Origin of the sequence: Tenacibaculum litopenaei, assembly GCF_964514025.1 — a bacterium.
Classification (GTDB): Bacteria; Bacteroidota; Bacteroidia; order Flavobacteriales; family Flavobacteriaceae; genus Polaribacter; species Polaribacter litopenaei.
This window is the reverse complement of the sequence record NZ_CAZEQT010000006.1, coordinates 57,672-173,014: the sequence shown is the minus strand read 5'-3', so window position 1 is coordinate 173,014 and position 115,343 is coordinate 57,672. Positions and strand designations below refer to the sequence as shown.

The 115,343-nt window shown below is 39.1% G+C and carries 92 protein-coding genes and 1 other RNA gene (1 of these 93 only partly in view); 38 read left to right on the top strand and 55 right to left on the bottom strand.

The annotated features are described in order from the left end of the window. Positions 1-487: 487 nt before the first annotated feature. Positions 488-928, top strand: coding sequence for a helix-turn-helix domain-containing protein (locus ACKTS5_RS09310; protein WP_408043598.1), 441 nt, complete (start codon positions 488-490; stop codon positions 926-928). Positions 929-3,124: 2,196 nt separating this feature from the next. On the opposite strand, the gene ACKTS5_RS09305 is transcribed toward ACKTS5_RS09310, so the two are convergent. Further along, positions 3,125-3,991 carry an outer membrane beta-barrel protein gene (locus ACKTS5_RS09305; protein ID WP_408043597.1) on the bottom strand — a complete coding sequence of 289 codons (867 nt, stop codon included), beginning with the start codon at positions 3,989-3,991 and terminating at the stop codon, positions 3,125-3,127. Positions 3,992-4,127: 136 nt separating this feature from the next. Between ACKTS5_RS09305 and ACKTS5_RS09300 the strand changes: the two genes are divergently transcribed. Beyond that, positions 4,128-5,312 (top strand): class I SAM-dependent methyltransferase, encoded by a 1,185-nt coding sequence (locus tag ACKTS5_RS09300; RefSeq protein ID WP_408043596.1) that lies wholly within the window; start codon positions 4,128-4,130, stop codon positions 5,310-5,312. A gap of 131 nt (positions 5,313-5,443) precedes the next feature. On the opposite strand, the gene pepE is transcribed toward ACKTS5_RS09300, so the two are convergent. After that, complete coding sequence (pepE, locus tag ACKTS5_RS09295) at positions 5,444-6,145, bottom strand: dipeptidase PepE (protein ID WP_408043595.1); 702 nt, start codon at positions 6,143-6,145, stop codon at positions 5,444-5,446. 67 nt (positions 6,146-6,212) lie between these two features. Between pepE and ACKTS5_RS09290 the strand changes: the two genes are divergently transcribed. From ACKTS5_RS09290 to ACKTS5_RS09265, 6 genes are all read left to right on the top strand, one after another. Next, the gene (locus ACKTS5_RS09290) at positions 6,213-6,755 is read left to right on the top strand and encodes a hypothetical protein (protein ID WP_408043594.1); all 543 of its coding nucleotides are present in this window, start codon (positions 6,213-6,215) and stop codon (positions 6,753-6,755) included. A 193-nt stretch (positions 6,756-6,948) separates the two neighbouring features. Then, positions 6,949-7,761: a carboxypeptidase-like regulatory domain-containing protein gene (locus ACKTS5_RS09285; RefSeq protein ID WP_408043593.1), complete on the top strand. Its 813-nt coding sequence runs from the start codon at positions 6,949-6,951 to the stop codon at positions 7,759-7,761. Then, positions 7,748-8,557: a carboxypeptidase-like regulatory domain-containing protein gene (locus ACKTS5_RS09280; RefSeq protein ID WP_408043592.1), complete on the top strand. Its 810-nt coding sequence runs from the start codon at positions 7,748-7,750 to the stop codon at positions 8,555-8,557. Before ACKTS5_RS09285 ends, ACKTS5_RS09280 begins: the two co-directional genes overlap by 14 nt. Before the next feature lie 23 nt (positions 8,558-8,580). Continuing rightward, positions 8,581-9,075, top strand: coding sequence for a DUF6702 family protein (locus ACKTS5_RS09275; RefSeq protein ID WP_408043591.1), 495 nt, complete (start codon positions 8,581-8,583; stop codon positions 9,073-9,075). Between the two features lie 71 nt (positions 9,076-9,146). Beyond that, a complete protein-coding gene (locus ACKTS5_RS09270; protein WP_408043590.1) occupies positions 9,147-11,375 on the top strand; it encodes a M1 family metallopeptidase in 2,229 nt (742 codons plus the stop codon). A gap of 100 nt (positions 11,376-11,475) precedes the next feature. After that, on the top strand, positions 11,476-13,797 hold the full coding sequence (locus ACKTS5_RS09265) for a type IA DNA topoisomerase (RefSeq protein WP_408043589.1): 2,322 nt from the start codon (positions 11,476-11,478) through the stop codon (positions 13,795-13,797). 33 nt (positions 13,798-13,830) lie between these two features. Here ACKTS5_RS09265 and ACKTS5_RS09260 read toward each other — a convergent pair whose 3' ends face one another. Together ACKTS5_RS09260 and ACKTS5_RS09255 are read right to left on the bottom strand one after the other, a co-directional pair. Next, on the bottom strand, positions 13,831-14,778 hold the full coding sequence (locus ACKTS5_RS09260) for a hypothetical protein (protein ID WP_408043588.1): 948 nt from the start codon (positions 14,776-14,778) through the stop codon (positions 13,831-13,833). Between the two features lie 122 nt (positions 14,779-14,900). Next, positions 14,901-15,959 (bottom strand): hypothetical protein, encoded by a 1,059-nt coding sequence (locus tag ACKTS5_RS09255; protein ID WP_408043587.1) that lies wholly within the window; start codon positions 15,957-15,959, stop codon positions 14,901-14,903. A gap of 242 nt (positions 15,960-16,201) precedes the next feature. On the opposite strand from ACKTS5_RS09255, the gene ACKTS5_RS09250 reads away from it, so the two are divergent. Continuing rightward, a complete protein-coding gene (locus tag ACKTS5_RS09250) occupies positions 16,202-18,850 on the top strand; it encodes a T9SS type A sorting domain-containing protein (RefSeq protein WP_408043586.1) in 2,649 nt (882 codons plus the stop codon). Positions 18,851-19,018: 168 nt separating this feature from the next. On the opposite strand, the gene ACKTS5_RS09245 is transcribed toward ACKTS5_RS09250, so the two are convergent. Further along, entirely contained in the window at positions 19,019-19,684 is a 666-nt protein-coding gene (locus tag ACKTS5_RS09245) for a TrmH family RNA methyltransferase (RefSeq protein ID WP_408043585.1), read from the bottom strand. A 53-nt stretch (positions 19,685-19,737) separates the two neighbouring features. Here ACKTS5_RS09245 and ACKTS5_RS09240 point away from each other — a divergent pair, with 53 nt between their 5' ends. Next, complete coding sequence (locus ACKTS5_RS09240) at positions 19,738-20,421, top strand: SIR2 family NAD-dependent protein deacylase (RefSeq protein ID WP_408043584.1); 684 nt, start codon at positions 19,738-19,740, stop codon at positions 20,419-20,421. Here ACKTS5_RS09240 and ACKTS5_RS09235 read toward each other — a convergent pair. From ACKTS5_RS09235 to ACKTS5_RS09200, 8 genes are all read right to left on the bottom strand, one after another. After that, positions 20,418-20,888, bottom strand: coding sequence for a DUF6495 family protein (locus ACKTS5_RS09235; protein ID WP_408043583.1), 471 nt, complete (start codon positions 20,886-20,888; stop codon positions 20,418-20,420). The two genes, ACKTS5_RS09240 and ACKTS5_RS09235, sit on opposite strands and share 4 nt — an antisense overlap. Positions 20,889-20,956: 68 nt before the next feature. Beyond that, positions 20,957-21,844: an anti-sigma factor gene (locus tag ACKTS5_RS09230; RefSeq protein WP_408043582.1), complete on the bottom strand. Its 888-nt coding sequence runs from the start codon at positions 21,842-21,844 to the stop codon at positions 20,957-20,959. 71 nt (positions 21,845-21,915) lie between these two features. Beyond that, complete coding sequence (locus ACKTS5_RS09225; protein WP_408043581.1) at positions 21,916-22,587, bottom strand: Crp/Fnr family transcriptional regulator; 672 nt, start codon at positions 22,585-22,587, stop codon at positions 21,916-21,918. Between the two features lie 112 nt (positions 22,588-22,699). Continuing rightward, positions 22,700-24,967 carry an aconitate hydratase gene (locus tag ACKTS5_RS09220; RefSeq protein WP_408043580.1) on the bottom strand — a complete coding sequence of 756 codons (2,268 nt, stop codon included), beginning with the start codon at positions 24,965-24,967 and terminating at the stop codon, positions 22,700-22,702. Positions 24,968-25,121: 154 nt separating this feature from the next. Then, a complete protein-coding gene (locus tag ACKTS5_RS09215) occupies positions 25,122-27,899 on the bottom strand; it encodes a bifunctional aconitate hydratase 2/2-methylisocitrate dehydratase (protein ID WP_408043579.1) in 2,778 nt (925 codons plus the stop codon). Positions 27,900-28,357: 458 nt separating this feature from the next. After that, positions 28,358-28,666: RNase P RNA component class A (rnpB, locus tag ACKTS5_RS09210), an RNA gene on the bottom strand. Between the two features lie 312 nt (positions 28,667-28,978). Further along, positions 28,979-30,103 carry a molecular chaperone DnaJ gene (gene dnaJ / locus ACKTS5_RS09205; RefSeq protein WP_408043578.1) on the bottom strand — a complete coding sequence of 375 codons (1,125 nt, stop codon included), beginning with the start codon at positions 30,101-30,103 and terminating at the stop codon, positions 28,979-28,981. A gap of 75 nt (positions 30,104-30,178) precedes the next feature. Further along, the gene (locus ACKTS5_RS09200) at positions 30,179-30,739 is read right to left on the bottom strand and encodes a nucleotide exchange factor GrpE (protein WP_408043577.1); all 561 of its coding nucleotides are present in this window, start codon (positions 30,737-30,739) and stop codon (positions 30,179-30,181) included. A gap of 210 nt (positions 30,740-30,949) precedes the next feature. Here ACKTS5_RS09200 and ACKTS5_RS09195 point away from each other — a divergent pair, with 210 nt between their 5' ends. Next, positions 30,950-31,162 carry a hypothetical protein gene (locus ACKTS5_RS09195; RefSeq protein ID WP_408043576.1) on the top strand — a complete coding sequence of 71 codons (213 nt, stop codon included), beginning with the start codon at positions 30,950-30,952 and terminating at the stop codon, positions 31,160-31,162. A gap of 69 nt (positions 31,163-31,231) precedes the next feature. Here ACKTS5_RS09195 and murA read toward each other — a convergent pair whose 3' ends face one another. From murA to ACKTS5_RS09180, 3 genes are read right to left on the bottom strand one after another with little or no spacing between them, the layout of a single operon-like run. Then, a complete protein-coding gene (murA, locus tag ACKTS5_RS09190; RefSeq protein ID WP_408043575.1) occupies positions 31,232-32,542 on the bottom strand; it encodes a UDP-N-acetylglucosamine 1-carboxyvinyltransferase in 1,311 nt (436 codons plus the stop codon). Beyond that, positions 32,543-33,166 (bottom strand): DUF4290 domain-containing protein, encoded by a 624-nt coding sequence (locus tag ACKTS5_RS09185; protein ID WP_408043574.1) that lies wholly within the window; start codon positions 33,164-33,166, stop codon positions 32,543-32,545. Between the two features lie 44 nt (positions 33,167-33,210). After that, positions 33,211-35,535, bottom strand: coding sequence for an ATP-dependent helicase (locus ACKTS5_RS09180; RefSeq protein ID WP_408043573.1), 2,325 nt, complete (start codon positions 35,533-35,535; stop codon positions 33,211-33,213). Between the two features lie 186 nt (positions 35,536-35,721). Here ACKTS5_RS09180 and ACKTS5_RS09175 point away from each other — a divergent pair, with 186 nt between their 5' ends. Then, positions 35,722-36,234 (top strand): DUF7935 family protein, encoded by a 513-nt coding sequence (locus ACKTS5_RS09175; protein WP_408043572.1) that lies wholly within the window; start codon positions 35,722-35,724, stop codon positions 36,232-36,234. A gap of 54 nt (positions 36,235-36,288) precedes the next feature. Here ACKTS5_RS09175 and ACKTS5_RS09170 read toward each other — a convergent pair whose 3' ends face one another. The 8 genes from ACKTS5_RS09170 to ACKTS5_RS09135 form a co-directional block, all read right to left on the bottom strand. After that, positions 36,289-37,728, bottom strand: coding sequence for an alpha-amylase family glycosyl hydrolase (locus ACKTS5_RS09170; RefSeq protein WP_408043571.1), 1,440 nt, complete (start codon positions 37,726-37,728; stop codon positions 36,289-36,291). A gap of 23 nt (positions 37,729-37,751) precedes the next feature. After that, positions 37,752-39,422, bottom strand: a complete 1,671-nt coding sequence (locus tag ACKTS5_RS09165; protein ID WP_408043570.1) for an alpha-amylase family glycosyl hydrolase — start codon at positions 39,420-39,422, stop codon at positions 37,752-37,754. Position 39,423: 1 nt separating this feature from the next. Beyond that, complete coding sequence (locus tag ACKTS5_RS09160; protein ID WP_408043569.1) at positions 39,424-41,808, bottom strand: TIM-barrel domain-containing protein; 2,385 nt, start codon at positions 41,806-41,808, stop codon at positions 39,424-39,426. A gap of 4 nt (positions 41,809-41,812) precedes the next feature. After that, the gene (locus ACKTS5_RS09155) at positions 41,813-43,744 is read right to left on the bottom strand and encodes a glycoside hydrolase family 13 protein (RefSeq protein ID WP_408043568.1); all 1,932 of its coding nucleotides are present in this window, start codon (positions 43,742-43,744) and stop codon (positions 41,813-41,815) included. Between the two features lie 41 nt (positions 43,745-43,785). Continuing rightward, entirely contained in the window at positions 43,786-46,092 is a 2,307-nt protein-coding gene (locus ACKTS5_RS09150) for a glycoside hydrolase family 65 protein (RefSeq protein WP_408043567.1), read from the bottom strand. 50 nt (positions 46,093-46,142) lie between these two features. Beyond that, positions 46,143-46,802: a beta-phosphoglucomutase gene (gene pgmB / locus ACKTS5_RS09145; RefSeq protein ID WP_408043566.1), complete on the bottom strand. Its 660-nt coding sequence runs from the start codon at positions 46,800-46,802 to the stop codon at positions 46,143-46,145. Beyond that, positions 46,802-48,178, bottom strand: a complete 1,377-nt coding sequence (locus tag ACKTS5_RS09140) for an MFS transporter (protein WP_408043565.1) — start codon at positions 48,176-48,178, stop codon at positions 46,802-46,804. Before ACKTS5_RS09140 ends, pgmB begins: the two co-directional genes overlap by 1 nt. 139 nt (positions 48,179-48,317) lie before the next feature. Continuing rightward, positions 48,318-49,334, bottom strand: a complete 1,017-nt coding sequence (locus ACKTS5_RS09135; RefSeq protein WP_408043564.1) for a LacI family DNA-binding transcriptional regulator — start codon at positions 49,332-49,334, stop codon at positions 48,318-48,320. 196 nt (positions 49,335-49,530) lie between these two features. Between ACKTS5_RS09135 and ACKTS5_RS09130 the strand changes: the two genes are divergently transcribed. The 4 genes from ACKTS5_RS09130 (at position 49,531) to ACKTS5_RS09115 (ending at position 58,364) form a co-directional block, all read left to right on the top strand. Beyond that, positions 49,531-52,629: a SusC/RagA family TonB-linked outer membrane protein gene (locus ACKTS5_RS09130; RefSeq protein WP_408043563.1), complete on the top strand. Its 3,099-nt coding sequence runs from the start codon at positions 49,531-49,533 to the stop codon at positions 52,627-52,629. Positions 52,630-52,639: 10 nt separating this feature from the next. Continuing rightward, complete coding sequence (locus tag ACKTS5_RS09125; protein ID WP_408043562.1) at positions 52,640-54,196, top strand: RagB/SusD family nutrient uptake outer membrane protein; 1,557 nt, start codon at positions 52,640-52,642, stop codon at positions 54,194-54,196. 18 nt (positions 54,197-54,214) lie between these two features. Then, complete coding sequence (locus ACKTS5_RS09120; protein WP_408043561.1) at positions 54,215-55,570, top strand: SusE domain-containing protein; 1,356 nt, start codon at positions 54,215-54,217, stop codon at positions 55,568-55,570. A 70-nt stretch (positions 55,571-55,640) separates the two neighbouring features. Beyond that, the gene (locus tag ACKTS5_RS09115) at positions 55,641-58,364 is read left to right on the top strand and encodes an alpha-amylase family glycosyl hydrolase (RefSeq protein ID WP_408043560.1); all 2,724 of its coding nucleotides are present in this window, start codon (positions 55,641-55,643) and stop codon (positions 58,362-58,364) included. Positions 58,365-58,399: 35 nt separating this feature from the next. Here the strand turns inward: ACKTS5_RS09115 and ACKTS5_RS09110 are convergent, their stop codons facing one another. From ACKTS5_RS09110 to ACKTS5_RS09085, 6 genes are all read right to left on the bottom strand, one after another. Then, entirely contained in the window at positions 58,400-59,554 is a 1,155-nt protein-coding gene (locus ACKTS5_RS09110) for a flavohemoglobin expression-modulating QEGLA motif protein (RefSeq protein ID WP_408043559.1), read from the bottom strand. Between the two features lie 22 nt (positions 59,555-59,576). Continuing rightward, positions 59,577-60,407 (bottom strand): N-formylglutamate amidohydrolase, encoded by an 831-nt coding sequence (locus tag ACKTS5_RS09105; protein ID WP_408043558.1) that lies wholly within the window; start codon positions 60,405-60,407, stop codon positions 59,577-59,579. Then, complete coding sequence (locus ACKTS5_RS09100; protein WP_408043557.1) at positions 60,407-60,727, bottom strand: hypothetical protein; 321 nt, start codon at positions 60,725-60,727, stop codon at positions 60,407-60,409. The genes ACKTS5_RS09105 and ACKTS5_RS09100 overlap by 1 nt, the downstream gene beginning before the upstream one ends. An 11-nt stretch (positions 60,728-60,738) precedes the next feature. Further along, entirely contained in the window at positions 60,739-61,578 is an 840-nt protein-coding gene (locus ACKTS5_RS09095) for a sulfurtransferase (protein WP_408043556.1), read from the bottom strand. Further along, on the bottom strand, positions 61,568-62,599 hold the full coding sequence (gshB, locus tag ACKTS5_RS09090) for a glutathione synthase (RefSeq protein WP_408043555.1): 1,032 nt from the start codon (positions 62,597-62,599) through the stop codon (positions 61,568-61,570). The genes ACKTS5_RS09095 and gshB overlap by 11 nt, the downstream gene beginning before the upstream one ends. Positions 62,600-62,668: 69 nt before the next feature. Continuing rightward, positions 62,669-63,994: a dicarboxylate/amino acid:cation symporter gene (locus tag ACKTS5_RS09085; protein ID WP_408043554.1), complete on the bottom strand. Its 1,326-nt coding sequence runs from the start codon at positions 63,992-63,994 to the stop codon at positions 62,669-62,671. A 129-nt stretch (positions 63,995-64,123) separates the two neighbouring features. On the opposite strand from ACKTS5_RS09085, the gene ACKTS5_RS09080 reads away from it, so the two are divergent. Then, on the top strand, positions 64,124-64,771 hold the full coding sequence (locus ACKTS5_RS09080) for a DUF937 domain-containing protein (RefSeq protein ID WP_408043553.1): 648 nt from the start codon (positions 64,124-64,126) through the stop codon (positions 64,769-64,771). A gap of 77 nt (positions 64,772-64,848) precedes the next feature. Here ACKTS5_RS09080 and fabG read toward each other — a convergent pair whose 3' ends face one another. The 9 genes from fabG to ACKTS5_RS09035 all read right to left on the bottom strand — a co-directional run bounded on the left by fabG (position 64,849) and on the right by ACKTS5_RS09035 (position 75,820). Continuing rightward, positions 64,849-65,595 (bottom strand): 3-oxoacyl-[acyl-carrier-protein] reductase, encoded by a 747-nt coding sequence (fabG, locus tag ACKTS5_RS09075; protein ID WP_408043552.1) that lies wholly within the window; start codon positions 65,593-65,595, stop codon positions 64,849-64,851. A 134-nt stretch (positions 65,596-65,729) separates the two neighbouring features. Further along, positions 65,730-68,702 carry a M16 family metallopeptidase gene (locus ACKTS5_RS09070; RefSeq protein ID WP_408043551.1) on the bottom strand — a complete coding sequence of 991 codons (2,973 nt, stop codon included), beginning with the start codon at positions 68,700-68,702 and terminating at the stop codon, positions 65,730-65,732. 110 nt (positions 68,703-68,812) lie between these two features. Then, positions 68,813-69,688 carry a succinate--CoA ligase subunit alpha gene (sucD, locus tag ACKTS5_RS09065; protein ID WP_408043550.1) on the bottom strand — a complete coding sequence of 292 codons (876 nt, stop codon included), beginning with the start codon at positions 69,686-69,688 and terminating at the stop codon, positions 68,813-68,815. Positions 69,689-69,760: 72 nt separating this feature from the next. Next, positions 69,761-70,681, bottom strand: a complete 921-nt coding sequence (locus ACKTS5_RS09060) for a UDP-3-O-(3-hydroxymyristoyl)glucosamine N-acyltransferase (RefSeq protein WP_408043549.1) — start codon at positions 70,679-70,681, stop codon at positions 69,761-69,763. A 39-nt stretch (positions 70,682-70,720) separates the two neighbouring features. Continuing rightward, a complete protein-coding gene (efp, locus tag ACKTS5_RS09055; RefSeq protein ID WP_408043548.1) occupies positions 70,721-71,287 on the bottom strand; it encodes an elongation factor P in 567 nt (188 codons plus the stop codon). Positions 71,288-71,309: 22 nt separating this feature from the next. Further along, positions 71,310-72,095, bottom strand: coding sequence for an acyl-ACP--UDP-N-acetylglucosamine O-acyltransferase (gene lpxA, locus ACKTS5_RS09050; RefSeq protein WP_408043547.1), 786 nt, complete (start codon positions 72,093-72,095; stop codon positions 71,310-71,312). Positions 72,096-72,100: 5 nt separating this feature from the next. After that, entirely contained in the window at positions 72,101-73,492 is a 1,392-nt protein-coding gene (locus ACKTS5_RS09045) for a bifunctional UDP-3-O-[3-hydroxymyristoyl] N-acetylglucosamine deacetylase/3-hydroxyacyl-ACP dehydratase (protein ID WP_408043546.1), read from the bottom strand. Next, complete coding sequence (gene lpxD / locus ACKTS5_RS09040; RefSeq protein ID WP_408043545.1) at positions 73,485-74,525, bottom strand: UDP-3-O-(3-hydroxymyristoyl)glucosamine N-acyltransferase; 1,041 nt, start codon at positions 74,523-74,525, stop codon at positions 73,485-73,487. The genes ACKTS5_RS09045 and lpxD overlap by 8 nt, the downstream gene beginning before the upstream one ends. A gap of 62 nt (positions 74,526-74,587) precedes the next feature. Further along, the gene (locus ACKTS5_RS09035; protein WP_408043544.1) at positions 74,588-75,820 is read right to left on the bottom strand and encodes an HD domain-containing protein; all 1,233 of its coding nucleotides are present in this window, start codon (positions 75,818-75,820) and stop codon (positions 74,588-74,590) included. A gap of 145 nt (positions 75,821-75,965) precedes the next feature. Between ACKTS5_RS09035 and porX the strand changes: the two genes are divergently transcribed. The 4 genes from porX to ACKTS5_RS09015 are packed head-to-tail and all read left to right on the top strand — an operon-like array spanning position 75,966 to position 79,760. Beyond that, positions 75,966-77,513 carry a T9SS response regulator signal transducer PorX gene (gene porX / locus ACKTS5_RS09030; protein ID WP_408043543.1) on the top strand — a complete coding sequence of 516 codons (1,548 nt, stop codon included), beginning with the start codon at positions 75,966-75,968 and terminating at the stop codon, positions 77,511-77,513. After that, positions 77,514-78,095, top strand: a complete 582-nt coding sequence (locus ACKTS5_RS09025; RefSeq protein WP_408043542.1) for a DUF1287 domain-containing protein — start codon at positions 77,514-77,516, stop codon at positions 78,093-78,095. 43 nt (positions 78,096-78,138) lie between these two features. Then, positions 78,139-78,561: a tRNA (adenosine(37)-N6)-threonylcarbamoyltransferase complex ATPase subunit type 1 TsaE gene (gene tsaE, locus ACKTS5_RS09020; protein ID WP_408043541.1), complete on the top strand. Its 423-nt coding sequence runs from the start codon at positions 78,139-78,141 to the stop codon at positions 78,559-78,561. After that, positions 78,561-79,760 carry an alanine dehydrogenase gene (locus tag ACKTS5_RS09015; protein ID WP_408043540.1) on the top strand — a complete coding sequence of 400 codons (1,200 nt, stop codon included), beginning with the start codon at positions 78,561-78,563 and terminating at the stop codon, positions 79,758-79,760. The genes tsaE and ACKTS5_RS09015 overlap by 1 nt, the downstream gene beginning before the upstream one ends. A gap of 27 nt (positions 79,761-79,787) precedes the next feature. On the opposite strand, the gene ACKTS5_RS09010 is transcribed toward ACKTS5_RS09015, so the two are convergent. After that, positions 79,788-81,209 carry a sensor histidine kinase gene (locus ACKTS5_RS09010; protein ID WP_408043539.1) on the bottom strand — a complete coding sequence of 474 codons (1,422 nt, stop codon included), beginning with the start codon at positions 81,207-81,209 and terminating at the stop codon, positions 79,788-79,790. 46 nt (positions 81,210-81,255) lie between these two features. Continuing rightward, a complete protein-coding gene (locus tag ACKTS5_RS09005) occupies positions 81,256-81,996 on the bottom strand; it encodes a winged helix-turn-helix domain-containing protein (protein ID WP_408043538.1) in 741 nt (246 codons plus the stop codon). Positions 81,997-82,154: 158 nt separating this feature from the next. On the opposite strand from ACKTS5_RS09005, the gene ACKTS5_RS09000 reads away from it, so the two are divergent. The 5 genes from ACKTS5_RS09000 to ACKTS5_RS08980 all read left to right on the top strand — a co-directional run bounded on the left by ACKTS5_RS09000 (position 82,155) and on the right by ACKTS5_RS08980 (position 87,082). Next, positions 82,155-83,789, top strand: a complete 1,635-nt coding sequence (locus ACKTS5_RS09000; RefSeq protein WP_408043537.1) for an AMP-binding protein — start codon at positions 82,155-82,157, stop codon at positions 83,787-83,789. Then, positions 83,779-85,092, top strand: a complete 1,314-nt coding sequence (locus ACKTS5_RS08995) for a ferredoxin reductase domain-containing protein (protein ID WP_408043536.1) — start codon at positions 83,779-83,781, stop codon at positions 85,090-85,092. Before ACKTS5_RS09000 ends, ACKTS5_RS08995 begins: the two co-directional genes overlap by 11 nt. A 23-nt stretch (positions 85,093-85,115) precedes the next feature. After that, positions 85,116-85,889, top strand: coding sequence for an enoyl-CoA hydratase-related protein (locus ACKTS5_RS08990; RefSeq protein WP_408043535.1), 774 nt, complete (start codon positions 85,116-85,118; stop codon positions 85,887-85,889). Positions 85,890-85,899: 10 nt separating this feature from the next. Next, on the top strand, positions 85,900-86,619 hold the full coding sequence (locus ACKTS5_RS08985) for a DUF6733 family protein (protein ID WP_408043534.1): 720 nt from the start codon (positions 85,900-85,902) through the stop codon (positions 86,617-86,619). A gap of 91 nt (positions 86,620-86,710) precedes the next feature. Continuing rightward, positions 86,711-87,082: a DUF4258 domain-containing protein gene (locus tag ACKTS5_RS08980; RefSeq protein ID WP_408043533.1), complete on the top strand. Its 372-nt coding sequence runs from the start codon at positions 86,711-86,713 to the stop codon at positions 87,080-87,082. Between the two features lie 37 nt (positions 87,083-87,119). On the opposite strand, the gene ACKTS5_RS08975 is transcribed toward ACKTS5_RS08980, so the two are convergent. The 3 genes from ACKTS5_RS08975 to ACKTS5_RS08965 form a co-directional block, all read right to left on the bottom strand. After that, positions 87,120-88,292: an aspartyl protease family protein gene (locus tag ACKTS5_RS08975; RefSeq protein ID WP_408043532.1), complete on the bottom strand. Its 1,173-nt coding sequence runs from the start codon at positions 88,290-88,292 to the stop codon at positions 87,120-87,122. Between the two features lie 89 nt (positions 88,293-88,381). Further along, complete coding sequence (locus ACKTS5_RS08970) at positions 88,382-88,972, bottom strand: YdeI/OmpD-associated family protein (protein ID WP_408043531.1); 591 nt, start codon at positions 88,970-88,972, stop codon at positions 88,382-88,384. Next, positions 88,972-91,170 (bottom strand): RecQ family ATP-dependent DNA helicase, encoded by a 2,199-nt coding sequence (locus tag ACKTS5_RS08965; protein ID WP_408043530.1) that lies wholly within the window; start codon positions 91,168-91,170, stop codon positions 88,972-88,974. The genes ACKTS5_RS08970 and ACKTS5_RS08965 overlap by 1 nt, the downstream gene beginning before the upstream one ends. Before the next feature lie 138 nt (positions 91,171-91,308). On the opposite strand from ACKTS5_RS08965, the gene ACKTS5_RS08960 reads away from it, so the two are divergent. The 5 genes from ACKTS5_RS08960 to ACKTS5_RS08940 all read left to right on the top strand — a co-directional run bounded on the left by ACKTS5_RS08960 (position 91,309) and on the right by ACKTS5_RS08940 (position 94,727). Then, a complete protein-coding gene (locus tag ACKTS5_RS08960) occupies positions 91,309-92,280 on the top strand; it encodes a KpsF/GutQ family sugar-phosphate isomerase (RefSeq protein WP_408043529.1) in 972 nt (323 codons plus the stop codon). A 2-nt stretch (positions 92,281-92,282) separates the two neighbouring features. Further along, complete coding sequence (gene tatC, locus ACKTS5_RS08955) at positions 92,283-93,107, top strand: twin-arginine translocase subunit TatC (RefSeq protein ID WP_408043528.1); 825 nt, start codon at positions 92,283-92,285, stop codon at positions 93,105-93,107. Further along, positions 93,082-93,429, top strand: coding sequence for a carboxymuconolactone decarboxylase family protein (locus tag ACKTS5_RS08950; RefSeq protein ID WP_408043527.1), 348 nt, complete (start codon positions 93,082-93,084; stop codon positions 93,427-93,429). The genes tatC and ACKTS5_RS08950 overlap by 26 nt, the downstream gene beginning before the upstream one ends. Before the next feature lie 81 nt (positions 93,430-93,510). Beyond that, positions 93,511-94,245 (top strand): LPS export ABC transporter ATP-binding protein, encoded by a 735-nt coding sequence (gene lptB / locus ACKTS5_RS08945; RefSeq protein ID WP_408043526.1) that lies wholly within the window; start codon positions 93,511-93,513, stop codon positions 94,243-94,245. Continuing rightward, positions 94,245-94,727: a cbb3-type cytochrome c oxidase subunit I gene (locus tag ACKTS5_RS08940; protein WP_408043525.1), complete on the top strand. Its 483-nt coding sequence runs from the start codon at positions 94,245-94,247 to the stop codon at positions 94,725-94,727. The genes lptB and ACKTS5_RS08940 overlap by 1 nt, the downstream gene beginning before the upstream one ends. Positions 94,728-94,756: 29 nt before the next feature. On the opposite strand, the gene ACKTS5_RS08935 is transcribed toward ACKTS5_RS08940, so the two are convergent. Together ACKTS5_RS08935 and ACKTS5_RS08930 are read right to left on the bottom strand one after the other, a co-directional pair. After that, positions 94,757-95,179: a GNAT family N-acetyltransferase gene (locus tag ACKTS5_RS08935; protein ID WP_408043524.1), complete on the bottom strand. Its 423-nt coding sequence runs from the start codon at positions 95,177-95,179 to the stop codon at positions 94,757-94,759. Continuing rightward, on the bottom strand, positions 95,176-95,922 hold the full coding sequence (locus tag ACKTS5_RS08930) for a CDP-alcohol phosphatidyltransferase family protein (protein ID WP_408043523.1): 747 nt from the start codon (positions 95,920-95,922) through the stop codon (positions 95,176-95,178). The genes ACKTS5_RS08935 and ACKTS5_RS08930 overlap by 4 nt, the downstream gene beginning before the upstream one ends. 99 nt (positions 95,923-96,021) lie before the next feature. On the opposite strand from ACKTS5_RS08930, the gene ACKTS5_RS08925 reads away from it, so the two are divergent. The 3 genes from ACKTS5_RS08925 (at position 96,022) to ACKTS5_RS08915 (ending at position 99,333) form a co-directional block, all read left to right on the top strand. Then, positions 96,022-97,008, top strand: coding sequence for a YheT family hydrolase (locus tag ACKTS5_RS08925; protein WP_408043522.1), 987 nt, complete (start codon positions 96,022-96,024; stop codon positions 97,006-97,008). 61 nt (positions 97,009-97,069) lie between these two features. Then, positions 97,070-98,146, top strand: a complete 1,077-nt coding sequence (locus ACKTS5_RS08920; protein WP_408043521.1) for a putative type IX sorting system protein PorV2 — start codon at positions 97,070-97,072, stop codon at positions 98,144-98,146. Beyond that, a complete protein-coding gene (locus tag ACKTS5_RS08915; RefSeq protein ID WP_408043520.1) occupies positions 98,146-99,333 on the top strand; it encodes an Lnb N-terminal periplasmic domain-containing protein in 1,188 nt (395 codons plus the stop codon). Before ACKTS5_RS08920 ends, ACKTS5_RS08915 begins: the two co-directional genes overlap by 1 nt. Here ACKTS5_RS08915 and aroQ read toward each other — a convergent pair. Further along, positions 99,314-99,733, bottom strand: a complete 420-nt coding sequence (gene aroQ, locus ACKTS5_RS08910; RefSeq protein ID WP_408043519.1) for a type II 3-dehydroquinate dehydratase — start codon at positions 99,731-99,733, stop codon at positions 99,314-99,316. The genes ACKTS5_RS08915 and aroQ overlap by 20 nt on opposite strands. 116 nt (positions 99,734-99,849) lie before the next feature. After that, positions 99,850-101,322: an IMP dehydrogenase gene (gene guaB / locus ACKTS5_RS08905; protein ID WP_408043518.1), complete on the bottom strand. Its 1,473-nt coding sequence runs from the start codon at positions 101,320-101,322 to the stop codon at positions 99,850-99,852. 200 nt (positions 101,323-101,522) lie between these two features. On the opposite strand from guaB, the gene ACKTS5_RS08900 reads away from it, so the two are divergent. From ACKTS5_RS08900 to ACKTS5_RS08885, 4 genes are all read left to right on the top strand, one after another. Beyond that, positions 101,523-102,743 (top strand): imelysin family protein, encoded by a 1,221-nt coding sequence (locus tag ACKTS5_RS08900; protein ID WP_408043517.1) that lies wholly within the window; start codon positions 101,523-101,525, stop codon positions 102,741-102,743. A gap of 21 nt (positions 102,744-102,764) precedes the next feature. Continuing rightward, positions 102,765-103,898, top strand: coding sequence for a CARDB domain-containing protein (locus tag ACKTS5_RS08895; protein ID WP_408043516.1), 1,134 nt, complete (start codon positions 102,765-102,767; stop codon positions 103,896-103,898). A 71-nt stretch (positions 103,899-103,969) separates the two neighbouring features. Beyond that, positions 103,970-105,400 (top strand): di-heme oxidoreductase family protein, encoded by a 1,431-nt coding sequence (locus ACKTS5_RS08890; protein WP_408043515.1) that lies wholly within the window; start codon positions 103,970-103,972, stop codon positions 105,398-105,400. A gap of 12 nt (positions 105,401-105,412) precedes the next feature. Beyond that, positions 105,413-106,489: an imelysin family protein gene (locus ACKTS5_RS08885; protein ID WP_408043514.1), complete on the top strand. Its 1,077-nt coding sequence runs from the start codon at positions 105,413-105,415 to the stop codon at positions 106,487-106,489. A gap of 78 nt (positions 106,490-106,567) precedes the next feature. On the opposite strand, the gene ACKTS5_RS08880 is transcribed toward ACKTS5_RS08885, so the two are convergent. The 7 genes from ACKTS5_RS08880 to ACKTS5_RS08850 all read right to left on the bottom strand — a co-directional run. Next, complete coding sequence (locus ACKTS5_RS08880) at positions 106,568-107,299, bottom strand: ABC transporter ATP-binding protein (RefSeq protein WP_408043513.1); 732 nt, start codon at positions 107,297-107,299, stop codon at positions 106,568-106,570. Between the two features lie 5 nt (positions 107,300-107,304). Next, positions 107,305-108,921: an ABC transporter permease gene (locus ACKTS5_RS08875; RefSeq protein ID WP_408043512.1), complete on the bottom strand. Its 1,617-nt coding sequence runs from the start codon at positions 108,919-108,921 to the stop codon at positions 107,305-107,307. A 19-nt stretch (positions 108,922-108,940) separates the two neighbouring features. Further along, the gene (locus tag ACKTS5_RS08870; protein WP_408043511.1) at positions 108,941-109,996 is read right to left on the bottom strand and encodes a Fe(3+) ABC transporter substrate-binding protein; all 1,056 of its coding nucleotides are present in this window, start codon (positions 109,994-109,996) and stop codon (positions 108,941-108,943) included. A gap of 56 nt (positions 109,997-110,052) precedes the next feature. After that, on the bottom strand, positions 110,053-110,772 hold the full coding sequence (locus tag ACKTS5_RS08865; protein ID WP_408043510.1) for a hypothetical protein: 720 nt from the start codon (positions 110,770-110,772) through the stop codon (positions 110,053-110,055). Positions 110,773-110,853: 81 nt separating this feature from the next. Continuing rightward, positions 110,854-113,283 carry a TonB-dependent receptor family protein gene (locus tag ACKTS5_RS08860; protein ID WP_408043509.1) on the bottom strand — a complete coding sequence of 810 codons (2,430 nt, stop codon included), beginning with the start codon at positions 113,281-113,283 and terminating at the stop codon, positions 110,854-110,856. A gap of 189 nt (positions 113,284-113,472) precedes the next feature. Continuing rightward, on the bottom strand, positions 113,473-114,579 hold the full coding sequence (locus ACKTS5_RS08855; protein WP_408043508.1) for an imelysin family protein: 1,107 nt from the start codon (positions 114,577-114,579) through the stop codon (positions 113,473-113,475). A gap of 102 nt (positions 114,580-114,681) precedes the next feature. Next, positions 114,682-115,343: the 3' portion of a DUF4856 domain-containing protein gene (locus tag ACKTS5_RS08850; RefSeq protein WP_408043507.1), read on the bottom strand. It continues 532 nt past the right edge of the window; only the last 662 of its 1,194 coding nucleotides appear in the window; its start codon lies off the right edge, out of view — the gene reads right to left on this strand; its stop codon occupies positions 114,682-114,684.

Sequence of the window (115,343 nt, the reverse complement as noted above, 5' to 3'; positions counted from 1 at the left end):
TAGCCTCTAAATAGCGTACTATTAGCTGATTATGGCTCATTTATAACATTTGTAAACGATTTATATGCATGTAAGGTGTTTATTCATAGCTATTTAGAGGAAAAACTCTTAGTTGTTAGCATTTAGGGTACATACACTCGTATTTATACTTTGCAAACTAGTTACAATTGTAATATCACACCGATGTTTACAAATGTTTCTTTTCTACCCTCCCATTTTCTAACTTTATTCTCAAATTATCCTTTTTTACGACTGTAAACAGCTCTTTTTCTCCTTATAAAGCAGGTATACATTTGTATATACCGACAAAATAAGGCGTATAGATAAAACTTATACTTGATGCTTAACTTGTTGATTTACAAGATTATATGATGTCTAACTTATTGAATAACTTCAAGTTATATATACTATTCATATAATATGATTTAAACTTGTATAATATCATAATTCTATTTACATTTGTATACGAAACCTTTAAATTACATTTGTGAATTCAGAAGCAATCATCTCTCGTCTTAAAGAAATAGTACGTTATTACAATTTAACATTGTCAACTTTTGCTGATAGTATTGATGTACAACGTTCAAGTATCTCTCACCTAATGTCTGGTCGTAACAAACCGAGTTTAGATTTCGTTTTGAAGATCATTGACAATTATCCGGACGTAGATTTGTACTGGTTGTTGAATGGAACGGGTAGTTTTCCTAAAACACAAGAAATTCAGCAAGCCCCTGCTCCTAGTCCTGAAGTAAAACCAATTGAAGAGCCTAAAGTAAAGACGGTAAGTAAAGAAGCTCCTTCACTCTTCTCGACTTTTGACGCCATAGGATCTAATGAAACGAAAACGCAAGAGGTTAACACAACTAAAAAATTAGTTAAAATAATCTTATTGTACGATGATGGAAGTTTTGAAGATTATAATAAATAATAAGGTTGTCTTAGCCCGATTTTTTCCGCAGAATTTCATTTGCAAACAAGCGTATTCGTGACTATCTACAGCATATTTTAAAATATGCTATTCTCAGCAACTTACTTTTGCTCGAGATCGCGCTGTTTCTGAATAAAAGTGCGCGCTTGCAACTCCCATATGGAATACAGCGCTTGTTCCACTCCTGTTGCAAGGAGATAGATGCCGATGTACGGTATTCGCTCCCCATATAGTTTCGTATCATTTTGGCTCACTGCGAAACATATAGTAAAGTACTCTAATTCTAGCTGACGCTAACTCAAGCTAGCACACTCTTAGGTTCAACTGTTAGATATTTTGAAGAAAAGTATTGTCTCTAAAATTACGATTCAATCAAGATCAGATTTCTATTCTTTGTCATGGTACACAAAGTTAACTGGGCACTTGCTCTTGCCTATACCCTTATTGCCGGGCTGCACGTACGTATGATGCGCTGATACTTGATTTTTGTAACCAACAGCCCCTGTTTTTTAAAATACGCTACTCTCAGGAAGCGATGCACTCAAGCTTTTCCCTTATTTTAACAGATTAGAAGGCATAGTACTAATGCAAGCTGAATCAATTTTCTTTCAATAAAAAAACCTCTTAAAACGCAAAAAAACACCCTGTTTTGGATAGCGTATTTTCAAATTATCATGTGTGTGGCTACAACGATGCTACATTTTTTCTATTCTGACAGAATATACTGGCTAATCTTTGTTTTTGCTAGCTCCATCACCTACAATACCCACAGTTAATAACTAAGCATATGGCTATAGTATTTTCCATGGGATTTATAATTGTAATACACTATAAACCATTAAAAACAAATAGATTATGTTAAAAATATTACATAAATAACCAGCCCTATTACAATTGAAAGCTCTGTGCGCTGGGACACGACTGCCCCTAGCTTTTTATTATCTTAGTTTACTACGAAACATTTGGTAGAATAGTTCGATTCTAGCTGTCACTATCTCTAGGGAGTTCTCAATTACTCTGAAACATTCGCTGATTTATGGAAGAGTTTTTGCCATGCCTGCTAAGATCAGTTATTGATATAACTCATAGTTGATTCGGTGAAGCTTTATTTGCTCCTGTGAATACGCTCATTGTAGACTAGTACGTCACTATGGCCCGGCACTACTTGATTTTTGCGACCTATGCCCCATCTATTTGTAAATACGCTACTCTCAAGAAGTGTTCTTCGTGTAGAATACTCTTATTTTAACAGATTAGAAGCTATGTTCTAAAATGAAGTTAACTCTAATTTTTTCCAATAAAATAGTCTCTTAAAACGTACAAAAACACCCAGTTTTGGATGGGGTATTTTGAAATTCTCGTCTATTGTGCCCTATATCGCCCAAAAGTGGTTACAACGATTCTGAATTTTTCCATTCTGAAAGAAAATACAGGCTAATATTGGTTTTTACAGGCTTGTATCACTAAGAACACCTACGCTATGAACTAAGCTTATAGTTAAAGTCTTTTCCATGGAATTTATAATTGTAACACGAATTAATTAACTGAAAACAAATAAGTTATGTGATAAATGTTACATAAATAATCAGCTATATTACAATTGAAAACAGTAGTTATCTCTTTATAATTGGGTTTACAATGATCACATGCGAATTTTACATTGGCTTTTCTATGAATTCTCTTTAAGTATACTTACAGAATTGGGCAATTCCTAGTCGAAGCTAGCTAGCTGCAGTGTTTAATAAGTTGGGCTTGAAATTTTTACATTTTATTTGAGTCCGAAATGAAAGCGCACTCTCCTATTATGATGTGATGTCCAGAATTATGACAATTTCTCCAATTTTTAGGTTTGATGAAAATCGCGTATTCTGTATAACTGCACAGATTGTTTTCAAATACGCGATTCTCAGCGAGGTTGAATTTTATCAATTTTTGCTTATTTGTAAATATTGCACCTGAGAATTTTACAATCAAAACAAAAAAGAACGATCATTGTCTTTGTTATTTACTGCTATTAAAAATCAGTACTTGCTTATCCAAAATTTTAGCTTAGTAAAATTGATTCTGAATACATAAAATTGTTCTTGATCTAACAACAGCTTTAGAATTTTCTTACTTGTAAGTTATTTTAGTATGAAGGCAAAAAAAAGAGAGACCGAAGTCTCTCCTACATACACATTATAAAAAATCAGTGGATTACTTACCAAAAGTATAAGTAATACCAAAGTTGATTCCGAATGAAGAATACGGTACTTTTTGCGATAATTGTTTCGCACCATTTTGATCAGCACCTAAAGGTAACTCATCAACGTACTCGATATTTTGATTAAAGATTGGCGCTAATGGGTTGTTCGTCGCAGCCATAATTTGACGTACTTGATCAACACTTAATGAAGCACCATTTTGTCTGATGATCGCAGAAAATTGAGACATTTCAGAAGTATCTCTTGTTACACTGATTCCCATGTATTCTGCTTCTACGAAAAAGGCAACATTTTTACTAAGGTCGTACTTATAACCAATAGCTGCGATTGCTCCCAAAGGTAATCTACCTCTGTAATCGTGAACAAAGTCAATATCTAAGGTAGTAGCGATAGGCACTCCTGGTAAAGTGTTTGCTGGCAAAGTAATTCCTTTGATACTTCCTAAAGCTTCTGTTCTACCTCCAACTTTTACTAAAGCTCCAACACGACCGTAGAAATTGTTTGTGAATTTATAAACTACAGATGCAGAAGCTCCGTAAGCTCTACCTCTTGCTTTAATATCTACTAAAGGCTGGTTAGGTAAATCAACGAATACTGATGTTTGATCTTCTCCGTGTAAATATCCTAATCCAACTTCCACACCAAATGAATTGTTGAAAAAATATCCACCTCTTAATTGAGTATGTATCCCTTCTCCATAACTTCCATAGGTATTTTCAATTCCGTTTGCAGTAGTTTTAGTTCCAAAACGCACTCCTGCACTTGGTATAGAATATCCACCACTTGCTGAAATGTAAAACTGTGCATGTGCACTTACTGCTACTAAGAACATAGCAATCAATAAAATACTTTTTTTCATATTTAACTATAGTTTTTTAATTTTCGAAGGTGGCAAACGTAACAAAATTTGAATTAATATTTAAGTTTTTTTAACCTTATTTATACTTACTTTTGCATTACTTATACTAGTATAATTTCACAGATTTTGATTATTTATGAACGGAAACATCTTAGCTTCTGACATTCAAAACTTTATCGAAAAACACCTAAAATCAGACATCAATTCCCTTATTTTAAAGGGAAGTCCCTTTCAAGATGTCTCGATTCAGGAATTGGCAAATCAGATCATCGCCAAAGAAAAGTCTGAAAAAAAATTACCGACGTGGTTTGGTACAACCAACATCTATTACCCACCAAAAATTAGTATTGAACAATGTTCTTCAGAGATTACTGCCTCCTATAAAGCGCAGTTAGTTGAAGGAACTTCCTTGATCGATTTAACTGGAGGGTTTGGTGTTGACGTTCACTTTTTTGCAAAGAAGTTTCAGCGTGTAGTTCACTGTGAAATTAACGAAGCACTTGCCGCAACGGTTGCTCATAACAACAAGATTTTAAAAAATACAGGAGTAACCTGTTTTGCTGGTGATGGCTTAGAATTTCTGAAAAATTCGGTTGAGAATTTCGATGTCATATATATTGACCCGTCCCGAAGACACGATGTTAAAGGAAAGGTATTTTTATTAAAAGACTGCTTGCCTAATGTGCCAGAAAATTTAGATTTTCTTTTTGAAAAGGCAGCTACTATAGTACTGAAAAACTCCCCTTTACTGGATATTCAGTCCTGTAGTAATGAATTAAAGTTTATCAAGGAAATTCACGTTGTCGCCCTTAAAAGTGAGGTGAAGGAATTGTTGTTTATATTAGAAAAAAACTACACCGGTTCGGTGTCAGTTAAAACAGTAAATTTGGGCGTTACTCCAGAACAGCACTTCGATTTTACTTTAGGTGCATCTCCAATTGTTGAGTATTCAGCACCTAAGCAGTTTCTGTATGAACCCAATGCTGCAGTCTTAAAATCGGGAGGTTTCCAAGAGGTCGCTGCTCAATACAAACTCAGTAAATTGCACAAGCATTCCCACTTGTATACTTCTGAAGAGTTGATCGCTCATTTTCCAGGTCGAATTTTTGAAGTCGAAGAGTCCTTTAAGTACAATAAGAAATTGGTCAAAAAGCAATTTCCAGAGAAGAAGGCCAACATAGCTATTCGAAATTTTCCCAAATCTGTTGCCCAACTGCGGAAAGAAACACAAATAAAAGACGGTGGTGACATCTATGCATTTTTTACCACCAATGTCGAAAATGAAAAAATTAGCATTCGCTGCAAAAAAATCCTTTTGTAAAAATATTCTTTGGATTTAGACGTTCTATATATGATAAGTGTCTATATCTAGATGTGTTTTTATTAGGGGAAATAATAACAAAACATGTCTGAAATCCTTGGGAACTGCCAATCCCAAGGATTTTCACTTTTTTATAGATTTATTAAGGTTCCTGACGCTAATTCTTTCGGAGCTTTTCCTTGTTCAAACAATCTGGCTGAAAGCTCTCCTTCCAAAGAAATTTCATCTCCTTGAACGCGTAGCCAACTTCCTTCTCGCAATCCTAACACCGCGGTACTGTTAAAAACGTGGTACTCTTTAATTCTCGTTTCTCTCGTTTCTCCCATGTGTGTCGAACCTGGATCTGGATCCAAATAATGAGCATTGATATTAAATGGAATCATTGCCAACGTATTAAAACTAGGCGGATAAACTATAGGCATATCATTTGTGTTCATCATAGTAACACCGCAGATATTACTTCCTGCACTCGTCCCCAAGTAAGGAGTTCCTCCGAGCAATGCCTCCTGCAAAACCTCAATCAAATCGTGTTGGTATAATTGGTTTACCAACTCAAAGGTATTTCCTCCACCTGTAAAAATTCCTTCCGCTTCAGCGACTGCAACTTTTGGATCTTCGAAACTGTGAATTCCTTTTACTGTGATGCCAATTTTTGAAAAAGCCTCAGCTGCTTTGGAAGTATAATCATCGTAGCTTATGCCCCCAGGACGAGCAAATGGAACAAAAATCAGGGTCGACACCCCCGCGAAATGCGTTTTCAACGTAGGCAATATATATTCTAAATATCCAGAACCATGCACTGTGGAAGTGCTGGCCACTATTAAATTCTTCATGTGATTAAATTTATTCAAATCTAATTATTTTCTATTTTTGGAAAAATTTTTCTCTATGAAATCTGTTATGAAAAAATACCTTGTTTGCTGCCTTATTTTGATAGGCATCGCCGCTTGTTCAACGAGAGACCACAGAGAACTTCCTAATGACATACTAACGGACAAAACCCTGATAGGGAGCTGGAAATTAGACAACTACAAAGTTTCAGGTGTTACCAAAGGGTATTATAGAGGTTTTCAGTTTGAAGGTACAGTCAGTTCATTTGGTAAAAACTACCAAATGTTTTTTACCTTTCATCACGATCATCGCCTCGAATTAAAAGGAAGGTTTACCATGGTGACCACGTCTACCACCAACAATATCACCCAAAAACTAGAGCGTGATGTACAAATTATCAACGGATTTAGCAATCAGGCAACATGGGAAATTCAAAGCAATTCTATTTATATACACAGTAAAGAAGGAATTTATGAAATTCCATATACGCTCCATGAATCGGGCGAAGTTGAATTGAATTTTCCGATACACCAAATCAATGATGTCAATCATATAGAAGTGCGAACACAGGGAATACAAACCGTTGAACTCGTTAAAATAGGCGCGTATTGAGTTTAACATAAATTTAGAAATTTCTTGACGCTAAATTTCATCAGAACATTGTTACTTTGTTTAACACAATCAATTCGGGGACTTTAGCAGGGTTGTAAAAATTGAGATCTTCCCCAGATTCCGCTACCATGACCAGGGCTATTTCCAATAATTTAAAAAGATTTTTGTATCTTATAAAGACTAAAATTAGACCATGAAACATACTTTACTTTGCTTTTTTTTATTTTTGATAACCAGTATCACTACTGCTCAGGAGAAGAGAATTTCTATTTATGGAACTGTGTCAGATAGCGATGGTATTTTAGCCAATGTACACGTTGTTAACACCACTTCAAATATTGCTACATTTACCAATGATGAAGGGCAGTTTAAAATTCCAGCAAAACCTAACGACACCTTATTGTTTTCTTTTGTGGGATATACTACCTTAACCGTAACAGTAGAGAAGACATTTTTAGGAATCGATGAAAATAAATTCATCCTTGTTAAAACTAATTTGCCCCTGGAAGAAGTAGAAATTAGCAGGCATAATTTAAAGGGGAATCTCCAAAGTGATTTACGACAAACACCACAAGACAAAAAAGCCGAAGCTTTACAAGCGACGATGGATTTTTCAAATATTGATATGTCAGCTCCACTAAATCCTGATGAAATTGATCAAAAAGTGAAGCCTCCTGTTGTAAAGTCAGATCCTACTACATGGTTTGAAGGTGCTGGAATAAGTATTGGTGTTCCTTTTGGTAATTCTTCAAAACTTCGTGAACTTAGAAAAGATTTGGAACTGCGCCAAGGAATGCCTAAAGATTTACTTTCTCGTTTTGGAGAAAAGTTTTTTTTCAGAGACTTAAAAATTCCGGTTGACAACTATTACAACTTCCTAGAATACTGTAATCCACTGGGAATAGAAAAGTTATACAAGCAAAAAGAATACATTGCCATCCTCTCCATTTTGAGTAAAGAAGCGGAAGGCTACCTAAAATTGCAAACTAAAAATGGGCAAGAGTAAACTATGTATCGCGCTGCTGCTCTTATGTGGTCTTGCTTGTCACGGGCAAGCTGAGCGCAAATTCATGTATGCAGCTGTTAAAGATAAAATTGGTCCCGTTGCCGATGCCCATATCATCAATTTAAAAACAGGAATCGGTACCTTTACCAATGTCGATGGAGCTTTTCGAATTAAAGTTCAAGTGAATGACAGCTTACGAATAAGTAATGTCGGTTACAAAACTGTATTTTTAGTGGTAGCTCCTGAAGATTTTGGAATCCATGAAAAAGAGATTCAACTGCATAAAGAGAGTATTACCCTCGATGAAGTTGACTTAAACAAAACTGATTTGGTCGGACATTTACTTGCCGATAGTAAACGCATCAAAAAATCGAATGAGGTGAATGCCATTAGCTTAAAGCTACCTTATGCAGGAACGAAACAAATGACCAAAGCTGAAAAAGAATTACACACCGCTTCGGCCATGTCTTTTGCTTTAAACGGAGGGTTGTCGTTTGACCCTATACTAAACTGGATGTCAGGACGTACCAAAATGCTAAAGAAATTAAAAGCGATTGAAGATTTGGAAATTAAAATCAACTATCTCCGTGAAATCTATACCGATTATATTGTCATGGACTTAGAGATTAACCGAGATGATTTGGATCGTTTTCTCTATTATACAGAAGCGCAACCCGAATTCAACGCAAAATTCAGAGCAGGTAAGATGGCCATGATTCCGTATTTCAAAACAACTTCAGATTTGTTTAAAAATTTGAATCCTACCCAATACACGAACGATAGTATTAAAAAATAAATATCAAACACAGCCTAGCTACTATGAAAAAAATTGGTTTACTGATTTTACTTTCTTTTTGTTTCTTTTCTTTTACGCTGCACAAGTACTATATAGCATTGACAGAAATTGAATACGTGCCCAAGGAAGAGAGTGTACAAATGATCATGAATACCTTTATGGATGATATTGAAGTTGCCATTCAAACGGAATTCGGTAAAGAGTTAAAACTTACTACGGCACAAGAGCTTCCTGAAGCCAATGCTGTTATTTATGCCTATTTACAAAATCACTTTAAGGTCACCCTCAATGGTACTCCAGTATCCTATCGTTTTTTAGGTAAAGAAACTGAAGGTACAATCGTCTATTTTTATTTGGAAATCAAAAACATAAAATCTCTGAACAGCATTGAAATTCAAAACGATATGCTCGTAAAAAACTTCCCTGATCAACAGAATCTGATAAAAGTAAAAATAGGTAGTAAACGCAAAAGCTTATTCCTAAATAAAAAAAATGATAAAGGTTTGTTAAAGTTTTAATAAATCACGCTCTTAACAGGGAATATTTCATTAATTTCCCGATTATTTATAAACCAAATTTTAAGCAGGAAATGAAAAAATACACAACGCTATTCTTTTCGGCCCTATTTGTCTCAGCATCGATGTTTGCTCAAGATGCTCCAAAAAAAGGACCGCAAAAAGGTCATACTGACCAGAATAAGTTTAGACAACTTAAAGATGTATTGGCGACCCCGAATGATCAACGTACGGCATCTGGTGCTCCAGGTCATGCCTATACGCAACAAAAAGTTGATTATGTAATGGATCTTCGATTAGATGAAGCCAACAACAAACTATACGGTGACGAAATGATTACCTATCACAATAATTCTAAAGATGCTTTGGAATATTTATGGGTACAGTTAGACCAAAATATGCGTGCACCAGATTCTCAAACACCATTAGCGGCGTCTAAAGGTGTAGGTGGATTTAACACTCCTGGGCGTTTTATCAACGAGAATATGTCAAAACCAAAAGATTTTGGTTACAAAATTGAAGCGGTAAAATACGCTGATGGTCGTGACTTAGCGCACACGATCAACAAAACTATGATGCGTATTAACCTTCCGAAACCATTAGCTCCGGGAGAAACTTTTAAGTTTCGTATCAAGTGGAACTACCTGATTAACAACTCTGTTGAAGACGGTGGACGTTCTGGTTTTGAGCAATTTCCTGACGGTAATAAAAACTACACCATTGCACAATTCTTTCCGAGATTAGCAGTGTATAACAATGTTGAAGGATGGCAAAACATGCAATTTTGGGGACGTAGTGAATGGGCATTAGAGTTCGGTGACTACGACGTAAAATTGACAGTTCCTGCGGATCACATTGTCGACGCAACCGGAGACTTACAAAACGAAAAAGAAGTACTTACCAAAGAGCAACGCAAGCGAATGAGTAAGGCGAGAAAATCGTTTACAAACCCAGTATTCATCGTTACTCAAGAAGAAGCTGAGGCCAACGAAAAAGAAGGAACTAACAAAACAAAAACATGGCACTTTAAAGCTAAAAATGTACGTGATTACGCATTCGCGTCATCTAGAAAATACATCTGGGATGCTATGGCTGTAAACATTAACGGTAAAACGGTAATGGCTGTTTCTCTTTATCCAAAAGAAGGAAATCCTTTATGGGAAGAGCACTCAACTCGCGTAGTAGCAAACACCTTAGAAGAATATTCTAAATTAACTTTTGATTACCCGTATTCTAAGGCAATCTCTGTTCATGCCAAAGATCAAGGAATGGAATATCCAATGATCTGTTTTAACTACGGTCGTCCTAATCCTGATGGAACCTATTCTGACCGTGTTAAAAACGGAATGATCGGAGTAATCACACACGAGGTTGGTCATAACTTCTTCCCTATGATTGTAAACTCTGACGAGCGTCAGTGGACTTGGATGGATGAAGGATTGAACTCTTTTGTGGAAACCTTAGCAGAGTTAGACTACGATCCTAGCTTTAATACTGGAAATTTACCAAAAGATATCGTTCGTTATATGAGCTTAGATCAAGAGCGTTTATCTCCAATTATGTCACAAGGAGACTATGTTAAAAACTTCGGGCCTAACGCTTATACGAAGCCAGCTGCTGGATTGTATATGTTGAGACAAACAATTATGGGACCTGAGCTTTTTGATTACGCATTCAGAACTTACGCTAGACGTTGGATGTTTAAGCACCCTACCCCTGCTGACTTCTTTAGAACTATGGAAGACGCTTCAGGTATGGATTTAGACTGGTTCTGGAGAGGATGGTTCTACACTACTGATTATACGGATATCGGAATTAAAAAAGTAAAGCCTTTATTCTTAACAGACAAGCCAAACAAGAGAACACAAGAATTACAAAAGCAATATCCTGGATACTTTGCTCGTTTAGGAAAGTTAATTTTCTTAACTGACAAAAAAGAAGACGCTAATGATAAAGATTTAGCTGAGTACATCCAAAAGTTACCTGCTGATAAAAAGGCGAATTTAAAGGCAATGCCTAAATTCATCTACCAAGTAGAATTCGAAAAACCAGGAGGATTAGTAATGCCAATCATCGTAGAGATTACCTATGCTGATGGAACTAAAAAACGCGAAACATATCCTGCTGAAATCTGGAGAAAAGACGATACAAAAGCTTCTAAAGTATATACTTCAGAAAAAGAAATCACAAGCATCGTTGTAGATCCTGATTTAGAGACTGCGGATATCGATACTGCTAACAACAGCTGGCCTAAGAAAGAAGACAGCAAGTTTAGCAAGTTCAAGAAAAAATCAAAAAACTAAGACAATAACTCTATTGTTAACAAAACGTGGCCTAGGCCACGTTTTTTGTTTGGTAGCATACTTGAAAAAATAGTAATTTCGACTTTTAAATTAGGAGTGAATGAAAGTATGTATTGCCGAAAAGCCTAGTGTTGCCCGAGAAATAGCTAATATTTTGGGAGCCAATACCAAGCACGATGGATATTTTGAGGGAAATGGCTATGCCGTTACCTATACCTTTGGACATTTATGTACCTTGTTGGAACCAAAAGATTACAAACCTCATTGGAAAAGTTGGGATTTGAATAATCTTCCAATGCTTCCAGAACGCTTTAATACAAAAGTTTCCGGTGATAGCGGTATCCAAAAACAGTTCCGCATCGTTAAATCCTTGTTTGATAAAGCCGATGTGGTCATTAACTGTGGCGATGCCGGACAAGAGGGAGAACTTATCCAGCGCTGGGTAATCAACCAAGCAGAATACAAAGGAAAAGTACAACGCTTGTGGATATCATCACTGACCGAAGAAGCTATTAAAGAAGGCTTTGAGAATTTAAAAAGTGATGAAGAATACAACAATCTCTTTTACGCCGGGTATTCACGTGCCATTGGAGATTGGTTACTAGGGCTCAATGCAACCCGATTGTATACTGTTAAGTACGGAAAAGACAAACAGGTACTCTCTATCGGACGGGTACAAACCCCTACGTTGGCCATGTTGGTTGCTCGCTATAAAGAAATACAACATTTTAAGCCCCAGCCCTACTGGGAATTGCAAACCAAATACAGAGACACCTTATTCTCTTGCGAAGAAGGGCGTTTCTTAAAAAAAGAAGAAGGAGAAATCTTCGCCAACAAGGTGAAAGAAGCTCCTTTTGAAATTGTTTCTGTCAGTAAAAAAAAGGGAAAAGAATATGCTCCTAAGCTTTTTGACCTTACTGGATTACAAGTTTATTGTAATAATAAATTTGGGTTTTCTGCAGATGAAACACTTAAAATAGTACAAAAACTATACGAAATGAAGGTCGTTACCTACCCTAGGGTAGATACCACATTTCTTCCCAACGATATTTATCCTAAAGTACCGGGAATTCTCAAAAACCTTAAGGCCTATGCCTCCCTTACCGAACCATTACTCGGTAAGAAAATCAAGAAATCTTCAAAGGTTTTCAACGATAAAAAAGTAACGGATCACCACGCGATCATTCCTACTGGAGTTCAAATAAATTTACAGTACAACCAACAGCAAGTATACGACATTATTACCCGTCGTTTTATTGCGGTGTTTTATCCGGAGAGCGATATTGCCAATACTGCTGTAATTGGTAAAGCAGCTGATGTATCGTTTAAAACCACAGGAAAGGAAGTCCTGAGCAAGGGATGGCGCGTAGTTTTTGAATACGGACAGGAAACTAAAAAGCAAGAAGGTGGCGTACTACCCACTTTTGAAAAAGGCGAACAAGGTCCGCATGAGCCATCATTTCTTGAAAAGGAAACCAAACCACCGAGGAATTATACAGAAGCTAGTTTGTTGAGAGCCATGGAAACCGCTGGAAAACAAGTTGATGATGATGAAATGCGAGAACTGATGAAAGAAAATGGGATTGGTAGACCGTCTACCCGAGCTAGCATCATAGAAACCTTGTTCAAGCGAAAATATATCGAACGTCAAAAAAAGTTGATCATCCCAACACAAACAGGAATTGATTTGATTGATATTATCGATAATGAATTGTTAAAATCTGCTGAACTTACCGGGCTATGGGAAAAACGTTTAAAGGAAATTGAACGCGGTGATTACCACGCAGCAACTTTTATCAAACAAATGAAGCAAATGGTAGACACCTTAGTTTATGAGGTGCGTTCCAATACCTCTACCAAGAAAATATCGTACGAAGCGAGTACTCCTGTAAAAGCTCCAAAAAAGAAAGCTCCGAGCAAAAAGAAAGTAGTTGCCGGAAAAACCTGTCCGAAGTGTAAAAAAGGAAGCTTACTAAAAGGGTCAGCGGCCTATGGTTGTTCGTCATATAAAGACGGCTGTGACTTCACCTTACCATTTGAATACTTGGGTAAAAAAATCTCTGACAACCAACTTATTCGCTTACTCGACAAAGGCTGTACCACGAATTTAAAAGGATGGAAAACAGAAGCCGGAAAAATTGAAGCACTCTTGCGTTTTAACGAAGATTACAGCTTAAAACTCGAACCGAAACAAGTGAGTAATGCGGCTAAAGCCACGACAGGAAGCAAGGAAAGTGATACACTCACCTGCCCTAAATGTAATACAGGAACTATTTTAAAAGGGAAATCAGCCTATGGCTGTTCAGCGTATAGTAAAGGTTGTAGCTATGTGGTTCCCTTTAGTAAGGTAAAGGAACTCGCCGCAGGAAAGGAGCTCAATAAAGCGACAGTTCGATCAATTTTACTCGATATAAAAATATAAACTTATAGCCTCGGAAGGCTATAAGTTCTTCTGCTAATAGTAAGTAAGATTTGAATTACAACGGTGATCTCCGATAAAATCAGGATTAACTTTACGAATATCACTTTTGATAGTAATCGTTTCGCTTACCATAATTGGTTTTCTGTACTGTCTTTTCAATCTCTCGTTTTTAATTGCTAATGGAAACGTTTTGTTTAATGACATTTCCATGGAACTTCGAATAAAAGATTCCTTCGTATCGAAAGTTGTCTGTGACTGGGTAGATTCATTCGCAGTATCCGAAGAATAACTCAACCTGATGTTCATTCCTTTCGTTCCCTTGAATTCACGGGTCTCCTCCTGATACAAACTATCGAGCTTAAACTCTTTTTTTGGCTTGCGTATCAGCGCTCCCAAAACCCTTTTTAATTGAACGGTATTCAAGTGAACACTCAATTCATCCATTGGATTATAGGCGTCTTTTGTATGCAATTTATCAGCGGGCAATACGGGATTAGATTCAAAATAGATACTATCACCTGCTATCATTCGAACGGTCCACCCCTTGATTGCCTTTAATTTTTCCAGTGCTCTTTTTTGTTTTGCCTTTTCTTTGACCGAATAATTGAGCTCAAGAGGTACTTTTTCTTTAAAATTTGTTGAATCTTCCTTCGTATTAAAATAATTGACTAAAAGAACATTATTGGTATCATAAGCAATGTCTAACAATTCAAATGTATGTACACTGTCCTTTTGAATCCACCTCCAATCACTCCTACTCATAAAGTTCGCTTTCATAGCGCTAAAAGTAGTTTTTACCTCACGCTTGACAGCAACAGTTTTTCGCATGCAAAACAGCACGGTATCCGACTTCTGATCATGAAACTTATGGTAATGTAATGCGCGTTTCTCCGCTTTGCCAGCAGTATCAGAAGTTCTGGAACAGGCCACTTGAAATAGCGCAAGGCTTGCCAACAAGACAGGGATAGACAATTTTTTCATGTATTCTCTTTTTCTTTTCACATCAGCAGTATGCTGAAGCCCTGCGAATTTATTGAATACAGCTTTAGGTTTTATTAATCTATGTTTAGAAATTTTTGGAATGTCCTGGAGCTTCAAGCTTGCTATTTAGGGCTCAAACTGCGAATTAATTTCCTAAATTTTTTATTGGTACTCGCCTTTAATTTTATCGCTACACGACGCTCTTCTCCTAAAACTTTGGTTGCCCAATACAATTGTTGACGCTTTTTTGCGACGACCAAAATTTTTGTTGCATTTTCTATATAGGGTACAGCCCTAAAATTTAAATCATCAACTACTCTAAACTCACTCCAGAAGGCATTTCGATCTTCATACATAAAATAGACAGTAACCCAACCATAATCCTCTTTATCTTTTAGAACAACATCCCAATCTGAAAAATCGGTATCTACGAACCTGTCAATATTCACATAAGACATTTTTGTCAATGCTATATCTATAGATTCTTCTGGTTCTATATCTTTTGTCATCACTATTTTTTTCTGTACCGCAGGCATTTTATCTTTACTGATGTTGTCGCTCTTAGGGATACCATATTCCGAGTCTTGAGCAAGCTGCCTACTGTAGTCTTTAGCAACGTAACCTATGGTGTCTGAAGTTAATCCTGTGACTCGAATACCTCCCCCCACATGTATTTCGTAAAAATTCTCGTTGACAATAACAGAATCTTGTGCTAATACATCCCATTCTATTTGCCTAACACTGTCTAATACTCCGGTAAACAGATCGTTGTCTTTAATCTTATCTTTTGGAAACCCTACATGCAACCTTCTGTCCTTCTTCGGAAATAGCTCCTGTCCTTCGCTAAAAACCTGGATTCTAAACACTCCTGAACTTTCTAATAGCTTACCAGAAGAAGTAACCGTCCTTAAATTCTGAAAAAATAATGCTTCAAATTCATAGTACTCCTCTAAACGAACGCTGATATTTTGATTTTCGCTTACATCAAAATCCTCTCGATTAAAATAATAAACCGTTCCTTGCTTACCTCTAATCTCGGCAGTTTTCGCTGTTCCCAATTCAAATAGCTGCGGTTCATTATCATGAAAATCTGTAAATAAGTTGTGTATCGGAGTCTCCTCTCTTTTACAATGCACTAACAAAAGGGCCATCATAGCAACCCAGAGTAATTTTTCTTTCATAATTTATTTTTTAAGGTGAATGCCCATAAATCATGCCAATAAATAAGAAATCCTAGAAAATTTGTTTTTAGGTCTAAAATTCTCAGTGAAAGCACATCAGATAGCAGCGGATAATGCGCGTTCTGAAAAGCTATGGCTAGCGAATCATTTTCTATCCCTTCTGAAATTACTGAAATCTATTTATCAATTGGTTAGCGTAAAAAAAAAGTTTACATTTGGCCTACATCAAACCCCTTATAAACATGAAAAGACTCCTAATTACCAGCCTCTTTGTGAGTATCTTAGCAGGCTGCAACTCCGGTAACAAGGAACGCACCTCCCGCCCAACAGACCATCAGCGAGAAGAGCGAAACACCAATCCAGACAAAACAGCGAGTTGGACTCCTGAACAGGCCGCTCGGCATCAGCAAATACTTACACGCTTAACACAAAAAGCAAAGGGCTTTACGCAAGACCGAGGTAAACTAACGAGCTATGCCGGAGGTAGTTTACAGGGTAAATGGACTAATCGAGGACCTAAAAATATGCCGGGTGCTTTTAAGTTCGCTGAAATGCTGGAAGGGACTGACATCCTGTACGGTGTTACACACAACCACTATGCAGGTGAATACAATTCCAAATCGTATATCTTTAAAGGAACCGTATACAACCCCAAAAAGGGAACTGGAGGAGACGATTTTGTATTGCTCACTGCTAACTGGCCCAACCGTTATGCCAATCTCTTCGCCTTTAACATAGGTACCAAAGTTAGATTAGTAGCGCATATTGAAAATGGTCCACTTTATTTTTCAGATGACCAGGGAATAAATTGGGTAAAATCTAATGGTTTACCGGCTGCAAATACGAGCTCCGCAATAAATCGCCAAGATAACCACGCTATATACGTCACCAACAACCAACGCGTATATGTTTCAACAGACTTCGGCCAGAATTTTAAAGAGTTAAAAAATTTCGGTAGTAATAAAGCCAGCTTTTTGTACACTCCACGTTACGCAAAGCAACCGAATGCGGCAACAGTGTACTTAGCACGCGCCGGTGCTTTTTATAAATTAAATGCTGCTAAAACGGACTTCGACCAACAAGGAACGTATACCGCAAACCACAATAGTAGTCAATTTAGTATCGGTGGAGATCGTCGCGCACTTTACGTTACGGCTCAGAAAAACTATTGGGTATCTACCGATGAAGGAGCGAACTGGACCGCTCGATATCCGAAAGGAAATTGGTATGGCGATCGTACAGGAAAAATGTCACCAGGAAAATTTTTAGCCATTCACCCAGAAAATCCATCTATTTCTATTGCGGGGTATGCACAACCTATACTGTCTACAGACCAACTAAAAACTACTAGTTCAACAACCACAGGTTGGGGACGCTATCAAAATGGAACCCATTTAAGTGCAGCCGATTACTACAATAGAATTCGCTTTAACTATCACCCTGATTTTCAATCGTCACATTTCTTTTACAACAGCTCTGGCGATTTGTTTTCAGCACGATGTTCGGATGGAGGAATTTTTATCTCGTATAAAGAATGGAAAGATTTTCCTCCGGAAGGTACCGCCTTTGATAATAGTGGCTATGCCAATGCCCATTATATCAATATCAACGTACTAGGAACTGTTAACCCACTGATATACAGAGATAATATTTTTACTGGAGCTAACAACCCAAACCATATATACTACAGTACTCAAGATCAAGGAAGTGGTAGCGTTATCAATAGTAACCATACTGATGAGCTTATTGATTTCTACCAAAGTATTGGTGGTGATGGACCTCCCATTGACAGCTATGATGGTAAGCACGCTTGGCGTTGGCAACGTGAGGGAAAAAAAGTATGGGCTCCTGTTCCGGTGTATGCAACTGGAGGAGGTTTTCAATCTATTGGTAAAATCAACTCTCAATTCAACGACGCTCATACAGTTGAATTCTCTAAAAATGGCGTTATGGGCTGGGTACAAGCTTATATCGATCGCGAAGCTCCCGACCAACACATTTGGATGCTATCGCGTGATCTCAACAGAGCTAGTTGGAACGGTACTACCATGAGCAAACACAGCATTAGCAAAGGTGCCAATCACGTCGCAGCCCTCGCACAATCAGTGCAAAAGCCAAACAGAATCTTTATGTTACAAGATGGAAAAGTATTTATTTCTGAAGATCGAGGGACTACTTTTGGGAATGGAATCGCCACTCCTTTTGCGCAAACCAACGAAGCCTGGGGTCGTGGAGATATGGGAAGTGGACTCGTACTTCCTACTGATGCGAATTGGATTTTATTTTGTGGTCCTAGTAACAATACTACCGGAAGTATCTTATCAAAAGATGGTGGTAAAACCTGGAAGGATGTCACAGGCGAATTTCCTAGCGGTTTTGACGCACAAACATCGGGAATGGTAGCCAGCTCTGACGGAAGTTTCGTATTTGCAGGAACCGACATAGGTCCTTATGTTTTCGATGTTAAAAAAGAAAAGTGGTATTCACTTGCGGAAGGAATAGGCTTTTTTAATGCCATGGACGTAGATTATGTTTCGAGTAGCAATACCGTTCGTTTTGCCTCTTGGGGATCTGGTATATTAGACTTCAAAATAGATGCCAGTTCATTGAGTACTGAAAATGTAGCTGTGAATGATGCCAAAATTCAGTACTACCCTATCCCCGCTTCGAACAATATCAATATCGAATCAAAAATTGCTTTTAACAGTCCTGTTTCCTGCGCAATTTTTACCATTACTGGAGCTCGAGTAGTACAGCAAACACAGCTTGATTTTAAGGGACGACAAAAGGTGCAACTAGACGTGAGTCAGCTCGCCAACGGCCCCTACCTACTTCAGCTTAAGGATGAACAAGGAAATCGATACACTAAAAAAATTATTATTCAACACTAATAAAAAAAGCACGTTTTTAACAACGTGCTTTTTTTATTTTTCTTGATAAGGATCGTGTACTTATATCAACTAGAGAGAAGACTTTATTTACCACAACAGCATGACTAGCTCGTACCTACGCTCCTATCTAAATAGTAGTTCTCAACGCTTGACTTCCTGTATTTTTAACTACTGATCGAGATAATGGGCTATCAACTTATCTACATTCTTTATTGATTTCTGTATCCAATCTTCATAAATTTCTTGCTTCTCAGAAGCATTCAATTGCCATTCAACCCCTTCTTGTTTTGCTCTTGAAGTTACATCCTGTAAAATAATTGCCGCAGCCACGGAAATATTTAAGCTTTCCGTAAAGCCAACCATTGGGATTTTTAAAAATCCATCTGCTTCCTCTTTGATATAGTCAGAGATTCCTTCTTTCTCAACACCAAAAACAAAAGCCGACTTTTTAGTCACATCAAAATCAGGTAACAGACAAGAATCGTTATGAGGCGTCGTACCTATAATTTGATATCCTTTGGCTCTCAAATCAGCAATACAATGTGCTGTATTATCTGTCTGCTCGCGATAACGGTGGATATCCAGCCATTTCTGACTTCCTTTCGCTACGTGTCTGGATACTTTATTGGTGTACCTATTTTCGATTGCATATATATCTTGAATACCAAATATATCACAAGTTCTCACCACTGCACTGGCATTATGAGCTTGGTAAATATCTTCGAGAACTACCGTAAAGTGCTTGGTTCGTTCTGCTAATACGTTTTGAAATAATGCTTTACGTTTGTCTGTAACATACCCTTCTAGGTACTTCAATAAATCCGGATTCATCATAACGCAAACATACTAATTTTTCCTATTTTAGTCCTTCGATAAACGGAATAGTCATGAAAAAACAATTAGTGGTTCTTACCGGTGCCGGGATGAGTGCTGAAAGTGGTATTAAAACATTTAGAGATGCCGATGGTTTGTGGGAAGGTCACGACATTTATGAGGTTGCAACCCCCGAGGGCTTTGCGAAAAATCCTGCATTAGTTTTGGATTTCTACAATCAACGACGCAGGCAATTACTAGAAGTAATGCCCAATTCCGGACATCAAAACTTGGTGCAACTAGAATCGAATTTCGACGTTCACATCGTTACTCAAAACGTGGATGATTTACACGAACGTGCTGGCAGCAGTTCCGTACTGCATTTACACGGTGAGCTACGAAAAGTTCGCAGTACTATAGACGAACAACTCGTGTACTCCTGGGACCGAGATATTAACATTGGAGATACCTGTGAAAAAGGGAGCCAATTGCGCCCACATATCGTTTGGTTTGGTGAAGATGTACCGCTTTTAAACAAGGCAGTTACCATGGTTGAAAAAGCCGATATCATTGCGGTTATTGGTACTTCTATGCAAGTATATCCTGCGGCGGGTTTAATCAACTATGCGAAACCCGATGCGCAACTCTTTTTTATAGATCCAAAACCCGCAATTAGCGAACGTGATTTTAACAATCTGAGCATAATCCGCGATACTGCGAGTTCTGGAACCCAAAAATTATTGGAAGTATTGGTTTAGGAGATCAAGGCCTCGAAATAGCGAAATAATTCGCCTTTAGAAATGGTTCCTCCTTTTTCTATGAGGTCAAAAACTTCCACATTTCGCTCTGTATGATATTTTTTTGACCCTTGTAATATTTCAACTTCAGGAGCCGTTGCATGCTGAAGTAGCCACTGATATCCCTCTTGTCCAGAAATATCGATATCCGGTTTATTCACCTGAACAACTATTCGCTTCATTTTGTCCTCATCGCAATAAAACAAATTCAACATATTCGCTGAAAAATGCTCTACATAGGCTGTACGAGTCAATACATCATCCCACACAACATCGCTAAAGACATTCATTTCCTCCTCTGCTACTTGAGGTTTTTCTTCTTTGATTTGATTCCATTCTTTTACATCGATACTTTGCGACGCGAGGAAACGCGCAAATTCTTCGTGTAAACTTTCAAATTGTTCTTTTGTTAACTGACGGTATTTCATAATAAAAAATAAGAGCAACCAAAGATAAGGTGATTGCTCTTAAACTCAAGGGGCTATTTTGCAAAAAACTATCGCATGACAGTTCCTGTGATGGCGCTTACAGGTCCTGCTCCCATGCTGTAGGTCACGTGATCATTTGCACTGTTCGATACGGCATGAGCCAATGGTTTTAAGGTAAAAGGTTTAGCACTATTGTCCGGGTCTGGTTCTACTGAGATTACGATAGTCGTTCCTCTTAAATCCGTTGGAAAAGACAATCCACTTGGGGCATTTTGAATATAATCTTCTCCTGGATAAGCAGGCCCATTCCCCATGCTTCCTTTAAATACTGAAGTAGCGGCGTTGTCATCTGCTTTTGCAGCATCTGTAAACGTCCCTGTACTCACGGGTGTTCCGTTCATCACTACCCAACCTTCGTACTTCCACCCCGCAGCTAAGCTTGGTAAATCCAACCCTTTTGCAACACTTCCTCCTGAAATGTCCAAAAACCAAACTCCACTGCGTTCATTGGTGTTATTTCCGTCCGTTGGAGTCGCTAAGATGTACTTCCCTTTAGCACTGCTAAAATCTGCAACGGTAGCAGCGCTTGAAACTGTAGCCGAATTATTTGAAAAATCACCTGCTAACAATTTCGTTGCCGATGGCGCTGGATCCGAGTCATTCGCGGGTTCAATAGTCAAAACAAACTTACTAGCTACATCTAGTTGTGTTTTGTCTACTTGAAATGAAGTTCTCGACAGTTTACCTGCGTCATCTACCGTAAATACTCCTGTCGAAACAGGTGAACCATTTACAATTATCCATCCTTCGTATTTATAATTAGCTCCCAAGTTTTCCAATCCATTTATAGCAACGGTAAGATTTGAAGTGCTTGGTACATTTGTACTATCATCATCACTACATGCTGTAAAAACAGCTGTTGTTAAAGCCAAACAACCTAAAAGTAAATTTCTCATCGTTTTTTGTTTTATCGTTATACGACAAAGTTATTTTATGTTGTTCTTATTAAATGTTAGCTAGCTAACACTTAGGCTATTTTTTTTAATAATCTCAGTTCTTTTCTAGTAAAATCAATGATATTCTCCTGTTTTAATTCATTCATCAACACGTTTAAAGTAGGTCGAGAAGTCCCGATTAAAGTAGCGATATCTTTTTGAGTATACGGGTGCTTGATTACGTGATCACCCGTCTCGTCACATAGGTAACCGTAATCTTCACAAAGCTCATTGAAAAATTCTAACAAACGCGTACGGGTATCTTTGTACAACAGCAGTTGTAACCTGCGTTCCAGCTTTTTAATTCGAAGTCCGATAAATTTGTATATTTTAAAACTTATCGAGGCATTTTCTCGCATAAGCTCGTATAAAGTGTCTTTAGACACTGGGCAAATGGCCGTAGTATTGTCTATAGATTGAGCAAACTCGCTGCGCTTATCGACTCCTAAGATTGCCTTTTCTCCAAAAATTTCTCCTTTGGTGAGGATGGCCTTGATGATTTCATCTCCCTCTTCGGTATAATACCCAATTTTTACTTTGCCCTTATCAATCAAGTATATCTTATTGGCAGCGTCTTGTTCAAAATAGATATAATCTCGTTTCTTGTAACAGTTCAGCTGATGATCCTTTTTATAGGCCGGATACTTATGGGGGCATAAGATTTTAAACAAATTGATGTCTTCAAAATACCATAGTGCGCTCATACTGCAATGCTTTATAGGGTGTTACTTACGTAGTAAGTCTGAAAAATGCTATAAACATTACAAAAAAAAGCCTTGGAAAAACCAAGGCTTCTATTCGGTTGATTTACCGTATTTAAGCTTGCTGTTTTTTTATCAAATTCAATGCAGAGCCTTCTTTATACCAGGCTATCTGTCCTTCATTATACGTGTGATTTGCCACTATGGTATCTTTGCTACCATCAGCATGCAGTACTTCGATGGTTAAAGGTTTGCCCGGAGCAAATTCGTGCAAGTCGACAAAGTTAAAACGGTCGTCTTCTTGAATCAAATCATAATCGCTTTCCTTGGCAAAGGTCAAGCCCAACATTCCTTGTTTTTTTAGGTTTGTTTCGTGAATACGGGCAAAAGATTTTACCAAAACCGCGGCTACTCCCAAATGCCTAGGTTCCATAGCCGCATGTTCTCTCGATGAGCCTTCTCCGTAATTGTGGTCACCGACAACAATCGTTTTTATTCCTTTTGCCTTATATGCACGTTGCGTTGCTGGTACTGCATCGTACGCTCCCGTCAATTGATTCTTGACAAAATTTGTCTTTTTATTAAAGGCATTCACAGCCCCTATCAAGCAGTTATTCGAAATATTGTCGAGATGACCTCTGTAACGCAACCACGGTCCTGCCATTGAAATATGATCGGTGGTACATTTGCCAAAAGCTTTGATAAGTAATCTTGCATCGGTAATCTGGTCACCTATGGGTTCAAAAGGCGTCAATAATTCTAAACGCTCTGAATTTGGATCGACTACTACCTCTACATGGCTTCCGTCTTTTTCTGGAGCAATATATCCGCGTTCTTCTACTGCAAAACCGCGTTCTGGCAATTCCCATCCTTTGGGTTCCTCAAGCTTTACTTCTTCACCGCGATCGTTTATAAGGGTATCCGTTATAGGATTGAAGTCCAAACGTCCGGCAATGGCAATGGCTGCAACCATTTCAGGCGATGCCACAAAAGCATGTGTATTGGGATTACCATCGGCTCTCTTTGCAAAATTTCTATTAAAGGAATGAACGATACTATTTTTGGGAGCATTCTTAGGATCTTCGTAACGTCCCCACTGCCCTATACAAGGTCCACAAGCATTGGTAAAGATCCTTGCATTTAACTTTTCAAAAACCTGTATAATACCATCGCGTTCCGCAGTAAATCGCACCTGTTCAGACCCGGGGTTAATTCCAAATTCCGCTTTTGTACTCAAGCCTTTGTCTATGGCTTGCTGTGCAATAGAAGCGGCTCTTGATAAATCTTCATACGAAGAGTTGGTACACGAACCTATAAGTCCCCACTCTACCTGCAATGGCCAATCGTTTGCTCTTGCTTTTTCGGTCATCGCACTTCCCGCTTCTGTCGATAAATCAGGAGTGAATGGCCCATTTAACAAGGGGCCCAAACTAGATAGATCAATTTCAATAACCTGATCAAAATAAGCTTCTGGATTTGCGTATACTTCAGGATCCGCTGTGAGGTATTCCTTAACAGCATTTGCTGCATCCGCTACATCCGATCTGTCTGTGGCACGCAAATAGCGCTCCATTGACGCGTCGTAACCAAAAGTGGAAGTCGTTGCTCCAATTTCAGCACCCATATTACAAATGGTTCCTTTTCCCGTACAAGACATTGCCAAAGCACCTGGTCCGAAATACTCTACAATAGCCCCAGTACCACCTTTGACAGTCAGAATTTCAGCTACTTTTAAAATAACATCTTTAGGAGCTGTCCATCCAGAAAGTGTTCCCGTTAGTTTTACACCAATTAATTTCGGAAATTTCAATTCCCATGGCATTCCAGCCATTACATCAACGGCATCTGCTCCTCCTACACCAATTGCAACCATACCAAGTCCTCCTGCATTTACTGTGTGTGAATCGGTCCCGATCATCATCCCGCCGGGAAAGGCATAATTTTCCAATACTACCTGATGAATAATTCCTGCACCGGGCTTCCAAAATCCAATACCGTACTTATTAGACACAGATTCCAAGAAATTAAACACCTCATTACTGTTGTTCAGTGCTGCTTGCAAGTCTTTGTCTGCTCCTAGTTTCGCCTGAATTAAATGATCACAGTGCACGGTAGTAGGCACAGCTACTTGCTGTTTACCTGCCTGCATAAATTGTAAGAGCGCCATTTGGGCAGTTGCATCTTGACACGCTATTCTGTCAGGTGCAAAATCTACGTAATCTTTTCCCCTCACATAGGGTTGGGTCGGTTGTCCATCCCACAAGTGTGCGTATAAAATTTTCTCAGCTAAGGTCAAGGGCTTACCAGTAAGTTTTCGTGCAAGGTCTACCTTTTCCACGACAGTACTGTAAACACTTTTAATCATTTCAATATCAAAAGCCATAAATTTTTCGTTTTCGTTACCCTACTAATTTACTAAAAAAAACATACTGAAATTCAAAAGCTTACCCTATCTATAACCAACCTAAATAAGATAGGTGTCACACAAAAAAAGCCCGAGTTTACACTCGGGCTTCTTTAAAATATGGTGAAGTGAATTACATCACTAATTGTTTTTCAGAGGGTTTAAACTTCGTTAAAACGATACCATCAACAGCTGCTTCGTATTCTTCCATAGTTGGAGTTCTACCTAAAATAGTAGACAATACTACTACTGGTGTTGAAGACAATAACGATTCTCCTTTCTTCTCTCCAGTATCCTTTACAACTCTTCCTTGGAATAAACGCGTTGAAGTTGCCATTACAGTATCTCCTGGTTCTGCCTTCTCCTGGTTCCCCATACACAAGTTACATCCTGGTCGTTCTAAATACAACATGTTTTCGTACTTGGTACGTGCTAAGCCTTTAGGAGCATTATCGTCGAACTCAAATCCTGAGTATTTTTGTAATACTTCCCAGTCACCTTCAGCTTTTAACTCGTCTACGATATTGTAAGTTGGAGGAGCTACAACTAAAGGAGCATTGAACTCAACTTTTCCTTGTTGTGACTCGATATTTTTAAGCATCTGAGCTAAAATCTTCATATCTCCTTTGTGGACCATACACGATCCGATGAACCCTAAATCAACTTGCTTCGTTCCTCCGTAGTACGATAATGGACGAATAGTATCGTGAGTATAACGCTTAGAAACATCTTCGTTATTTACGTCTGGATCTGCAATCATAGGCTCTGCAATTTCATCGAGGTCTATCACTACATCCGCATAGTACTTAGCGTTTGCATCAGGACGTAACGCTGGTTTTTCACCCGATTTAATTTCAGCAATTCTCTTGTTGGCTTTTTCAATCAAACCGTTGAGTACTTGCTTTTCGTTATCCATACCTTTATCAATCATGATTTGGATACGATCTCTAGCAATTTCTAAGGACTCGATTAAAGTGGCATCTTCAGAAATACAAATAGATGCTTTTGCTTTCATTTCAGCTGTCCAATCGGTAAAAGTAAACGCTTGGTCAGAAGTTAACGTTCCGATATGTACCTCAATGATACGTCCTTGGAATACGTTTTCACCTCCAAACTGCTTTAACATTTGTTGTTGTGTAGCGTGCACCACATCACGGAAATCCATAAAGCTTCTCATTGCTCCTTTAAAGGTTACTTTTACAGATTCCGGAATTGGCATAGTTGCTTCACCAGTTGCCAGTGCCAATGCTACTGTTCCTGAATCAGCTCCGAAAGCAACTCCTTTTGACATACGAGTATGCGAGTCTCCACCGATAATAACATCCCAATCATCAACAGCAATATCGTTTAATACTTTGTGAATCACATCGGTCATCGCGTGATAGTTTCCTTTAGGGTCACGTGCTGTAATTAAACCAAAATCATTCATAAACTTCATCAATCGCGGAATGTTCGCTTTTGACTTATCATCCCATACAGAGGCTGTATGACATCCTGATTGGTATCCAGCATCTACAATCGGAGAAATAACCGTTGCGGCCATCATTTCTAACTCTTGAGAGGTCATCAAACCTGTAGTATCCTGAGATCCTACAATATTTACCTCTACGCGAACGTTTGAACCGGTATGTAATACTTTCCCTGGAGTAGTTCCTACGGCATTTTTATTGAAAATCTTTTCAACAGCCGTCAACCCTTGTCCTTCAATAGAGATCTCTTTTGACGGAGCATATACTTGAGGAACATCAATTCCTAAAGTTTTACAAGCAAAGGTTTGTAATTTTTTACCAAATACTACGGCATAAGAACCTCCAGCTTTGATAAACTCCATTTTTTGTGGTGTTAATGCTGTTGAAATATCCTTCAACGCTACTCCACCACCGTATAATTTCTTTTCTTTTGTATTGATGGTAAATACGGTACCTGTTTCAACAGAGTACATCTGCTTTAAAACTGGTTCTCCATCCTCATCTAGAATAGTATTTCCGTTTTCGTCTTTTTGTTTTACCCAGTTTTTAAGGTCAATTCCAATTCCACCGGTAACCCCTACTGTCGTTAAAAAGATTGGGGCAATTCCGTTAGTTCCTGCAATAACTGGAGCAATGTTGATAAACGGTACGTAAGGGCTAGACGAAATTCCTGTCCATAAAGCCACGTTATTCACTCCTGACATTCTTGACGACCCTACTCCCATAGTTCCTTTCTCCGCAACTAACATCACGCGTTTCCCTGGGTGTTTTTCTTTTAAGGCCAACAATTCTTTCTGCATGTCTTTGTTGTGCTCAAAAATAGATTGACCGTGCAATTCGCGATCAGATCTCGAGTGAGCATCTGCTCCTGGTGATAATAAATCAGTAGAGATATCTCCAATTCCAGCAACATAGGTTACCACTTCAATTTCTTCCTCAATTTCAGGAAGTTCGGTAAAGAACTCAGCTTTTGCGTAACTTTCGATTAGTTCTTTTGCGATGGCACTACCGTTTTTGAAGGCATTCTCTAAACGCTCCGTATCTGCTTCGTATAAAAACACCTGAGTTTTTAATACTTTGGCCGCTTCAGCTGCAATGGCAGCATCATCACCTAAAGCCAAATCTAAAAGTACCTCGATAGAAGGACCTCCTTTCATATGAGATAACTGCTCGAAGGCAAAGGCTGTTGAAATTTCCTCTACTAGCGTTTCCCCTAAAATAATTTCTTTTAAAAACGCAGCTTTTACTACAGCAGCACTTGTTGTTCCCGGAAGTGTATTATAGATAAAGAAATTTAGAGAATCTTTGCGGTCTGGATGCTCTGTGTCTTTGATTTGAGCAATAATTTCACTTAATAATTCAGCGCCATCGATTGGTTTTGGATGAAGTCCTTGAAGTTTTCTCGCTTCAATTTCCTTCAAATAATCTACATACGTGTTCATAAATAGAAGTCTTTTCAGTGTTAAGTGGTCAGCCAATTGGACGATAGATCGTTCATCGCTCACCCTATTAATTGTAACAATATCTTTATTTCTCTAGCTTTTCACCAAGTACGCGATAAGCTATAGAGCACTCTCATTGCCATCGGTAGCTATCTAAGTTGATAATTACAGGGTTTAAAATACTCCTCAATACGCTTAGGCTAACTCATTCAATAGCTCGAGAGCTGTTAATTTTCGCAATGCAAAACTAAGGATTTTTGTTCGATTTTAAAAGATAAACAACAATACAGCGATATTACTAAATATAAAATAATCAAATCTTTTAAAAACAAGAAAAACATAATTTTTTAACTTTTAAATGTTAATTTTATACATTATTTACATTTCAAAAAAGCTATTTAGAATAGTTCTAAACATTATTGTACTAAAAATTGCTGGAGAATTGACAAAGGAAGGAAAAAAAAAGCAGTTCTATAAGCCGGATTCTGTATCCTTAAAAAGGTTCTTATCATTTATCTAGTTTTGCAATTGCTCACAAAATCAATCTGCCTACCCCTTAGAATCGTGCGAGTAGCACTCGAGCTCTAATATACGTGGCATTGCACCGCATAGAGTTTACCTGGTTTCACTACAGCATTACCTGTACATTCTTTCTGTTGCACTTGTCCTCGGTTTACACCGGACGGATGTTATCCGCTATGCTTACTCTGTGGTGTCCGGACTTTCCTACTTACTACGAGAATAAGTCGATAAGATAGAACTGCTCAATATTGTCAATGACCCTTTCATAAAAAAACCCACTCAAAGATTGAGTGGGAAAATTGCTATGAAAAAGAAAAAGTATCTAGAACGTCTTCTAGATGGTGCAAATATATACATTTTTTTCATGTACAGAAAAAAATAATATAAATTTTACCTTAAAATTTATATTTCTTAATATGGATAAAAATTAGGCATAAAAAAACCCACTCAAAGATTGAGTGGGAAAATTGCTATGAAAAAGAAAAAGTGTCTAGAACGTCTTCTAGACACTGCAAATATACTCTTTTTTTCAACAGTACAAAAGTCTTTAAAAAACTTTAAGAGAACATATCTTTTACTTTCTCAAAAAATGATTTATCTGACTTTTGTGGATTTGGACTAAAGTTATCATCTTCCATCATTTGCTCAAAGAACTTACGTTGTTCCTTGGTCAACTCTTGAGGCGTCCAAACATTGATATGAATTAAGAAATCACCATTACCGTATCGTTCAATACTCGGTAATCCCTTTCCTTTCAAACGTAAAATCTTACCAGATTGCGTACCTGGCTCAATTTTGATTTTTACTTTTCCGGTTACGGTTTCAATTTCTTTTGAAACCCCTAATACCGCTTCTGAAAAGTTAATATACAGGTCGTAATGTACATTACTTCCTTCTCTTTTTAAGGTATCGTGAGGAACTTCTTCAATGAGTACTAATAAATCACCGGCTATCGAATTTTTACCCGGTGCCTCATTTCCTTTTCCTCCTACTTTTAACTGTACCCCTTCTGTTACTCCTTCCGGAATATTAATAGGAACAGTTTCTTCTTTTACGATCATTCCTTGTGCATCAGCACCAGCAGGTTTTGAATCGAGCATTTCTCCAGCTCCCTGACAAGTACCACAGGTAGTTGCGGTTTGCATTCTACCTAAAATTGTATTTGTCACGCGCATTTGCTGTCCGGTTCCGTTACAAGTAGTACAGGTTTTATAGGTAACCCCATCTGCTTGTACTTTTCTTCGAACTTTAACTTTCTTCTCTACGCCATTAGCGATGTCTTCTAAGGTTAATTTCACACGGATACGTAGGTTACTTCCTTTAACGCGTGCCTGACGTTGACCACCGCCACCAAAACCTCCGAAGCCACCTCCAAAGGCACCTCCAAAAATATCTCCGAACTGGCTAAATATGTCGTCCATATTCATTCCGCCACCGCCAAAACCGCCGTGACCACCTTCAAAAGCAGCATGACCATATTGATCGTAACGCGCCTTTTTGTTATCATCACTTAAGACTTCATAGGCTTCCGCAGCGAGTTTAAACTTCTCCTCTGCTTCTTTATTATCTGGATTTTTGTCAGGATGGTATTTAATCGCCATTTTACGGTACGCCTTTTTTATTTCAGACGCAGTTGCCGACCTTGATAATCCTAGTATTTCGTAATAATCTTGTTTTGCCATAATTAATAATGATTATTCGCTATAACCCATTTGCACAACCGTTGGTGTAAAAGGGCTCCAACTCTATTCAACATGTTACGCCTGCCCTATTACTACTTTTGGATGGCGAATAATTTTATCTCCTAATTTGTATCCTTTTTCTACGCAGTCAATAATCTTACCTTTTAAGTCTTCTGTCGGTGCAGGGATTTGTGTAATTGCATCGTGAATTTCAGAATCAAAAGCGTCTCCTGCATTCACTTCAATTTCAGTAAGTCCTTTTTGAACCAAGGTATTTTTCAATTTAGAGCTGATCAATTCCATACCTTTAAACAATTCTGAATCTTCTGACTTCTTAATCTCTGCCAATCCTCTGTCAAAATCATCCATAATTGGCAGTAAAGCTGTCATTAATTCCTGACTTGCCGTTTTAAATAACTCAATACGCTCCTTCGAAGTGCGCTTTTTGTAGTTTTCAAACTCGGCAAACAGTCGTAAGTACTTGTCTTTTTCCGCTTGAATCAATTGTTCTGCTGTAGGTTCCTCTTTCTCCTCTACCTCTTTAGTTTCTTGATTTTCAGCCGCATCAACTTCTTGTTCTGCATTGTTAATTGCGTCTTTAATTTCGTCTTCTTTCGTATATTGGTCTTTACTCATTGTAAATCGATTCTTTTTTCTACGTTTCACTTACTACAAGAACACTGCCAATTCAGAATAAATGTCATTTTGACACCTCCCTAAAAAAACAATCCTCTACTAATATTTAACATTTTTATTTAGGTTTTAGATTTTTTTTAACAAATAAACTTGCTATTTTTAACACAATCAAAAACAATTACGTTTAATTATTTAACCCTACATTCAATTATGAAAAACAATTTTTTAAGCATTGCAGGTGCTACCGTATTGACAAAAGCACAACAAAAGAACGTTACAGGAGGAATTTCGTTTGGTGGTGGAAACCCTGACCTTTCGAAGTGTGGCTGTGACTGTGCTGCCAACGTTACTGGACCATTTTATTGTCATCAATTAATCGCTTGTCCGCAAGTGTATACTTGTGATGACTCAGCAGAAATGTAATGCTTGTAAAATGAAAGAAAGCAGCTACGAGAGTAGCTGCTTTTTTTTGTTTTGAATTTGAAGCTTCGATTAATCGATACGTTCAATTTTGGCTCCAATAGCACGTAAACGTCCTTCAATATTTTCGTATCCTCGATCGATTTGTTCGATGTTGTGGATAATACTCGTTCCTTTTGCTGACAAGGCTGCGATGAGTAACGAAATCCCCGCTCTAATATCTGGAGATGTCATTTTAGTCGCCTTGAGTTGACTTTGGAAATCATGTCCGATTACCGTAGCTCTATGCGGATCACATAAAATAACCTTTGCTCCCATATCAATCAATTTATCGACAAAGAACAAGCGGCTTTCAAACATTTTTTGATGAATTAATACCGTTCCTTTTGCTTGGGTAGCGACTACCAATACGATACTTAGTAAATCGGGAGTAAACCCTGGCCAAGGTGCATCGGCAACGGTCAATACAGATCCATCGATGTAGTTTTGAATTTCATAACTCTCTTGTGCTGGGATATAAATATCGTCTTCACGCTTTTCTAATTGGATTCCCAACTTTCCAAAAACATTAGGAATTTGACCTAAATCTTTCCAGCTAACATTTTTGATCGTCAGTTCAGAGCGCGTCATTGCCGCCATTCCAATCCAACTTCCAATCTCAATCATGTCAGGTAAAATTCGATGTTCACAACCTCCTAAGGCCGTTACTCCTTCTATGGTTAACAAATTAGACCCCACTCCTGAAATTTTAGCGCCCATACTATTCAACATTTTCGATAATTGTTGAATATACGGCTCGCAGGCAGCGTTGTAAATGGTCGTCGTTCCTTTTGCCAATACTGCAGCCATGATAATATTGGCTGTTCCTGTTACCGAAGCCTCATCGAGCAACATTTCAGTTCCCTGTAAACCGGTATCGGTTTCCACTCCGTAAAAGTATTCTTCCTTATTATAACGGAATGTTGCACCCAGATTAATAAATCCTTCAAAATGCGTATCCAAACGTCTTCTACCAATTTTATCACCTCCTGGTCGTGGAATATACCCTTTTCCAAAACGAGCTAACAATGGACCTACAATCATGATTGACCCACGTAAAGAGCTTCCGTCTCTTTTAAATTCAGCACTTTCCAAATAAGCTAGGTTTAGCTCATCTGCTTGAAAGCTATAGCTATTCGGTGCTAACTTTTCTATTTTTACTCCGAGTTCACCGAGTATAAAAATCAACTTATTAACATCAATAATATCCGGAATATTATTGATTATCACCTTTTCAGGTGTTAGTAAAACGGCACAAATTACTTGTAATGCTTCGTTCTTTGCTCCTTGAGGCGTAATAGTCCCTTGAAGCTTATGTCCCCCTTCTATTTTAAATGATGCCATTTATTTTTTTCTGTTTTTCTTGTTAGTTTGTTTTGACTTTTGTCCTTGGGTGTTTCTCTTTCTCAACAAATTTTTACTATCTGCTAAATCCTCGGTAATATTTCTCATATCAATTTTTCCGTCAGAAAGTTCGTACAGGTGATCCAGAATAACTCCGTCCTCCACGGTATCCTTATTCCAGTTCAAGTAACATTTTTTCATGTGATTTGCAATGGTAAACACCAATGCTTCTTTCATATCACCTTCTTCCCAAGTCAAGGCCACATCAATCATCGTTTGGATGTTGGTTCCGTAAAAGCGATATTTTGAAGCGGATTTAGGATATTCCAATTTCGCTGGCTTTTCCGTAAGCTCTTCTTTAGAAGGTGTTTCATATGGTGAATCTACATCTAACTTAAAATCAGCCATGATGTGAAGTTGATCCCACAATTTGTGTTTAAAATCCGGCACATCTCTCAAATGGGGTTGTAAGTTCCCCATCACATCAATAATGGCTTTTGCCATGGTATTGCGTTCTTCTCTACTTTCTAATGCCACACAGTGGTTTACTAGTTTTTGAATATGTCTTCCATATTCAGGTATAATCAACCTCGTTCTTTCTGAATTATATTCTAAGTCAAACATAAGCTCTCTTTTAAAAGTTGTCAAAATGATGCAGCCCTATCGGATTAACCGATCACTTTCAATTTTGCAAACTGTAATAATAATTTCTTTTTACCGGCAGTTCCGAATTCGATTTCTGCCTTTTTATTGGGGCCTTTCCCCTCTAATCCAATCACCTTACCTGTCCCAAAACGATTGTGCTCCACCAAGTTTCCTACGGCGATCGTTCCGTCAAAAGTTCCAGCTTTCGGACTCAAACTTCCTACCTTTTTCAAATTTCCTTTATCAGGTGAAAAAGCGGGTTTTTCTTTTTTACTTAAAAATTCTTTTCGCTTCTTATGAATCGGCTTTTCAAAGCGTATTTTCTTCGGAGTATCGTCAAACAAACTCGCATCGATAAACCTGTTTGCGGCTGGTTCTGGAATTTTAGGAGCTAGGTACTCTAAAAACTCATCGTCAATCTCCTCTATAAATCTACTTGCCTCTCCATCGGTAAGTTTACCCCAGCGATACCTCGTTTGTGCATAGGTCAAATAGGCTACTTTTTCTGCACGCGTCAATGCCACGTAGAAAAGACGACGTTCTTCTTCCAATTCACTTCGGGTATTCATACTCATTGCCGAAGGAAACAAACTCTCTTCCAAACCAACGATGTACACATACGGATATTCCAAACCTTTTGACAGGTGAATGGTCATTAACGACACGCGAGGCGTATCGTCTTTTTCACTATCAAAATCCGTTGCCAGGGCCACATCTTCAAGAAATGCCGTCAATGAAGCGTCTTCTCCGGTTTCAATTTTGTCGGTGATAAAATCTTTAATACCGTTTAATAGCTCCTGTACGTTTTCGACCTTATTGATCCCCTCAGGTGTACCATCTTTTTGCAAATCACGTACTAGTTGAGTTTGCTTCACCACCAAATCGGCCACTTCAAAAGCATTTTTCTTCTGAGCTTCAATTTGTAAACGCTGCATCATCACCAAGAAATTCTCCAACTTGTTTTTGGTTCCTGAGTTAATTTTGATGTCTACCTTATCGAGGTTTCTTATGATATCAAAAATTGATTTCTTATAGTGATTGGCAGCTATGGTAAGCTTGTCAATGGTAGTAGCACCAATTCCCCTAGCAGGATAATTGATGATTCTCTTCAGGGCCTCTTCGTCGTTCGGATTGATTAGCAAACGCAAATACGAGAGTAAATCTTTAATTTCCTTGCGTTGATAAAACGAAATCCCTCCGTATATTTTATACTGAATATCTTTTTTCCTAAGAGCATCTTCAATGGCTCTCGACTGAGCATTGGTTCGATACAAGATAGCAAAATCATCATTTGTCAACTGATGATTCATTTGATTTTCCCATATAGACTGAGCCACAAAACGACCTTCTTCTCCGTCTGAAATAGAACGCATAACCTTGATTTTTTCACCACTGTCATTCGCCGTCCATACCTCTTTATCGAGCTTCGTTTTGTTTTTGTCAATTACGCTATTAGCAGCGCGTACTATATTGTCAGAGGAACGATAATTTTGTTCCAATTTAAAAGTCTTTACATCCGGATAATCGCGCTGAAAATTCAAGATGTTATTAATATTGGCACCACGGAAGCTATAGATACTTTGTGAATCATCACCTACCACGCAAATATTTTGAAATCTGTCGGCCAAAGCGCGAACAATAATGTACTGCGAGTGGTTGGTATCTTGGTACTCATCTACCATGATGTACCTAAAACGATCTTGATACTTTGCTAAAACCTCCGGAAAACGAGCGAGTAGCTCATTGGTTCTGAGTAGCAAATCGTCAAAATCCATGGCTCCTGATTTAAAACAACGATCTACGTATTCTTTGTAGATATCTCCCATTTTGGGTCTGCTTGCCTGCAAATCGGCCTCCTGTAAATCCGAATTATTGAAATAAGCACGTACGGTAATCAGACTGTTCTTAAACGAAGAAATCCTGCTCAAAACCTGTTTCGGTTTATAGCGATCCTTATCGAGTTTCAACTCTTTAATAATGGCCGTTATTAACCGAACGGCATCTTGGGTATCGTAAATTGTAAAATTAGAAGGATATCCCAACTTATCTGCTTCCGCTCTGAGAATTCTTGCAAACACTGAGTGAAAGGTTCCCATCCAAAGATTTTTGGCCTCACTGTGTCCAACTACATTTGCAATACGCTCCTTCATCTCGCGAGCTGCCTTGTTGGTAAAGGTCAGTGACAAGATGTTAAACGCATCTACTCCTTTTTGCATTAAATGAGCAATACGGTAGGTTAACACCCTCGTTTTTCCCGATCCTGCTCCTGCAATAATAATCATCGGTCCGTCTTTCTGTAAGACGGCAGCTCTCTGTGGTTCGTTAAGTTGCTCTAAATAAGTATCCAAAAAAAATAAATTGAAAGAATTTTAAAAATGGGAAATTAACCAATCTTTTATCGATTTTAAAATGTCTGTGCATTTTTTTATTCACAGTCTAAAAATACGTTTAATATCCCCAAAGTTATCAGCCGATTCCTCATTTATTTTTGAGAAGACTTGTATCTTAGCATCTGAGTAATTTTTAACCCGATTATGAAGGAACAAATTTTAGAAGGAATCGCCTACGCCATCCCCTCGTTGGTTACAGGTGGGGTTGCCTATTATATTTTAAGTGCATTTATCGCCAACAATCAAAAAGAAAAACAGGTTCGATTAATGCTAGAGAAGCGCAAAGACAGTTTGCCTATACGATTACAGGCCTACGAACGAATGTTGCTGTTTAGCGATCGTATTAACCCGTTAAAATTATTAGTTCGCGTAAAGCCGATTGGCGATAATCCGCAGGAATACGCACGTTTGCTTACGGCCAATATAGAACAAGAGTTAGAACATAATTTAGTGCAACAATTGTACATTTCTGACGAAAGTTGGAATGCCGTACTTACCGCCAAAATGGCCATTAGTGCTAAAATACGAAACGTGGCTGCCACTGCAAAAGACAGTAAGGAAATGCGCGAACAAATTATTCAGGACTACGGAAAAGAAACGCCTCCTAGTGAAACTGTAATTTCCTTTTTAAAGCAAGAAATAAAACAATTATTATAAAAAAAAGCTCGGTATATACCGAGCTTTTTTATTCCTTCAACTATTCGAAATCGTTTATTTTTTTACCAATATTTTGTACTCCCACGGAGCTAATTCAAGTGTTACACTTCCTTTGCTCAACGCGTCACCTCCCATATAATCGGTGTATGCTCCTTCCAGTTCAACGAGCTGAGTAACGGGTGCTTTTGATAAGTTAGCCAGGTAAATCACCTTGTCTCCTTCTTTTTCTCTGGCAAACATCAATACTTGATCTTCGCTTTTCAAACGTTCGTACTTAGCACTCATTTTCCCACCGTTTAAAGCTTTGTTCTGAGCTTTTAAAGTTCCTAATTTCGCCAAAACTTCCCATTGTTTTCCTTGGGTATGCGGAATTTCGTCCTTTTCGAAGAATTTTAATCGATGGTTTAAACCGTACTCTTGACCTGAATAGATCAACGGCATTCCTGGAATCACATAACTCATGGCCGTAAATGTTTCCCATGCTGGTCCCATACGCTCGTCAATAGTCCCATTCCACGAGTTTTCGTCGTGGTTGGTTACGAAATTCATCAAAATATCGTTGTGCTCATAGCGAGCCGTATCTTTACTATAGGCAGCATCCCAATCAGCAGCCGTATTTTTAGTCGCTGCAATATCATTCATGGCGTGGTGTCGGTCCCAAGCATACCCCATATCAAACAAACCGTCTTTTAACAATGCTGGTTCCCAAGCTTCTGCCAACATAAAAATGTCTTTCTTTGCTCGTAATTGTGGAATTGCCTCTTCCCAGAAAAACGTCGGAACTGATCCGGCTACATCACAACGAAATCCATCTACTCCCTCTTCTGTAATCCAATAACTCATATCAGCGATCATCGTTTTACGAAGCTCAGGATTGTCGTAGTTAAGATCTGCTACGTCCTGCCAACCTACTGGAGTTCCGTCTTCATTGAGAGGATCGGTAATTTCTCCCTTAGCGTTTTTAGTGTAAAAATCTGGATGGGTCGTAATCCAAGTATGATCCCACCCTGTATGGTTTGGTACCCAGTCTAAAATAACGTACATCCCTTGTTCGTGCGCTGTTGCCACAAGGGCTCTAAAATCGTCAATGGTTCCAAATTCTGGATTGATTTTTTTAAAGTCAGCAACTGCGTAATAACTCCCTAAATACTTTTCTCTTTCAGCTTCAGGAAAATCACTTGCAAATTTATCACCAGTGGCCTTTCGCTTCGCTTCGGAAATAGGAAACACTGGCATCAACCATATAATTTTAACTCCCAGTTCTTTTAATTTAGGGATGTCTTTTGTGAACGCTTTAAACGTCCCTTCTTTTGAGTACTGCCTAATGTTGGCCTCGTAAATCACTGCCGACTCCATCATTTCTGAAGTCACCTTAGGAGCGGTAATTTTCTTCGGTGTTTCCGTAGCAGTTTCGGTTGTTGCGACTTTCTTTTGCTCTTGTTTACAGGCCAAGCCTAGCATCGCTACCAAGAGTAACAACGTCGTTTTCTTCATGCTTAATTTGATTTTTAGTATTTCTATTTGCTTTGTTCTTCTAGTAATAACAGCGTAAAGGGTGTTGCTATACTGACCTTCCCATCGGTCACCGTACTCAGGGTTCCAGAATACGCATCTCTAACCGAAGTCCCATCAGCAAATACTCCCTTTACCTCAATGGTTTTTTCTCCCTGAGGCAACCCTAAACCTACCACAACGCTGTCGTTTATTGTCGTAGTTTTAAGTCGACGGCTAAACACGTATGGAGTTGCTGTCAGCTGTTCGTGTTTTCCTGCGCCTATACTCGGGTGCTTGCTGCGAAAGCTTCCTAACTTTTGCCAATGTGCAGCAATTTCTTGTAATTCTCTTTCTTCCATTTGTTGCCAAGGCATCAATGAACGTAAGTTCGCATCTCCTTCCGCACCTTGAATTTTTAACGGGCGTGCCACTTCGTCACCGTAGTAGATTTGTGCCGTACCCGGCGACAATAACAATCGAATAGCATTTTCATGCCACAATGTGCGATCGGCATCATAAGGTTGCCCATCGTCGTGAGAGGCCGTGTAGTTCAGGACTCCCTTTCCTTTTAAATCACCCTGTAAAATCGAATCGTATTTTTTAAAAAGTGCTTCATATGGCAATTGTTTGGCATTCCATTTAAATTCAAAATTGATTAAACTCTGAAAGCTCTTATCAAAATAGTCTACTTTTCTATCCGAAAATGCGTATTCACGTCCTCCACTAATCCCGTAGCCATAAACTTCCCCAACTAGGTAAAACTCTTTTTCCATACCGTGCTTTGGGTGTTTTTTCTTATAGTTTTCAAAAGCGCGATCACAAATCTGTTTAAACTCTTGCCACACTTTTTCTTCTACGTGTTTTACAGTATCTACTCGATATCCGTCAATTCCAAACTCTTCGATATAGTCAGCCAGCCACTTCATGATGTAAAAGCGAGGAGCTCTCGGATAACCAGTTTCATTGAAAAAAGTATCTAATTCCAGTAATTCTTGTTCCAGTCGTCCTTCTGCTTTCCACTTCTTTAGTAACTGAGGAGGTAGACTCACTTCTTCATCCGATTCCGTGCGGATATCAGGCAAATTTCGAACTAAGGTACAACTCACTGTAGAAGCGTAATCTTTGTATTCGCATTGCGGGGTTGTTCGCACCCATGATGCCGGCCACACCGCATCTTTTTCAGTGACGGGGCCCGTGTGATTAACCACCGCATCGAGCAGTATTTTAATACCGTGCTCATGTGCCGTTTTGATTAATTCCCTAAGCTCTTCCTCTGTTCCAAAATTTGGATCAATACGCGTCCAATCTTGCGTCCAATACCCGTGAAATCCATAGGTAGCCCCTGTTCCTTCATCGACAGCGCCGTGATTTTGTTCCAACACAGGGCTCATCCAAATTGCATTGACTCCTAGGGCATCGAAATAACCTTCTTTTATTTTCTGTGTTACTCCTGCAAGGTCACCTCCTTTAAACCCGCGTAACTTTGCCGTTTGTTTTGACCTATCAAAATTGAGATCGTTGTCAGTATTTCCGTTATTAAACCTATCTGTCAATAAAAAATACACCGTCGCAGCTCGCCAATCAAATGGTTCTTGTTTTTTGACCACTGCTACTGTTTTTTGTTCTGTCTGAACAGGCTTTGTACAGCTGCTAACCCCCATGGCTATCGCCAGTGTTACAATGACTTTTTTCATTCTAGTTTTTAATTTTGATACGTCCTTTTTTCCTTGTATTCCACAGTACTTTAAAGGTTAACTCACCCGTTGTAGCATCCCAATCAAAAGGAATAGCTTTCCCCTGAAAGCTAACTGCTTGTGGTCGTTGTTTCCAATTAACAAGCTTCCAATTGTACTGTTTGTTCTGATAGTTATACTGCTTCCCTTTGTTACATTTCAAATCTATCGTTAGTCCTTGTTTTCCTAACTTACTGCTCAGCTGTACTTGCTCATACGCCCCCGCTTCAAAAGCATTTTTCAACAAGCCGTTATCGTTGTAAAAACGTCGTTGACTACTTTTCACACTTGTATCGTGGTAGTAACTCACATTCCAAACATTCGCATCGTAGGCTGCTGTTGATTGTACTAGTTGAGCTTTCGGAATAAAGGCGCCGGCACGTACAAAAACAGGTATCTCATCAGGTCTATTCGCTACGCGCACAAATCCACTTCCTTCAAAGCGCTTGCCTGTAATAAAATGGAACCAAACCGTTTTTTTCGGCAAATACACCGTTGACTCTTGTTGACCGCTTTTCATAATAGGAGTTACCAAAAGATCATTTCCCCATAAATAACTCGATGCTAAGGTATTTGTTTCCGCAGCAGGGTATTCAAAAAACAAGGGTCTCATAAGTGGCATTCCAGTTTGATTGTTTTCGAACACTAAATTGTAGTTATACGGCAATAATTGATAGCGCAATTCAATAGATTTTTTTGCTTTTGCCATGGCGGTTTTTGATCGATACACTGGCTCAGAAGCCACTTCCTCTTGTGCATGAGGTCGGTATATCGGTTGAAACACTCCATATTGTAACCAGCGTGTATACAGCTCGTCATCTAAATTGGCTCCGGCAAATCCGCCGAGGTCCGAATGCATAAATGCCAAACCTTGCATTCCCATTTGCAGGGCTATTTCCGGTTGACTTTGCAGCCCTCCCCAAGTTCGATTTACATCACCTGACCAAGGCACCATCCCAAAGCGTTGCGATCCCGAATATCCTGCTCTCATCAAAATGAATGGTCTCACCTTTGGAAACTCCCGCTCGTACCCTTGCGCTATGAGTTTGGCCCAATCGTGTCCGTAAATATTGTGAACTTCATCGGCAGTACCTGCGGCGTGCTGTACCCAATTCGGGTGTACTTCTGGCTCTCCTAAGTCACCCCAAATACCTGCTACTCCTTTATTCGCTAGTCCTTTGTAGATATCCCAAAACCAGGCACTCGCTGCTGGCTTATAAATATCGATAAGCCCTGTATTCCCAAAGTAAAAATCGTACCTAGCTGCTTGCCCAGTGCTATCAGTAGCTAAAACACCTTTCTCCACAGCTTCTTTCCATTTTTTTGAAGTACTCAAAACAAAAGGTTCTGTAATCGTAATCGTTTTTACCCCCTTTGCTTTTAACCTTGTTACCATTCCCTCAAAATCAGGAAAAGAATCGCGGAATACTTCTAGGTTGCCCATGGTTCCTTTTATTTCTTTTCCAAACCAATACAAATCTAAGATAACAGCATCAACAGGTATGTTATTCGTTTTATATCGTTGGATGGTCTCCTCTACTTCGCGCTGTGAATGATACCCAAATCTACTGGCAAAATTACCAAGTGCCCAACGAGGTAGCATCGGTTGTTTTCCCGTTAATGTGGTATAATTGTTTACGATGTTTGACCATTGCTCCCCCACGATCAATTGATAAGTTTTTCTTCCCGAAATTGTCTCATACGATAGCGTGTTCTCCTTTTTACTATCCAAGTCTAAATAACCAATCGGGGCATTGTCAAAATGCAAGGCGTATTTTTTTGATGACATGACCAAGGGCATGGTGTAATTCATTAAAGGAGCATGAGTTTCATAACCGTAATGAGCTCGGTTGTACAACTGTAATCGATGTCCTCTTCTATTCATGCCCAATGCTCGTGCTCCACCTCCGTACAACACTTCATCTGCATCAATAGCGAAATCTAACACTTCTAAATTATCCTTGGTATGATAGCCTCGTTTTTCCTTGAGTACCATTTTCTCGTTGTAATAGAAACTGATTGAAAAAGGTGCTTTTTGAACACGTACAGATATTCCTTTAGAACTCCAGTTAAGTGTCGAAGTCGTTGCTCTCAAACGCGTGGCCACCAACTCAGGACGCATCACTACAGCATGAGAGGCTTTTTGATACTGTTCACCTTCCGGAATAAAAGACGTTTCTACAATTTCAGGACTGTAAAATTGAATTCTATAGGTTCCGTCTGTGACACGGATCATTAAACACTGTGATCCCACTTCTTTGTGAGCCTTGTATTTTCTCGTACTTATTTGAGCGGTTGCCGCAATAGCGCAGCTCCAAAGTACTAAGAATACTACTATTTTTTTCATGGTATTAGTTTAGTTTTGTTGTCAGTATGACACTGCTGTTGGCAGGAACCTTGAGTTGCGTAGACCACTGCCCTTTTTCCTCTGTTAGGATATTTCGAAAACGACGTCCCTCCAAATTTAATTCTTTAAATCGGTCTAAGGATAATTCTTTAGCCGTCGTATTTTTATTGATTACATGCATTACCAACTCTTCCTTAGCTATTCTGAACAGCACATACACGCCATCATGAGGCGCAAAATGAACCGTTTCTCCTTCTGCAATGGCTTCGCTGTTTTTTCGGTATTGCAATAACTTTTTCACAAACAACTGCATTTCTTTTTGCTGTTTGCTCAGGCCAACACCGGTAAAAGCATTCTTCTTATCCCCTTGCCACCCCCCTGGAAAATCAGAACGGATGAGTCCGTGATCACCGGGCTTGTCAAAATCGTCCATCAGAATTTCGGTTCCGTAGTAAATTTGAGGAATTCGAGGGAGTACCAAAAGGTAACTCAAAGCCATTTTAGTCTTAGCCACCGAGCCTTTTAACTGCGTATGAATACGACTCATGTCATGGTTATCGAGGAAACACATAATAGCCTTCGGATTTGCATAGGCAAAATCATTAGCAAGTCCTTCGTATAACTTTACCAAGCCCTTGTCCCAGGCCTCTTCTTCCATGAGTGCTTGAACTATGGTTCGTTGCATGGCAAAATCCATAGTGGAAGGTAAATTTGACTCGTAGCCATCTTTATTTTTTGCTCCAGATTGCCAATAAGCAATTAGCAATGGATTGTAGCTCCACTCTTCTCCGACAATCGAAAAATTAGGATACTCTCTCATGATAGCCTTTGCCCATTGACTCATAAAATCCTTGTTTGGGTACGGATAGGTATCTTGGCGTATTCCTCCCAAATGCAGTGTTTCGACCCACCAAATACTATTCTGTATGAGGTATTTTGCCAAAAATGGGTTGCGTTGATTTAGATCGGGCATCGTAGCTACGAACCATCCTTCTTCATTTAATAACTGGTCGTGTTTCGACGCATAGGGATCTTGGTTTACCGTTCTTCGGTGATTAGTAAGCAATACTGTCTCGCCGTTCCATTCTGACCTGTGCTTCTCAAAATTCTCTTGATTGTTAATCCAGTTTCGGAATGGTAAATCGGACATCCACCAATGGTTCAGACCACAGTGATTTGCTACCTGATCCATAATTAATTTCATCCCGCGCTTGCGCAGCGCACTGGATAAGGCTTTATAAGTATCTAGGGTTCCAAATCGTGGATCCACCTGGTAGTAATCAGTGATTGCATAACCGTGGTACGAACTTTCCTTCATGTCATTGGTCAATAAAGGCGATGGCCATACAGCAGTGAATCCCATATCTTGAATATAATCTAAACTTCGAATGATTCCTTCAATATCTCCTCCGTGGCGTTTGTAGGCATTCTCTCGGTCTATACCTTGTTCACGCAGTGTTTTTAACGAATCGTTTTCAGGATTGGCATTGGCAAATCGATCTGGTGTTATCAGATAAATAGCATCTTTTGTATTAAAACCGCGGTACGAACGCTCCTCGTCATTTCGAGACTTTAACACATAAGTACTTTCTAATACTCGTCCATCACCATGCTTAAAACGCAATAGCAGTTCTCCTGGCAAGGCCGCAGCTGAAATCTTTAAATTTAAGAACACGTAATTAGGGCTATCGCCCTTGTCAAAGCTCAATAAGCTGACACCTTTATAAGCAACGCTGGGGAAGTAGTCTGCAATATTTGGATGTTTTACCATCAATTGCAGTTCTTGATTTTTCATTCCTACCCACCAATTCGGGGGCGCAACTCTTTCTAGCACAACCGGAATACTTTGTTCTGCCTTCGCAGACGTCGATTCTTCAGGCTTCTGAGCACAGCCCCATAAAATTAGTGTTAAAAAACAAACAATTACTTTATTCATAATTAGAAATCCTCGCAGTTTAGGCTGCGAGGATAGGGTGATTACACGGTAATCAAATTATTAGGGGGGACAATAATTTTCTTATCATTTACTACAATGGTCAACTCTTTATCTCCTTCTAGCTCGAATTCTGTTCCTTTTTTCTGAACAGAAACCTTTAATACTTGTCCTCTAAAGTTTACTTTAAAAGAGTAACCTTCCCATTGTGCTGGTATTTGAGGGGTAAAATTCAATTGATTTTCTTTTACGCGCATTCCTCCAAAACCTTCAATGATACTCATCCAGGTTCCGGCCATAGAGGTAATGTGCAAGCCTTCTTCTACCTCTCTGTTATAATCGTCTAAATCTAGACGAGAAGTTCTTAAATAGAACGTATAGGCCTGTTCCATTCTTCCTAATTTCGCAGCTTGTATACTGTGAACACAGGGTGAAAGTGAACTCTCATGTACTGTAAAAGGCTCGTAAAAATCAAAATGACGCTCTAATTCTTCTTGTGTAAAATCATCTTCAAAGAAATAGAACCCTTGCAAGGTATCTGCCTGCTTGATATACGGAGATCTCAAAATTCGATCCCAACTCCATTTCTGGTTAATAGGACGCTCTGTCGTTGGCAAATCAGCAACAGTAATGAGTTCTTTGTCTAAAAAGCCATCTTGCTGTAAATACACATCGTGCTCTTCAGAATACGGAAAAAACATCGCCGATGCTACTGTTTTCCATTCACTGAGCTCTTCCGATGCTAATCTAACTTTGCTACTAATGCGCGCGTATGCATCGGCATCTTCTTTGGCTACTTTCTCTACACATTTCGCTGCGTACTCCAAACACCATTTTGCTGCGTAATTGGTATACCAGTTATTATTGACATTGTTTTCGTATTCGTTAGGACCAGTAACTCCTAGTATTACATACTTCTTCTTTGCAGTAGAAAAAGTTGCTCGCTGTTTCCAGAAACGCGCAATACCAATGAGTACCTCTAAGCCCATTTCAGGAATATAGCTCTCATCACCTGTGTAACGTTCGTAGTTGTATATCGCAAAGGCAATGGCTGCATTACGGTGAATTTCTTCGAAAGTAATTTCCCATTCGTTATGGCATTCTTCACCATTCATAGTCACCATTGGGTAGAGCGCGGCACCGTTAGTAAACCCAAGTTTTTCGGCATTTTCAATAGCTCTATCTAACTGTTGATATCGATAAGCAAGTAGGTTTCTCGCTACCTTGTGCTCTTTGGTAGCCATGTAAAACGGCAAACAATAGGCTTCCGTATCCCAGTAAGTACTTCCACCGTACTTCTCTCCTGTAAATCCTTTTGGACCTATATTCAATTGGGCATCAGTTCCTAAATAGGTTTGGTTTAATTGAAAGATATTAAATCGAATACCCTGCTGTGCCTTCACGTCACCATCAATATGGATATCTGCCATATCCCAAATTGAAGCCCAAGCTCGTTGTTGAAGTTCCAGTAAACTATCGAAGCCAGCCTCTTTTGCTCGCTCGAGCACTGCAATTGCGGCTGATTTAAGTTCACTGGCAGGATGGTTTCTGTCAACAGTATACCCTCCGTATTTCACCGTCGTAAATACTGCATTCTTTGCCACATCAGCAGTATAGCTAATTGCTACTTTCCTATCCGTTGTCTTTGATGCTCCTGACAATTTCAAAGGAGCTCCATCCATAAAAAATTCTGACTCCATAAAGGTACAAACCTCAAAATTTGTCTTCATGGTATGTGAACGAACAAATCCTCGTTCTCCCTCAATAACAGCAGCGGTTACATCCCAGAACTTGTCATCCCAGTTGCTATCTTCATTGGTTATCCCTGCATCTATATAAGGTTCGTAAGCAATTGTCATGGCCTTACTCAAAGGCTCTATGCTGTAATTGATTACCCCTAACTCGTCAAGGTCTATACTCAAAAAGCGCTTGGTAGCCACCCGAATTTCCTCTCCATTTGGCAATACAGCTTCGAACGTTCTCGCTAACCAACCTTCTTTCATGTTTAGTTCTCTGCGGAAATTACGTACGTCCTTACAGCTAGCTAAGTCAAAGACTTCACCATCAATTCGAATGTGAATTCCAATCCAATTCGGAGCATTTAATACCTTGGCAAAATACTCTGGATATCCATTTTTCCACCATCCTACACGAGTTTTATCTGGATAATACACCCCTGCGATATAACTTCCTTGAAAGCTTGCTCCTGAATAATCTTCTTCGAAATTTGCACGCTGCCCCATAGCACCGTTTCCAATACTAAATAGACTCTCTGACGATTTTACGCGCTCTTTATCAAATCCTTCCTCTACGACGCTCCACTCATTCGGTATGATATAATTCTGATTCATTGTTTATATTTTCTTTTAGGACTTCTCCTTTAGTTTTTGTTTGTTTCTAATTAGTTCGACGCTATTATTGAGGAAATAAAATCGGTACTGATTTCGGTAAAGTCAGTAAAATTATAATCTGCCTCGTGCAATACTGCGGCATCCCCAATACCAATAGCGATCATATTTGCGCGCTTTGCGGCCTGAATTCCCGCTACAGAATCTTCAAATACCACGCAGTTTTCCGGCGCTATACCCAACTGACTGGCAGCTTTTAAAAAGACTTCTGGATCGGGCTTGGCCTTGGTAACATCATTACCATCAACAATAGTTTGAAACGTGTTCAACAATGCTACCTTTTCGAGAATCGCACGTGCATTTTTACTCGCGGATCCCAAAGCGATGCCCTGTTGTGATGTTGTTAAGTATTCCAATATTTTCGGAACATCTTCTAAAATTTCTTTTTCGGTCATCTCGGCGATATACGCCAGATAATCCTCGTTCTTTTTCGTCATTAATGACTGAAAGGCTTCATCGCTTATGCTCTTATCACCCCAGGCCAAAATCTTCTCTAATGACCTCACGCGACTCACGCCTTTTAGTTGTTCGTTCTGTTCTTCTGTGAAATCGATATCCATCGACTGTGCTAGCTTTTTCCAAGCTAAAAAGTGGTATTTGGCGGTATCGACAATGACACCGTCCAAATCAAAAATAAATCCTTTAGTTTGCATTATTCAGTTTCTGAATGATAAGTAATTGCGTTTTTATTTGTAATCAAAAAGTTACACAGACCAGCTATAATTAAGCTAATCCCAGCCACTGTCATCGCATTAATAGCCTCTTCACCTAGCAAGCCCGATACGAAGTTGACTCCCCCAAGTGAGGCTACGATTTGTGGGATTACGATAAACATATTGAACAGTCCCATGATCACTCCCATTTTTTTCGGATTTACCGAGCTAGAAAGCATGGCATAGGGCATGGACAATATGCTTCCCCATGACAATCCAATAAGTATAAAAGACAGTGTTAAGTATTCGTGTGAAGGAATGTATTTCATCATGATGAAACCAAATCCTCCTAAGATTAACGATACCATATGGACATACTTCCTATTGATTTTTCTCTTCGAAGTATACAATACCAACAACAGCGCAAAAGCCATAGATGACAATCCGTAAGTCCCCATATACGAACCTACTAAATTAGAAGATTCTTGAAAGGCAGTATTTACTTCTTCAAATCTGGCTGCTTGCTCAGGAATGTCCATATTGTATTCTGAAAGTACGGGTGCAGGTGTATTAAATACGTGCTCCGTCAGAGCGGGATTTGCCAAACTCCACATGGTAAAAAAGGCAAACCAGCTAAAAAACTGAACCACCCCTAATTTTTTCATGGTAGTAGGCATGCTTCCCACATTTTCTCTGATATCCGTCAGGAAACGATTTTTTTTCTTTCTTTCTTGTTCAAAGGCCTCCATATCTTCTGGAGGGTATTCTGATGTAGTAAAAACGGTGTAGAGTATACTCATTAAAAATACTCCCGCTCCGATAGCAAAAGCTACTTTAACAGACATCGGCACTACTCCCGAAGCAGCCGTGTCACTAACCCCCAATTCCGACAATAACAATGGTAATTTACTGGCTACCCAAGTACCTACACCGATAATCAATGTCTGTACAACAAACCCATAAGAACGCTGTGAATCGGGCAATTTATCCGCTACTAATGCTCTAAATGGCTCCATCGAGATGTTAATAGATGCATCGAGTATCCATAAAAAACCAGCAGCAATCCATAATGCTGAAGAATGCGGTACTAAAAACAGTGCTAAAGAGCTCAAAATTGCTCCAATTAAAAAGTAGGGTCTTCTTCGTCCCCATTTTGGACTCCAGGTATGATCACTTAAAACACCAATAATAGGTTGCACGAGCAATCCGGTTAACGGTGCTGCAATCCATAAAAAAGGAATATCTTCTTTTCCTGCTCCTAAGGTTTGAAAGATTCGAGACATAAAGCCTCCTTGTAGGGCAAAACCAAATTGAATTCCCAAGAAACCAAAACTCATGTTCCAGATTTCCCAGAAGCTTAACTTACGCTTGTTCATTATCGTAATTTATTAATTCATACTACGATAAGCGCTGTGACTTATCTAATTAAATGTGTGGAAAGTAAATTACTGATAAGTCTTATTCGGTGTAAATATAATGGTTTTCTTTTTGAAAATCCAAAAAAAAATGGGAATCCTAAGATTTACTGGATTCCCTAATTTTTAAATTACTCGATATTACTTTGGTTTGAGGCGCCTTGTTTTCTGTCTGATTTTCAATACGATCAATAAGCATTTCAGCGGCTTGCTTTCCCATGGTAAATCCGTGCTGTACCACCGTAGTAATTGACGGAGAAGCATATTCAGAGATCAAGCCATCGGTAAAGCCAATAATAGACACGTCTTCTGGAATACGCAATCCACGCTCTTTTGCTACGCGTATGGCCAATGCCGCATAAATTTCATTTACTGCAAACACAGCATCAATATCCTTGTCAAACAACGTTTCTATCTGTTTCTTGATATCTCCTTCTTCATCAATTTTAACTACGATATCTTCGTCGGCCCCGATTTGGCGCTCCTTTAGTGCCTTTTCATAGCCCATTCGACGTTCTAAACCTACAATGACGTGCTCAGGAGTAGTGAGCATTCCTATGCGTTTACAGCCGGTATCTAACAAATATTTTGTAGCCTTATACCCCGCCCCTACATCATCGACAATCACTTTATCACACGACAAACTGTTGTGCGTCCTATCAAACAACACTAAGGGCACCTGATTATCTATCAACCTATTAAAATGCTTAAAACTCCCTTTCTCAAGGGTTTCTTTGGCGAGTGAAACCAACAATCCATCTACGCTACCGTTGGTTAGCACATCAATTGTTTCTGATTCCTTTTGCGCTATATCATTAGAAAAGCAAACCATAATACTATAGCCCCGCTGCGAGGCTTCATGTTCAATTCCTTTGATGACTGTAGAGAAAAAATGATGTACAATTTGGGGTAATACGATACCAATAACCTTGGTTTTTTGATTTCGCAACTGCAAAGCCAAGTTATTGGGGCGATAATTATAATGATCTGCATAGGCCTTGATGCGATCTTTTGTCTCTTGACTAATCTCGTGACTATCTCTTAAGGCCTTGGAAACAGTGGAAGTAGCTACTCCAAGCTCCTTTGCGATTATTTTAATGGTAATTTTAGGTTTCATATTTTACAAAACTCATAATTTTTTTTAGCTTATTTTATCAATACGTTAAGTTAAAGTTAAAAAGTTATCAACACGAAAACGTTTTCGTAGTGTTTTCGGTAGCTGAAGAGCCATTTTTATTTCTATCTTCACCCTGTGGAAACTAAATTATTGATGGTTTTTCAAGGAAGAAAAACATACAATTTAACCTAAAGTAATGAAGGATTTAAAGATACTATTATCATGTCTACTACTACTCGTTTCTTCGATTTCTTTTGCCCAGCAAACGGTGACGGGAACGGTTTTAGAAAAGGCTACAGGCGAGGGATTGCCTGGAGCGAATGTAGTTATTAAAGGAACTACACGAGGTACATCTTCAGATTTTGACGGAAAGTTTAGCTTAAACAACGTTAAAACTGGAGATGTACTCGTTTTTACCTCTATTGGATTTCTTGAAAAAGAAGTAACCATAGGGAGTACATTTACTATTCAAGTCACCATGGAAGAAGACAGTCAACAGCTCGAAGAAGTAGTGGTTGTTGGATATGGAACGACTACCAAAAAAGATGCTACGGGGTCAGTTACGTCTATCAGTGCAAAAGACTTCAATAAATCACCAGTGGTCGGAGCCGATCAGTTACTCCAAGGAAAAGTACCAGGAGTACGTATCACTACGGCGGGTGGACAGCCAGATGCTGCACCTAATATCCGTATCCGTGGAGGGTCGTCACTTTCTGCAAACAACAATCCTTTGATTGTTATTGACGGAGTTCCTGTTGACAATACCAACCCAGCCGGAGTTAGTAACCCACTTACTTTGGTAAACCCGAATGACATCGAAAGTTTCTCTATTTTAAAAGATGCCTCTGCTACCGCTATTTATGGTTCGAGAGCTTCTAACGGGGTGATTATCATTACAACCAAAAAAGGGACACAAGGCGGTGTAAAATTTAACTTTTCAAGTAACGTTTCGATAGGTGTTGTAGGAAACACATTAGATGTAATGGATGGAAATGAATTTGTACAATTCATTCAAAAATACCACCCTACATATACCAACTCACTCGGTATTGATGATCCTTCAACTACGGCTACTGACAATCCTGCTACACCGCAAATAGAAGGAAGAATACTGTACAACACTGACTGGCAAGATGCCATTTACAGAACGGCTGTATCTACCAATACCAACTTTGGTGCGAGAGCCTTTTTATTTGACAAGGTACCTACTCGTTTCTCTATTGGACATACGAAAAGTGAAGGGGTGGTAAAAACAAGTGACTACGAGCGCTATACTATCGCGTTAAAAATGACGCCTAAATTTTTAGATGACAACTTAAAGGTAGACCTTAACTTCAAAGGTATTTACGCTGATAAGAATGCTATTGACGAAGGAGGCGCTCTTGGTGGAGCGGTAAACATGGACCCAACAAAACCTATTTACGACAACAGTGCGAGCGGTTTTGGAGGATATTACCAAACCACGCGTTTAAACGATGCCGATCCGAGTAAAGCGACCAAGTTATTATTGGACGGTCAGTTTAACCCAGTTGCCTTATTAAATCAACGTACGCGTCCGGAAAGAGTGTACAAAATGTTAGGAAACATTGAATTTGACTATACCATGCCTTTCTTACCAGAAATGCGCGGAATTCTAAATTTAGGATTGGAACGATCTAACGCTACTATTAAAGAAATCTTCACTGAGAACGCCATTGCTACTCGTCAATTTAACGAAAATGACAACAATCCTGCTACCAGTGCAGTTTTCAATCCAGGAGTGAACTACACAGAAGATCAAAACATCACCAACACTACCCTCGATGCTTATTTGGCCTATACGAAAACGTTTAAGTCGTTTATTTCTAAGTTAGACGTACAAGCCGGATACAGTTATCAGAACTTTAGAAACGAAGGAACAAAAGAAATTTTCAGATACAACGCAACTTCAGGTATTCGCGAGTTAACTCCGAATCCTCAAAATCCTACAAACAGGTATTTCAACGAGTTGAACTTACAATCGTTTTTTGGTAGAGCGAATATAGACCTCGCCAACAAATATTTGGTTACGTTGAGTTTAAGAGCTGATGGTTCGTCATTGTTCAGACCTTCAAAGCGTTGGGGCTACTTCCCTGCTGCTGCACTTGCTTGGAAAATGCAAGAAGAAGAATTTATCAAAAACATCAGATTCATCAACACGCTTAAATTGCGTTTAGGATGGGGTAAAACTGGACAACAAGACATCACAGGTGCTGTAGGGTTCTACCCTTCTATTCCGCTGTTTTCTCAGGGAAGCGCGAGTAGCCAGTACTTGAGTGGTGTTAATATCTACTCAGCAATCGCCTTCAATGAGAACCTTACTTGGGAAAAGGCGACTACTTATAATGTCGGATTAGATTTTGCTTTGTTTAACAACGTAATCGACGGTTCGTTTGACGTGTTCGAACGCAATACTTCAGACCTTTTAGCACGAACTCCTGTAGCACCAGGACAAGGACTTGGAAGTTCGTTCGTTAAAAATGTTGGTTCGACCAATACTCGTGGTTTCGAGCTTGCCTTAAATGCAAGTCCGATTCATAAGGAGAACTTCAGCTTTGACATCAATACCAATATTGCCTACAATAAAACGAAAGTGACAAGTTTAAAAGACGTGAGCTTAATTCCTTCAACGGATGGAGGTTTACCTGTTGGAACGGGCGTTAATTTGGCCTATACACCTGTCGGATTACAACCGCACTCTGCATGGGTATTCAAGCAATTATACAATGCCGAAGGACAACCTATTTGGGGAGCATTTGCCGATTTAAACGGCGATAAGAAAATTGATAATGACGACCGTTTTTACCGTCCGTTACGTCCGAACTGGACCTATGGTTTCGGATTGAATTTCACCTATAAAAACTGGGACTTTTCATCGAGCTTTAGAGGTCAATTTGGAGGATTGGTATACAACGCAAAAAAGCTTACCAATGGATGGAGAGATCGTTCAATACCACAAAACTCTACTAGTTTATCAAACGTACTGGATTTCAATAACGGAGCTTCTGATATCAATATCATCAACACCAATGGAAACGTGAAGTTTTCGGATTACTACTTAGAAGACGCTACTTTCCTTCGCTGTGAAAACATCGTTTTGGGATATCGAATGTCAAAGGTTTTAAAAGGAGCAAACATTCGCCTGTTTAGCTCAGTTAGCAATCCGTTTATCATTACGAATTACTCAGGTCAAGACCCGGAGAACTTCAATGGTATTGACAATAATTTTTACCCTAGACCAAGAACGTATACACTTGGTGTAAATGTAGACTTTTAATAATTAGATTATGAAGAAATTACTTATCGCAGTAGTCCTAGTTGCAACTACATTTACCAGTTGCCTCAACGACTTAAACACCAAACCAGAAGTAGAACTTACCCTAGAGCAACTCTTAGCACAAGACCCAGATGCTATCTCGGGAATTTTATCGAGATTGTACGCATCCTATGCCTTGTCGAGTATTAAAGGACCCGGTGAATCAGACATAGATGATAATGCAGGAGAATCGCCTTTTCTACGCGGAATTATCAACTTGCAAGATTTTACGGCAGACGGAATGAAAAACCGTTGGGGAGACGATGGATTAGATCAGTTGACAACAACGTCTAATTGGGACGAAAACAATAAATTTTTCCGTTATTTATACAATCGTATCTATTACACGATTCCGCAAGCAAACAACTTGCTAGCCGTTTTAAAGAACGTTACGGTTAACGATCAGGAAAATATCGTAAGTGAAGTGCGTTTCATTCGCGCCTTGGCATACTATTATTTGATTGACACTTTCGGGAAAGGAGTATTAGCTACAGAAGATAATATCGGTAGCTCATCACCATTACCACAGGCAAACAGACAAGAGTTATACAATTTTGTGGAGTCAGAACTCTTAGCCATCGAACCTAAAATTTCGGATGCCAATGGCTACGGAAGAGCTAACAAAGCGGTGGTTCAAATGTTACTTGCCAAGTTGTATTTAAATGCAGAGGTTTACACAGGTACCCCTAAATATACAGAAGCAGGAACCTTTATCAAAAAAGTTATCGATGCTGGAAGATATAGTTTAGCAGCAAACTTTGTCCAAAACTTCTCTGCTGACAACGACCAATCAACGGAGATTATCTTTCCTTTAATCGCCGATGCGGTAAACAGTCAAAGTTATGGAAACACAACTTATATCGTGAACGGAAGTCTTTCGGCAGACACGATGAATTTGGATGATTTTGGAGCTACTTCTGGTTGGGGAGGACACCGAGCAACCAGTGCTTGGTACGGAAAGTACTGCGGTGGTGTTACTGACCTCGCGCAGTTGCAAAGCTGTACCGATGTTCGCTCTAAATTGTTTTGGACTCAAGGGCATACTTTTGAAATGGCTGACTATAAGAAATGGACAGACGGGTATCCATCTGTAAAATTCAGAAATACAAAGTCGACAGGAAGCTCTACCTCTACTAACTTTTCAAGTACTGACTTCCCATTATTCCGCTTGGCAGATGCTTATCTTATTTACGCAGAATGTGCGCTACGAGGAGCAACTTCAGCAGATGCTGCTACCGCTTTAGGATATGTAAATCAGATTAGAACCAGAGCGAAAACAAGTACTATTAACTCAAGCCAATTGACCTTGGACTTTATTATCGACGAGCGTGCTCGTGAATTGAATTTGGAAGGACACAGACGTACCGATTTAATTCGCTATGGACGCTTTACTGGAGGGTCATATTTATGGCCTTGGAAAGGGAACACTGCAAATGGAACGTCAATTCCAGCGAATTACAAGTTATTCCCAGTGCCTTTTACAGCACTTGAGGCGAATCCAAACCTCACGCAAAACCCTGGATATTAATCACTAATCAATAATATCATGAAAAAATTATCAAACGTATTTCTTTTCTTTTGTCTTTGTTTTGCTTTTGTAGCTTGCCAAGACAATGATAATCTTGAATTCACTGTTCAAGCCCCTACTAACAAAGTTAGTTTGACCAATACCTTCTTGGGTGAGTATTTACTCACTCCACAAACCTCTAAAAACATCGCGGAGCGCTTTGTTTGGAATGAGGTTCAATTTGGAGGAACACCTACTGAGATTACTTACGACGTTCAATTAGCATTTAAAAATGACTTTTCGGACAAGGAGTCACTAGGAACCACCAAAGATTTAAACATGGCCATCACGGTTGAAAAATTGTTGACCTTGGCAGATAAAGCAGGATTAGACAACGACCCTACTACTACCGACAAACCTAACAAAGGAAAAATCTACGTACGCGTAAGAGCCTACGTTGGTAATGGAGGTAGCAATGCTCCAGAAAGTATTTCGGACGCCAAAGAAATGAACCTTACCTTACCAGAGGTAACCCAAGGTTCAGGAGTTCAAGCCTCGACTTGGGGGATCGTTGGATCGGGATATAACGACTGGGGGAATGCAGGTCCGGATGCACCATTTTATACCACAGACAAGGCAAAGGTGTACGTGGCGTACGTAACACTCAAAGCCGGTGAAATCAAGTTTAGAGAAAACAACGCTTGGACCAATAATTTAGGAGATGACAATGCAGATGGTACTGTTGAAGCCGGTGGAGCAAACATCGTATCGACACCGGGAACTTTCAAAATTACCTTAGATTTAAATGCCAATACCTACACCATGGAAAAATACTCATGGGGAATTGTAGGGTCAGGATTCAATGACTGGGGTAATAATGGACCAGATGCAGAGTTCCACTACGATTATACTACCAATACCTTTAAAGCTGGTGTAGCCTTGTTAGACGGTGAAGTAAAGTTCCGTTTAAACAATGAGTGGACTACTAATTTTGGTGGAGCTAACGGTACCCTAGCAACCGGTGGTGACAATATTAAAACAACCAAAGGATTTTACGAAGTTACTTTAGACCTCGTAAACAATACTTACAAAGTAGAAGCTGCTGACGTATGGGGAATTGTAGGTTCTGGTTATAACGATTGGGGAAATGCAGGACCAGATTTCACCTTCACACAAGTGAATCCTAAAATTTATGTAGCCAACAACGTTACGTTAAAAGATGGAGAAGTAAAATTCCGTCTAAACCAAGATTGGACTACCAATTACGGAGATACAGGAAATGACAAGATCTTAGATGCCGGAGGTGACAACATTAAAACAACGGCAGGTAAATTCCGTATCGTTATGGATTTAACGGATAGTGCTAGCCCAAAGTACACCATTAGCTCATTATAATTCAATTAACATTTAGAATACCTACACCGAATACGTGTAGGTATTCTTTTTTTATTTAAACCTACTAACAATGAGAATACAACTACTTTTTATTTGCTTTTTCACTAGCTTTTTATCGGTAGGGCAAATTAGTACTGCGCCTGCCACGCCAACTGTTAGTGACGAAATTGTACTTACGCTCAATACCAGTGGAACCGAACTCGAAAACAGTAGCAGTGATATTTACGCACACACTGGCGTTACCGTCGATGGTACCCAATGGTCTAACGTCGTTGGGAGTTGGGGAAACAATGCGACGCAACCAAAATTCACCAAAACTGCTGCCAACACCTATACCCTAACCCTACAGAACAATGTTTTTGACTATTACAAAGTAGCCGCCGGAAAAACGATTAGTGAAATAAACATCGTTGCACGCTCTGCAGATGGAAGCAAGCAGACCAGACCAGACATTCATCTTAAAGTTTTTGCCAATGAATTGAATGTTCAAATAACGGCCCCTACAACGAGCAGTGTATTTGATGCCAATGCTTCTTTTGAAATTCAAGCTTCTGCTACTCAAAATGCAGACTTAGAACTCTTTGTCAACGGAACTTCTGTAGCAACAGCTATGAATACAAAAGTCATTCGAAAGAATCACCAATTCACAAAAGTTGGTCAAAATACCATCAAGGTAGTTGCCACTACTGCCGGTGGAAAAAAAGAACAGGAAATCGCTGTCTATGTCAAAACTCCTACGACGAACGACACTAAACCCAATGTAAAAAATGGCGTTACTATTAATGCTGATAAATCGGTAACCTTTGTCTTGTTTGCCCCTAACAAAAATGATGTGTTTCTCATTGGAGAATTTAACAATTGGGCCTTGGAACAAGCGTATCAAATGAAAAAGGACGGTGACTACTTTTGGTTGACAGTAACTGGCTTAAATCCGGATACCGAGTACGCCTACCAATACCGAATTGACTACAGTAAAACTGTTGTGGACCCTTACGCTACCAAAGTTCTGGATAAGGCCAATGACAAGTATATCAAAGCGTCGGTATACCCGAACCTAAAAAGCTTTCCAGCAGGTGCAGATGGTATCGTTGCGACCTTTAAGATCAACGCAACACCTTACACTTGGAATCAAACCGTATTTAACAGACCTCAAAAGGAAAAATTGGTGATTTACGAACTTTTAGTTCGTGATTTTTCTGATACTGACAGCTATCAAGCGGTCATTGACAAATTGGATTACCTAGAAAAACTAGGAATCAATGCACTGGAGTTAATGCCTGTTAATGAATTTGAAGGAAATGATAGTTGGGGCTATAACGTATCGCAATTTTTTGCACTCGACAAGGCTTACGGAACTCAAAATAAATTTAAGGAACTCATTGATAAATGTCACGCAAAAGGGATCGCGGTAATTGTCGACGTGGTATTCAATCACTCGTACAGTCAGTGTCCCTTGCTCCAAATGTACGACTACAACAACAGTGCAGGTACCACGAGTAACAACCCTTTTTACAACGACAATCACAATTTTCAAAATGGCGCCTTGCGATTTGGATTTGATTTTAACCACGAAGCCACTATCACGCAAAACTACTTTAAAGACGTGATGAGCTACTGGATTGAAGAATTCAAAATTGACGGATTTCGATTTGACTTTACCAAAGGATTTACCAATACCTACTACCCTAGCTCGGGAGATCAATGGGGTAATGCATACAACCAAGCTCGAATCGATCGCCTTAAAGACTACGCGCAATACGTTTGGAACAAACACGGTAATGATTTCTACATCATTTTAGAGCATCTGGCGGACAATAGCGAAGAAAAAGTACTCGCAGATGCGGGAATGATGTTATGGGGTAAAATGACCCATAACTACAACCAAAATACTATGGGATACAACAGTGATACAGATATTGCTTGGGGGTATCACAAATCGAGAAATTTTAGCAAACCCCATTTGGTTACCTATATGGAAAGTCACGATGAAGAACGACTGATGTATAAAAATTTACAATACGGAAATACAAATGGTAGCTACAGCGTTAAAAATCTGGCTACAGCGCTAAAACGACAAGAGCTTGCAGGGGTCTTTTTACTAGGAATTCCCGGCCCTAAAATGATATGGCAATTTGGTGAACTCGGTTATGACATCAGCATCGATAACAATGGCCGTACCGGAAGAAAACCAATAAAATGGGACTATTTAAACGTTCCTGAGCGCAAAAATGTATACGACGTTTGGGCAACGATGAACGGATTCAGAAAAAAACACGAGGTTTTTTCAACAACAGATGTCGAATTGGATGTAGATGGCCTAGTGAAGCGAATCAACCTGAATCACAGCAGTATGAATATAGTGATCATTGGTAATTTTGATATGACCGCCAAAACTGTTACTCCTAATTTCCCTAGTACAGGTACTTGGTATGAATATTTTGGTAAAACTAGCACCAATATCAGCAATACCGCGGCACCTATCACCTTACAGCCTGGTGAATATCGTTTGTACAGCTCTAAAGCATTGGAAAATCCATTATCAACTGACGACCTAAGCCTGGACAAGGGTACTTATACGGCTTTTCCGAACCCGGTAGCAACGGAGCTCTTCCTCACAAAAGAAGTAGTAAATATTCAACTTTATGACCTTACCGGAAAGCGTTTGATTTCCCTAAAAAAGTTAGATCCGCTACAAGCAATCGACGTTCGTAACTTGCCAAATGGTGTTTACGTGTTACAATTTAAAACACCACAGCGCAGCATCATTCGAAAAAAGATCGTCATTCAACATTAATACTTAAAAAAAGCGCAGTGAATACTGCGCTTTTTTTATTTCAAATTATTTAATATAAAATCAATGGTAGGGTTAGTATTTTTATTTGCCGCGAAAGAATCTGTGATATGAATCGAGGGTTTCGCATACCCTAGTTCCATCAAATACTGAATATGATCAAGGTATTCAAGTGTTACTTTACCTGACAACAACGGCGAAAAATCATCCTTTTTACGGTACATATCAACTATTTTAACCAGTCCGGTCAAATACAAATAATCTTTCGTAAAACCTCCTCCTCGGTGTACTCTTGCTGTAATGTAAAACGCTCTCTCCTTATCTAAATCGTATACATTAGTCAATAAGCGAAACGTTCGGGAAAAAGTATACCCTTTGGCCAAACTGTCCACTGCAATTACTCTATAGGCCAATTCTTTTAACCTTCGTACGGTTAAATTTCCTGACATATACTCACTAAAAACAGCTAATCCTTCTTGGGTTTCGACATTGTTTGGGAAACCGTGTGAAAATATCTTCAGATCATGAGAAACACCGTTCATCGTGGTGACCATATGTACTCCGATTTCGTGATTTGTTAATATCGCTAGCTCATTTTCGGAATACTTATGGTTGGAATTCAATACTAAACTCTGTTTTGAATTAAGTACCATGGCAATGGCACTCATCGTTTCCGAATCCTCTATATTAAAGTCAAAATCATAATTTTTACCAAAGGTTGCAAACACGTCTCGTGCCGCTGCGGTGTCGTACTTAGGAATAAATTTCTCCGAGTGACTATCCTCTTCCTCAAAATGGAGAATAAATTTAGCGTTTTCCACGTCTTGTTCCGTAGGAGTACCAAAGACATGCAAGCTGTTATAATAAAAATTCTTTCCTTCCCCTATGGTTTCAATACAGCGAACTACGCCAGAATAGTAGTATACGATATCTTCGTACAAACTTCGAATTCTCTCGTCTGAAATTTCTTCCAATCGCTGTCCAAAAAACTTGCGGTGAATTTTAAACTTATCAAAATCTGCTTCAGGGTATTTAAACTCGGGATCTCTCTGAAATTTTGATTCAAAAAACAAGCGTTTCTGTTCTTCTAAATTTATCGGATTAATATAGCGTAGTAGCTCTATTTTCCGTACGAGCTTATCTATTTTCTTGTCGATCTTATAGAGTTCTTTGTCCGCCTCCTTTACCTTCATTCCTACTGTTTTAATTTGTCTTTTACTTGCCGTGGTACTCATGAAATACCTTGACTACTTGTGGAATCACCTTTTCCAAATATTCTTTTACTCCACGCACTACTTCCGGAAAAATCACCTGTTTTTCTTCATCACAATATACTTTCGATATTTCTGTAGCTAAAACCAAGGTGTTTTTAAAATGCTGAGTTATAAACTTTAAAAAGTACCCATTTCCTTGAAAGGTATCATTAATTCCAGCACTTACATCAATAGCATTGGGCAGCGTCATGTCTGCCAAAGTACTACACCACAGCTCAATGGTATTTGCATACTTTTCTCCATCCACATTGGCCGTCCCCAAATTCCATACTGGGACTACTCGATCCCAACGACGCCAATTATACGAATGCATATCAAAAACCAGACAAGTGTTATGTAAGCCTTCCAACTTTTGAATCAAGGCCTTTACCACTCGATAGAAGTTTTCATGCTTTCTGAGGCTCTCATCAACCATAAAAGCAGGTAGTTCCTCCTTCCACAATGGTTTTCCCCAAGCATCTTTATATATGGCTGTTTCTGGAGGTCTGTTCAAATCGTATTCAAATCGAGAATCCAGCCCTGCGATAACAATCGGATGGTTCAATACCATCTCTTTGGTACTAGGGTCCTCTTCGTACCAGCGCTCATATGCACTGTGTGTACAATACGGCCAAAGTTCATTTCTAAATTGATGACCGTCATGTACCGCTGCACATACATATGGGACATAGGCCTCCACTTTTAAAGTAAATGAATAATCCTCCGCAACTGCTTCAAATGGTACTCCGTCATTTATTTTATCAAGAATCTCCTGTATACTAAAACGTACCATCAATCCAATAATAATTTTAGTGAAGCAAAAACTTTTCGCTCCAAATGATCGACGGTACCATCTGCAAATATCACTTTCTTAATCTCGTTAAGCAGTTCTTTTTTATCCTCATGTGAATACTCGTTATCTTCCAGGTATTCAGTGATTTTTGACAATTTTCGCTCTTCATCACCATCCATGACAATTTCGGTATGCATTTTATTGTATACTGCTTCCTCTATTTTAGAGGAAATATACAAGCTCTCTTCTTGGGTTTCTATATGATTGCAATGTGCTACATATAGCAATACATAAGTTGTAAACTCTTCTTTTGTCCACATAAGTAGTAGGGTTATTTCTCTATGGGTAGTTCAGGCGTAGTTGCCCATTCCGTCCAAGATCCGTCGTAAATTTTAAAGTTTTCGATTCCGATGCTATAGGCAGCAAGAGCAATAATACACGCCGTTATTCCTGATCCGCAAGTAAATACAGGCAACACATTCTTTGCAACATAGTTTTCGAAGATTGCTTTCAAGGCAGCCTCATTTTTTAAGAAACCTCCTTCCAATACCTCCGTAAAAGGTACATTTTGAGAACTGGGTATGTGTCCCCCTCGTAAGTCTGCTCTGGGTTCGGGTACCCGTGCAAAAAACCTGTCTGCCGATCTTGCATCGAGAATACAGTGCTCTTCATCATTAATCATACTGAGCATTTCCGCTGTAGTACTCATGGCTGAAGCATTCCAACGTGCTTTAAAATCACCTGTACTCATTACGGAATTCTCTAACTTGGATTCCAAAGCATATCCTTTAGCTTTCCAAGCCTTTAATCCTCCGTCTAACACCCAAACATTCTGATGTCCAAAAGCCTTAAACAGCCACCATGCTCTCGGTGCTGAATAAATACCTAACTCATCATAAACAACGATATTGATAGTCGCATCTATTCCCAACTTTTGAACTTCCTGTTCAAACTGTTCCTCCAAAGGAACGGTATTCGGAAGAGCACTTTCTGTATTTGAAAAACGCTGTTTGATATCAAAAAATATAGCACCCGGAATTTGTTCATGAACCTGTTGTTCTGATGAAGTTCCCACCTTTTTAATGGTGGCATTCAATACCACCCAATTGCTATCGTTTAGTTGTGCTGCCAAAAATTCTGCATCCACAACTGCGGAATTACTAGGCCTCATTTACTCTTCTTTTTAAATCAGTCATTCTTCGGAACGAAGCATTCTTTTCCAAGACTTTACTCTCTAAAAAGTCGATAACCTTCTCCTGTAATTTTACTTTGGAAACTTTATTGATGTAAGTAATCCCTCCTGGACTCATAACATTTACTTCAACCAACTTCCCTCCAATTACATCAATACCTACAAAGTACAAACCGTCTTTTACCAATTTAGGTCCAATCTTAGCACAAAGGCGTTTTTCCGCGGCAGTCAATTTGTGTTTTTCTACACGTCCACCGGCTGTAAGATTAGAGCGATGATCTTTATCACCTGGTATTCGTCTCATCGCACCGATAGGTTGTCCGTTTAAAATCAGAATTCGCACATCGCCTTTTTCTGCGCCTTCGATATACTCTTGAAGAATTACATAATCAGATGATCCATCACTTTTACTGATATAGAAATCTAGGAGTGAATTAATATTGCCCATTGCGCTCTTTTCAATCAGAATAACTCCTGAACCTCCGTAACCATTAAGAGGCTTTAAAATCATCTTTTCAGATTCAGATTCCTCAATAGTCTTGATCAAATAGTCTTTGTTTTTTGATACATGGGTAACTGGAATGATTTCATTATCCGGATCTTCAAAGACTGCCGTGTATAGCTTATTATTTGCTTCACGCATTCCTTGTAACGAATTAATGACGACTACATCGTCCTTTACGGAATCTAAAAAGTTCAACATCAAAGGATCTAATGGCGGATTAGCTCTCATAAATATAGCATCAAACCCCGCTAAGGGCAACATTTCCTCTCGAAGTGTAGCCTTTTTGTAAAAGGATTTAATACTGGTAGGTACCTTGTCAAACCTGTTGATAATCGTACAAAACGCATTGGTCACACTATTTCGTATTGTTAAATTTGACGGAGTACATATTGCAACACCGTGTCCCCTTTTAGCACATTCATGAATTAAAGTCAATGATGAATCCTTTTCTGGATTAATCTCTTCCCAAGGATACATTAAAAAGCATATGTTCATTTACAAATCAGTATTATATAATAGTTTATGAATTTAAGTAAGGTTGTGTTGCGTTGTGTTAGTTTATTGTTATTTTACTGCTTCGTAATTGTCGTCCCAGTTTTTTGGTCTGGGCTTTCCTAATTTTCCGACAGACTTCGCTACTAGCGATGCTACGGTAGCATCACCGGTTACGTTAATGACTGTTCTACACATGTCTAAAGGTCTATCAACCGCAAAAATCAACGACAGTCCAATGGCTAATTTATCGGCAGGGAATCCTACTGCTTCTAAAACGATTACGAGCATCACCATACCAGCACCTGGTACTGCTGCAGATCCTATCGATGCCAACAAGGCCGTTACGATAATGGTTAACTGATCGGCAAAAGTCAAATCAAAATTAAGAGCTTGTGCGATAAAAACCGCTGCCACTGCCTGGTACAAACTCGTTCCATCCATATTAATGGTCGCTCCAACAGGCAGTACAAAACTCGATACCTCTTTATCTACTCCGATGTGTTCTTCAACGCGTTCCATAGTTACAGGTAAGGTCGCGGCACTTGAACTCGTAGAAAATGCTAACAATTGAGCTGGACTTAACTGCTTTAAAAACCACACAGGATTCTTTTTGGTAAAAATTGCCACCAAACTCATATAAACGACTACCATCAACGCCAAACCTCCTACTACGGTTAAGGCATATCGCAATAAAGCTATAAGTAAATCCGGATCGTTAGAGCTCACTACTACATTTGCCAATAAGGCAAAAACAGCATAGGGTGCAAACAACATAATCAGATCGACCATTTTCAAAATGGCCTCATTCAGTGAATCGAAAAACTTTTTTAACGGTTTCGACTTCTCCTCTCCCACCAACAACATTGAAATTCCCAAGAAAATGGTAAAAAAGATAACCTGTAACATGGCCTTGTTCGTACTCATTGCTTTAAAGGCATTGTCAGGTACCATATCTACTAAAAACTGCAAAGGACCGCTGGTTTTTTGCTTAGTTGCCTCGGCAATTTTTGCTCGCACACCATCACTAGATGCGTATGATTGTGTCAATTTTTCGATAGTCGCTTCAGAAATTCCTTCACCAGGCTTGGCAATATTAACCAAAAGGAGCCCTAAGGAAATAGCTATTACCGTTGTTAACACGTATATTCCGATAGTACGTACACCGATATTTTTAAACTTTGAAATGTCTTTTAAATCAGAAATTCCTTTGATTAACGAAGCCATAATTAATGGAACAGCAATCAGTTTGAGCAGGTTCACGAATATGGTTCCCAATGGCTTGATCCAGTTTCCGACAAAGGTGGGTCCAAAGTCAAACGTTGTCATTCCCAAACCAAAAAGTATTCCCAGCAACATTCCGATTAAAATTTTCCAGTGTAGTGCTATTTTTTTCATGTAAGTAAGTTATTTTTCCAAAGGATAAAAGTATAAATAATTATTTAAAATAATTGTGACTTTATTTTAGTAACTTGTGTCAAACCTATTGGAGATAAAAATTATTAACCTTAACAAATCAATCGAACTATGGCAGGTATTTTAGACTTATTAAACAGCGACTTAGGAAAAACCATTATTTCAGGAGTTGCAGGTTCAACCGGACAGGACACAAATAAAACGAGTAATGTATTAACGATGGCTTTACCTGTTTTAATGAAAGCAATGGAACGAAATGCATCAACACCGCAGGGTGCTGAAGGTTTAATGGGCGCTCTTTCAAACAAACACGACGGGAGTATTCTCGACGACTTAGGAGGTCTTTTTTCTGGAGGTGTCAATGCAGATGTATTGCAAGACGGATCTAAAATTTTAGGTCATGTTCTCGGAAGTAAACAAGGAGGTGTTGAACAGGTAATAGGTCAGAAAGCCGGAATGGATGCTGGTGCTGTGGGAGATATCTTAAAAACTGCTGCTCCAATTTTGATGGGCGTGTTAGGAAAGCAAAGTAGAGCTAATGGCGTGAGTAATCAGGCCGATATTAGCGGACTTTTGGGTGGCTTGCTCGGTGGCAACTCCAACGCTAAAGAACAGTCGTTTTTAGAGCAAATTTTGGATGCTGATGGAGATGGTAGTGTGATTGATGATGTTGCTGGAATGGTTTTAGGAGCTACTAACAACAAAAACTCTGGAGGCCTATTGGGCGGTTTGTTAGGTGGTATTTTCGGAAAGAAATAAGATAAAATGATTAACCTCATAAAAAAGCCCTGTAGTTTGAACTACAGGGCTTTCTTTATATCGATAGGTGCTTCGTTTTAGGTCAACATTCCTCCGTCAACCGACAACGTTTGTCCTGTAATGTACGAACTCATATCAGAGGCTAAAAACACACATGCATTCGCAATGTCTTTAGGAGCTCCCATTTTCTTTAATGGAATAGCCTTACTGTACTCTTCGATAACCTCTTCTCCGAGTTTCGCTGTCATTTCTGTAGCGATAAACCCTGGAGCAATCACGTTACTTCTAATATTTCTAGATCCTAACTCTAAGGCTACTGATTTAGAAAAACCGATAATACCCGCTTTTGAAGCCGCATAGTTTGCTTGTCCTGCGTTTCCTTTGAGTCCGATAATTGAACTCATATTGATAATCGAACCAGCACGTTGCTTCATCATCGGTCTTACCACCGCTTTTGTTAAGTTAAACACAGACTTTAAGTTTACCTCGATAACCTTATCAAAATCTGTTTCTGAAATACGCATTAAAAGATTGTCTTTTGTAATTCCAGCATTGTTTACTAAAACATCAATAGTTCCAAACTCTTCCAATACATTTTTAGCCAACTCTTGAGCAGCGTCAAAATTTGCTGCGTTTGACTGATATCCCTTTGCCTTTACACCTAAAGCTGCCAATTCCTTTTCCAATTCTTGAGCGGCTTCTACTGACGAGTTAAACGTAAAAGCTACGTTACATCCTTGTGCTGCAAATTCTAAAGCAATTCCTTTACCGATACCACGAGTAGCCCCAGTAATAATTGCTGTTTTATTTTCTAAAAGTTTCATTTATTAGTTGTTTTAACTAAAAGCAAATATAGTAAATAGTGTTGCTTACGAAAATACTTCTAAGAAATTATCGCAAATAAAAAAACTCGAAATACCAGTGGTATTCCGAGTTTTCTTCTTAAAAAGTAACTTCCTTATTGTTTTACTTCTTTCTTATCGACGTAGTTGAATAAGTAATCCACGTCCATTTCTTTGATCTTTCCGAGTTTCTGTAACGACTTTACATCGAGATCTTTCTTATTTCCAATCACCATTACATTGTACGACTCTCCTTTGATGTTGTTATCAAAGAATGCTTTTAAATCGTCAATAGTCATGTTCTTGATCGTATTGTACATCTCCTCTCTATTGTCGTTTTCAATACCTAACTTTTTGAGGCGCTCATACGACCAGAAGATATTCGATTTTGTAATACGCTGAGCTGCAATTTTCTTTAAGGTAGCTTCTTTAGCTGCATTGAATTGCTTTTCTGCCTCTGGCATGTTGTTCATCAAATCCATCATAGCATCAACAGCCTGCTCTAATTTATTCGCCTGCGTTCCTACATATGCCATTACGTAATTCGATTTATCACGCTTGTTCGCATTGCTATACGCAGCAAAAGCCGAGTATGCTAAAGATTTACTCTCTCTAATTTCCTGGAAAACAATTGATGACAATCCACTTCCAAAATAAGTATTGAACAAACGTGAAGCCGCTAAGTTTTTAGGGTCAAATGGCTTTCCTTTTGCCAAAAACAACATTTCTGTTTGTACCATGTCGTAATTGGTAAAGAAAACGTTTCCTCCTGTCTTAGTTTCTTCGTACTGCTTCGCTTCTGGGTAATCTTTAAACTCCCCGTATACTTTGTGGTTCGCGTTTAAAGCTGCTACCGCTGCATCAACATCCTTTCCGTAATAGAAGATACGTTGCTTGTAGTTCTTTAAATCTTTTACTAAGTTCACCAAGTCTTCAGGATTGATTGCCTTAATCTCATCTATTTGCATGATATCGCGTAAACGAGAATTTTCACCGTATTTACCGTAGTTCATCAATCCGCTCCAAAGGATATTTCCTTTCTGCACTTTTCCATCTTGACGACGCTTGTAGATTTTTTGTACGTACTTATCAAACGCTTCCTGATCGGCCTTTGCATTATCCCAAAGGTGCTCTAACAATTCCAATCCTTTTGGAAGATTTTCTTTAAGTCCACGTAAACCAACATACGTTTTATCATCTTGAGCACTTACATAGTAATCTACTCCTAACTTGTAAAACTCTTTCTTGATGTCTTCAGCGCTGTACTTATCAGTACCTAAATACTCTAAATACCCCACTGCCAAGCTTAACTTTTTGTTATTGTCTTTCCCCATATCAAAAATGATATTTAAGTCAAACAAATCATTCTTTTCGTTAAGTACATAAGACACTTCAATATCATTAGCTGTTTTAGCTTGCTTGATTGCCGTTTTGTAATCGATAAACTTCGGTTGTAATGGAGCTGATTTACGTGCAGAAAATGCTTTTACGTATTCAGAAGTTTTATCTCTGTTCAAGTTTACAGGCGTAATTCCAGGATTCGCTACCTTAACGATGTTTTTATCCTCCCCTTTTCTCTTGTAAACCACTACGTAATTGTCACCGTAGAACTTATTGGCAAAAGCAACGAGTTCTTCTTTAGAAATCTTTTTAAGATCGTCTAAGAACTTAACCTTATCCTCCCAATTTTCACGATTAATGAATGCATTGTAATACGCTGTAGCTAAGGCTGTATTATTTTCATAACGTCTGGTTTGACTCAACTTTAAGTCATTTACCACAGCCTCTATCATCCATTCCTCAAACTCTCCTTTTTTTAATTTCTCAACTTGCTCCAGAATTAAGTCTCTTACTTCTTCCAAAGACTGTCCAGATTTTGGACTACCATTAAACGAGTGGAATCCATAATCGTTCATAAAGTAAGGAGAACATCCTGCGTATTGTACCGCTTGCTTTTGATTTAAGTTTAAATCTAACAATCCAGCATTTCCATTTGCCATGATCATATCACAAAGCGTCACTAACTTCTCTTCTTCCGTTTTCACTCCTTTTGAACGATACGAAATAGACACGCGCTCAGAAGTAGGTCCGAATACCTCTTTTACCACAGGAGCCGTAATAGGTTGTTCAGTAGGTAAAGTAGGATGTGTTAACTCTTTCTTTTCGAACTTTCCGAAGGTATTATTCACCTTTTGGATGGTTTCATCAAAATCGAGATCTCCTACCAATACAACTGCCATATTGTTAGGCACATAGTATTTATCAAAATAATTATTGATATCAATCATCGAAGGATTCTTTAGGTGCTCAGCCGTACCAATAGTCGATTGCTGACCATAAGGATGGGTTGGGAACAAACCGTCTAACATAGCGAAATACTCTTTCCATCCATCGTTGTCTTGTCCTCTATTGAACTCCTCAAAAACGGCCTCTAACTCCGTATGAAATAAACGAAGTACTAAAGTTCCGAAACGCTCAGATTCCACATCCAACCACTTGTCCAATTCATTGGCTGGAATTTTGTTTTTATAAATAGTCTCTTCGAAAGAAGTGTGCGCATTGGTTCCAGTGGCCCCCAATGAAGATATCATATTGTCATACTCATTAGCTACTGAGTAATTTGAAGCCTCTAAAGAAATTTTATCGATTTCTTTATAAATCTCAACCTTCTTCTTTGGGTCCTTCTCTGCTCTGTGCTTTTCGTATAAGTCAGAGATTTTTTGGATAAATCCTTTTTCTTTTTCCCAATCTAAGGTCCCGATTTTATGGGTTCCCTTAAACACCATGTGCTCTAAATAGTGTGCTAATCCAGTAGAATTTTTTGGATCGTAATTAGATCCTGCACGCACGGCGATGTAGGTTTGGATTTTTGGCTCGTCAGTATTTTTACTTAAATATACTTTTAACCCGTTATCTAGGGTGTATAAACGTAAACCTGTTGGATCGTTGGTAACGGTTTCATACGAAAACCCGTTTGCGTCTTTTGATTGCTCCGTCTTCACTTCGGTATCCACCTTAGTATCCGACTTTTTACAGCTGACGACAGCTATAAATAGCATGCTAAAAAGTAGCAATTTGCTCTTAGTCATAATATATAATGTTTGATTAAAATAAAAAATCCGTTGAATTTACAAATTCAACGGATTTTTGAAAGATAAATTATATTTTATTTAACATTTCTTAACGAAATGTTGTTGGTTTATGATAAAACCTTTGCTACCATCTCACCAATTTTAGCTGGAGACTCAACAACGTGAACTCCGTTTTCAGCTAAAATTTTCATTTTTGCTTGTGCAGTATCATCTGCTCCACCAACAATAGCTCCAGCGTGTCCCATCGTTCTTCCAGCAGGTGCTGTTTGTCCAGCGATGAACCCTACAACTGGCTTGCGGTTACCGTCAGCTTTGATCCAACGAGCTGCTTCTGCCTCTAGGTTACCTCCGATTTCTCCGATCATTACGATCGCCTCTGTTTCGTCGTCATTCATTAACAACTCAACAGCTTCTTTCGTGGTAGTTCCGATAATTGGATCTCCTCCAATACCGATAGCAGTAGTAATTCCATATCCTTGCTTCACTACTTGGTCAGCAGCTTCATAAGTCAATGTTCCAGATTTAGAAACAATTCCTACTTTTCCTTTCTTAAAAATAAATCCAGGCATGATTCCTACTTTAGCTTCTTCTGGAGTAATAACTCCTGGACAGTTAGGTCCTACTAAAGTACATCCATCGATTGCATCGATATACGCCTTCACTTTTACCATATCAGCAGTTGGAATTCCTTCAGTAATACAGATGATTACTTTGATTCCAGCCTCAGCAGATTCCATAATAGCATCAGCAGCAAATGCTGGTGGTACAAAAATAATAGAAGTATCCGCTCCTACCTTTGCAACAGCCTCAGCTACTGTGTTAAATACAGGCTTACCTAAGTGCTCTTGTCCTCCTTTTCCTGGAGTTACACCACCAACTACGTTGGTTCCGTAATCAATCATTTGTCCAGCGTGGAAAGTTCCTTCGCTTCCTGTAAATCCTTGTACTATAATATTTGAATCTTTATTTACTAAAACACTCATTGGTTTGTTTTTTTATTTTTTAAAGTCAGACAAAAATAATCTTTTAATTGACTTTTCACAATTAATTTTTTGTTACTTTTTTTCTGGATTCGTCGCGTTTTTCAAATACACAACTTCTCGCAAGGTTTGACGATATTCACGCTGTGGAGTTCCGTAGTAAATTCCCTTTTTGAGAGATTTAGACACTCCCGTTTGTGCCATTAATACCGTTCCCTTTTCAATGGTTAAACCACTGATAATACCTACTTGTCCCCAAATAGTTACTTCGTCTTCAATAACCGTACAACCGGCAATACCAGTCTGTGCTGCTATTAAACACTTTTTACCGATTACCGTATCGTGCCCGATGTGGACCTGGTTGTCAATTTTACTTCCTTCGCCTATCGTGGTATCTCCTGTAACCCCTCTATCGATAGTACAAGAAGCTCCCAAATCAACGTGGTTTTCTAAAACTACACGACCTCCAGAAATCAATCGGTCAAAACCTTCCGGGCGGTTTTTATAATAGAAGGCATCGCTACCGAGTACGGTATTCGAATGGATGGTAACGCCATCACCGATGATACAATCGTTGTTGATCACTACATTGGCGTGAATACAACAATCCCTACCAATACGTACATTTTCTCCTATGAAAACATTGGGTTGTACTACCGTATTTTCACCGATTACAGCCGATTCAGCAATGCTCGCAGTTGCGGCGATAAAAGGATTAAAATGTTTGGTTAAGGCATTGAAATCACGAAAAGGGTCGTCACTTATTAGCAGGGACTTTCCTTCTGGACAGGCCACTTCTTTATTAATCAATATCGTGGTTGCCTTTGACTGTAACGCTTTGTCGTAATACTTTGGGTGATCTACAAAAACGATGTCACCAGGTTCTACAACGTGGATTTCATTCATTCCTAAAACTTCGAAATCTGCAGCTCCTACAAATTCTACGTTCAACAGTTCGGCAATTCCCTTAAGGGTTTGTATTTCTTTAAACTTCATATAAATCAAAATTCCCGCTTTTCAGCGGGAATCCATAAATTATTCTTTAATACGTTCTGAATACGCTCCTTTTTCAGTATCGATTTTGATCTTATCTCCCTCGTTAATGAAAAGAGGCACATTGATACGAGCTCCAGTTTCAACAGTAGCTGGCTTCGTAGCGTTCGTTGCTGTATTTCCTTTTACTCCTGGTTCTGTGTGCGTCACTTCCAAAATTACGTGTGATGGCATCTCTACTGAAAGTGGTGATGCATCTTCGGTATTGATTAACACCGTCACTACTTCACCTTCTTTCATTAAATCTGGTGCATCTAACACCGATTTCTGTAAGGTGATTTGATTGTAATCTTCCGTATTCATAAAGTGAAAATCATCCCCTTCAGCATACAAATACTGAAACTTATGAGTTTCTACACGAACGTCTTCAATTTTATGTCCTGCTGAAAAGGTATTATCAATTACTTTACCAGTAGTAACACTTTTCAATTTTGTTCTTACAAAAGCAGGTCCTTTTCCTGGCTTTACGTGTAAAAATTCAATGATTTTAAAAATATCGTGGTTGTAGCGAATGCACAATCCTTTCTTTATATCTGAAGTTGTTGCCATAGTTTTTACTATTTAATATTCGTTAACTTGCTTTAAAATATCCTTTCATAATACCTCGATGAGAATCTTTTACAAACTGTAATATTTCATCTCTCTCTGAAGTAGCTTGCATTTCTGCTTCGATAATCTCTACTGCTTGGGTATTGTTGTAATTCTTTTGGTATAAAATTCTATAGATATCTTGAATCTCTCTAATTTTCTCCGTTGTAAATCCACGTCGACGCAGTCCTACTGAATTAATTCCCACGTAAGAAAGTGGTTCACGTGCTGCCTTTACATACGGAGGAACGTCTTTTCTCACCAAAGAACCTCCAGTGACAAAGGCGTGATTTCCAACCGATGCAAATTGATGTACAGCCACCATACCTGCAAGTACTACATTGTCGCCGATAGTCACGTGTCCTGCCAAGGTAGTATTGTTAGAGAAAATACAATTATTTCCTACAATACAATCGTGTGCCACGTGGCTATACGCCATAATTAAACAATTGTCTCCAATTACGGTTTTCATTCGGTCAGAGGTCCCTCTGTTAATCGTTACACATTCTCTGATGGTAACATTATCACCGATGATCACCGTAGTCTCCTCATCATTGTATTTCAAATCCTGTGGAATGGCAGATACTACCGCTCCTGGAAAGATTCTACAATTGTTTCCTATACGTGCACCCTCCATAATTGTCACATTTGAACCTATCCAGGTTCCCGATCCAATTTCTACATTAGCGTGAATGGTTGTAAAAGGTTCAATCACTACATTACGCGCTATTTTTGCTTGTGGATGAACGTATGCTAAAGGTTGATTCATACTTCTTATTTTACTTTAGAAATCTGCGCCATCAGCTCGGCCTCACACACCAATTTACCATTGGCATACGCATAGGCTTGCATATGAGCGATTCCTCTTCTTATCGGGGTTATTAATTCACTTTTGAATATCAAAGTGTCTCCAGGAAGTACCTTTTGTTTGAACTTCACATTGTCTATCTTCATAAAATACGTCAGATAGTTTTCAGGATCTGGAACAGTACTCAACACGAGGATTCCTCCACATTGAGCCATCGCTTCAATTTGAAGTACTCCAGGCATTACTGGTGCTCCTGGAAAATGTCCTACGAAGAAATCTTCGTTCATCGTCACATTTTTCATCCCTACTACGTGTCTGTCACTCAACTCTAATATTCTATCCACCAATAAAAATGGTGGACGGTGAGGTAAAATACTCATGATTTTATGAATATCCATGAGTGGTTCCTCATTGAGGTCGTAACTAGGAACGTTATTTCTCTTTTCTTGTTTTATGATCTTTGCTAATTTTTTAGCAAAAAGTGTATTTACCAAATGACCTGGCTTGTTTGCAATAACTTTACCGCGAATTTTAGTACCTACCAAGGCTAGATCACCAATGACGTCTAAAAGTTTGTGACGGGCAGCCTCATTAGCCCAGTGTAGGGTTAAATTATCGAGAATCCCGTTCGGTTTAATCGCGATATTGTCCTTTTTGAAGGCTTTCTTCAACTTCACCATAGTCTCGTCTGACAATTCCTTGTCAACATAAACGATCGCGTTGTTTAAATCTCCTCCTTTGATCAAGTCATTCTCTAATAACATTTCAATTTCGTGTAAAAAACTGAAAGTTCTCGCAGCAGAGATTTCTTCTTTAAAATCACTGATAGAATCTAAAGTAGCGTTCTGAGTTCCGAGAATTTTAGTTCCGAAATCAACCATCGTGGTTACCTGATACTCATCAGAAGGCATTAAAATAATTTCGCTGCCTGTTTTTTCGTCTTTATAGGTAATAATCTCCTTGACGATGTATTCTTCAACTTCTGCATCTTGTTCCACGATTTCAGCCTGCTCTAAGGCTTCGATAAAGAACTTTGAAGAACCGTCCATAATTGGAGGTTCCGATGCATTAATTTCTATGAAAAGGTTGTCAAGCCCTAAACCAACTGCAGCCGCAAGTACGTGCTCAGAAGTTTGGATTTGAACACCTTTTTTCTCGAGGTTCGTTCCTCGTTGTGTGTTCGTAACGTATTCTGCTTTTGCCTCAATGATCGGTGATCCTTCTAAATCCACTCGAACAAAAGCATATCCAGTATTCACCGGAGCAGGTTTAAATGTCATTACCACCTCATTACCAGTGTGCAAACCAACACCTGATAGAGTTACTTCGTTTTTAATTGTTGTTTGTTTCTTACTCATTATTTCTCTTTTGAGTATTTAGTTCTTTTTCAAGTTTATGAATTGTTGTTGCTATGTTCGGTAAATTTTTAAAATGGACATACGATTTGTTGTAGTCCGAATATCCAAAAGCAGGTGTTCCTTGCACGACGTCACCATCTTTCAAACTGCGTCCGATACCTGATTGTGCTTGGATCTTTACATTATTGCCAATATTGATGTGCCCTACGATTCCTACCTGTCCTCCAATCATACAATACTCACCGATTTTTGTAGATCCGGCTACACCTGTTTGCGAAGCAATCACGGTGTGCTTTCCAATCTCCACATTGTGGGCAATTTGGATTTGATTGTCGAGCTTTACTCCTTTTCTAATAATCGTAGAACCTAAAGTGGCTCTGTCAATGGTCGAATTGGCTCCGACATCCACATTGTCTTCAATAATAACATTTCCTGTTTGAGGAACGGCCTTGTACTCTCCATTTTCGTCAGGAGCAAACCCAAAACCATCCGAACCGATAATGGTTCCCGAATGAATTTTACAATTAGCCCCGATTACAGACTCTGAATATATTTTTACACCGGCAAAAATGGTCGTATTATCTCCAATAACTGTATTGTCACCTATATAAGAGTTGGGATAAATCTTAACATTATTTCCCAACACCACATTTTCTCCGATATAACTAAAGGCTCCGATGTACTCTTCACTACCAATTTTTGCGGATTTCGCAATATAATGGGGCTGCTCTCTACCGACCTTGTTGTTCTTCACTTCATTGTAAAACTCCAACAATTTCGAAAATGACTTATAGGCATCTTCTACTTTTATCAAGGTCGTTTCCACGTCTTTTTCCAACTGAAACGATTTGTTTACTATGGTAACCGTAGCTTTGGTCGTATATAAAAATGAATTGTATTTAGGGTTGGCTAAAAAGGTTAAAGAACCTTCTTCTCCTTCTTCTATTTTAGAAAGCTTAGACACCTCAGCATCCTCATTTCCAATAATCTCTCCTCCTAAAATGTCGGCTATTTGTTTTGCTTTGAATTTCATTAATGGCAAAAGTAGTTAATTTTGTTTAATTAGCTATTTCAATTAAGTGATGTTTTCGATGGTTAGCGCATTTTTGGATAACACAAGTAGTGTTTCGTAACAGGTTGCGCAAGGGCTTGAACATTCAATTGATCAGAGGCCGCAGCAATATCTTTCAATTCACCGCTCTTTGTGTAGATAAGGATAGGCTTATTTGTAAAATACGCCTGATTTGAGATTTGTTTATCGTAGACAAAATAGGTCATTTCTTCATCCGAAAGGTCAAATTCACGCTTTACTCGTGCCTTGATATTACTTACATAGGCACTATCAAAAGGCTCGTCTTGTAATTCAATTCGCAACAAATTTCTGTGAATAATCATTTTACAGAGTCGAGCTAAAATAGGATCGTCGTGATTAATCCATTCTTTTATCGACAGCAGTACGTCGTAATCATCAAGCCTAGAAAATATTTCCAGAGTTTCTTTCGAAAAGTTGTCCTGACGAACTTCATTGTACAAAAAATAACGCAAGGCTTTGCTGGCAAATAAGTCTTCTCCTCTCGAGGCCAACTCCTTCGCGCGTTTCAATACACTCACCAACGTTTGCTCAGCAACCAATCCGGTTTTATGCAAATATACTTGCCAGTACATGAGTCTACGTGCAATAATGAACTTCTCTACAGAATAAATTCCTTTTTGCTCAATTACCAACTCGTCATTAACGACGTTCATCATGGCAATAAGGCGATCAGAAGAAATGTTTCCTTCTGCGACTCCTGTATAAAAACTATCCCTTTTTAAGTAATCCAAACGATCGATATCCAACTGACTTGAAATCAACTGATTTAAAAAGGCGCGATCGTAGTTTCCCTCAAAAATCTGAATTGCCAAACTCAATTTCCCGTCGAACTCCTCATTGAGGGCCCTCATAAATTTTAGCGAAATCTCTTCGTGTGCAATACCGTTCACGATACTGTGTTCTAAGGCATGTGAAAAGGCACCGTGACCGATATCGTGCAATAATATCGCTATACAAACTGCTACTTCCTCCTCATCCGTGATACGCACCTGTTTAGAACGCAACACTCGAATCGCTTTTTGCATGAGATGCATACAGCCCATCGCATGATGAAATCTCGTGTGATTAGCTCCCGGATACACCAAGTTTGACAATCCCATTTGGGTCACCCTGCGCAATCGTTGAAAGTAAGGATGCTGGATAATATCAAAGATCAGGGAATTCGGGATAGAAATGAACCCGTAAATCGGATCGTTTAAAATTTTTAGTTTATTCGTTTGCTGCTTAGTCACCATCAGTTATTCATCAATTTCTAACAAAAGAATTATAATTTCTGGATAAAACCAAATCCGAGAAAGTTTAATTAACGTATTTTTAGCTTTTGAACACACAACAAAACGCCTATTTAACGTTTTGTTTAAACAATACATTGACGTGCATATGAGAAATATAGATATACTATGGGTGGATGATGAAATCGACTTACTAAAACCACATATTTTATTTTTAGAAAAAAAGAATTATACGGTGCAATCGTGTACCAACGGTGCAGACGCCATCGATATGGTAAAAGAACAACAATTCGACATTGTTTTTCTTGACGAAAATATGCCCGGTATCACAGGACTAGAAACACTTTCCGAAATAAAGCAACTCAATCCGAACCTACCTGTGGTTATGATTACCAAGAGTGAAGAAGAATACATTATGGAAGAGGCCATCGGGTCGAAAATTGCTGACTACCTCATCAAACCAGTAAATCCGAATCAAATTTTATTGAGTTTGAAGAAAAACCTCGATCATTCGCGCTTAGTTTCTGAAAAAACTACCTCCAACTATCAACAGGAATTCCGAAAAATAGCGATGGATCTCGCCATGGTGAACACCTTTGAAGATTGGACAGAGCTCTATAAAAAATTAGTGCATTGGGAATTGGAACTGGAAAACATCAATGATTCAGGGATGCTTGAGATTTTAGAATCTCAAAAAGTAGAAGCGAACAGTCAGTTTTTTAAATTCGTAAAGAAAAATTACCAGGACTGGCTTACCGGTTCACACAAACCTACCTTTTCGCATACGCTGTTTAAAGATTACATCGTACCCAACCTCAAAGCCCCGAATGGTGTGCTGTGGATAGTTATTGATAACTTGCGTTACGATCAATACCGCGTGCTAGAGCCCTTTATAAACAATTATTACAAAAAAGAAGAGGAACATTCGTATTTCAGTATTTTACCAACGGCAACCCAGTACGCTAGGAATGCCATTTTCTCGGGTCTTATGCCTTCTGAAATGGAAAAAATGTATCCTCAGTTTTGGAAAAATGACACCGATGAAGGAGGAAAAAACTTATTTGAATCTGACTTTTTAAGCAGTCAAATAAAGCGATTAAGCCTGGATATCAAACATGAATACTACAAAATTATCTCTCTAAAAAACGGAAGAGATTTAGCCGACAGCTACAATGCTACCAAACACAATGACCTAACCGTAGTCGTATATAACTTTGTTGACATGCTCTCTCATGCTAAAACAGAAATGGAAGTCATCAAAGAGCTCGCAGGTGATGACAAGGCATACCGATCATTAACCGTTAGCTGGTTTAAAAACTCTCCTCTGTTTGAGATCATCCAGAAAGCACAACGACTGGGACAGCGATTGATAATTACTACCGATCACGGAACGATCAATTGTAAAACACCTACAAAAGTCATAGGCGACAAGAATATTAGCTCTAACCTGAGGTATAAAACAGGACGCAGTTTGACTTATGAAAACAAAGATGTCTACGCCGTGAAAAATCCTAAAGATATTTTTCTACCGCAAGTAGCTATTAACAGTCCTTTTATTTTCACAAAAGAAGACATGTTTTTTGCCTACCCAAACAATTACAACCACTTTGTTAAGTATTATAAGAACACGTATCAGCACGGAGGAATTTCTCTGGAGGAAATGATTATCCCATGTAGTATCTATGAACCGAAGTAAATGAAAAAAAGTTACTTACTCTGTACCTTATTTGGCTTGTTGCTTTGCAGCTCATGGGCTCAGGCCCAAACAGACGCAAAAGCTCTGGATAAGGCCGCTATCAGTATCGAAAACAGCGCTATTCAGTACGACGGGCGTTACTTTAGTATAGGATACCCTATGGGAGATGTTCCGGAAGACAAAGGTGTTTGTACCGACGTTGTGATACGAGCCTACCGCAAACTCGGCATTGACTTGCAGCGTCTCGTTCACGAGGATATGCAACGTAGCTTTGAGCAGTATCCTAAATTGTGGGGACTCAAAAGACCGGATGCTAATATTGACCATCGCCGTGTTCCCAATTTAATGACGTTTTTCAGTCGTTTCGGAAAGGTAAAAAAACGAAGTACAAAAGCTGCAGACTACCTACCCGGTGATATTGTTTGCTGGCGTCTATCCAATGGACTCACCCATATAGGTCTGGTCGTTTCAAAAAAATCAAGAGATCAGAAACGTTATATGGTCATTCATAATATTGGTGGTGGCCAGGTAATTGAAGACGTCTTATTTGACTATACCATTATCGGACACTACTCCTATTAAACTAAATTTCCAACAATCTAAAAAGTTAATTACTTTTGTGGATATGAACAGAGATTACACTTTAGAACAGCTGACTGAAATTGCAAAAGAAGTCATTGAACAAGCACCGAGCAAAGTGCTACTTTTTAACGGTGAAATGGGCGTTGGAAAAACAACTTTAATAAAGGAAATCTGCAAAGAGCTAGGTATTGAGGATGTTGCAAACTCGCCGACATTCTCATTGGTTAACGAGTACCATACGGCAGCGAAAGAAATTGTATATCATTTTGACTTTTACAGAATTGACGATGAAGAAGAAGCCTACGATATGGGAATAGAAGACTATCTGTACAGCAATCACTGGTGTTTAATTGAATGGCCTGAAAATGTCAAAAATTTATTACCTTTAGATGCGGTGCACATCCACATCAAACAATTGGACAACGGTCAACGCAACATCGAACTAAACTCAACTAACAAAAACTAATGAGCGCTATTACTTCACCTTTCACCAAAGAACAATTAATGCCCCAACCTGAAATGTTGGAGATCAAAAAACAAAAAGGAGAATTGTTTATTGGACTTCCAAAGGAAACTCATTTTGAAGAAAAGAGAATCAGCTTAACTCCAGATGCCGTATCGGCTTTGGTGGCTCACGGTCACCGAATCGTCATTGAAGCAGGTGCTGGTGAAGGTGCTAATTACAGTGACAGAGAATACTCAGAAGCTGGAGCAAAGGTTTCTTACGACATCAAAGAAGTATTTTCTTGTAATATCGTACTCAAAGTAGAGCCGCCATCTTTGGACGAAATTAAGATGTTAGTTCCGCAAGCGGTATTAATATCAGCGCTACAGTTAAAAACACAGGAGAAAAAGTATTTCGAGGCTTTGGCTAAAAAACGAATTACAGCCATTGCTTTTGATTATATTAAAGATGAGTTAGGAATTTACCCCATCGTAAAATCACTAAGTGAGATCGCAGGAATTGCCTCTATGCATATTGCTGCCGAGCTTATGAATACTGCTAATGGTGGTAATGGATTACTCCTCGGAAATATTGGTGGCGTACCGCCGAGTGATGTAGTTATCATCGGTGCAGGTACTGTTGCTGAATTTGCAACACGATCGGCAGTTGGGCTCGGAGCACGTGTTAAGGTATTCGATAATTCAATTTCTAGATTGCGCAAATTACAAGCAAATATCAATACGCCACTGTATACCTCAACCATTCAACCAAAAACGCTTGCAAAAGCACTGATGCGTTGTGATGTTGCCATTGGAGCCTTACGAGGAGAAGACCGCTCACCCGTGGTGGTAACACAAGGGATGATTGAGCAAATGAAAGAAGGTGCTGTGATTGTCGATGTGAGTATTGACCGCGGAGGTTGTTTTGAAACGTCACGCGTTACCACGCATAGCTGTCCTACCTTTACCCACAGTGGTGTTATTCATTACTGTGTTCCGAATATTCCTTCGCGCTACGCGCGAACGGCATCCGTTTCTATCAGTAATATCTTTACCCCTTATTTGCTAGATATCGCAGAAGAAGGCGGCTTTGAAAACGCTGCGCGTTTTGACAAGAGCTTGAGAAATGGCATGTACTTTTACCACGGCATCCTCACAAATAAAACCGTTGCTGATTGGTTTGATTTACCTTACAGAGATATCAACTTATTATTTTTATAAAGAAGGGCCTATTTTTTTAGGCTCTTTTTAATTGGCATTTTGATAGTTCGGCAAGTCAAATTCAAAGACAGTCCCTACTCCTAACCTACTTTTTAGTTTGACTTCAGAACCGTGGAGTTCGATAATTTTTTTGACGATGGCCAAACCTAAACCAATTCCCTTTTCTTCGCCTCTTGCCGCACCTTGTTCGAGACGCTTAAAGATGCGTTGAGACTCCTGCTCTGAAATTCCTGGCCCCGCATCTTCAATTTGAATCTTCGTTGCCGTTTGACCTGTCAATACACGCAAGAACACTATTCCTCCATCTTTCGAAAATTTAAGAGCATTTTCAATAATATTCTGCAATACGCGCTCCATCAACTTGACATCCGCCATTACTGGGCTCATTACAGGAGGTATTTCGACAGCAATTTGAATATTGCGTTCCTTTGCTAGCAGGGTGTATCGTTCTTTTAAATCGTACAGCAAATCATTTATATAAAATGGTTCTGGATTCAGATGTAGTTTTTTAGCATCTAATGTAGCGTATTCAAACAGGTGGTTTACCAAATTAGTCAAGTGCAATGCACTTTTTTCAATAACTGCCATGAACTCTCTCCTATCGGCGGCCTCCATGCGTTCTTCCCGCATCGTTAAGGTCTCTACATAACCTCTTATCGCTGTTAGTGGAGTTCGTAAATCATGTGCGACATTTGCGATCAACTCTTTCCGAAATCGCATCAGTGCTTCCTTTTCTTGAATGTGATTCGCTATGGTTTGGGCCATATCGTTAAAGGTAAGGGCTAACACCGACAAATCTGACTGGGCCGCTGCAGGTATCCGACTGCACCAATGTCCTTGTCTAAATTCATTTACGTGATAGATAACTACCCGTAAGCTCTTTGTCAAAAACCACACGAGTAAACTGCCGCACAATACCGCAAAAACCATCGTAATCAAGGTTGACCTCAAACTCAATGCTACAAAATAGTCTTTAAACAAAGTCGCACAAACTTCGTGAAACTGTTGGCTTGCTAAAATAATATAGATGTATCCCTTCCGATTGTTTTTCTCGAAGGCTGCTGCCGAAAATATTTTCCGCTTGTTAGCTTCTCTTGGGTCTTCTCCTAGCACATAGCGATTTCTATTAGCCAGAAATTGTTTTACAGGTACAAGGCTTACTTTTTTCAACGGCTTGTATGGATTGCTATGATCTAGTACCACAGAATACAATATCTCACCGGTTTCGTTGAGTAAATACACTTCAATAGCTCTATTCACCGACATCATATCGTGCATAATATCATCGAACAAGGCTTTATTCACCTCTCCGTTTTCTAGAAATGGAGATGCGTCACGAAACTTTTCTTCAATAAGGTGATTGGCAACATTGATATTTAAACGCTGTGTAGTTTGACTGTAAAATCGTTCCACTAAAAAAAAGGTTAACAGCATGTACACTAAGCTCATGAATAAAATAATAACTAAAAAGGATAAACCTAGCTTAACTATTAACCTATTTGAAATGCTCTTTAGGGTTTTCATGGGAGGACGTTTTAAATTCGTCACTAAACCTATAGCCTACCCCCCATGTAGTTAATATAAATTTAGGATCTGACATATTTGATTCTAACTTTCCTCTCAATCTATTTATATGTGAATTTACAGTATGTCGGTAGCCATCAAAATCGTAGCCCCAAACCAACTCTAGTAATTTTTCTCTACTAAACACCTTTCCCGGATTCGAAGCCATTAACACCAGTAAATCAAATTCTGTAGGTGATAAATTGAGCACACGTCCTGACAAGGTTACTTTTCGCTCTTCCTTTAATATACGTAACTCATCAAACTGCAATTCATTGTGGACGAGGCCAATTTTATGAGAAGTAGCCTTCTCAAACCTCCTCGTCACCGCCTTCACACGGGCAATAAATTCACGAACACTAAAAGGTTTGGTAATATAATCGTCAGCTCCCAACTCTAAACTCAATACCTTATCGAGTTCTTCCGTCTTTGCTGTCAGCATGATTACCGGTGTCTGTTTTACCAATCTAATTTGTTTACAAACCTCTATTCCATCAAGATTTGGCAAGTTTATATCCAAAATAATGAGGTTATAGTCTTCACGCAAGGCAAAATCCAGCCCTTTATCCCCCTCTCCAACCTTTACTACTTCGTAGCTTAAGTCCTTCAAATGCAAGGCTATTAAATTGGCTATAGCCATGTCATCTTCAATAATTAGGGCTTTCTTCGACATTGGGTTGTGCAAATTTTTAGGTAACTGGGCTAACTTAAAAAAATTCGATGTGATATAAAAATGATTTTTTCGTGATACTTCTGTGATTCTTATCGGAGTTCTTTACCTCATTAAAATTCAGCTGCAGCGAATTATTTAATCTATAACACCCAACAATCATGAAAAAAACTGTAGAGACACTTCAAAACAGCCCCCATGAAGCGAGAATGCACTCCATTGCTAATTCTTTGCTAACACTTAACAAAGCTCCTATTGCACACCTTTCGACTGCAGAACAGGAACAGTTTATACAATTCGGTTTTGGCAGTGCAGAAACACCTGCCCATACCAATGTATACGAAGCCTTTGCGTATTGGTGTCAAAAAACACCGTCAGCCATTGCTGCAGAGCACCAGAACCAACAAATTAGCTATCGCGAGTTAGATAACAGAGCAACCATCATCGCCTTGTTACTGAAACAAAAAGGCATTCGTCAAGGTGACCGTATCGGTTTGTACCTTCCGCGATCCCTCCATTTTTTAACTGGTTTGATCGCTATTCTAAAACTCGGAGCAGTATACGTACCTCAAGACCCTAGAATTGTGCCTGCAAACATGTTGCGAACTATAAGTGAACTCAGCGAGCAAAAATTGATACTCACACTCGAAAGCTTTCTTGAAGATATGCCTCTCGACACGAGTATTGCCATTGACAGTACACTTGACAATCCTCTGTATCAAAATCTATACGGAAACATCAAGTTAATCAATCATCATCGTTACTCCGATCAAAGCAGTTGCTTTATCTTATTCACTTCGGGTACTACGGGAACCCCCAACGGCGTCGAAGTAACGCATCAGAACTTATGCAATATTTTATATACTTCTCCTGGTAATCTCCACATACTACCCGGAACAAAAGTAGCGCAACTGTTAAATATTTCTTTTGATATGGCTGCTTGGGAAATTTTAGGCTGCTTAGGTAATGGTGGACATTTACTCATTCGCGACAAAAGTATTGCAGCCACAGCTGAACAGGCGGAAGTTATTATTGCCACACCTACCATTTTAACAGGTATCGATAGCGATCGCTGTAAACATGTCAAAACCGTTGCAGTAGCCGGCGAGCCTTGTCCGTTAATCCTAGCAAAACAGTGGTCGGCAAAGGCAAACTTCTACAACTGCTGTGGCCCGACAGAAACCACCATCGTAAATACCATGCACCTTTGTTCTCCTTCAGAAAATGAACTCAGTATTGGCAAGCCCACTCCAAACAACAGTGTATACATACTCAACGAAGACCGAAAACCCGTTGCCATAGGTGAAGTAGGAACCATGTGGGCCGGAGGTAACTGTGTAAGCAAAGGCTACTTAAACAATCCCGAGCTGAATGATAAAAAATACGCTCCTGATCCATTCTTTTTCGGTAAGCGTACCATGTTCAATACCGGAGACCTCGGTAAATGGAACGACCACGGAGAACTCATTCATTACGGACGTATTGACGATCAAGTAAAGATCAAAGGATTCCGAGTTGAACTGGATGCCGTAACGGCCATTATAGAACGCTTTCCCGAAGTTACACGGGCGGTGAGTATGAAGTTTGGTGACGCTTTGGTAGCAGTGATTAGCCCCGTCCCGATATTCCCTGAAGAACTAACCGCTATGATTCGCGAGGAAATCCAAAAGGAACTCCCCTATTACTATGTTCCAGGACAGATGGAATTCGTAAAGGAGCTCCCCAAAACATCTCGTGGAAAAATTGACAAAAGAGCTGTAAAAACCTTTCTAAACATCCAAAACAATGAACGCTAATACCCTACCACCAAAAAAGTCCTTGCTTTACCGCCTAGGCAAGCACCCCTTGCTCATTCCCTACCATCGTCTGTTTCTGATAGTCGTCTTAATCAACAGCTATATCGCCTATCGAGGGCTCGTTGATTGGAAGTGGTTTGAGAACAATGCCTTTTCGCTAGAAGCCATCGGCAAAATAGCGCTTCTAAATTTCACCATAGGAATTATAATGCGACAGCAATACCTCATTAATATGTTGTTTGCTATTGCGACGAGTATTCCAAAATCATGGCCCCTAAGCATTCGCAGGGTCGCTGCCAAAGTGTATCATTTTGGTGGCCTACACAGCGGGAGTACTACTGTGGGAACACTTTGGTACGCAGCTTTTGTTTTTGGAGTTTACCATCAATACCTAAACGGAGCTAGTGGCATTCCTTTATCATTAGTTGTGGTAACAAGTGCAATCATAAGCTTGCTAGTTCTTATTCTCATTTTTGCCTTACCCAAAATGAGAGCGAAGCGTCATAACAGTTTTGAGATTACGCATCGAATTGGCGGATGGACAGTGTTAGCACTCTTCTGGATTCAAATGCTACTTATTGCCAACGCGAATCACCCAGGAACTCCTCTTGTATTCTTGGTAGATTTTTGGGCGCTTTGCTTAATTACCACTAGCGTTGCCCTTCCATGGTTGCGATTAAGAAAAGTAGCTATCGATATAGAACGACCGTCAAACCACGTAGCGTTGACCTCTTTTAACTATGGGGTAACACCATTTGCAGGCTCGTCAACATCCTTGAGCAGAAACCCCTTACTCGAATGGCATGCCTTTGCCAATGTACCGACACCTGATAAGGATGGGTTTCGCTTAACCATTTCAAGAGCTGGAGACTGGACAGGCAAATTTATCAATGAACGTCCCGAGAAAATATGGGTAAAAGGCATTCCTACTGCGGGTGTTGGAAACATAGACAAACTTTTTAATAAGGTTATATGGGTAGCTACCGGAAGTGGTATTGGTCCGTGTATCCCGCACTTATTGCTTAATAAAACGCCTTCAGTTTTGGTATGGGCCACCAGAAACCCAGAAAAAACCTATGGTAATGATTTACTAACTGAGATCAAGAATGTTCAACCTAATGCTGTTATCTGGGATACAGACGCTCATGGAAAACCCGATTTGGTGACCTTGGCGTATCAGGCACTCCAAGAACACCAAGCAGAGGCTGTGATATGCATATCTAACCAGAAATTAACCCAACAGGTAGTGCACCAAATGGAATACAGAGGAATTCCTGCCTACGGAGCAATCTGGGACTCTTAATAACACAACAAAAACCAACTCAAATGAATGTACTATTCGAACAAATTGGCAGAGTCATCATTGCCAAACTCAACAGGCCAAGTTCTTTAAACGCCCTCAATTCATCTACGATGTATGAACTGATTGAAGGACTAAAAAAATACGATACCAATCCTGACATTGGTTGTATCGTACTCACCGGATCGGAACGAGTTTTCTGTGCCGGTGCCGACATCAAAGAAATGTCTCAAAAAAACTTTAACGACATGTTTAACGAAGATTACTTTGGGTACTGGGAGGTCTTTGCCAAAGTCAAAACACCCATTATAGCCGCTGTTTCAGGATATGCCTTGGGAGGTGGCTGCGAACTCGCTATGATGTGTGACATTATTATCGCAACAGAAAATGCCGTATTTGGACAACCGGAAATTAAGCTTGGCGTCATCCCTGGAATCGGCGGAACCCAACGCCTGACATCTTTAGTAGGAAAGGCCAAGGCTATGGATCTTATATTATCTGGAAGAAACCTGAGTGCTCAGGAGGCCTTTGCCAGTGGGCTCGTCTCAAAAATTATTGCAGAACAGCATTTTTTGAATGAAGTTATACAATACGCTCAAGAGTTAGCCACCTATTCTAAAACGGCTTTAATAGCTGCTAAAGAAACCATCAATCAATCGCTGGAATGCAGTTTAAAAGACGGCATCGTATTCGAGAGAAGACTTTTCCATGCTCTCTTTAACACCGATGATCAAAAAGAAGGCATGACCGCCTTTTTAGAAAAACGCACTGCCACATTTAACCAACAAAAAACCGCTTAAATCAAAACACATGAAAAAATCAATCTTTATTACCATCGCACTTTTTAGTTTTCTTTCCTTAATGGGGCAAGACAACAAAACAGAGAAAAAGACCTCGAAAACCACGTTTGCCATGATGCCCATACACAACAGTGGTGCTGGCTTCAACAATGTGTTTTTAGGTTCGCATGAGCTTAATGAACGCAAAAAACTAACCTTTTACAGTGTTTTTTGGGTAAACCCTTCCTTCGGAAATCAAGGAAAAGACCTGTTTTTAGAAACTGGGATTGGACTGGGCTACTCTTTAGCAAACAACAAACTCTATTTAAATCCTAGTTTAGGTTTTGGTCATGGAAAGCTGCTGTCGGGAGCTGCTGAAACCAAAATTGGTGAAAGCCTTATCCCTAGCTTATTCATGGTTTACAACAACGGAAATTTCGAATTTGAAGGCTATACTGCCTATTATATGAGTTTGCGAGGTGAAGGAGCTTCTCAAGACCTCCTTTTAAACTGGGTTATTCCTGGAATCAAACTCAACAAACACCTATCTGTAGGCGGTTTCTACGAACATTTAGGACAAACACGAAGTGACAGTGGCGCTACGAAAACCTTGTATCAATTTTTAGGAGCCTATGTAAAAACCACCCTTAACAACGGTGTTTGGTTTCGATTTGCTGCTGGTCCTAACATTTCGAACGACAACTTAAACTCCAAAGAGTTTTACAAAATCCAAGCTTTTATTCCATTGTAACAAACACAATTGACAAAGCCGGTGAATCCGCAACAGAATTCCTTGGGTATACCCTTTGAAATTTCTAATTTTGCGTTCGAAATAAGAGATTATGCATATACTAAAACGAATAGGCTATTACTTAGTAGGTGTAGCCTTAGGATCGGTAGCGGTTCTTTTCTTCTGGAAGAACAAGAATGTTTCCTTCCCATACGGGCCCGATGCGAGAACCTTAAAGTCAATTCGTATTAAGAAACGACTGTTCTCAGAGGAAGCCTTGGCAGTTATGACTGCAAAAAAAATAGACACCGCCTATATTAGCGCAGTCTTGCTCAACGCAGATGTAGATTTTGGAAAAAGTAAACCAAGACAAAAGCCTTGTGCTGAATACCACATCACTGGTAAAGACAGTTTAAAAAACACATCGCTGTATGTAATTCGTTGCGATTCGACCGCAACCATACAACACATCACAATAGAATAAAGAAAAGACCGAGCTTAAAAGCTCGGTCTTTTTCGTTTTACAAAAGTTTTACTAATCGTACTTTTATTTTTTTCCGTTCTTGTGCCTCATTGATATATTCAATCAATACCTCCGATCCTTCTTTGCGCAAGAGTAACTCATAAGCTACTAAGTTTCTAGAATCATCGTCATTAATAGCCACAATCTCAAAGCCCTTTCGCAGTCCTTTTTTATAAACAGGAGCCTGCAAGTCCACATAGTTCACCATGATTTTTCCTTCTTTTTTTCGCAGAGAAATTCCTGACAAAGGGAAATCAAAAGCCTTCGAATACCAGCTATTTGGCTTGAGATACATGTATTGATTTTTATAATCCAATACTATGGTAAACCGCTGGATAATTTTCGCTCCCACAATCCCCATGAATCCTTTCATTGCGGTAACTCCCGCCTCGCTGTGCGAAAGTGCTATTGGCATGGCTTCAAACGCATAGGGCCCGAACTTTAATGAGTGAATTCTAATTTTTTCAGATGTCATTTCATTCCCCAAGCCTTCTGATTTTTTTACCAGGCTTCTACCCGCTTTCTTCGCGAGTTTATGAGATTTTGCAAAAGGACTATTCACCAACAAGGTCATTCCTGCACCACTGTCAAATAAAACATCTCCGTTAAATGTAAGCCCTGAGCTCAATGTAAATTCCACTGGAACCAACGGAATAGGAATGCCCTCACTAAACTTGAACTTCACCTTTTTAAACCCCGTTAGGTCCACAGCTTCGATAGTTTTATACAGTGTCAATCGACTTTGTTCGTAATCGAGTTTTGTCACGTATTTATTAAGCAAGGAATACCCTGTGATACCGTCAATTTGAACACCAAATGCCTGGTTGAGATTCGACATATCTTTTAAGACAAAAGTAGTATCATCCAAAGTAACTCCAGAAGCATAGTTCAGCGTATGCCCTGTAGCCATATGGTATACCTCACTACCCGAAGCTCCTTGAACGGCTTGTTCAAAATTACTTTTCACCCCTAATTTCTGAGCCGCTATACTGTCGAGTACATCGGCAGTAGCCCCAGTATCAAACACAAAATGCAAGGGTTTGGAGTTATCGACAGCAACTCGGATAAAAGTATGTCCGTCTTTTGTCATCTTCATCGGTAAACTCGCTACCTGCGCCACAATTCCATGGCAATACAGGAATACCGCAATAACTAATTTTGTTTTTTGCATATCACAATCTTATTAATCCATCCACAAAAAAAGTGACAAATACTGGTAGTAACCGTTATCAACTATTAATTTGTGTTAACTAGTGTTAATTACTTCTTATACTTGTCGTACAGTCCTTTTCCAGCTTTTATCAATGGAAGTACCTTTGCTAAGCGATTTAATCGTGTAGCTTCGCGTTTTGCCTCCGAGATATGCTGTGCAAATTCCCGCTGCTTTCCTGGTGTTAAGCTCATAAATGCCTGCTCCAAAGCGGCATCAGCCTTCATGGCGACTGCCAATTCTTCAGGAATACTAAGGGCCGCTGTTTTCTTCTTAGGCTTGTAGAACTTCCCTTGCTCTGCATTCATTACGGCCTCCTGTAAATAACTCTTAATTACAGGCACCAATGAAGGTTCAATTTCCGCGAGTCTCCATTGCCGAAGCGCTTGCGTTTTTCCTTCCTGTGCATTGACTAATAGCCCAGCCTCGTCCTTTAAATACACTCCGTGGTGAAACCACAAACCAACATATTCTTTAAAGGCCGCAATTCCGATGATGTTTTTCCCTTGGTAGGTATAGGTTGGAGCCTTCCATTTAAAGGTTTCTTCAACGGGCAATGCTAATAACAAAGAACGCAAGAGCTTAAGCTCTTGCGTCCATTTTTCGTGATTATCTATGTATTCTGTAACTTCTGCAATCATTAATTGGCTACTTCACTGGTAAATTTAATTCTCATAAGACGCAATTCTTCATCGTCGTAATCTCCGTCAAACTCATCCAAGGCATCTTGGATTTTATCCGTTTCAGCATCCATAAAATACTCGTGAATTTCCTCTTGTTGATCTTCGTCTAAAAGATCGTCAAGAGCATAATCAATATTCAATTTGGTTCCTGAAAACACAATAGCCTCCATCTCTTTAATCAACTCAGGCATTTCCAATCCTTTAGATTTTGCGATATCCTCTAATGGAAGTTTTCTATCGGTATTCTGAATGATGTATAGCTTTAACCCAGAGTTCACCCCTGTACTTTTCACAATCAGATCGTCAGGGCGCATGATTTCGTTTTCGTCAACATACTTACCGATCAACTTAATAAACTCCTTTCCGTATTTACGAGCTTTTCCTTCACCTACCCCGTGAACTTTTGACAATTCGTCAATAGTTATCGGATACTTTAAGGCCATATCATTAATTGATGGATCTTGAAATACGGCAAAGGGCGGTACTCCTAATTGTTTTCCGACCTTCTTTCGCAAATCTTTCAACATACTTACGAGCTTATCATCAACCCCTACTGACTTTGCCTTCGACACGGTGATAATGGTACCATCATCATCGGTAGCATAGACGTGATTCTCCGTCATCATAAAAGAATGAGGCTGCTCTAAAAAGGCTTTTCCTTTCTCTGTTAATTTAATAACACCGTACTGCTCAATTTCTTTACGAATCAAATCGGCCACGAGTACTTGTCTTATCAAGGCCATCCAATAGTGATGATTGTGCTCTTTACCAATTCCAAAAAACGATTGGCAGTTAGTTTTGTGCGACTTTAACAAGGCGTTTTCCTTACCTACCAAGGTATTTACAATCTCTTTCGGCTTGTACATTTCATTGGTGTCGCGAATCACACCGAGCAGGATTGCCACTTCATTTTGGGCTTCCATTTTTTTCTTTGGATTCCTCATATTGTCATCCATGTCTGCTCCATCACCATTTACTGCATCAAACTCTTCTCCAAAATAGTGCAGTAAATACTTACGTCTATTCATAGAGGTTTCCGCATAACCCACAACTTCTTGTAGCAAGGCGTGCCCTACTTCTTGTTCCGCTACGGGTTTGTTGGCCATAAACTTTTCGAGCTTTTCTATGTCCTTATAAGAATAGAAGGTCAAGCAATAACCTTCCCCACCATCACGACCAGCTCTTCCCGTCTCTTGGTAATAACTTTCCAAACTCTTCGGAATATCGTGGTGAATCACAAAGCGGACGTCGGGCTTATCAATCCCCATACCAAAGGCTATGGTTGCTACAACCACATCACAATCTTCCATTAAGAACATATCCTGATGCTTGGCCCTTGATTTGGCATCAAGTCCAGCGTGATAAGGAACCGCATTGATCCCGTTTACCTGCAAAATTTGTGAAACTTCTTCTACTTTCTTTCTACTCAAGCAATAAATAATACCGGATTTCCCAGTATGCTGCTTGATAAATCGAATAATATCTTTTTCTACATCCTTTGTTTTCGGGCGTACCTCGTAAAACAAGTTGGGTCTGTTAAAAGAAGCTTTGTAAACATTGGCATCTGTCATACCCAATGTTTTAAGTATATCTTCCTGTACTTTTTCGGTAGCCGTTGCGGTTAACCCAATAATAGGTACATTATCAATCTGCTTGATAATCGTTCGCAAATTTCGGTATTCAGGTCTAAAATCATGACCCCATTCTGAAATACAGTGAGCCTCATCAATGGCCACAAAGGAAATTTTTTGCGCTCTTAAAAACGCTACATACTCTTCTTTTATAAGGGATTCCGGGGCTACATATAACAATTTTGTAACACCGCTTTCTATATCCGATTTTACTTGGCTAATTTCTGTTTTGTTCAAAGAGGAATTCAAAACATGTGCAATTCCTTGGTTTTCAGAAATTCCACGAATAGCATCTACCTGATTCTTCATCAGTGCTATCAATGGTGAAACCACAATTGCTGTCCCTTCCTTCATTAAAGCGGGCAACTGATAACAAAGTGATTTACCTCCCCCAGTAGGCATTATTACAAATGTATTCTTATCATTTAAGATGCTACTTACGACATCCTCTTGCAACCCTTTGAACTGATTAAAGCCAAAAATCTTTTTTAACGATTCGTATAAATCCGACTGCTCTATATCCATCTGTTACTATCAAATTAAAAACTAAATCTAATTTATAAAAAAACTATCAATAAAAAAGTGATAAACTTTATTTTTATAAGTTTTCATACCTAAAATATTTCTATTTTTACAACTTCAATGGAACTTAAATTTTACAACTTGAAAAATTCAAGCGATATCCTTTCAACTGCTAAAGACACGATACTTTTACAAAGCAACGCAATTGCTAATTTAACAAATTTATTAGACAATTATTTCATCGATGCGGTAAACTTTATATTAAACTCATCAGGTAGAGTTATAGTTACCGGAATTGGAAAAAGCGCCAATATAGCTACCAAAATTGTAGCGACCTTAAACTCAACAGGTACGCCTGCAGTTTTTATGCATGCAGCCGATGCCATTCACGGTGATTTGGGAAATGTACAACAAAACGATACCGTGATTTGTATCTCCAAAAGTGGAAATACACCTGAAATTAAAGTACTCGTGCCGCTTATTAAAGCTTCAGGAAATAAAATAATCGCTATAACGGGTAACCCGACGTCATTTTTAGGAAGCAATGCAGACTTCGTGCTCAACTCGTATGTTGAAAAAGAAGCCTGTCCTAATAATCTGGCACCAACCACCAGTACCACGGCACAATTAGTGCTCGGTGATGCCTTGGCTGTTTGCTTGTTAGAAAAACGAGGGTTTACAAGTAATGACTTTGCCAAATACCACCCAGGAGGCGCACTTGGAAAACGTTTGTATCTCCGCGTATCGGACTTAATTAAGAACAACGAATTACCAAAAGTCACAGCAGACGCTAGCGTAAGTGATGTCATTGTTGAAATCTCAGCAAAACGCCTCGGTGTAACCGCTGTTGTGAACCAAAACAACGCCATCGAAGGAATTATTACGGATGGAGACATCCGACGTATGTTGAGCAAAACTTCGTCAATTGAAACGTTGCAAGCTCAAGACATCATGAGCTCTGCACCTAAAACGATTCACGTGGATGCCATGGCCGTAGTTGCTTTGGACACCCTTGAATCAAATAGTATCAGTCAAATTTTAGTCGTTGATGACGCTGACCAATACGTCGGTGTGGTTCATTTACACGATCTTATTAAAGAAGGAATATTTTAAATATGGCTTCAAAAGAAATGTCATTTCTAGCCCATCTTGAAGAATTAAGATGGCATATGGTCCGCAGCTTCTCAGCTGTTTTTATCGTCGCTATTGTTATTTTTGCCAACCTTACCTTTGTTTTCGAAAACGTATTGTTCGCTCATCTCAAACCCGACTTTGCTACCTATACCTTTTTTTGTGAAGTTTTTGGTGCCATCGGAGTCGATAGTGATTTCTGTACCATTAGTTTTAAACAAACCCTTCAGGCACTTAATCCTACTCAGCAATTGATGACCGCTATTTGGTCGTCACTAATTTTAGGATTCATCCTAGCCTTCCCTTATGTTTTATGGGAATTTTGGCGTTTTATAGCTCCTGGACTCACCACTAAAGAGCGCAAAAAGTCAAGAGGATTTATCTTCATTTCCTCATTGCTCTTCTTTTTAGGGATACTGTTCAGCTATTACGTAATCATACCGATGTCTGTGTATTTCTTTTACAATTTTCAAATCGCAGAAACGGTTGTTAACAACTTTAAACTAGACGCATACATCAGCCTAGTGACCAACACTTTACTTGGAATTGGCGTATTCTTTGAGTTACCCGTTCTTATTTTCTTTCTTTCGAAAATTGGTTTGGTTACCCCGCAATTTTTGCGCACTTATCGCAAACACGCCTTAGTGGTTGTCATGTTGTTATCCGCAATTATTACACCACCCGATGTAGCGAGTCAAATTATCGTATCAGTACCTATTATGATACTCTACGAAATCAGTATTCACATTTCAAAATTAGTTACTAAAAAACAAGAAAGTCACTATGTCACAAAAAGTCCAAGAGTTTAACGAATATCGCGCTAAGATGAATGAGAAAATCTTAGCCTCTGACAATAAAGTTATCAAGCGTATCTTTAACTTAGATACCAATGCCTATAGTGAAGGACACTTACCTGTTAAGACAAAAGAATTGTTGGGGTTAGTTGCTTCTGCAGTACTTCGCTGTGATGATTGTATCGCCTATCACCTTGAAACGGCCTACAAACACGGAGTTAGCAAAGAAGAGATGATGGAGACCATGTCAATAGCAACCTTAGTTGGCGGTACCATCGTTATTCCGCATTTAAGACGAGCTGTGGAATTCTGGGAAGCACTGGAAAGCCAAAACTAAAAAATCAACTAAAGAGTTTAAGTTTATTTTAAGAATAGACTTCAACTCTTTCCTTATTTTTGACGCGAGAAGTAATTATTTATGAAGTTAAGAGCACAAAACATACAAAAGTTATACGGAAGTCGTAAAGTAGTAAAGGGGATTTCTCTGGAGGTACAACAGGGAGAAATCATTGGGCTGTTAGGTCCGAATGGTGCCGGAAAAACGACCTCTTTTTATATGATTGTTGGCATGATTAAACCCAATGATGGTGCTATCTTTTTAGACGATGAAAACATCACGGATGACGCGATGTACAAGCGCGCTCAAAAAGGAATTGGCTACCTCGCACAAGAAGCCTCTGTATTCAGAAAACTCTCAGTGGAAGACAATATTATGTCGGTACTAGAATTTACGGATCGCAGTAAACAAGAACGCAAAGCTCGTTTAGAGGAGCTCATCGAAGAATTTAGCTTAGGACACGTGCGAAAAAATAGAGGTGATCTCCTTTCTGGTGGGGAACGCCGACGTACAGAAATTGCGCGATGTTTGGCTTCTGACCCAAAATTTATTTTATTAGACGAACCTTTTGCCGGTGTAGATCCCATTGCGGTAGAAGACATCCAGGGAATTGTAGCCCAATTGAAAAACAAAAACATCGGTATCTTAATTACCGACCACGATGTACAAGCCACTTTGGCAATTACGGACAGAACCTACTTAATGTACAACGGTGGGATTTTAAAAGAAGGTACACCCGAAGAACTCGCAGAAGACGAAACGGTTAGACGCGTTTACTTAGGAAAAGACTTCGAACTAAAAAAGAAGAAGTTTTAATGCAAGGAACTAAACACCAAGTACTCAATACTTTTTTTTTACTTTTTCCTTTTGTACTTCCGTTGTTAGCCAGCAGCACTCATACGGAATTGATTGAAAAAACGGTCGACATCAATGTACACGATACTTATTTCGTGATCAATTTTAGTCATCTCAGTATTTTTATGGCCTTAGTAATGGCTATCACTCCATTACTGTACTTTGTGCTAATCAACGGCAAACGAAGGTATTCAAAAGGGATATTTATGTTGCAACACAGCAGTAACTTTATCACCTTTGTACTTTATTTTGTCGGTTTGCTAGGTGTGGTTCAGGCAACGCTTCCAAGTAGAGCTTTTGTGAATACGCATCCACTATTAGACGATTTGGTAGACGTAAACGTCGTGATAACATTGGCTTTATTGGTAATCGCGGCAAATGCTCTTATACTGAGCCCTGTAGTGGTACTCATCGGCTTTTTACGCGGAAAAAAAGACTTGTAAAACTGCGCGTGCCCCTACCTTTTCCACAGTTATAAATCTTTGTAAAAATAGTGACGCGCTTGACCTGTTATTGGGAAATCGGGTACCGAACCGATACAGTGATACCCACATTTCTCATAGAATTCTTTGGCTTGAAAAGAAAAGGTATCAAGCATTACCTTGGCGGCACCGTTACTTTGGGCAAAAGCCTCAGCTCTTGCTAAAAGCGCACGGCCTACCCCTTGACCTCTCAACTCTTTGGAAACCCACAAAATGCGAATTTCCAGACCTCCATAATAGCCTATACCTCCCAAAATGCCTCCTTTTATTTCAGCATTTTCGTTTCTAACAATAAATTCAACGGGAATCCAATCCTCTTGAACTAAACGCGATTGCTGTTCTTCATTAAAGGTGTTTAAGCCACGTACCACTTTCATGGCATCTTCACGATTGCTACAAACTTCTATGTTCATGATTTGGGCGCCAACGTATTTTGAATTAACGAAATGAGTACATAGCCTAAAATAACCACTGGAACGGCAGCTACTTTTAAGAGCACTAACATCAGCACTGAGAATACTAAAAAGATGTATTTAACGAGGTTCGTTTTGATATCAAAACTTTTAAACTTCAATGAAAACAACGGTAATTCAGCATTCATCAAATAGGTTAATATCGCTGTTAAAAATAGCAACACATAAGAATTGCTTAACAGTTCTCGTATCGAAACGAGCTCGGTGTAATCTAAAATTAGCGGTAAAGACACCACTAACAAACTAACGGCCGGGGTTGGCACGCCTATAAAGCTCTCCGACTGGCGCTCATCGATATTAAATTTTGCCAATCGATACCCGGCTCCTAAGGTGATTATCAACCCGAGGTAAGGAATATTACTCCCTGTTGCACCGTAAGGGTCTACACCGAAATACCCAACAGGATCCTTATCTAAAGCCATAGCTAATAGCTGCATCATCACAATTCCAGGTACTACACCACTCGTAACCATATCAGCCAAAGAATCGAGCTGTTTTCCGAGCTCTCCTTGCACTTTTAACATACGAGCAGCAAATCCGTCAAAAAAATCAAAAACTATCCCTAAAACAACTAAAAATGCAGTAGCAGTAAAGTCTCCTTTCACGGCAAATATAACTGCCAGTGTTCCACACAGTAAGTTCGCCAAAGTAATGGCATTGGGTATAATTTTTTTGATATTCATAGGTTCTATAGATTTACAAGCGAAAATAAGAAATCATTTTATCCAGTTTTAATTTTTCATCTTTTTTTGTCATATTTGTTTAAAATAGCTAGCTGTATTATGCCGATACTCACGAGTACTTTTAACCCTTCGTTTCCGTTCAAAAACGCTCATTTCAACACGATATATCGACCGTTGTTTATGAAAAATGACATCGATTATGAGCGCGAACGCGTAAAAACTTGGGATGCCGATTTTATCGATTTGGATTTTTCAAGGGTGGGTAGTAAAAACGCAGTACTACTCATTCACGGTTTAGAAGGAAGTGCACAATCAAATTATATGGTTACGACTTCGTTACAACTCAACCAGGCTGGTTTTGATACCTGCTGTATGAACCTCAGGGGTTGCAGCGGAGAAGACAATCTGATTTTGGGAACCTATCACAGCGGTAAAACCGATGATGTTGACTTTATCATACAGCACCTCTATAAAAATCACACATACGACAAGATCGTGATTGTCGGTTTTAGCTTAGGAGGCAATCTTACCTTAAAATATTTAGGAGAATACAGCAACATTCCTGACTTTGTCAAAGGAGCCGTAGCCGTATCTGTCCCGGTAGACCTAACTTCCTCGCAGGCAGAACTGTCAAAACTCAAAAACAAACTCTATTTGAATGAGTTTTTGAAGACGATGAAAGAAAAGCTCATTCGAAAAGCAGAAAAATTCCCTGACTTTGTATTGGACCGTGAATTACTGGCCAAGGCTACGCGATTCAAACATATAGAAAAGCAATATACCGTACCTGTATTTGGCTTTAAGAGTTCAGAAGATTATTGGGAAAAAGCCAGCTCTCGGCCTTTTATCCCTTATATCAAACACCCTACCCTACTCATAAACTCGCTCGATGACAGCTTTTTATCAGACGCTTGTTACCCAAGACAGGAAGCAGCTAGGCAAGATAATTTTTACCTCTTAACCCCCAACTACGGTGGTCATGTTGGTTTTTTATCATCGTTCTCTCAGCACAACAACGATTGGCTTGAGAGCAGAATCCTAAAATTCATACACGAACGCATACTTCCAGAAGCAACCCCTCTGTAACAATAAGTCTCTTTTAATAAAGTTATATTGGTAGTAATTTAAGATATTTGTAATCTTTAGCATGAACACCTTGAAAACAATACTATATTTCGCTCTCGTTGGCTTCTGTTTACAGGCACAAGCTCAATTTCGTAATTATTCCAACGAATTTTTAAATATCGGAGTCGATGCAGCTGCCTTAGGGATGAGTAAATCCGTAGTAGCGACCACGAACGATGTCAATGCGAGTTATTGGAACCCTGCTGGATTAGTTGCTGTGGAAGATTACCAAGGGTCTCTAATGCACGCTTCGTATTTTGCCGGAATTGCCAGCTATAACTTTGCTGGATTCGCGATGCCTGTCGATCAAAAGAGTGCAGTTGGACTCTCCCTAATCAGATTTGGGGTCGATGATATACTCAACACTACACAGCTCATCGATAGCCAAGGAAATATAGATTACAATCGGATTAGCCTTTTTTCTGCTGCGGATTATGCCTTTAATGTTGCCTATGCTCGCAAATTAATATTGGACGGATTTCAGATTGGAGTAAATGCCAAAATTGTAAGGAGGATTATCGGTGATTTTGCGACTTCATGGGGATTCGGCTTTGATGCTGGAATTCAGTTTGAACGCAATCGTTGGAAGTTTGGCCTTTTGGTAAGAGACATTACGACTACCTATAATACTTGGACTATTAATCAAGCTGCTTTTGATCAAATTAAAAATGCCGTTCCTGGCCAGAATCAAGAACTGCCAGAAACCACAGAAATCACCAAACCCAAAGTGCAGCTAGGAGTAGCGAGAACTTTTGCGATAGGACGTTTTTTTCACCTGCTTACGGAATTTGACTTGCAAATGCGCTTTGCCCAAACCAACGACCTTATCAGCACCAGTGCTTTTAGTATAGCCCCTTCCTTAGGAATGCAGTTAGACTACGAAAACATGGCTTTTTTGCGTCTCGGTGTTGGAAATGTTCAACAAACAAAAGAATTTGACGGAAGTAACTCCGTTAGTATACAACCTAATTTGGGAATTGGATTCAAATACCGCGGTATTCAAGTTGATTACGCACTGACCAATATCGGAAGTGTCGGGAATGCTTTGTACTCCAATATTTTTTCACTCAAATTTGACTTTAGCTATTTTAGACACTAATGAAACGCGCACTAACCACTCTTTGTTTACTTATCATCTATTTTTCCAACGCTTTTAGCAGCCATGCCCAGCATATTCAACTGAGCGACCGTGCCGCTATCAGTGTCATTACCTATGGTCCTGGAAATGCACTATACGAAAAATTCGGACACACAGCAATTCGTGTTAGAGACACGAAACAAGACATAGATTGGGTATATAATTACGGTATTTTCGATTTTAACGAAGCTAATTTTTATGTAAATTTTGTTCGCGGCTATATGAAGTACCGCCTTGCGGTATATCCCTTTCCTCCTACTTTACACAGTTATAATAGAGATGAACGTTGGGTTAAAGAACAAATTTTAAATCTGAATACTACCCAAAAACAAGCTTTTTTTAACTTGCTTTCAGAAAATGCCAAGCCTGAAAACCGCTCGTATTTTTACGACCCCTATTTTAATAACTGTTCTACAAAACCGAGGGATCTTATAGAGCAGGTTATCGGAAAACCGCTGACACTCGATTCTACAACTCCAAGTTTGAGTTTACGACAATTGATGAATCGCGAGATTCACCCAAATACCTGGGGAAGCGTTGGTATCAATATCGCCTTGGGTAATACATTGGACGGACAAATTAGCCCTCGTGATTACTTGTACCTACCTGATTACGTGTTTGAGTCACTCGCTCAAACTGAGATTCAACAAGGCGCAAATAAGGAACCTCTCGTTGTCAAAACACTCACGATTTTACCACATAAAACCAAAGAAGTTCAAAGCGATGGTTGGAGTTCTCCACTGGTATTCATCGGTCTGTTCAGTCTATTTATCACGTGGACAAGTTTCCGCGACTACCAACGAAAGCGCCGTTCAAAATGGCTTGATATCACGCTATTTGTAGGTACGGGAATCTTTGGTGTACTACTCGTATTTTTATGGTTTTTCACCAATCACAGTACAGCTCCGAATAACTTTAATACCTTATGGGCTTTTGCTCCCAATCTAATTATCGCCTTTTATATTGGCAAAAAAAATACACCCAAGTGGCTTGCCACTTACAGTGTAGTTTTACTGTGCTTATTAGCTTTCATTCCCCTTGTCTGGGCTTTAAACTGGCAGCAATTTGCCTACCCCTTAACGAGTTTGTTTGTTGCTTTATCAGTCCGTTATACCTTTCTTTGGTACGCTATAAAAAACTTTGAATAGCTAATTCGTAGCTCTGCATCCCAAATCCAGTGATAATCCCTTTGGTGTGGGCTGCTAAATAACTTTTGTGTCGAAAAGATTCACGAGCGTATACGTTTGAGATATGCACTTCAACTACTGGAGTACTTATAGCCCTCACGGCATCAGCAATGGCTACTGAGGTATGCGTATAGGCAGCGGCATTCATAACAATCCCATCCGCGGTGAATCCTATTTCGTGCAGTTTATCAACGAGATCACCTTCGTGATTGGATTGATAGTAACGAAGTGCTACTTCGCTTCCGTATTTTTCTCTCAAATGTTCATAATAACTTTCAAAGCTATCACTACCGTAGACTCCTGGTTCTCTTTTTCCCAACAAGTTTAAATTGGGACCGTTTATGATTACAATTTGTTTCATCGAATTCTATTAATAACTGCGCAGGATACACCCCAAGAACGCAAATACGTGGTGAAAATAAAAAAAACCGCAGTCTAAGACAACGGTTTTTTAACATATCGTACGATTTTTGATACTTATCTTCTACTATAATTCGGAGCTTCTTTGGTAATTGCTACGTCATGAGGGTGGCTCTCATTAATTCCTGAAGCCGTAATACGAACAAACTTTCCGGTTTCTTTTAGGGTTTCAATGTCTTTTGCACCGCAATAGCCCATACCCGCTCTTAAACCACCTACAAACTGATGAATACTCTCTAACAACTCTCCTTTGTATGGAACTCTACCCACAATTCCTTCCGGAACTAACTTTTTGATATCGTCTTCCACATCTTGAAAATACCTGTCTTTTGAACCTTGTTTCATAGCCTCAACAGATCCCATTCCGCGGTACGACTTAAACTTTCTACCTTCGAAAATAATGGTTTCTCCTGGCGATTCTTTGGTTCCTGCTAGTAACGATCCCAACATCACACAGTCCGCACCTGCAGCAATAGCCTTAGGAATATCACCTGTGTATCGGATACCACCATCAGCAATTACAGGAACTCCTGATCCTTTGATGGCAGCAGCAACTTCTAATACTGCTGAAAACTGAGGAAATCCAACTCCTGCTACTACACGTGTCGTACAGATAGAACCAGGACCAATACCCACTTTAACCGCATCAGCACCAGCTGCTACTAAGTACCTTGCCGCCTCTGGTGTAGCAATATTTCCAACTACGACATCCAATTCGGCAAATTTGCTTTTTACTTCTTTTAAAACGTTCACTACTCCTTGGGTATGTCCGTGTGCGGTATCGATGATCACGGCATCCACACCAGCATTAACCAAGGCCTCTGCGCGTTCCAATACGTCGCCGGTTACTCCTAAAGCAGCAGCTACGCGTAAGCGTCCGTACTTATCTTTATTTGCTATTGGCTTTTGGGTAGTTTTGGTAATATCTCTAAACGTGATTAACCCCACGAGTGTATCGCCGTTTACTACCGGTAATTTCTCAATTTTATTTTTTTGTAAAATAACTTCGGCTTCCTTTAATGAAGTGCCCTCCGCTACGGTAATTAAATTTTCAGAAGTCATTACTTCTACTATAGCACGATCGTTGTTCTTTTCGAAACGCAAATCTCTATTGGTAACAATTCCTTTTAACTGACCTGAAGCATCCACTACCGGAATTCCTCCAATTTTGTGATCACGCATCGCCTTTTTCGCATCCATCACCACAGCGTCCATCGGCAAGGTAATAGGGTCGATAATCATCCCACTCTCTGCTCTTTTAACTTTGCGAACTTCCTGCGCTTGTTTTTCAATAGACATGTTTTTGTGCAACACACCAATTCCTCCTTCACGAGCCATCGCAATTGCCATTGCAGATTCCGTAACGGTATCCATCGCTGCCGATACTATCGGTACGTTAATGGTTATGTTCTTGGTAAATTTAGTTTGGATGCTTACTTCTCTAGGAAGTACTTCAGAATAGGCAGGAACTAATAAAACATCGTCATATGTTAATCCTTCACCTACAAATTTAGATTGATGCGCGTTCATATATGTAATCAATTTTGCTCTCTAGGGAGCGTTGTGTTGTTAAAAATTAATTACGTGCAAATATACTATAAAAAAAGTTATCATCAAGATTAAGCTTAAGTTAAGGCTTTGCTAGTTTTATTTAAAATAAATCTAAATAAAAATTGTTTATTTCCTTCAAAGTAACTTCCTTTGTGGTATTAATATAAACAACAAACAAAATGAAAAGATTCTTTCAAATTGCAGCAATTATTGCAGTAACTGTTATTGCTAAAAGTTGCTCTTCAGAAGAAACCCCTGTTGATGACAAAAAAGTAACCGCTAAAGAAGTCATCATCAATTACGCCAAAATAGTACACCAAAACTATTTAGACAGCTACAATTCCGCAGTTACCATGCAGAATGCCATTACTGCGTTTACTACTACACCTACACAAGAAAACCTTGACAAGGCTAAAAAAGCTTGGTTAACAGCCAGAGAGTTTTACGGGCAAACAGAGGCATACCGTGAATCTGATGGGCCAATAGATACAAGCAGCAATGCCTGGTCAATTAACAACGAAGGGCAAATGAACGCATGGCCTTTGGATGAAGGGTATATCGATTACGTAACTGCTTCGTCTGATTCTTATTCGGGATATACAGCTTATAAAGGTGGAATCATTGCGGGTACAGAAACCATTAATGAAGCATTACTCGTTGGAAAAAATGAAAAAGAGAACGACGAGTCTATCTCTACCGGTTGGCATGCTATTGAGTTTTTATTGTGGGGACAAGACGAAACCAATCCTAAGGAAGTAAAGCCAGGGCAACGTCCTTTATCTGATTATACCACAGATGCTAAAAAGGAACGTAGAAAAACCTATTTAAACGTTGTAACTAGCATTTTAGTAAAAGACTTAAAAAAGTTAGCCGACACATGGGCTCAGGGAGGACAGTACTATACAGTATTCATGGCACTTCCAGAAAACGAAGCGCTAAAGAATATCGTAAAAGGTCCTTTTTTCTTGGCGAACGAAGAATTATCAGAAGAGCGTATGTCTAAACCTGCTGACTCTGATAAAGGAATTGATAATTGCGGTCAAGAAGACGAGCACTCTTGTTTTTCAGACAACACCCATAGAGATGTTGTTACCAATGCTCAAGGAATTATCAATGTTATTTTTGGTAAATATGGAAATATTTCGGGTCCATCATTTTATGACCTCGTTAAACAAAAGGATGAGACCTCTGCCGCTACCCTAAAAGCAAAAGCTGATGAAATGATGACTGCGATAAACAAGATTGATCAAAGCGCTAAGAACAATGTTCCATTTGATTTGTTATTGTTACGTGAATCGATCACAAGTCCTGGAATTGTAATCCAAGGTGCGCAGTCTTTGAAAACCTTAGGAAACCACATCAGTGCGTCAGCTACTGTAATCAATATCTCGGTTAAGTAACATTGCCTAAAAAATAGTCTTATGAAAAATATTATTATTCTATTCCTACTGTTCCCTTTAACAATAGTTTCTCAAACTATTGAAGTTACTGGGAAACAATATAGAAGTTCATCTGCTCCTACCCATCCAGGGAAACTCGAGAAAGTAAAATTAAAAATCTCACTAGAAACTGGGGTTTATAGACAGTACGGTTTTTTCAAATTTGCTAGACAAAACTCCAATGCAGATGGATCCAATAAAGGTACTTTTAAAATCTTTAGGAGGTATCCCTATTTCAACAAGGATAAATCAAGAGAAGTGTTTAATCTTTCAGGAGAATACGTATTTTCAAGTCAGAAAACAGACTTTTTGATTTTAAAATGTAAAGACCAAAATAAGGGTTGCTACTATCAGGATGATTTTTATCAAGTTGGAAAATTAAGCGTTTACCGATCTGAAAATGACTTTGATGAAGATGGAATTGTCAACAGTCTTGATAAATGTCCTTACAAACCTGGTCCGATTTCAAACAATGGATGTCCTATGGTACAACCTATCAAAAATCCAGATCTATTATTAGATGCGAATAAATCTACATCAGTTATACCTAACGAGTCTGTTGGTGCTGCAACTCAATCATTGAGTAATAACCATTCACACTATATGTATTTAAATTCACAATTACATTTATCCTTAATAGTTAAAAACAATGGTGAAGGCGCATCAGGAAAAACCAAAATAGGTATCTATTTGTCAAAATCGAATTCGTTTAGTGACGCAAAGTTAATTCAAAAAGTGGCTGTTAACCAGATAAACTCCAAATCTGGAATTTCCAAGAGTTTACAACTCAATTATCATGATTTGACGAGTGCATATGGTATCACTGGAACCGCATATTTACATTTAAAAATGGACAATGATAATGACGAGTATGAGGGAACTACGGGTGAGAATAATAATATTTATTCTTCAAGAAGAATAACTTTTGTTAATGCTATAAAAAAACCTTCACTTTCGGAAGGACTGATAACCGTTTTAAATTCAAAAGGAATGGTTATGAAAAAAGCCTTAAAAATTACATCAGAAGATGATGTAAAGCGTGTTATAAAAAATCTACCAAAAGGAAAGTTTTATATTCATAGTGACCTAGGTAATAAAACCATTATCAAAAAATAATCTTTTTTACATTGAACCGAAGTAAACTTCGGTTCAATGCTTTATTAACAGAATGTATTACATTACTTAAAATGTACTTAGAAAAATTAAATCTGAAAAAAACACTCCTATCTGCACTCTTACTATCTTCTTTATATAGTTGCTCTGACGACCCTACTCCAAATACAGATCCCTATCAAGCATTAGCAACCTATCAAGAAGGGGAAGAAAATTTGATTGATGATCTTAGCATTAGTAGCACAAGTAACAATGCCTTTGGTAAAGAAATCCCTGGCTTAAGCTCTCTTGACAAATTGCGTTTTGCTTCTGGAAATTCACTTTTTAATCAGTCATGGGTCTCTGCACCTGCCTCTACCAGTGGACTTGACGGATTAGGGCCTACTTTCAATTCCAGAGCTTGTGCAAGTTGCCATTTTAAAGACGGTAGAGGAAAACCTTTTGAGCCTTCAAACATCGGATCTAAGGGGTTTCTCATTCGCTTGAGTATTCCTGGTAAAGACCCTCACGGTGGTCCTTTACCCGTGCCGAGCTACGGTGATCAATTACAAAATCACTCAAATCTAGGCATTCCGAAAGAGGCCAATATCAACGTTGCCTTTGAATACATCGATGAAAAATATCCGGATGGTACTCCGTACCAGCTTCGAAAACCAATATATACCTTTAGCGATGAAAATTTTGGTTCGCTAAGCGGTGTTTTGTTCTCACCGAGAATTGGACAACAAATCATCGGTTTAGGGCTAGTAGACGCACTCCCGGATAGCGAAATTCTTAAAAATGTCGATGAATTCGACGCCGATAATGATGGAATTTCAGGGAAAGCAAATTATGTATGGGATGCTATCAACAATACCACTGCGCTCGGTAAATTTGGCTGGAAATCCAATCAACCGAGTTTAAAACAGCAAACAGCAGGCGCCTTGTTTGGAGATCTCGGATTGACGACTTCTATCTTTTCGGGGAACCCCTGCCCTTCTCCTCAAAAAGATTGCTACGACGCACCCAACGGAGGTAGCCCTGAGGTAACGGATAAGCAAATGGATCGCTTTATGTTATATCAATCTTCCCTCGCAGTACCTAAACGCAGAAACTACAAAGCTCCAGAGGTATTAAAAGGAAAGGTTGCTTTCCATAAGTTAAAATGCGTGAGTTGCCACGCTACAAACTTTAAAACGGATACCTACGCTTTTAATCCGCTACTGAGTAATAAAACGATACATCCCTTTTCTGATTTCTTACTCCATGACATGGGAGAAGGATTGGCTGACAATCGTCCCGATTTCTTAGCCGATGGACGTGAATGGCGCACACAACCGCTGTGGGGAATTGGATTGATTAAAACGGTTAACAAACACACTTTTCTACTTCACGATGGACGTGCACGAAATATCGAAGAAGCTATTTTATGGCACGGTGGAGAAGCAGAAAAATCGAAAAACGAATTCAAAAAATTATCAAAGACTGAACGGGAGCATTTGATTGCCTATATCGAATCTCTATAAATCCTACACAACATGAAAATTTTAAAGTACTTAAGTTTCCTGTTAGTCCTAATCACTATGTATCAATGCTCTAGTGATTCGACACCCGAAACGGACTATAAACAAGAAGTTATAAAGACCACGACAGATGTCCTTATCGTTCCTAGAATTGACTCATTTGTTCAGAAAGTAACGGAATTTCAATTGGCAGTACAAGCGTTTTCAACAACGCAAAACGAAGCCAATTTGAATGTCATGAGAGCCAAACTAAACGACGTTAGTTTGATCTACGCCAAGTTGTATATCTACAATATTGGAGAGGCTAAAAACAATTTCATGAATAGGAAACTAAATTTTTGGCCTGTTTTCAATATTTCTATTGAAAAGCAAGTACAAGAAGGAACCTTTACACAAGCCAGTATATTGCAATTAGGAAGTGCTGCCAAAAATTTACCAGGTTTAAATTATCTGATTTTTAAAGACAAGGATGCCAGCAAAACTTTGGCTGAATATACCGCTCAACCTCATAGAAGTCGTTTTTTAAAACTCGTAACTAACGAGTTTTTACAGCATGCTAAATCACTGCAAGCAATTTGGTCAGAAAGCGGTAAAAACTACGCGAAAAGCTTTAAGGAAAATCGTGAAAATGGCTTGACCAGTTCTTTCAACCTACTTTTTAATGGTGCTTATAATGTTGTAGATAACTGTAAAGTGACTAAAATTGGAAAACCAGGTGGCCTAGAAAAATCACCACATACCAATCCTGAAATTGTTGAAAACTACTACGCAGAGAATTCATTGGAGTTGGTTTATCAAAACTTACTTTCTGTGGAGGAAGTGTTCTTTAGCAAAGAAATCACCTCAATCAGTAAATACATTGAATCGAAGACGAAAAACAACGATTTAAATACGAAAGTTCAACAGCGTATCAATGCCGTTAAAACAGCTATTAAAGCCGTAAAATCACCTTTAAAAACAGCGGTGAATACGGAAAAAGACAACGTAAAAGCAGTACATACCGCTTTTAAAGAGTTATTGATGGTACTGCATACCGAAGTAAGAAGTACCTTGGGCATCATCATTACAGGAACTGATAACGATGGCGACTAATGCCTCCTACAAGCACGGATATAGTCAAAAAAACCAGTACTTTCAAAGTACTGGTTTTTTTTAGGGGTTCTATCTGTTTTATCCAAGATTAAAGGCCGCTAGTAATCTTTGGGTGTAGTGTTCCTTAGGGTTCGCAATTAATTCGTTGACCGATCCTTGTTCGATCACAACTCCATTTTTCATTACCAGTAGGCGATCGGCAATCATTACGGCATCGTTAATATCATGCGTAACAAAAATTGCCGTGGTCTTGGTTTTCTTCAACACCTCTTTGACCTGAACTTTTAATTCACTCTTGATAATCGCATCCAAATTACTGAAAGGTTCGTCCAATATCAATAATTTTGGTCTCGGTGCTAAGGCTCGTGCCAGAGCAATTCGCTGTTGTTGTCCTCCTGAAAGTTCGTGAGGATAACGCTCTTCATAACCAGCGAGTCCTACTAGCTCAAGTACTTCTGCAACCCGGGTTGCCGCTTCCTTTTTATCGTTGATTCCATAGGCTATATTCTTGTACACATTGAAATGCGGAAACAGCGCGTATTCCTGAAACACCATGCCCACCGCTCGTTTTTCGGGAGGTAGAAAAATAGACGCATTGGTAACGACCGTGTCGTGGAGTACTATTTCTCCTCCCTGTATGTCTTCTAATCCTGCAATCATTCGAATCAATGTAGTTTTACCACTACCACTCTCTCCAATAACTGCCAATACCTGCTCATTATCTAATTGAAAAGAGACTTCGCGTACCGCTGGATTTTCATTATTTTTATAATACTTCGTTACCTGTCGTAACTCAACAACTGCTTTCATATGCGTTATTCGTTTTTAGAAATCAACCTATTTAAAAATACGATAGGTATTATTCCAATTACCACAATCATTAATGCCGGTAATGCTGATTCAACAATGAGTTCGTCACTGGCGTATTCATAGGCTTTAACCGCCAGCGTTTCTATTTTATAGGGTTTTAAAATCAGGGTCAATGGCAGCTCTTTAAGCACATCCACAAATACTAAAATATAAGCACTTAACAGTGCGGGCTTCATCAATGGGAAAACAACTTCACGCAAGGTTCTGAGCTTCCCAGCCCCCAACAAATACGAAGATTCGGACAAGCTCTTTCCCAGTTTTAGCTCACTAGCTTCTACAGGATTGTAGGCAACTGCCAAAAACCGCACCACATAAGCGTACAGCAATACTCCGATACCTCCATTCAGAAGCAGACCTATTTTTACATCAAACAACCATTGAAAACTATGAATAAGCCATTTATCAAAAACTAAGGTAGGTAACAAAACCCCTACGGCAATCACCGCTCCAGGAATTGCATAACCGATAGTTGCCACGCGTGATAAGCGGCCAACCAAAGGTAGCTTGTTCCACTGACTTAAAAACAGCAAACTCAAGGCTACTAACAAAGTCGCCAAGGCTGCTACTCCGGCTACTGCTAAACTCTCTAATGCTGTGGTGAATAATTTCCCCATAGCTTCCTCATCGATACTTAAATACGCCCAGTACAACAACTGGAGCACCGGAACTATAAATCCGACAACTACAGGAACTACAGCCAAAAAAGTACTCCCTAATTTTCTCAGGCCACTGGTTTTTCGCTTTGTCAGTTTATGAGATGATTTTACTGCGTTGGCATAACCAATACGAGCCCGTTGTTTTTTTTCTAAAAGAATCAAAACAAAAATTATGGCAACTAAAATTGCCGACAAATAAATCGCTGTCTCCGGTTCTTCCAACGAAAACCACGCTCTAAAAATCCCAGTCGTCAGCGTATTTACACCGTAGTATTTCGCAGCTCCATAATCGTTTAATACTTCCATTAATACCAAAAGCAGTCCTCCAAAAGCGGCTGGTCTGGAAAGGGGTAATATCAATTTTAAAAAGCTCTTCCATTCAGAAGCTCCCAATAACTTAGAGGCCTCCAAAATAGCACTGGACTGATTCATAAAAAAGGCTCTACAAGCCACGTAAACATAAGGATATAAAGAAACACTCAACACAAAGATAAGTCCCCAGATGTTCATCACATCTACTTTTGTCTCTGTTACTAAATGCACGATCCCTCCATAGTCTAGAATACCCGCGTAGGCATAAGCAGTAATATAAGAAGGAATGGCCAATGGCATAATAAGTAACCAAGTCAAACTCCGTTGCACGTACAAATCGTATCGCGACACCAACCAGGCCGGAATAACCCCAAAAAGGGCGGTCAATACCACAGTTCCAGCTATCAATAGCAAGGTATTGCTGAGATATCCTGGTAAGATCGTGCGTACCATATGTCCCCAACTCTCTCCGGGTCCCTCGATCAGATTCCAAAGTAAACTCAACAAAGGAAGGCTTATAAACAAAATAATGGTCAATAAAATTATTGACCATTTATCTGTATTCTTTTTAAATGCTGTTAACTTAAACTGCAAAATATTTTGGTATACTTAATTATTTCCACTGTGCTTGGTCAAATACCAATACAGCTTTTTTATTGTTTTTTCCTAATGCTTCCAAAGATAAGGTATCTTCTTTAAACTCTCCCCAGCTTTGCAATAATTCAGAAGGTTTTACTGCTGTATTTACCGGATATTCGTAATTTGCCTTTGCGAAAACTTCTTGTGCCTTAGCACTCGCTAAATATTCTATAAATTTAATGGCATTGGCCTTGTTAGGCGCGTATTTAGCAACTCCAGCTCCACTAACATTGATATGCGTCCCTCTCGAATTTTGATTCGGGAAAAACAATTGGATCCCCTCTCCTGCTTTTACCTCCTCTGGATCTTTGGAGTTGAGTAATTTTCCGATATAATAGGTATTTACCACAGCAATATCACCCTCTCCAGCGACTACTGCTTTTACTTGATCCCTGTCGTTTCCTTTTGGTGATCGAGCCATGTTGTTTACCATTCCTTTGGCCCATTCCAAGGCTTTTTCCTCTCCGTCATTAGCGATAATAGAGGCCAATAAAGATTGGTTGTAGATATTTCCTGAAGAACGAATTAACAAGCGCTTGTTCCACTTTGGTAATACCAAGTCTTCATAACTGGTCAACTCTTCTTCTTTTACTTTGGCGGGATTGTATACGACAACTCGCGCTCGCTTGGTTAAAGCAAACCACTGATTGTCCTTATCTTTTAAATGAGTGGGAATGGTTTTGTTTAAAAATTCGGAACTCGCTGACTGTAACAAACCTTTGTCTTTTGCTCTTACCAATCTTCCAGCATCCACTGTTATTAATACATCGGCAGGAGACTGCTCTCCTTCCAAGGTCATTTTCTGAATGAGCTCATCAGCTTTGGCATTTACCACATTCACTTTGATTCCCGTTTCTTTCTCAAAAGCAGCAAACAATTCTTGGTCCGCCTTGTAATGACGGTGTGTGTATACGTTTACCTCCTTTTTTTCCACTGGTTTAGTCTCCGCTGCCTGGTCTTGTTTCTTGCTCGGTGTATTGCAAGAAAATGCAACCGCCAATACGGTTGCTATCATTATTACTTTTTTCATCATTTACTATTTAACAGCACAAATATAACTATTTAGAACAGTTCTAAAGACCTTCACTACGATATTTTATCGTAACGCGATTGCCAGTTGTACTTACTAAAATTGATTCCGGTCGATACTCCTGCATAGAGTGCCCATCCTAAAAACCCTTTAAAAAAGAACAAAAACAATACGAGAGCATAGCCCCAGCTATCTTGGCCTTTAAAGAAAAATGGATAACAAGTAAGTGTTAAGATTGCAGCAAGTGCTACGATAACCAGTGTTAAATTTCCAACGCGTTGCAATGCCCAATATTTCATTGCTCGATACGGACTGACATCATTTCCCCATTGATGAATGAGGTAATAGTGCTCGTCTCCTAACGGATAGAAAAGTAAAGGGTCGTCTGCTTTTTCTACGGTAAACAGTTCCAATGGCGCTAAAATTTTAAATCCGTTAAGCACAGTGTCATGTTGCTGTTCTAATTGTCGTATTTGTGAAATAGCCTCGGCAGGAATAGCCCCTTTAAATCGCGTACTCGATAAAAATCGAAGACGGTAGCGTATGGCTATCCTTTCTATTTGATTGATGTGGAAAATTCTTTGGGTATCTAATAACGATGGTTGCAAAGCTTGCGGAGTTTCGAAATGCTCTTGCTCAAGTCGGCTCTGAATACTTCTACGCTGTTCATCTAAGGTTTGAAATACTTCCTGAAGCCAACGATCCATTGACGCTTCTCCTAACTCTCTATCTCGCTCTTTTTGCAATGCCTCTTTAAGATTAACTGACTCTAACATATCACTATACTTTCCTTAAAGATAAGCACTTAAACCACAAAGAGCAAACTCGTTGAAGTTTGCTCTTTATTTATATTCATTTTAAATCTTTATCTGTAATGTGAGATAATAAGTTCTCGGTGCGGAAGGTATAATTCCAGGTCCAGGATATCCGGTGGCCCTTCTCGTAAAATACTTCGTATTGAGCAGGTTATTTACTCCGGCCTCTAACTTAAAGTATTTGTACGTATACGAAGAAGAAAAATCGAGTACGTCATAACTTGGAATCTGACCATTAACCCCACTCAAACTAGGATTAACTGAGTTTGATGCATCTGTAAATTGCTGAGACAAATAGGTATACTGCAAGCTTGAAGAAAAATCTTTAACACCAAATCGAATCCCTGTTTTCAGATTTAACTCAGGAACAAACTCTACGCGATTATTCAACACACCTGCAACGTCAGAGCGCGTGTACTCTGAATTGATAAATGAAGTATTCACAAAGATATTCCATTGATAATCTGTTGAAAAATCGAATATTTTCTTCATGTTTACATCTATTAAACTCTCGATACCCAAAATTCGAGCATCTCCTACATTAGTACGCTCTTGAACAACCCTTCCGTCAGGTAAGCCCTTGGTAACTATACCAATTCGATTGTTGTAAAACAAGCCAAATGCCCCTACATCGTAAGATACCAGACCTCGAAAATTTCCGCGAGCACCGATATCAGCAGTAAATCCTTTTTCATCGCTTAGGCTTCCAATACGGAATGATGGATTCACGATATTGATATCTGAAAATGTCACAGAACGGTAATTTTGAGAAACGTTGGCATACAGCTCAAGTGCTGATGATGGCTTATAGCTCATCCCTAAGCCCAAAAGCACAAAACTTCTTTTATTGCTATTGGCACTCTCTACCGTTTCATTCAAGATAACATTCCCCGCTCCGTCTACATTAATGCGCTTAAAAAACCCATCGCTCTCCGTCTTGATATACTCAAATCGAAAACCTGGAGTAATAGAAAACTGATCCGTTAGGTACAAAATATGTTCCCCAAAGACCGCGATATTTAGATTGGGGTTTTTATAATTAGATTGGTTGGCATAGTTAGGAAAACGATCGGTAGTCGGCGTAAAATCAGCATTCGCTCCGTCCGTTCCGGGACCTTGTACCGAAGTATTATCCGCTTTATAGAATTTCGTTCCTAACAAAAAGGTAGCTTCTTTTCCAAGTAGCTTGTAAGAGCTCAACAATCGTGCTTCAAATCCGAAATTTTTAAAATCACCCGATATTAAATCACGAACGCCTCCTGGATCTAATTGATTAACTCTGTTCGTTCGAAAGCCTAACGCTTTTCGAGTAGCGTCCAGTCCAAAAAAGTTAAACGTAAAATTAGTACGATCTGAAAAGGCATGACTAAAATTCACATTGTACAACAACCAATTAACCTCAAACCAGTTTCTAGCTCGGTTACTTTGAAAAGGGTTTTGCTCAAACATAGCATCTGTCAGTCCACCTGCCTGTTGGGCCAAATAATTTAAATACGTGAGCTCTGCAGAAACTTTGGTTCTTGAATTAAACTCATAGCCTACAAAGAAATAGGCATTTTTAGATTCAAATTCTGAATTTGGTCTAAAACCATCACCTCGTTTGTAATTGTAATATCCCAAATAGCTCCAATTTCCTTTAGTACCACTAACACTGGTAAAATTGGTAAACAGCTGATTGCTTCCTAGCGTATTTCGAGTTACGATTTCCAAGGATTTATTCGGGTTGGGCTTTTTCAGAACAAAGTTTACCAATCCTCCAAACTGAGTTCCGTACTGCAAAGAAGCCGCACCGCGAATTACTTGAATTTCTTGAATTGCTTCGGCTGGTGGAGAATAATAACTTTCAGGATATCCCAACACATCTGCACTGATGTCATATCCGTTTTGACGGGTATTAAAATTTGATGTTCTATTGGGGTCCAAACCTCTACCACCGATGTTTAATTGCAATCCTGCATCGTCATTTTCGTAGATATTCAATCCAGCTACCTGACTGTATATTTGCCTTGCATTGTTTGTCGCTAAATTTACCGTTGACTCATCGAGCAAAATAACCTCTGTCTTTTTTCCGGCATAAATAGCAGTTTGTTCCACATCTTTTAATCTACGAACCTGAAAAACGCGGCGTTTTTGTGCCTTAATCACAACTTCTGAAAGATTTTCTGTAAAGGCATCTAGAGTAATATCCAAACGATTTACTCCTTTTTGCAGTCGAACTTTCTTTTCTACCAACTGATAATTTTCTACGTAGAACATCAACAATTGTTCAGCGCTCCCCACTGAAAATTCGTACGAGCCATCTCCAGAAGTCAAAGCCAATAAAGTTCCTTTACTACTGTAAATTTCCACTTTATTCAATGCCTTACCGCTGTTAGAAACGACTTTTCCCTTCAGGGAGAACTGCGCCTGCACACCTTGACAAATACCGAAGATAACCAGTATTACTATCTTTGCTTTTAAACTAAATTTCATATTGAAAAACCATTCTTTTCTTTTAATACTTATCTGCTTCTTTTCCTTCTCTTCCAAGGTTGTTTACACAACTTTTTAATTTCGAGCAAAAGTACAGAATATCGACTACATGCTGGACAATTGCAAGGATAAAAACAAAAAAAAACTGCCTAATAATTAGACAGTTCTTAAATTGTATACGCGGCTCGTTTAGTCGCCATCAGCATCTACGTAATCAACGGTTACTTTGAATGCTTGTAACATATCAACCTTTAACAATACCACAGCTTTCTGCAGTTCGTCATAAGCCTTTGTCATTTTTGTATTGTCATTCGTTACTTGCCAGTAAAAATTATCATTTAACGATTCTAATTGAGTTTTAGCGATATCGAATTGACCGTTTATCAATCCTACCAAACTTCCTTTGTCAAGTGCTTCTAGGTACGACTTAAAACTATCCCCTGAAGTACTTCCTGAAAAGTGCGTTCCATTAAAAAGATTTTTCACCGCTTTTAAGGCCTCTAATGCCAATGCCTTAGAAACATCTTTTCTGTAAAACGCCTCTACCTTTTCAGGTAATGGTGTAGATGAAAAATTTCCAGCAGGAATCCCCACTTTTACTGCTCTCAAGCGTTTTTCGTAATAAAATACATAGTCGTTTACGAGTTTATTAAAAGCGCTGGTTGCTGTATTTCCGGTGCTCTTAACAAAAGTATCTCTGTAAGATCCTTTCCAATTATTTAGTACAGCGTCGTTAACTTCAATCATTTTACTGATTACATCGTTCACATATTTCTTGTAATTGGCGGCCTTAGCATCTGTAGTATACTTAGCTAAAATTTCCGTATCGTTTGCTCCTACCCCGTAAAACAAATAATCTAATGCTGGAAAACCTTGCGCATCGTGATTGTTTGAACTGTTGAAATCATAAGTTCCACTAGCAATGTTGGCATCGATATCTGCCTTGGTAACTGGAAAAATATTCATGAAGTTCACGAACTCCAAATCTTCTGCTTTTCCAATATTAAACATTGCCACGTGTTGCCAAGCCTTGTAGGCATCTAACCAAGCAGTTCTCGCTTCATTAAGTGAAGCGCTTGTTGCCGTCGTTGTAAAAGCCGTGGCTTTTGACTTTAAGGTAGAGAGTTTAGTTTGTACGTTTGTAAATGCCGGAATCACCAGGTTATCCGCTACATTGGTAAGAATTTTCCCTCTGTCAAAGGTATCATCTGGTGTGCTTGGTGTATCTGAACCTGACGATCCACATGCCACTCCTAGCACGGCAATTACGAGTAGTAATAATCCTTTTTTCATCATAATTATCTCTATTTATTCTAAATAAACTATGCAAAGATAAAAAAAGTAGCCGAAATACATCGGCTACTTTTATTTATCTTCCATGTTATGGTGATACTTTCATTATTTAGCTTGTGCTACTGTAAATCCGTAAGCACCCGCAATTCTAGTAGACATATCGTCTAAGGTTTGATTCGTGATATCCCAGAATCCATTATCTTTTTGCAATGCTGCTACGAAAGCGTTGATTTCAGCAACTGGTAACTGCGTAGTTCCGTTGGTACCTTGCGTAAAGCGCAATGAATATACGAAACCGAATCCTTCTGATAAATCGTGGAATGCTGCAGCCTTATCTTTTGGTAAATTATCTTTTCCTGCTTGTAAGTAGTATACTGCTCTTACAGCAATTACCTTAGAGATCGCTGCTTTAATGATAGCGATTTGCTTGTCTCTTAATGCGTAATCTTTAGCAACGATAGCTGCTCTACCTAATTTAAAAGCTTCGTAAATTTCTCCAGCGATTCCTTTAAAATCAGCATCACCTTCTACTCTGCTTAAGTACTTGTTTAAAAAGCTATCCGCTCCTAATTTTGGAGAAGCAGGATCCGCCTCATTTCCGTACAAGTATCCGTAAGCTTCGTCAAACTTGTGCTCCATAGTCGTGTAGTTAGTCCCTGAAGCTAAAGTTCCAGCATTGTTTTCTGTAACATTTTTACCTCCAGCATCTAATACCGCTTTTGATAGATAGTTGTTTAACATTTGATCTACCATCAAAGCTCCGATTA

Bases quoted from the DNA above. Each gene is read 5' to 3' on its own strand.
- ACKTS5_RS09305 (WP_408043597.1), bottom strand. From the start codon at position 3,991: ATGAAAAAAAGTATTTTATTGATTGCTATGTTCTTAGTAGCAGTAAGT.
- ACKTS5_RS09300 (WP_408043596.1), top strand. From the start codon at position 4,128: ATGAACGGAAACATCTTAGCTTCTGACATTCAAAACTTTATCGAAAAA.
- pepE (WP_408043595.1), bottom strand. From the start codon at position 6,145: ATGAAGAATTTAATAGTGGCCAGCACTTCCACAGTGCATGGTTCTGGA.
- ACKTS5_RS09290 (WP_408043594.1), top strand. From the start codon at position 6,213: ATGAAAAAATACCTTGTTTGCTGCCTTATTTTGATAGGCATCGCCGCT.
- ACKTS5_RS09285 (WP_408043593.1), top strand. From the start codon at position 6,949: ATGAAACATACTTTACTTTGCTTTTTTTTATTTTTGATAACCAGTATC.
- ACKTS5_RS09280 (WP_408043592.1), top strand. From the start codon at position 7,748: ATGGGCAAGAGTAAACTATGTATCGCGCTGCTGCTCTTATGTGGTCTT.
- ACKTS5_RS09275 (WP_408043591.1), top strand. From the start codon at position 8,581: ATGAAAAAAATTGGTTTACTGATTTTACTTTCTTTTTGTTTCTTTTCT.
- ACKTS5_RS09270 (WP_408043590.1), top strand. From the start codon at position 9,147: ATGAAAAAATACACAACGCTATTCTTTTCGGCCCTATTTGTCTCAGCA.
- ACKTS5_RS09265 (WP_408043589.1), top strand. From the start codon at position 11,476: ATGAAAGTATGTATTGCCGAAAAGCCTAGTGTTGCCCGAGAAATAGCT.
- ACKTS5_RS09260 (WP_408043588.1), bottom strand. From the start codon at position 14,778: ATGAAAAAATTGTCTATCCCTGTCTTGTTGGCAAGCCTTGCGCTATTT.
- ACKTS5_RS09255 (WP_408043587.1), bottom strand. From the start codon at position 15,959: ATGAAAGAAAAATTACTCTGGGTTGCTATGATGGCCCTTTTGTTAGTG.
- ACKTS5_RS09250 (WP_408043586.1), top strand. From the start codon at position 16,202: ATGAAAAGACTCCTAATTACCAGCCTCTTTGTGAGTATCTTAGCAGGC.
- ACKTS5_RS09245 (WP_408043585.1), bottom strand. From the start codon at position 19,684: ATGATGAATCCGGATTTATTGAAGTACCTAGAAGGGTATGTTACAGAC.
- ACKTS5_RS09240 (WP_408043584.1), top strand. From the start codon at position 19,738: ATGAAAAAACAATTAGTGGTTCTTACCGGTGCCGGGATGAGTGCTGAA.
- ACKTS5_RS09235 (WP_408043583.1), bottom strand. From the start codon at position 20,888: ATGAAATACCGTCAGTTAACAAAAGAACAATTTGAAAGTTTACACGAA.
- ACKTS5_RS09230 (WP_408043582.1), bottom strand. From the start codon at position 21,844: ATGAGAAATTTACTTTTAGGTTGTTTGGCTTTAACAACAGCTGTTTTT.
- ACKTS5_RS09225 (WP_408043581.1), bottom strand. From the start codon at position 22,587: ATGAGCGCACTATGGTATTTTGAAGACATCAATTTGTTTAAAATCTTA.
- ACKTS5_RS09220 (WP_408043580.1), bottom strand. From the start codon at position 24,967: ATGGCTTTTGATATTGAAATGATTAAAAGTGTTTACAGTACTGTCGTG.
- ACKTS5_RS09215 (WP_408043579.1), bottom strand. From the start codon at position 27,899: ATGAACACGTATGTAGATTATTTGAAGGAAATTGAAGCGAGAAAACTT.
- dnaJ (WP_408043578.1), bottom strand. From the start codon at position 30,103: ATGGCAAAACAAGATTATTACGAAATACTAGGATTATCAAGGTCGGCA.
- ACKTS5_RS09200 (WP_408043577.1), bottom strand. From the start codon at position 30,739: ATGAGTAAAGACCAATATACGAAAGAAGACGAAATTAAAGACGCAATT.
- ACKTS5_RS09195 (WP_408043576.1), top strand. From the start codon at position 30,950: ATGAAAAACAATTTTTTAAGCATTGCAGGTGCTACCGTATTGACAAAA.
- murA (WP_408043575.1), bottom strand. From the start codon at position 32,542: ATGGCATCATTTAAAATAGAAGGGGGACATAAGCTTCAAGGGACTATT.
- ACKTS5_RS09185 (WP_408043574.1), bottom strand. From the start codon at position 33,166: ATGTTTGACTTAGAATATAATTCAGAAAGAACGAGGTTGATTATACCT.
- ACKTS5_RS09175 (WP_408043572.1), top strand. From the start codon at position 35,722: ATGAAGGAACAAATTTTAGAAGGAATCGCCTACGCCATCCCCTCGTTG.
- ACKTS5_RS09170 (WP_408043571.1), bottom strand. From the start codon at position 37,728: ATGAAGAAAACGACGTTGTTACTCTTGGTAGCGATGCTAGGCTTGGCC.
- ACKTS5_RS09165 (WP_408043570.1), bottom strand. From the start codon at position 39,422: ATGAAAAAAGTCATTGTAACACTGGCGATAGCCATGGGGGTTAGCAGC.
- ACKTS5_RS09160 (WP_408043569.1), bottom strand. From the start codon at position 41,808: ATGAAAAAAATAGTAGTATTCTTAGTACTTTGGAGCTGCGCTATTGCG.
- ACKTS5_RS09155 (WP_408043568.1), bottom strand. From the start codon at position 43,744: ATGAATAAAGTAATTGTTTGTTTTTTAACACTAATTTTATGGGGCTGT.
- ACKTS5_RS09150 (WP_408043567.1), bottom strand. From the start codon at position 46,092: ATGAATCAGAATTATATCATACCGAATGAGTGGAGCGTCGTAGAGGAA.
- pgmB (WP_408043566.1), bottom strand. From the start codon at position 46,802: ATGCAAACTAAAGGATTTATTTTTGATTTGGACGGTGTCATTGTCGAT.
- ACKTS5_RS09140 (WP_408043565.1), bottom strand. From the start codon at position 48,178: ATGAACAAGCGTAAGTTAAGCTTCTGGGAAATCTGGAACATGAGTTTT.
- ACKTS5_RS09135 (WP_408043564.1), bottom strand. From the start codon at position 49,334: ATGAAACCTAAAATTACCATTAAAATAATCGCAAAGGAGCTTGGAGTA.
- ACKTS5_RS09130 (WP_408043563.1), top strand. From the start codon at position 49,531: ATGAAGGATTTAAAGATACTATTATCATGTCTACTACTACTCGTTTCT.
- ACKTS5_RS09125 (WP_408043562.1), top strand. From the start codon at position 52,640: ATGAAGAAATTACTTATCGCAGTAGTCCTAGTTGCAACTACATTTACC.
- ACKTS5_RS09120 (WP_408043561.1), top strand. From the start codon at position 54,215: ATGAAAAAATTATCAAACGTATTTCTTTTCTTTTGTCTTTGTTTTGCT.
- ACKTS5_RS09115 (WP_408043560.1), top strand. From the start codon at position 55,641: ATGAGAATACAACTACTTTTTATTTGCTTTTTCACTAGCTTTTTATCG.
- ACKTS5_RS09110 (WP_408043559.1), bottom strand. From the start codon at position 59,554: ATGAAGGTAAAGGAGGCGGACAAAGAACTCTATAAGATCGACAAGAAA.
- ACKTS5_RS09105 (WP_408043558.1), bottom strand. From the start codon at position 60,407: ATGGTACGTTTTAGTATACAGGAGATTCTTGATAAAATAAATGACGGA.
- ACKTS5_RS09100 (WP_408043557.1), bottom strand. From the start codon at position 60,727: ATGTGGACAAAAGAAGAGTTTACAACTTATGTATTGCTATATGTAGCA.
- ACKTS5_RS09095 (WP_408043556.1), bottom strand. From the start codon at position 61,578: ATGAGGCCTAGTAATTCCGCAGTTGTGGATGCAGAATTTTTGGCAGCA.
- gshB (WP_408043555.1), bottom strand. From the start codon at position 62,599: ATGAACATATGCTTTTTAATGTATCCTTGGGAAGAGATTAATCCAGAA.
- ACKTS5_RS09085 (WP_408043554.1), bottom strand. From the start codon at position 63,994: ATGAAAAAAATAGCACTACACTGGAAAATTTTAATCGGAATGTTGCTG.
- ACKTS5_RS09080 (WP_408043553.1), top strand. From the start codon at position 64,124: ATGGCAGGTATTTTAGACTTATTAAACAGCGACTTAGGAAAAACCATT.
- fabG (WP_408043552.1), bottom strand. From the start codon at position 65,595: ATGAAACTTTTAGAAAATAAAACAGCAATTATTACTGGGGCTACTCGT.
- ACKTS5_RS09070 (WP_408043551.1), bottom strand. From the start codon at position 68,702: ATGACTAAGAGCAAATTGCTACTTTTTAGCATGCTATTTATAGCTGTC.
- sucD (WP_408043550.1), bottom strand. From the start codon at position 69,688: ATGAGTGTTTTAGTAAATAAAGATTCAAATATTATAGTACAAGGATTT.
- ACKTS5_RS09060 (WP_408043549.1), bottom strand. From the start codon at position 70,681: ATGAAGTTTAAAGAAATACAAACCCTTAAGGGAATTGCCGAACTGTTG.
- efp (WP_408043548.1), bottom strand. From the start codon at position 71,287: ATGGCAACAACTTCAGATATAAAGAAAGGATTGTGCATTCGCTACAAC.
- lpxA (WP_408043547.1), bottom strand. From the start codon at position 72,095: ATGAATCAACCTTTAGCATACGTTCATCCACAAGCAAAAATAGCGCGT.
- ACKTS5_RS09045 (WP_408043546.1), bottom strand. From the start codon at position 73,492: ATGAGTAAGAAACAAACAACAATTAAAAACGAAGTAACTCTATCAGGT.
- lpxD (WP_408043545.1), bottom strand. From the start codon at position 74,525: ATGAAATTCAAAGCAAAACAAATAGCCGACATTTTAGGAGGAGAGATT.
- ACKTS5_RS09035 (WP_408043544.1), bottom strand. From the start codon at position 75,820: ATGGTGACTAAGCAGCAAACGAATAAACTAAAAATTTTAAACGATCCG.
- porX (WP_408043543.1), top strand. From the start codon at position 75,966: ATGAGAAATATAGATATACTATGGGTGGATGATGAAATCGACTTACTA.
- ACKTS5_RS09025 (WP_408043542.1), top strand. From the start codon at position 77,514: ATGAAAAAAAGTTACTTACTCTGTACCTTATTTGGCTTGTTGCTTTGC.
- tsaE (WP_408043541.1), top strand. From the start codon at position 78,139: ATGAACAGAGATTACACTTTAGAACAGCTGACTGAAATTGCAAAAGAA.
- ACKTS5_RS09015 (WP_408043540.1), top strand. From the start codon at position 78,561: ATGAGCGCTATTACTTCACCTTTCACCAAAGAACAATTAATGCCCCAA.
- ACKTS5_RS09010 (WP_408043539.1), bottom strand. From the start codon at position 81,209: ATGAGCTTAGTGTACATGCTGTTAACCTTTTTTTTAGTGGAACGATTT.
- ACKTS5_RS09005 (WP_408043538.1), bottom strand. From the start codon at position 81,996: ATGTCGAAGAAAGCCCTAATTATTGAAGATGACATGGCTATAGCCAAT.
- ACKTS5_RS09000 (WP_408043537.1), top strand. From the start codon at position 82,155: ATGAAAAAAACTGTAGAGACACTTCAAAACAGCCCCCATGAAGCGAGA.
- ACKTS5_RS08995 (WP_408043536.1), top strand. From the start codon at position 83,779: ATGAACGCTAATACCCTACCACCAAAAAAGTCCTTGCTTTACCGCCTA.
- ACKTS5_RS08990 (WP_408043535.1), top strand. From the start codon at position 85,116: ATGAATGTACTATTCGAACAAATTGGCAGAGTCATCATTGCCAAACTC.
- ACKTS5_RS08985 (WP_408043534.1), top strand. From the start codon at position 85,900: ATGAAAAAATCAATCTTTATTACCATCGCACTTTTTAGTTTTCTTTCC.
- ACKTS5_RS08980 (WP_408043533.1), top strand. From the start codon at position 86,711: ATGCATATACTAAAACGAATAGGCTATTACTTAGTAGGTGTAGCCTTA.
- ACKTS5_RS08975 (WP_408043532.1), bottom strand. From the start codon at position 88,292: ATGCAAAAAACAAAATTAGTTATTGCGGTATTCCTGTATTGCCATGGA.
- ACKTS5_RS08970 (WP_408043531.1), bottom strand. From the start codon at position 88,972: ATGATTGCAGAAGTTACAGAATACATAGATAATCACGAAAAATGGACG.
- ACKTS5_RS08965 (WP_408043530.1), bottom strand. From the start codon at position 91,170: ATGGATATAGAGCAGTCGGATTTATACGAATCGTTAAAAAAGATTTTT.
- tatC (WP_408043528.1), top strand. From the start codon at position 92,283: ATGGCTTCAAAAGAAATGTCATTTCTAGCCCATCTTGAAGAATTAAGA.
- ACKTS5_RS08950 (WP_408043527.1), top strand. From the start codon at position 93,082: ATGTCACAAAAAGTCCAAGAGTTTAACGAATATCGCGCTAAGATGAAT.
- lptB (WP_408043526.1), top strand. From the start codon at position 93,511: ATGAAGTTAAGAGCACAAAACATACAAAAGTTATACGGAAGTCGTAAA.
- ACKTS5_RS08940 (WP_408043525.1), top strand. From the start codon at position 94,245: ATGCAAGGAACTAAACACCAAGTACTCAATACTTTTTTTTTACTTTTT.
- ACKTS5_RS08935 (WP_408043524.1), bottom strand. From the start codon at position 95,179: ATGAACATAGAAGTTTGTAGCAATCGTGAAGATGCCATGAAAGTGGTA.
- ACKTS5_RS08930 (WP_408043523.1), bottom strand. From the start codon at position 95,922: ATGAATATCAAAAAAATTATACCCAATGCCATTACTTTGGCGAACTTA.
- ACKTS5_RS08925 (WP_408043522.1), top strand. From the start codon at position 96,022: ATGCCGATACTCACGAGTACTTTTAACCCTTCGTTTCCGTTCAAAAAC.
- ACKTS5_RS08920 (WP_408043521.1), top strand. From the start codon at position 97,070: ATGAACACCTTGAAAACAATACTATATTTCGCTCTCGTTGGCTTCTGT.
- ACKTS5_RS08915 (WP_408043520.1), top strand. From the start codon at position 98,146: ATGAAACGCGCACTAACCACTCTTTGTTTACTTATCATCTATTTTTCC.
- aroQ (WP_408043519.1), bottom strand. From the start codon at position 99,733: ATGAAACAAATTGTAATCATAAACGGTCCCAATTTAAACTTGTTGGGA.
- guaB (WP_408043518.1), bottom strand. From the start codon at position 101,322: ATGAACGCGCATCAATCTAAATTTGTAGGTGAAGGATTAACATATGAC.
- ACKTS5_RS08900 (WP_408043517.1), top strand. From the start codon at position 101,523: ATGAAAAGATTCTTTCAAATTGCAGCAATTATTGCAGTAACTGTTATT.
- ACKTS5_RS08895 (WP_408043516.1), top strand. From the start codon at position 102,765: ATGAAAAATATTATTATTCTATTCCTACTGTTCCCTTTAACAATAGTT.
- ACKTS5_RS08890 (WP_408043515.1), top strand. From the start codon at position 103,970: ATGTACTTAGAAAAATTAAATCTGAAAAAAACACTCCTATCTGCACTC.
- ACKTS5_RS08885 (WP_408043514.1), top strand. From the start codon at position 105,413: ATGAAAATTTTAAAGTACTTAAGTTTCCTGTTAGTCCTAATCACTATG.
- ACKTS5_RS08880 (WP_408043513.1), bottom strand. From the start codon at position 107,299: ATGAAAGCAGTTGTTGAGTTACGACAGGTAACGAAGTATTATAAAAAT.
- ACKTS5_RS08870 (WP_408043511.1), bottom strand. From the start codon at position 109,996: ATGAAAAAAGTAATAATGATAGCAACCGTATTGGCGGTTGCATTTTCT.
- ACKTS5_RS08865 (WP_408043510.1), bottom strand. From the start codon at position 110,772: ATGTTAGAGTCAGTTAATCTTAAAGAGGCATTGCAAAAAGAGCGAGAT.
- ACKTS5_RS08860 (WP_408043509.1), bottom strand. From the start codon at position 113,283: ATGAAATTTAGTTTAAAAGCAAAGATAGTAATACTGGTTATCTTCGGT.
- ACKTS5_RS08855 (WP_408043508.1), bottom strand. From the start codon at position 114,579: ATGATGAAAAAAGGATTATTACTACTCGTAATTGCCGTGCTAGGAGTG.